Source organism: Empedobacter sedimenti, from assembly GCF_030005555.1.
Classification (GTDB): domain Bacteria; phylum Bacteroidota; class Bacteroidia; order Flavobacteriales; family Weeksellaceae; genus Empedobacter; species Empedobacter sedimenti.
Genome location: NZ_JASCQG010000011.1, coordinates 1 through 115343, shown reverse-complemented (window position 1 = coordinate 115343; position 115343 = coordinate 1). Strand labels below are relative to the sequence as shown.

Below are 115343 nucleotides of genomic sequence, written 5' to 3'. Positions count from 1 at the left end.
AAATCATCATACGAACGTTTTTCTTGTATTGGCTCATCATCAATATCATCTAAAACATAACGTTTTGGCGCATTATTTTCTTCAAAAGTTTGCTCTGGCGTATGATTAAAACTTTGATTAATATCAGCTTGACGATAATTATTTTGAGGAGCTTCTGGTGTTTGATTTTGCTGTTGTACTGAATCCGGAGTTGAATTAGAACGTCCAAAATCTAACGTCATTGGCTTAACACGATTAACAAATGGTTGATCTACTGATAACGTCTTGTTAATTGGTTGTTCTTCCTCTAATGTATGAACAATTTTTTGTTCTTCTCTTCCTGTGTAAGCTTGATCTTCTGTAGGAAATCCTGTTGCAACAACAGTTACAGAAATTTCGTCTCCAAGATCTAACTCTTCACCAATACCCATGATAATATTTGCACTATTACCAGCTTCTTGTTGAATGTAGTCATTGATTACTCCAATCTCATCCATTGTAATTTCGTTATTACCTGATAAAATCAATAATAAGACATTACGCGCTCCTGTAATTTTGTTATTGTTTAATAATGGAGAATCTAATGCAGAAGAAATGGCATCTTTTGCTTTATTCTCTCCAGAACCTCTTGCCGATCCCATGATTGCTGTACCAGAATTTTTAAGTACTGTACGTGCATCACGTAAATCGATATTCATAGCATAGTGTTGTGTAATAACTTCTGCAATACCTTTGGCAGCTGTAGTTAAAACCTCATCAGCCTTAGAAAAACCGTTTTTGAAACCTAAATTTCCGTATAATTCACGTAATTTATCATTATTGATAACAATTAATGAATCTACATTTTGTCTTAATTTTTCGATACCTTTTTCAGCTTGTTCTAACCTCATTCTTCCTTCGAAAAAGAATGGCGCTGTAACAATACCTACTGTTAAAATATCCATATCTTTTGCTATACCAGCAATTACTGGCGCAGCACCTGTTCCTGTACCACCACCCATTCCGGCAGTAATAAAAACCATTTTGGTACCTTCGTCTAAGACAGAGCGTACTTCTTCCATACTCTCAATAGCAGCTTGCTCACCAACTTCTGGGTTTGCTCCTGCTCCTAATCCTTCAGTAATAGCTTGTCCTAACTGAATTCTAGTTGGTACTGGGCTATTAGCTAAAGCTTGTGAATCTGTATTACAAATCACGAATTCTACACCCGCGATTCCTTGTTCAAACATGTAGTTTACAGCATTGCTACCTCCACCACCTACACCGATCACTTTGATCGCTTGAGATCTACTTTTCGGTAAGTTGAACACAATATCTCCTGTTAACATATCACTCATATTCTTCTTATTAAATTGGTTCGTAATTTATTCTATTTTCTATTCTTATTATTCTGTTTCGTTGATCATTTGAATGAACTTATCTGTCCATTTTGAAAAGAAGTTTTTCTTCTCTGGTTTAGTTTTACCTTCTTTTTTATCTCCAATTTCTTCACCTAAAAATTCATCAACAATTTCTTCTCTTTTAGGTCTTTCTATTGGTTTTTCTTCTTCAATTACTTCTTCTGTTACAACTTTTGTTTGAATTGGACGAATTCCTATTTCAATATCAGATTGATTATTTAAATTTGTAATAACTGGTTTCTCGAAAATTTCGCGATGATAATTCGCTTCCAATTCCTCAAGACCTTTCATTAATAATCCAACTGATGTTGCATATTCTGGACCAGAAATTTCTTCTGCTTTTGCACCTACAATGTGTTCGTTAGAATATCCGATGCGTACATCCATTCCTGTTACATATTCTGTTAATTGACGAATATGTTTCAGTTTAGATCCACCACCAGTTAATACAATTCCGGCTATCAATTTCTTATTCTGATCTTCGCAACCGTAATTTTTTAATTCTAAATAAACTTGTTCAAGGATTTCCTGTACACGTGCGTGAATAATTTGAGATAATCTTTTTAGAGAAATCTCTTTTGCTTCGCGACCTTTTAATCCTGGAATAGAAACAATTTCTGATTCTTTATTTTCTCCTGGCCAAGCTGAACCAAATTTTTCTTTTAATGCTTCTGCTTGTTTACCAATAATTGAACATCCAACTTTGATATCATCCGTAATGACATTTCCTCCGAAAGGAATTACAGATGTATGACGTATAATATTATCTTTAAAAATTGCAATATCTGTTGTACCACCACCTATATCAATTAATGCAACTCCAGCTTCTTTTTCTTCTTCGCTAAGCGCTGCACTTGATGATGCAATTGGTTCTAAAGTAATGCTGGCCAAACGTAAACCTGCAGCTTTAACACAACGTGCAATATTTCGGATAGAAGAAACTTGTCCAACAACAACATGGAAGTTAGCCTCTAAACGGCTTCCGTACATACCAATTGGCTCGCGAATTTCTCCTTCGTTATCTACTTTAAAATCTTGTGGAAGAACATGGATAATCTCTTCTCCTGGTAACATAACCAACTTATATACCTGGTTTGTTAACAATTTTAGATCATTATCATCAATTACATCTTCCGAATTTGTACGTGTAATGTAATCACTATGTTGTAAACTGCGAATGTGTTGACCTGCAATACCTACAGTTACATCAGTAATTTTAACTCCTGACGCGCGTTCTGCTTTATCGATTGCTTCTTTTATCGAATTAATTGTTTGTGTAATATTATTTACAACTCCTCTGTGCACACCCAAGCTTTTCGCTTGTCCATGTCCAAGGATTTCGATTTTACCATTTTCATTCTTTCGGCCGACAAGCGCTACAATCTTAGTAGTCCCTATGTCTAGACCAACTGCAATGTTACTATTGTTTTCCATTTTTTATACGTTTGGTTGCTACAACTTGATTCACAAATTTTAAGCTTAATTTTTCATAATCCTCTGTTCCAATAAAATCAATGTACTGATTATAAAATAACTTCAGATTATGTATTTTTTGTTCAAAATTATTGAGTGTTCCTAATTCGATATAATAATTTCCTGTGTTTACAATTAAATTATATGAACGTTGTCCCACTTTCTGAACTGCAATAATATGATTTTTCAATAAATCATCCGCTTCTAAAGCCTGAACAAATTTACTCAAATCCTCATATTCATTAGGCTTTACATCACCCGAAACTAATATTACATTTGCCGAACTTAATTTTGAAAGAGGCATTTTTTCTCCTTTTTCTGTCAAATAAAATTCATTTTTCGGTGCACTAATTCGGGCAACTGCCTTATTCGCTTTTATGTCAAGTCGTAAGTGTCCGTTGATATCTTTACTTACTTGTACCGAATCAACAAATGGACTTTTTCTTACTTTTTCTTCTACTTTTTTGACATCAACTTCTCTCAACTTTTGTTTCAAAATATCTTTATCATCACGATTAATCAAATCTCTAATTGATTCTTCGTTGATAAAATAATTGTCAACAGGCTGAACAAAAGCCACATCCAATTTTTTCACTGTACGCGAAGCATTATGAATTGTCGTAAAACTAATCAGTCCGATTAGCAACGCAACTCCAAAAATCACTTTTATGATTTTCAATTTACGCTTCACTTAACCATTCTTTTAATGGTTTAACAATTGTATCAATATTGCCTGCACCAACAGTCAATAACACATCAAAATCTTGTTTTTTGATGTTTGCCAAACTATCTTCTAATGAAGATACCATTTTTTCATTTAAATTTACCTTTTCTAGCAACCAATTTGAGGTAATTCCTTCGATTGGTAACTCTCTGGCAGGATAAATGTCTAATAAAATCAAACTATCTAACTGCGATAAACTTTGTCCAAATTCTTCTGCGAAATCTCTTGTACGTGTAAATAAGTGAGGTTGAAATACTCCTAACACTTTTTTACCCGGGTAAAGTTCACGAACTGAACGAATTGCTGCATTCAATTCTGTTGGGTGATGTGCATAATCGTCAATGTAAATTTTTCCATTTGCTTCAAAACGATTAAAACGTCTTTTTACACCAATAAAACTAGATAAAGCTTCTTTAATCTTATTATGCGGAACACCCATATAATCTGCTACAGCCAAAGCTGCAACGGCATTTTCCATATTATGATGTCCAGGTAATAAAATTCCGACATCTTTCAACGATCCATTTGGCGTTTTTACATCAAACACGTAATGTCCGTCAATAATTCTTACATTATGAGCATCGTAATCTGCGTCTAAATCTACTCCATATGTAAATGCATTATCAAAAGGCAAACCTTTGTGAACAAATAATTTTTCTTCTACAATTGCTGCAAACTCTTGAAACGATTTTTTCACTTCATCACGTTCTCCATAAATATCCAAATGATCTGCATCATCACTCGTAATAATTGCTAATTTTGGAGAAAGGCGTAAGAAAGAACGATCAAACTCATCGGCTTCTGCAACTGTATATTTAGAACCATTTAAGATGATATTAGAATCGTAATTCTCCGCAATACCACCTAAAAAAGCTGTACATTCTACATTCGCAACTTTTAGGATATGTCCTAAAATAGACGAAGTCGTTGTTTTTCCGTGCGTTCCCGCAACACCAATATTATATGTATGTTTGGTAATTTCACCTAACACTTCTGAACGCTTCATGACTTTAAAATCATTCACTAAAAAATAATTTAGTTCTGAATGATCTTTTGGTACCGCTGGCGTATAAATTACCAACGTATTTTCTGGATTAATCCCTGCTGGAATTAACTCGATGTTATCTTCGAAATGAATATCAATTCCTTCAGCAATCAATTCAGTTGTTAGCTCGGTTTGTGTTTTGTCATAACCAGCAACTTCTTTTCCGATTGACTTGAAGAAACGTTCCAAAGCACTCATTCCGATTCCTCCTGCACCGATGAAATAATAATATGTTTTATCTAAAATATTCATTATAATAAATTCAATAATATATCTACAATCTCTTTTGTTGCGTTCGGTTTCCCTAATTGCTTAATGTTTTGAGATAATTTATTTTTTAATTCTTCATTGTTCGCCAAAGCAATTACTTCTTTGACTAAAATTTGTTTTGCATCTGCATCTTTAACCATAATCGCTGCATCTTTCTCAACCAATGCTTGTGCATTTTTAGTTTGATGATCTTCTGCCGCTGTTGGCAATGGAAGCAAAATTGTTGCTTTTCCAACAATACACAATTCCGAAATCGCCATTGCTCCTGCGCGAGAAACAATCATATCCGAAGCTGCATATGCGTCTTTCATGTTATAAATAAATTCGGTAACATGAATTGTTGGATATTTATCGCCAACCAAATTTTTGATTTTTTGATAATCTAACTTTCCTGTTTGCCAAATCAACTGAACACCACTTGCAACAAATTCGTCAAGGTTTTCTAACCAAGCGTTATTCATTGCTCTTGATCCTTGTGAGCCACCAACTGATAAAATTGTTGGTTTTTCTGGATCTAATCCAAAAGCTGAAATTGCTTCTGCTTTTGATGGTAAATTTTGAAAAATCTCAGCACGAATAGGATTCCCTGTGTAATGCACTTTTTCTTGTGGGAACTGTGAAATTCCTTCGTAAGCTGTACAAATTGCACTGGCTTTATTTTTCAAAATTTTATTGGTAACTCCTGGAAACGAATTTTGTTCTTGTAATAAAATCGGAACATTTCTACTTCCTGCTACCCACAACATTGGTCCACTTGCATAACCTCCTGTACCAACAGCTAAATCTGGCTGAAAATCTTTGTAGATTTTTTTTGCAAGACTTAAACTTTTTATCAATTTGAAAGGGAACTTTAAATTCGCTTTCATGTTACTTCTATCAAATCCAGAAATTGGTAAACCTTTTATGTCATACCCAACTTTTGGCACTTTTTCCATTTCCATTCTTCCTTCTGCTCCTACGAACAAAATTTGCGCATCTGGCAAACGTCTTTTAATTTCGTCTGCTATTGCAATGGCTGGATAAATATGTCCACCTGTTCCTCCGCCGCTTATTAAAACTTTAGGCGATGTCTTCGATGTATTCTTCACTTAATACTTTTCTATCTTGTTCTAATTCTTCTTTCGATTTAATTTGAGTACTCACACTCAAAATAATTCCGAACGAAATACATGTCATCCAAATGGATGTTCCTCCGTAACTAATCATTGGTAATGGTTGTCCCGTTACTGGAATTAAATTAACCGCTACCGCCATATTTACCATGGCTTGTATAATAATCGGTAAGCCAACTGCAAACACAAGTAACGTACCAAAAACAGTATGAATTTTAGATGCGATGATACAAATTCTAATTAATATTAATAAGAAGGTCGCTAGCAATAAAATAGCGCCAATTGCACCATACTCTTCTACAATAATTGCGAAAATAAAATCGGATGATGACTGAGGTAAAGTTTGTTTAAAAACACTTTTTCCTGGTCCTGCCATTTCATTCAATCCTCTTGCAATTGCAGCTTTTGCGTGTAATACTTGATAACTTTCTAATCCAGAATCATCATTAAATTTCTCAATACGTGACATCCATGTATGCACACGAGAGTTTGTTACTAAATCTGGTCGAGATAAAGCCATCCATACAAATCCACCGCCAAGAACTAATCCTACAGCAGCAATTGTAAATAAATACTTGAATGGAAAACCTCCAATAATTAACAGTATTCCACACATTCCTGCTAACATCAACGCTGTTGAACCATTAGAAGGAAAGATTAACCCTACAATTACAATTATTGGCAAAAACAACGGAAGTGCTGTATTTTTCCAAGTATATTCTTTGTCTCTATTCTTTGTTAAATAACGAGCTATATAAACTAATAATGCTTGAGATGCAATCATCGATGGTTGAATACCAATACCAGTTCCCGGGATCGTTAACCAACGTGCAGCATTTGCACCACCAATTGTTTGTCCTTGTACGAGGGTAATTGCTAAAACTCCTGAAAGTATAACAACAGCCGTCAAAGCAAACAATCCAAACCATCTATAATCTATACGCTGTAGTCCGTAAATAATTAATAAACCAATTAGTAAAATAACTGCATGTTTACCTAAATGCCCAAAAATAGTACCCGATCCTACCGTATACACCAAGTTTGAACTTGCTGAATAAACAGGTAAAAACGAAAATAGTGCTAACAATAAAATGAAAGCCCAAAGCGGTTTATCGCCTTTAAAATATTTTTGTACGATGTTAGACATTGGTTGGTTGTGTTATTATAATTTGCGTACGTTTTCTTTAAATTGATCTCCACGATCTTCGTAACCTTTGAACAAATCGAAACTTGCGCAAGCAGGTGATAGAAGAACTGTTTCTCCTTTTGTTGCTAATTTATAAGATTGCTCTACACAATCTTTCATATTATTAGTTTCAACAATTGTATCGATGTATGGACTGAAAAAATCAACAATTTTTGCGTTATCAACACCCAAACAAACTATTGCTTTCACTTTCTTTTTTACGAAAGGCAAAACTTCGTTATAATCGTTTCCTTTATCAGTTCCTCCAACAATCCAAACCACTGGTTTTGTCATACTTTCTAAAGCAAAATACGTTGCATTCACATTTGTTGCTTTAGAATCGTTGATAAAATCAATTCCTCCAATTGTTAAAACAGGCTCTAAACGATGTTCAACAGATTTGAAATCTGACAAACTCTTTTTTAGTTCCTCGTTGTTAATATTAATAATTTTTGCAGCTACAGCCGCAGCCAATGAATTAGAAACATTGTGTTTACCAATTAATCCTAAATCATTCACTAACATTGTAAAATCACCATTCGAATCGTTCACACGGAACAATTCATTGTTTGCGTATGCTTCATTTGTTGCATCCATCATTGTGAACGGTTTGCGATGAGCGCGAATATCAATCTGATCAATCATCTCCATTGTTTTTGGATCATCAAGATTGTAGATAAAATAATCGTTTTCATCTTGGTTTTCAGTAATTCTGAATTTAGACTTCGCATACAAATCAAACTGATATTCGTATTGGTCTAAATGATCTGGTGTAATGTTTAGCAAAATTGCAACATACGGTTTGAAATCTGTTTTGATATCATCTAACTGAAAACTACTTACTTCTAATACATAATAATCGAAGTTGTCCTCTGCGACAGATTTTGCAAAACTTTTTCCGATGTTACCACCTAATCCTACATTTAATCCAGCTTGCTTTAGGATATGGAACATCAAACTTGTTGTAGTTGTTTTTCCATTAGATCCTGTAATCGCAATAATTTTTGCATCTGTGTAACGAGACGCAAATTCAATTTCAGAAATGATTGAAACACCTTTCGCTTCTAATTTCTGAATTAGCGCTGCTTTTTTTGGAATACCTGGACTTTTCATTACTTCATCGGCATTCAGAATCAAATCTTCTGTATGCTGACCTTCTTCATAAGCAATTCCGTGCTCCTCCAAAAGTTGTTTATACTTGTCTTTTATTTGTCCCATGTCCGAAAGAAAAACATTAAAGTTTTCTTTCTTCGCAAGAATAGCTGTTCCTACGCCACTTTCTCCTCCTCCTAAAACGACTAATCTTTTCATTTTTATCTAATCTTTAAGGTAATAATACTAATTACCGCTAAAATGATTCCGATGATAATTGCACGTACCACGATTTTACTTTCGTGATAACCTAACTTCTGAAAATGGTGATGTAAAGGAGACATCAAAAAGATTCTACGACCTTCACCAAATTTCTTTTTCGTGTACTTAAAATAAGACACTTGCAACATTACTGATAAACTTTCTGCGAAAAATATACCGCACAAAATTGGTAGTAATAATTCTTTACGGACGATAATTGCTAAAACAGCAATAACTCCTCCTATTGTTAAACTTCCTGTATCTCCCATGAATACTTGGGCTGGATAGGTATTGTACCAAATAAACCCTATCAAACCTCCCAAAAATGCGCCACAGAAAATCAAAACTTCTTCTGATCGCGGAATAAACATGATGTTCAAATAATCTGCGAACATTAAGTTTCCTGAAACGAAAACAAACATCGCTATCGCTGCCATAATCACTGCAGAACTACCTGCTGCTAAACCATCGATACCATCTGTTAAATTTGCGCCATTCGAAACTGCTGTAATGATAAAAATTACAGCGAAAATAAAAATTGCTGCAACTGCCCATGTTGGTCGATCTTGCACATCCATCCAAAATAAAATATCAGAATAGTTAAACTCATTTCCTTTCACGAAAGGCATTGTTGTCTCTAACGATTTTTCTTCTGGACCAAATTTTATTTGTCTACTATATTCTGTCATTTCTGTTCCTGTCGGAACTTTCACTCTATTTTCTTGATGCTTTACAGTAACTGTTGGACTGAAATAAAGCATTAATCCAACCACAATTCCAAGTCCTACTTGTCCTAAAACTTTGAATTTACCTTGTAAACCTTCTTTGTTTTTTCTGAAAACTTTGATGTAATCATCTAAAAAACCAATTACACCTAACCAAATCATTGAAACCAATAAAATGATGATGTAAATATTATCTAATCGAGCAAAAAGTAAAGTTGGAATTAATGTTGCCATAATGATGATTAAACCACCCATTGTTGGCGTTCCCGCTTTTTCGATTTGTCCTTTTAATCCTAAATCTCGAACAATTTCACCCATTTGTTCTTTACGTAAATAACTGATGATTCGTTTTCCGTAAAACAAACTGATAAACATTGCTAATAAAATTGCCATTCCCGCACGGAAAGACGTGTACTGAAACATGCGTGCTCCAGGGAAATGGATACTTTCTAGGTAATCAAATAAATAGTATAACATTCTCTATTTGCTCAATAGTTTACTTAATTCTGATGCAACTTCTACATCAGAAAAATGTGTTCTTACTCCGTTAATTTCTTGATACGTTTCGTGACCTTTACCAGCGATCAAAATAATATCGTTTGGTTCTGCCATTTTAAGAGCTGTTTTAATAGCTTCTTTACGATCAGTGATTTTTAATGTACGATTATAAAATTGTGGTTTTACACCTACTTCCATTTCACGAAGAATTTCTTCTGCATCTTCGGTTCTTGGATTATCTGATGTAAAAATAGCGACGTTTGATTTTTCACTTGCGATATCTGCCATTTCTGGACGTTTTGTTCTATCGCGATCACCACCACAACCTACAACTGTAATTAATTGCTCATTTTTTGTACGAATCGATTCAATCGTATTCAATACATTATCTAACGCATCAGGTGTATGTGCATAATCTACAATAATCACAATTCCTGTTTGCGTTTTAAATGTCTGAAAACGTCCGTCAACATTTCCTAAAGTACTTAATGCTTTTAGAACCTCTAATTCATCTTGTCCTAAAACAGAAGCTACTCCGAAAACTAACAATAAATTATATGCATTGAATTGACCAACCAGAGAAGTCCAGAATTCTTTTCCTTTGAATTCTAGCAACATTCCGTCAAATTGGTTTTCAATAATTTTACCTTTAAAATCTGCATCAGTTTTTAGTGCATACAATCTTTTTGTTGCAACTGTATTCTGCAGCATCACTTTTCCGTTTTTATCATCTGCATTAGAAATTGCTGTAGACGTTTTTGGTAAATCGTCGAAGAATTTCTTTTTTGCAGCAAGATAATTTGCAAACGTTTTGTGATAATCTAAATGATCATGTGTGATATTCGTAAATCCAGCAACTTCGAAATGCAAACCTGCAATTCTATTTTGATGAATCCCGTGCGATGAAACTTCCATAAAAGCATATTCACATCCACGATCTACCGCTTCACGAAACATTTTGTTCAACGTTAAAATATCTGGTGTTGTATGTGTAGAAGGAATTATTTCTCCATCAATCACAATTCTAATCGTTGATACCAATGCACAAGCATAGCCTAATTTTGTAAACAATTCGTACAACAAAGTTGTCGTCGTTGTTTTACCATTTGTACCTGTAACACCAACAAGTTTTAAATCTTTTGTTGGATTTCCATAAAAATTAGAAGCTAAAACACCTAATGCAATTGTTGAATTTTCAACTTTTACATATGTGATTCCGTCAACTAAAGTTTCTGGCAAAATTTCACAAACAATTACTTTAGCACCTAAACTAATTGCTTTTTCTATATACTGATGTCCATCTACAGTTACACCATGTACGGCAACAAAGACATCATCTTTTTCTACTTTTCTCGAATCAAATTGAACATTGTTGACTTCTACTTTCGTAACGCCAACCGTCTCAGAGATGGAAACCTTATATAGTAAATCAACTAAATTTCTCATCCTTCCAACATTAAATAAATTGTCTCACCCTTCTTAAATCTTGTTCCTGCAGGAATGGATTGATTAATTACCTTTCCAAATCCTGAATATTGTACGTCTAAACCTAAATTTTCTAATGCTGGAATTGCTTTAGTACCTGTATGACCAGTTACATTTGGCACAACACTTTTAGATTCACTTACATTTATTTTATCTCCTTTTCTAAACTCTTTTACCGCGTTCTTTTTCACTAAATCGCGAGGCAAAGGTATTGGAGTTTTTGAATATACCCAATCAGCAATTTTCTTAAAAACAGGCGCTGTTACACTACCACCATAATACCCTTTTGCAGTATTTGGTTTATGCACAACTACAATACAAGAGTATTTAGGTTTCTCTGCTGGAAAATACCCTGCAAAAGAAGCGCGATACTGCATTCCTTTTCCATCTTTTTTCCAATAATCAACACGAGCTGTCCCAGTTTTACCTGCAATATCATAATTACTATTACTAATAATACGACCAGTTCCTTGCTCTACTGCACCACGTAGCATTTCTTGCATTTGCTTTACATTTTCTAAGGAAGTCAGTTGATCAACCAAAACAACTGGTTTAAAATTCACGTCAGGTTCACCTTTTTTCGTGATTTTATCCATGAATAATGGTTTCAACATTTTTCCGTTGTTTGCAACTGCATTATAAAAAGTTACAATCTGAATTGGTGTCAATTGTAAACCATAACCATAAGCCATAACTGGCAAAGTAATATTACTCCACACTTTACTATCAGGACGATGCATAATAGGACGACCTTCCCCTAAAATATCAACACCTAATGGTTGTGTCATATGCCATTTATCTAATTTCTCAAAAAATGCATTTGGATTTTCTCCATAATATTGATTAATCAATTTTGCAGTTCCGATATTAGATGATTTTTTTATTACTCCATCTACAGTTAATGTTCCATAACCATGTGTATCTGTAATGGTACGACCATAAAACTTATAACTTCCGCCACCTGTTTGTACAGTAGAATTTTTATTGATATACCCATCATCCATAGCAGCTAACAAAGACACCGCTTTGAAAGTTGACCCTGGCTCTGCAGCTTCTCCTACAGCATAGTTATAATCATCTATATATGTTCCGTCTTTTTTACGAGATAAATTTACAATCGCACGAACTTTACCCGTTTCAACTTCCATTACAACTACACTTCCGTGTTGAGCTTCAAACTCAGAAAGCTGTTTATAAAGTGCATCGTAAGCAACCATTTGTAAATCTGCATCAATTGTTGTGTAAACTGACGAACCAGCTTGTGGTTCTTGCTCCCAACTTTTCATTGGTTTCCATTTACCACGCCCCATGAATTGTTCCCAACGACGACCTTCAACACCACTTAACAAATCAGAATAAGCCCCTTCTAATCCAACTTTTCCGCGACGATCATCGTAACCAATTGTACGTACACCTATATCTTGAACGATTAACTCACGTTTTGATTCAGTTTCATGAATAAAACCTCCTTTGTTTTGACCTTTGTTAAAAATTGGAAATTTTTTGATACGTTGATATTGTTCATAATCCAAATCTTTCACTAACATCATGTAGCGATTCTTCTTTTTACGTTCTGTAGAAAATTTGTCGTAAAAATAAGAAGGAGATTTTGTAAACATCTTACCTAAAGAATCGGCAAGATTATGCATTTCTGTTTTAAATAACTCATCTTTAATCACCGATAAATCCACATAAATATTATGCTTAGTTACGGTTGTCGCCATCAAAGCTCCGTTTGATGCATACAAGTTACCACGCTCTGCAGCAACGGTATCTAATCTGAAATTATTTTTTTCAGCAAAACGCTCTAATTCAACACCTTCTACAATATTGATACGAAACATAAAAACAATAATAAAGATGGCCCATATCGCAAGCGCGCCGGCAAATACCCATCCTTTGATGACCATATTGTTTTTATTTTTCGATGACGTCGTCATAAACTTTGTCTACAATATAATAAGGTTGTCTATCTGGAATTTTTAGACCATACACTGCTGTACGCTCCAAAATTTCCGTTTCTAATTGCATACGCATTAAATCGCGATGCTTATCTGTATACTGAGATTTTAAATCTTCAACTTTATCCTGTAATTCTGCAATGCGAACTACTTTACGATCTACCAAATGCGAACTCGAAATACTCAAAAAAGCTAAACCTACCAAATACAACATAAACTTCCAGTTTTGTTCTGAGCCAGTTTTTATCAAAAACTCACCTCTTAACAAACCTGTAAAAGTTTTTTTCTCTGGTAATATTTTTTTCTTTTTTGCCATTTATTAATCTTCGTTTCTCACTGCAATTCGCATTTTAGCGCTTCTTGCTCTTGGATTCTCGTTAATTTCTTCTTGTGTTGGCACAATTACCTTTGATTGCAAAGGCTTAAAAGGTGCTGACCAATTCCCAAAAACATCACGTTCAGGCTCTCCCTCAAACATTCCGTTTTTCATAAATCGTTTTGTTAATCGATCTTCTAATGAATGATACGAAATAATCACCAATCTTCCGCCTGGTTTTACGACATCCGTACATTGCGAAAGCATATCTTTTAACGCTGCCATTTCATCATTCACTTCGATACGTAACGCCTGAAACATTTGAGCAAAAAATTTATTTTCTTTCATTTTTGGAATAAATGAAAAAATTTGTTTCAACTCATCAATTGTTTCAATTTGTTTATCAGCTCTTGCTTTTACAACTTCTCTTGCCAAACGATATGAACCTTGTAATTCACCAAAATCATAAAAGATTCTTGCTAAATCTTCTTCTTCGTATTCGTTAATAATTGTCTTTGCAGAAAGCTTAGCATTCTGATTCATTCGCATATCCAATTCTCCATCAAAACGAGTTGAAAAACCACGTTCTGGTGTATCAAATTGATGAGACGAAACTCCCAAATCACCTAAAACACCATCTACTTGCTTCACTCCACGAATTTTTAGATTATTTTTTAGAAATCTAAAATTCTGTTCAATTAATTCGAAACGAGAATCGTCCATTTTATTACGAATCGCATCAACATCTTGATCAAACGAAAATAATTTCCCGTTTTGATCTAAGCGATTTAATATTTCACGAGAGTGCCCTCCACCCCCGAACGTACAATCTACATATATACCTGATTCGTTAATAATTAACGCATCAACACTATCTTTTAATAATACTGGATTATGATATTCACTCATCTACACCTAAATTTCCCATTACATCTTCTGCTAACGACGCAAAATCGATATCATCAACATTAATAGATTCTTCGTATTTATCTTTATCCCAAATCTCTATCATGTTAACAGAAGAATTTAACACTACCTCTTTATTAATGTCCGCAAATTTCACTAAATCTTTTGAAATTTGCACTCTTCCATTCGCATCAACTTCAACAATTTTTACACCTGCGGTAAAAATTCGAATGAAATCGTTATTTTTTTTCACAAATCGGTTCAATTTATTCAAATCATTCATCACTTTCTCCCACTCTTTCATCGGGTGAAGCTCTAAACAATTTTGAAACACAGAGCGCTTCAACACAAAGCCATCTTCCAAATAATCAGCCAATTGTTTCTTCAAACCCGCTGGTATTGGGAGTCTTCCCTTTGTATCGACCTTACACTCATATGTACCAATTAGTGAATTCACGATAGATTTTTTTCAAAAATAGAAAAAATATTACCACATATTACCATTTTTTACCACTTTTATTGAAATAGTTATCAACAATTCTAAATTTAGAATCAATGAGTTAAGCTAAAACATCCTTATACACTAGTTTTTAAGATAAATTATTTTTTATATAGACCTTGCTAATATTCTCTTTCTTCATCATTTATTAAAGTTTTTTACATAAACCCCTATTAAAAAAATATAATTAATTAAATTTGTCGACTTAATAACGAGTAAATGTTTTTTAGCTTAAAAAAGAAAGATAAGTTCTCTTACATAGAAGAAGGAGAAGGACAACCTATTGTTTTACTTCATGGATTAATGGGTGAACTTAGTAATTTCAGCTCTCTTACAGAATTTTACGCAAAAAGAGGGTACAAGGTTTTCGCACCAGAATTACCTTTGTATTCGCTATCTGTTATCAATACCAATATCAAGAATATTGCAAAACATGTTGCGAGTTTTATTGAAGAAGTTGTAAAAGAGCCAGCTATTTTAGTCGGAAATTCTTTGGGAGGTCACATTGGATTAATGGTATGTCACAGACATCCGGAATATGTAAAAGCGCTTTGCTTAACAGGAAGTTCAGGATTATACGAAAAATCTTTTGGAGAAACTTATCCAAAACGTGGTAATTATGAATATGTTGAACGTAAAACACGCGAAGTTTTTTACGATCCAAATGTAGCTACTAAAGAAATTATTGATGACGTTTTCAATACTGTTAACGATAGAAATAAAGCAATCAAAACTTTATACATTGCAAGAGATGCAATCAAATCTAACATGAAAGATGATTTGAAAGACATCAAAATGCCTGTATGTTTAATTTGGGGAAAACAAGATAATGTTACACCTCCGGAAGTTGCAATAGAATTTGAAGAAGAATTACCAGATGCAAGTTTATTTTGGATTGACAAATGTGGACATGCACCAATGATGGAACATCCTGAATTATTTAATGAAATTTTATACAAATGGTTGGTCGAAAAACAAATTGATCCAGCAACAAAAGCATAATTTATGATTAAGAAAGCTGAATTTGTAAAAAGTTCACAAAAATATACAGATTGTCCTCCGCCATTCAAACCTGAATATGCATTTATTGGACGATCTAATGTTGGTAAATCATCTTTAATCAACATGTTAGCAGAACGCAAATCACTTGCTAAAACTTCTGCAACACCTGGTAAAACACAATTAATCAATACATTCGAGATGGATGACACTTGGTATTTGGCTGATTTACCTGGATATGGTTTTGCGAAAGCTCCAAAAGGAGTTCGTGGAGGATTTAACCGAATGATTTACGATTATATCGAATTTAGAAAAAACTTGGTTAACGTTTTTTTATTAATTGATTCGCGTCATACTCCACAAGCTATCGATTTACAATTCATGGAATGGCTTGGGAACAAACAAATTCCATTCTCTATTGTTTTCACAAAGTTAGACAAGTTAACAAGTGCTCAAATGCAAAAAAACTTGAATCATTATAAAAATGAGCTTTTGAAAAAATGGGAAGAATTACCAAAAATTTTCGTGAGCTCTGCTTCAAGTAAAGTAGGAAAATTAGAAATACTTGGCTACATTGATAGTTTGAATGAACACCTTGTAGACGAATTCAAGAAAGAACAATACAAAAAAGAATATTAAATAAAAAAGTCGAAACTAAGTTTCGACTTTTTTATTGTTCTATTATTTATTCTCCAATTTCTGCAGACTTTGTTTGCAATTCTTTCAAACAAGGATCAACTAATTTCATTAAGCGATCTTGTAATTCTTTTGACGGACTATTCATCTGCATCATTTCTGCATAAGTAAATTCTCCTAACATTTTATCTGTTGCACAACTGCAGTAATCTTTTACTAAAGCTTTTTTTTCAGCAGACATTGTTGGTTGTAATGCAGCTTGTTCGCAAGAAGTCATTGCTTGTTCTCGCAATTCCGGATCATCTTTATCAGGTTTTGCATTACAGCTAAAAATAGTTAATGCCACACCAAGGGTAAAAAGTACGTTTTTCATAAGATTGATTGTTTTTAGAGTGGTTAAGTTAATGAATAATAATGAATTATTTCAAAAATTCTTCAACCGCCTCTACATAACCAGGCAAACCTTTGCCAGAAATAATTTTCAAACAATTAACTCCAGTCACACTTATTGCACGAAATCCTTCTCTTGCATAAATATCTGAAATATGTACCTCTACAACCTTTGTTGTTACTGCTTTTATTGCATCTGCTATTGCATACGAATAATGCGTATACGCACCAGCATTTAACACAATACCGTCATAAGTAAACCCAACTTCGTGAATTTTATCTATAATATCTCCTTCGTGATTAGATTGATAATAATGTAACGAAACATCTGGAAACAATTTTCTTAATTCAAGAAAATAATCTTCAAAAGTTTGAGTTCCATAAATTTCTGGTTCACGAACTCCAAGTAAATTTAAGTTCGGACCGTTTATTATTTGTATTTGTTTCATTTTCTTTATTTTATAAACTTTTAGGGTCAATTTATTTAAAAAAACTTTAATATTTTCTGTTTTATTAACATAAAAACGACTTTCGTTAACATTTATGGCATGCTTATTGTAAATTATAAATTAACCAACCCAACCCATATTTTACCAAATCTAAACCTTAAAAATCCTGACTAAAATTTAGTTGGGATTTTTTAGTATCCATACTTTCCTTTCCATTTTTGGTTAAGCGATTGCTTATCAACTTGCTCACGTTTATTATTTCCAGGTTCATAGAAAGTCGTTCCTGAGATTTCATCAGGCAAAAATTCTTGTTCTGCAAAATTCCCTGGAAAATCGTGCGAATATTTATACTCTTTTCCATAATCTAAATCTTTCATCAATTTAGTTGGTGCATTACGCAAGTGTAACGGAACAGACAAATCCCCTGTTTGTTTCACTATTTGTTGCGCTTTACCTATTGCCATGTATGTCGCATTACTTTTCGGAGAATTTGCTAAATATATTGCGCACTGACTTAACAAAATTCGGGATTCTGGATAACCAACAACAGAAACAGCCTGAAAAGTGTTATTTGCTAAAATCATAGCTGTGGGATTTGCATTACCAACATCTTCGGAAGCAGAAATTAACAATCTTCTTGCGATAAATTTAAGATCTTCGCCGCCTTCTATCATTCGAGCTAGCCAATAAACTGCTCCATTAGGATCTGATCCGCGAATTGATTTAATGAATGCTGAAATAATATCATAATGTTGTTCACCTGTCTTATCGTATCTGGCTAAATTTTGTTGAATACGCTCATGAACAACTTCATCATTGATGATGATTTTATCCGTTGGAGAAAAACTATTAATCACTAACTCTAATCCATTCAGTAATTTGCGCGCATCACCACCAGAATATCTTAATAAAGCATTAGTCTCTACTAATTCGATATTTAATTTTGATAAAACAGCGTCTTTTTTTATAGCTCGCTCTATTAAATCAACTAAATCTTCTTTTTCGAGATGTTTCAATACATAAACTTGCGCACGAGAAAGCAAAGCTGGTACAACTTCAAAACTCGGATTCTCTGTTGTTGCACCAATCAGCGTAACTAAGCCTGTTTCTACAGCACCCAACAAACTATCTTGTTGCGATTTATTGAAACGATGAATTTCGTCTATAAACAAAATCGGATTTTTAGTTCCCGAAAACAAATTCTGATTCTTTGCTTTTTCTATTACTTCACGCACTTCTTTTACTCCAGAATTTATTGCACTCAACGTGTAAAAAGGACGATCAGTTAATTCAGAAATTAATTGCGCCAAAGTTGTTTTACCTGTACCTGGAGGTCCCCAAAAAATCATAGAAGCAATCATATCATGTTGCAACATCATTTTTATCGGTCCATTTGGACCAACTAAATGTTTTTGATTAATATATTCTTCAAGCGTTTTCGGACGCATTCTTTCAGCTAAAGGCGCATTCATAAAATCCTATTTAGATTTCAAAGTTAGGTAAAGTTTCAACAAAATGTAAGTGTTTTTTCAGCGACGTATTTTGTCTTTTTGAATTAATTTATTTGCAATAGATAAAAATTACAAATGATGAAGAAAGCGTTAGAATGTGCTTTGATATTAACAAGAAAGCATCAACTTTTGGGAGATAAAATTGCTTTATCAACTGATTATTTAAAAAAAATTGAACTGAAAGATAAACAAGCAGAAATTAATAAACAAATGATTGAATTTTTGACAGAAATGCAAGAGTTTATCGAGTTTATCAAGCTTAATCAAGAATTAAAAATGATGTATAAAGAGTTGGTTAACTATTATTTTAATCAAATTCATCATCAAATTAATTTTTACGAAATAGAGTTGGATCGCTTAGAATTTGAATCAAAGTTTTCAATTAATGTTGTCAATCAAAGTAAAAGATTTGAAAAAAATTGTGAGATCAGTTCTGTTCAAGAAAAATTAAATTCTTGCTACAAATTAATTAAATCGTAATAAATTCAATTTGGCATAATTTTTTATTGTATTTTCGATTGAATATTTAGTATCGAAAATGAAAAAATTATCACTTTTCTTGAGCTTAATGTTGCTTACATTAAGTTTTGCGTTCGGACAACAAACCGAGAAACCAAAAATTTATAACGAGGAAGCAAATCCTAAAACTGATATTGCAAATGCTGTAAAAAAAGCTTCAGCAGAAAAAAAACATGTATTATTACAAATTGGTGGCAATTGGTGTGCGTGGTGTATAATGTTTGATAAATTGACAAAAGAAAATCAAGAAATCAAAGATTATATGGCTAATAACTATGAAGTTGTACATGTTAATTATTCTCCAAAAAACAAAAACGAAGCAATTTTAGCAGAATTAAAACATCCTGAGCGTTTTGGTTTTCCTGTGTTTGTTATTTTAGATGATAAAGGAAATTTAATTCACACACAAAACTCAGCGTATTTAGAAAGCAAAGAAGTAAAAGGACATGACCCTAAGGTTGTGTTAGAGTTTTTACAAGGTTGGTCTTACAAAGCATTAGATCCAGCTTCTTACATTAAAAAATAATTTTTATTTATAAAATCATTCAGAATCAACTAAAAAGGACGAAAAGTTTTTTGTTGGTTCTTTTTTTATTTAGACGAATGATTAACTTTGCGAGATGAACAAAATTTTGGTTACGCCATTTATTCTGTTGGTTAGGTTTTATCAATTAGCAATTTCGCCTTGGTTAGGTAGTAATTGTAGATACCAACCAACTTGCTCAGCTTACATGATTGAAGCATTAAAAGAACATGGTTTACTAAAAGGTTTGTGGCTCGGAACAAAACGAATTGGCCGCTGTCATCCATGGGGTGGACACGGTTATGATCCAGTACCTAAAAAGAAAAATTAATGATTAATTTAATCGCATTTATTGATTGGGATCCGAAACCTTATTTATTTGAATTAGGCGGATTTAAAGTACACATTTATAGTCTTTGTTGGATAGTAGCTTTTGTAATGGGCTGGTATTTGATGTCAAACATCTTCAAGAAAGAAAATCAGAAAAAAGAGTTGTTAGACCCTTTGTTCTTATACACTTTTATAGGTGCTATTGCAGGTGCACGCTTAGGCGAATATTTATTTTATGATCCATCAGCTTTTATAGAAAGACCACTAGAAGTCTTTTTACCTGTACAACACTCGCCTGGAAAAGAAGCTTTTTTTGGATTGTTACAAGATTACGAATTTGTAGGTTTTAGTGGACTAGCAAGCCACGGAGCTGCAATTGGTGTTATTATTTCTTCTTATTTATTTAGTAGAAAATACTTGAAACGCAATGTTCTTTGGTTATTAGATCGTATTGCTGTAGTAGTACCTTTTGGTGGAGCTGCAGTAAGAATTGGTAATTTTTACAACTCTGAGATTGTAGGAAAAGCATCAGAATTACCTTGGGCAGTAAAATTTCATCAACAAAGTTTGGGTTATGGTGAAATTATTCCTCGTCATCCAGCACAAATTTACGAAGCAATTGGCTACATTATTTTAGGTTTTGTAATGCTTTATTTCTACAATAAAACGGACAAAAAGAATTATTTAGGAGCTTTGTTGGGAATCTTCTTATTTTTCTTATTTTTAATACGTTTTGTAGTCGAATTCTTTAAAGAAAATCAAGGAGAAGAAGCAGTTGCTGAAACTTTAAATATGGGACTAAACAACGGACAAATATTAAGTATTCCTTTCATGTTGATTGGTTTATACTTATTTATCTCATCAAAAAACAGAATTAACACAATACAACCAAATTAATATTATAAACTTTGAAATAAATTTAAACTTATGGGATTTTTTAAGGAATTTAAAGAGTTTGCCGTTAAAGGTAACGTAGTAGACTTAGCTGTCGGTGTAGTAATCGGTGGTGCATTCGGAAAAATTGTAACTTCTTTAGTAGAAGATTTAATTACTCCGGCATTGTTAAACCCGGCATTAAAAGCAATTCATGCTGAAAATTTAGCTGCATTAGTTATTCCAGGAACTGCTATTAAATACGGAAGCTTTTTAGCTGCCGCTATTTCTTTTATCGTAGTTGCATTTGCTTTATTCTTAATGATTAAAGGAATCAACAAATTGAAAAAAGAAGCTCCTGCTGAAGAAGCTGCTCCAGCTGGACCAACACAAGAAGAATTATTAACTGAGATTAGAGATTTATTGAAAAATAAACAATAATATTTTTCTCTATTTTAAGAAAATAAAAAAGGATCGCAATTGCGATCCTTTTTTATTTTTCGATTTCCTAAGTACGTTAAGAAGCTGATTGCATTTGCATCTCTTCTCCTCCTCCCATTTCTTCTCCATCTGGGCGTTGCTTATTTTTTTGGTCTTTATCGTTAGAGTTTTTAAATCTATATGTAAACGATAAATTATATGATCTTACCATCCATCTCATACTTTCATAGTTTGTATAATCTTGAGCGAATGTTGTTGTTTCTCTTTTTCTTGAGTTAAATACATCACGAACATTAAAAGTTAATGTTGCTCTTTTATTAAACAAATCTTTAGATAATGAAAAATCCATTGATAAGTTATCTTCTGTTTTCTGTTGAGCAGTTTTTATGCTTCCCATATAGTTACCGGCAACCTGCACTTTAAAATCTGCTGGCAAAGTAAAGTTAGACGATAAACGTCCACGAGAACTAAATCCGTCACCAGAAAAATCCTGAGAATCTAACTTTGTAATTGTACCTCCTGTTGCAGGATCAATACTTTCGTTATACTCTTCATAATATCCAGTTCTTTTGTAACCAAATAAGTTAACATTCAACATCAAATTCCACCATTTTGCAGGGCGATAAGTAGCTGTTAAATCTAATCCATAACGATCTTCTTCACCAACATTGATTGGTTTTGTGATAAAAATATCTTCGTAAGTCATTGCTCCTAATTCGTTAAGACCATTTTCTCTGATATTTTTACGTTGAAATTGGTTAATCATATCAGTTGTTCTTTGATAAAACAAACTTGGTGTAACCATTAATTTTCCTATACTTGTGATGTAAGACAACTCTAACGAATTAGTATAAGTTGGATTTAAATCTGGATTACCATATCTAACATTTCTGTCATCTGTTGCAGAAAAGAAAGGCATTAACATGAATCCCATTGGACGACGAATACGACGTGAATAACTTAATTGAAATTCATTTTTATCAGTCAATTTATAGTTTAATGTTAACGTCGGAAATAAATCTGTGTATTTTTTAGAAATAGATTCGTTCGTAGTATAGTTTTTAATTTCCATATCCGAAGACTCTAAACGTAAACCTGCAAAATATTGGAATTTTTCACCAATTGCATTTCCGTATTGTGCGTAAGCAGCAAAAATATTTTGTTGATTATCGACATTTGAGAAGAATCGATCATCTGGAACTAAATTTCCAGCAGCTAATTGATTGAATGTTTTATTATCCGTTTTTGTATCATTAAAATCTGCACGAGCTCCTAGCTCAAACTTACCTTTTTCGCCAATTGGACGTACATAATCTGCTGTTACTACAACTGTATTTTGTTTTTCTAAGTTATCTGTTAATCTTAAACTTGAATCATTTGCTGATTTATATCCAAAGACATTACCATCTTCATCTTCTTTCTGAGTAGAAAATCTACCTGTAAAAACTAACTCGTGACCTTTTTTATCAAACTCATGTTTGTAATTAAAATCTAAATCAAAATTGTTTTCAATTTCTTTCTCATTCTGTAAATTATATTCATTTCTCAACAAAGTCATTCCATTGTCAAAATAATTATAATCAACTAATGATGTATTGTTACCATTATTATATCTGTAACCTGCAGATAATCCTAATGTATTATTATCATTCAGATAATATTCTGTTCCTAGACGAATGTTGTAATTTCTTCTAATTCGATCATTTGAACGATCTGTAGCTCTATAACCTGTAATTGCTTTAGATGCTGCATCAAAATTTGTCATAAAAGCAGCTCCTTCACCTTCACGGTCTGCATAACGTGTTCCTAAACTTGTAAACCAGTTAAATTTCTTTGTTTTGTAGTTTAAATTCACATTAACACCAGCCATTTTAGGAATTCCTCCATTTACTGTTACAGATCCATTGAAACCAGTATTTGTACCTTTTTTCAAAACAATATTAATAATACCTGCAGACCCAGAAGCTTCGTAACGAGCAGATGGATTAGTAACCAATTCTATTCGCTCTACATTTTCTGCTGGTATATTTTTCAGCGCTTCTGCAACATCAGAAACACCTAACATACCAGAAGGTTTACCGTCAATCAAAAACTTTACATTATCATTCCCTCTTAACGACACATTACCTTCCGCATCAACTTGTACAGATGGCACGTTAGCTAAAGCATCTGATAAATTTTGTCCTTGCGACATTGGATCGCTAGACATATCGTAAACTTTTTTGTCTAACTCTACTTTATAAAGTGGTTTTTCTGCTGTTACAACTGCTGTTCCTAACGAAACTGTTTGAGCAGATTTCACAGTAAACGTTCCTAAATCTATTGAACTATTAAGGTCGATATCTTTCTGAATTAAGTCATATCCCATTGGCTCTATAACCAAAATATAACGTCCTTCTTTTGCTTCCACAACAAATTCTCCTTTAGCGTCTGTCGCAGCTTCTGCAACTACGCCTTCTTCAGTATTCTCAAGCGAAATCGTCGTATATTCTACGGGTTTGTTATCGCCAGATAAGACTTTTCCTCTAATTTTTAAAAGTTCTTGCGCATTAACTCCTGCACAAATACAGATAAAAAGTAAAGCAAATAAATTTCTTAACTTCATTTGTTTAATTTTTCGTTTGTAGTTTTTAAATTTTACTATATTCTTTGACAAGCTATTTTGCAAAAGGTTTAATCAATTTCAAAATATTTTTTCAAAATAATATGCGTCGTTTTATGTTGAAATATGTTACAAGAATTGACGTGATAAAAATTATAAATTTTAACATTTGCATTTTAAACCTTTTCTAAAATTTAGTGTCAAAAGGACATAATAAATAATTTAAACTATTGGTTATTATGAAAAATATCGTTTACAAATATTTATGCTTAGGAGCAGTTGTTTTTACATTTACAACATCTACAGCACAGGATAGAAACAGAGATGGTTCGAGAGAACAAAAACTAGAACAATTAAAAAAAGATCTTAATTTAACGGATAGTCAAGTTCTTAAAATTAAGCAAATTGAAGATAGTTATAAAGATGAAAAGCTTGAATTGAAACGAAAAATGAGAGAAGTAAGAGAAAAAGAATTTAATGAAATTAATGCAATCTTCTCAGCAGAACAAAAAGCTAAATTAAAAGAGCTACACGCAAAAAGACATCAAAAATAAAAAAGGAGCTGTAATAGCTCCTTTTTTGATTATTTTATTTCAAAAATTAATACGCTTTTGCGTACAAAACTCTATATTTTGCTGGTTTTCCTGAGAAAATATCAACACCTTCCGTTGGTATTTCAAACGCTTGAGGAATACAACGAATTGTTGCTTTAGTCGCATTTTTCACTGCTTCTTCTGTCTCTTCAGTTCCATCCCATAAAGCTGAAACAAAACCTCCTTTATTCTCTATAATATCTTTGAATTCTTCAAAAGTTGAAGCTTCTGTTAAATGAGTGTCTCGGAAATTTAATGCTCTTTCAAATAAATTTGTTTGAATATCTGCTAACAATTGCTCTACTTCTGTTGAAACATTATCTAACCCAATAAATTGTTTTTCTAATGTATCACGACGAGCAACCTCAACATGTCCTTTTTCTAAATCTTTTGGTCCAATTGCAATACGAACAGGAACACCTTTCAATTCGTACTCAGCAAATTTCCATCCTGGTTTTGTTTGATTATCATCATCAAATTTGATTGAAATTCCTTTCGCTTTCAATTCAGATGAGAATTTATCAACTACTTGACGAATTTCTTCTAATTGCTCTTCTGTTTTATAAATAGGAACTACAACTACCTGTATTGGTGCTAATTTTGGAGGTAAAACTAATCCTAAATCATCTGAATGCGTCATAATTAATGCTCCCATCAAACGAGTAGAAACTCCCCAAGATGTTGCCCAAACATATTCTTGTTTTCCTTCTTTGCTAGAAAATTTAACATCAAATGCTTTCGCAAAATTCTGTCCTAAAAAGTGAGAAGTTCCAGCTTGTAAAGCTTTACCATCTTGCATCAATGCTTCGATTGTATACGTATCGTCTGCTCCTGCAAAACGCTCCGAATCTGATTTTCTTCCTTTTACAACAGGAATCGCCATAAAGTTTTCTACAACATCTGCATACACTTCTTGCATTTGTTGTGCTTCTGCAATTGCTTCATCTTTCGTTTCGTGCGCTGTATGTCCTTCTTGCCATAAAAACTCGGCAGTTCTTAAAAATAAACGCGTACGCATTTCCCAACGAACAACATTTGCCCACTGATTAATCAAAATTGGTAAATCGCGGTACGATTGAATCCAGTTTTTATAAGTACTCCAGATAATCGCTTCTGAAGTTGGACGAACAATTAATTCTTCTTCTAATTTTGCATCAGGATCTACGATTAGTTTTCCTTTATTATCAGGATCATTTTTTAGTCTGTAATGTGTAACTACTGCACATTCTTTTGCAAAACCTTCTGCATTTTTTTCTTCTGCTTCGAATAAACTTTTAGGAACAAATAAGGGGAAATAAGCATTTTGATGACCAGTTTCTTTAAATCTTTTGTCTAATTCTGCTTGTAGTTTTTCCCAAATAGCATATCCGTATGGTTTTATCACCATACTACCTCTAACCTTCGAATTTTCAGCTAGATTCGCTTTCACAACAAGCTCATTGTACCACTTAGAATAATCCTCAGCACGAGTTGTTAATTTTGCCATAATCTTTTATATTTGTTGATAAGTTTCGTATATTTACTTGGCATAAATATTGCCTATAAATTTATGCAAATTTAATTATTACAAACGACGTAAATTTATAATTATGAACAAAGTTTATAAAATTTCAGCAACTACACTAATTTTAGTAGCTGCTTTAGGAATTTCTTCTTGTTCTACATATCAACCTAGCGGTTACGAGAGTGATGGTGTTTATTATAATCCAAAAACGGATAAAACATACCAACAAGCTCAACCTCAGTATGAAAATGAACAAGAAAATACTGGCGAAATCAAGGTAGGAAGTCCTTATTTTGATGCTGAAGGAAATGGTGCTGAACAATTTTATTACAATGATGATGCTGACAGCACATCTGATACTTCTACTTCTTCTAAAACAAATAATACTAAAGTTAAAGTAAACTATAATGGTTGGAATAACTGGAATTATTTTGGAAACAACAATTATACATTATCTTATAACGGAAACAATTCTTACGATTGGGGAAGAAATGATGGTGTAGAAATTAATATTTGGAATAACTACCCTTGGTATGGAAGCGGTTTCTACAATCCATATAGATGGGGTTGGGGATGGAACTCTGGTTATTATGGAGGTTTTGGACTATCATGGAGCTGGGGATGGAACGATCCTTGGTATAACGGATACTATGGTTGGGGATACAATCGCCCATATTACTACGGATACGGAGGATATTATGGCGGTTGGAACAACTGGTACGGTGGTTACCCAGGCTACTACGGTAATGGATACTACAACGGTTACTATGGAAATGGTTACTACGGGGGATACTATGGCTGGAACAGACCTAGAGGTATATACTCTCAACCAGGTAATAGATACGGTGGTAGATACAATAACTCTATCAATTCTACAAGACCAATTTCTTCTATGAATGGAAGAGGTCCTGTTACAAACGGAGTTAGACCAAGTAGAGATAATTCATCTATTAATAATGGTACTAGACCAACACGTGAAATAAGATCAAATGATCAAGGTCAAATGAATACTCGTCCAACTCGTGAAGTAAGATCGAATGACGGACAATTAAACAACACAAGACCTACACGTGAAGTGAGACAAAATGGAGACCAAAACACACGTCCTACAAGAGAAATAAGACGTACAGATGATGGTCAAATGAATACTCGTCCAACTCGTGAAGTAAGATCAAATGACCAAGGACAGATGAACACTCGTCCTTCAAGAGAAGTTAGACAACAATCACAAAGCCAGTACAACACAAGACCAACAAGAGAAATGCAACAACCAACGAGAACATATGATTATAACCGATCAGAATCTCGTTCTACATACACACCATCATCTCCAAGTAGAGGTAGTAGTATGGGAAGCAGCAGCATGGGCGGAGGCTCACGCGGAAGCAGTGGAGGTAGCATGGGAGGCGGATCTCGTGGAGGAAGAAGATAATTTAATTCTAGATTAGATAATGAAAAAAATATTATTAAGCCTTTGTACCTTAGCTGGTACATTGGCTTTTGCACAACAAGGAAAAAGCTACGACTACAAATATTCTACAAATGCTATTAACTTATATTCTCAAGATATAAATAGCGGTAATGCAAAATACATTGGTGTTGGTGGCGCTGTTGGGGCTTTGGGTAGTGATATCAATTCGGTAGAACAAAATCCTGCTGGTTTAGGAGTCGCAATCAATTCGGATGTACAAGTTACAGCTGGTGTTTCTTCATTTAAAAATGAAACTACTTTTGGTACAAAAATCAAAGAAAACGACAGCAATTTTGATTTTCAACAATTTGGAGGAACTTTTGTTTTCGAGAATGAAGGTTCTAAATGGAATCGTTTTTCTATCGGTGTAGCTTATCTTAATCAACGATTAGATAATTATTCTACTATCGGAACTAATGAAGGTATTAAGTTTTCTAACGCAGCTGGAGATACTTGGACTTTTGGTGGACATGTAAAAGATATCGAAGGTTACAAATCTAAATTCTCTGTTAACTTAGGGACAAGTTATGATGATCAATTCTATTTAGGATTAGGATTAAATTTCCACGAATCTAATTTTTCTTCTTACGAACAATATGCAGAACGTAACGATAAAACAAATCAAGTTAACGTATACAATGCAGATGGTTTCCCAGGAAGTGAAATTGGACAAGGATTTTCTTTCTCTTTAGGAGGTATTTATAAAGTTAACCATAATGTACGCTTGGGAGCAGCTTTCCATTCGCCAGTTTGGTATAATGTTGCCGAAGATTATTATGCAGCAACAGGATTTAATGACAACAACGGAACTGTTGAAAACTACTACATGTATTCTTCTGATTACGATATGACTCGTGGAGGACGCTTAGTAGGAAGTTTAGGATTTGTAGTAGGTAAAGATTTATCTTTTGGAGTAGATTATACGTATCATTTAAATAATGAAACAAAGCTAAAGCCTGAAAGTATAAATGCTTTCCGTTATGGAAATAACTTCATCAATGATTTCGTGAAAAACTCGAGTGAAGTTCGTGTTGGAGCAGAATACCGCATCGATCGATTCAAGGTAAGAGCAGGTTATAATTATGTTGCTTCACCATACGACACTTTCTATATTGATTTAGCAGATCAAAACAATCATGTTACACAATCTAGTTTATCAAAAGCTTTTCAAGGAGACATTAACCGAGCAAGTTTTGGTTTAGGATATGATTTTGGAGGATTTTATATCGATGCAGCATATCAATATCAAACACAAAAATACCAACAAGTAATTGGTGGAACTGATTACATTGATAATTCAAACTATTTTGTTCAATTAAAGAACTCTTATGCACCTCAAGTTAAGTTAGACAACAATACTTTCTTATTCACTTTGGGTTGGCAATTCTAAAAAAAATAGTAGATATATAGATAAATAAAAAAACTCGAATGAAATTCATCCGAGTTTTTTTGTACTAAAAATTAAAACTATTATTTACTTATTGACTTCACAGAAGACATACCAGAAGTATCAACAACTGTTTTTAATCCATTTTGTTCAATATAACGAACCGAACTTGCGCCAGAACTATCAGCAGTCAAATTATCAACAGCCCACACTGTGGCAGAACTAGCTCCAGAACAATCTATTGTTACATTAGCAGCCTTCAAATCTTTTGCTGTTAACGAAGAAGCTCCAGAAACTTCGATATTAAAATTTTGTGTATTTCCTGAAATCTTCATTGAAGACGCTCCCGAATTATCAACAGAAACTAGATTTGAAACGACATCCAATTTCAACACACTAGCTCCTGATAAATCAATCGCCATCTTATCCACTTTCATCGTTGGTAAAACTGTTACATTAGATGCTCCTGAAATATTAAAAGAACGTATTTTTTTGTGAGGAAAAGTCACTTTTATCTTTTCGTTTTTAAGACTTACAGTACCTTTTATCTTAACCACCAAAACTCCATTCTGAACTTCAGTTACAATTCTGTCCATTATATTATCAGGCGCTTCTATTGTAATTTCGCCATTATAATTACCTTCATTCACAGTAACATTAATTGCACTACTAATATCAATTCCTTCAAAATCAGAAATCGTTCTTTTTTGTGTAATTGTATTATCACTAGCTGTTACTCTATCCAAATAAGTTGTTGCAGGTGATTTAGAATTTAAATCAACCGAACAGCTCGCAAATCCTAACGAACTAAAAATTAATATTGGTATAAGTATGTATTTCATAATATGTGTTTATTGTAAGACGCAACAATTAATTAAAAGTTACAAAAAAAATAAACTTTATTGAATAATCTAAATCGAACCGTCATAAATATTTAGTAATTTCGCTTTCTATGAAAATCATCAGTTACAATGTAAATGGAATTCGCGCTGCGATGACCAAAGGTTTGGTTGATTGGCTACAAGCTGCACAACCAGATGTATTTTGTATTCAAGAAACTAAAGCAATGCAAGAACAGGTTGATACAATTCCTTTCGAAGAATTGGGTTATCATATTTACTGGCATGCCGCAGAAAAAAAAGGATATAGTGGAGTCGCTATCTTCTCTAAAATAAAACCAAATCACGTACAAATAGGTACTGGAATAGATTATATTGATTATGAAGGACGTGTATTACGTTTAGATTTTGACAATGTATCAGTTATCAGTTTATATTTACCGAGTGGTACAAATATTGATCGTTTAGATTTTAAATTACAATTTTGCGAAGATTTCAAAAATTATGTAAAAGAACTTAAAATCTCACATCCCAATTTAGTTATCTGTGGCGATTATAATATTTGTCACGAAGCGATTGATATTCACGATCCGGTAAGAAATGCTAAAGTTTCAGGATTTTTACCAGTTGAGCGCGAATGGATGACTTCGTTTATAGAAGAGTGTAACATGATAGATTCTTTCCGTTATTTTGTAAAAGAACCTCACCATTATTCATGGTGGTCGTATCGTGCAAATGCACGTAATAATAACAAAGGTTGGAGAATTGATTATAATATGGTAAGTGATTCTTTACGCGAAAAAATGACTCGCGTAGCCATCTTACCAGAAGCAAAACATTCTGACCATTGTCCTGTATTAGTTGAATTAGACGTTTAAGATTATAAAAATGAAAAAAATTGTACTAGGTTGTTTAACAGTTTTCGCCATTACAAGTTGCGTTCCTCAAAAACAACATCAAGAATTAGAAAGTAGCTATTACAAAGCATTAGACGATCAATCAAACACGTCTAAGGAATTAACTTTAGCTAAATTGAAAATTGAAAATTTAGAGCAAGATTTAGCTCGAACAAAAAGTGAGTTACATATAAAAGATACTGCATTACTAAATGCGCAATCTACAATTAGAGCAACTCAGAAAGAGCACGATACTAATTTACAAGAGTTATATTCTGCTTTAAATAGTTCGGGAGAAAAATCGAAATTGTTTTATACTCAATTGAATGAAAAAGAAAAACAAGTTTCTGAATTAACTCAAAAAGTAAAAGATCTTGAAACTAAAATTGACACAAGAGATACCGAAATCTTCAATTTGAAAAGACAGATCTTAACAAATGAGATTAACCAAAAAGTTTCGGAAGCAACAGCTACTCCACCTAAAACAGCTCCAAAAACAACAACTCCAGCAAAAACAACTGGAAAAAAATAATCTAAAAAGTCTTACAGTAATCGTAAGGCTTTTTTTATTCTCTAAATCGAACTAACTTTGCAACAAGTAAAAAGTTTTAATGAAAGTTATTTGTGAAACAAAACAATTAGTTTTACGCGAATTTTTCGAAATTGATTCTTTCGAGTTATTTCAAATGAATTCGGATAAAGAATTGATGAAAATAGTGAACGAAAAACCATATAAATCTGAAGAAGAAGCGCAGTTTTTTATAGAGAATATGGAGAAACATTACCAAGATTATGGTTTTGGTTTATGGGGCGTTCACGAGAAAAAAAGTGGACGATTTGTTGGTTGGGGAGGATTACGCCAGACAAAATTTGGTCCTGTAATTAATATTAGACTAAAACGTAAGTTTTGGGAAAAAAGATATGGAACCGAAGTTTTGAATGCAGTGATTAATTGTGCTAAAAATGAATTGAAATTAGAACGAATTTCTGCAAAAGCAAACCCGAATGCGCCAGCAACAATTATGTTGTTACAACAATCTGAAATGAAACAAAGCGACGAAAACGAATTAGTGTTTAGATTATAAAAAAACGAGAAATTACTTTCTCGTTTTTTTATATAAATTTATTTTTTCTTCACTTTATATGGAAAATTTTTCAACATTTTGAAAACTCCATTCTGTATGTTTTGTGAACGAACTTCAGGAGAAGCCTTGACAGGCATTTGAATTTTAAGAATTCCTTGCCAAACCATTTGTCCCTCATTGTACATAGAAACAGTATAATTTTGATTCAATTTTTGAGTCATAATCGGAATACCAACCGAAACTCCTCCTCCAAAACCGTAACCACCAGTTCCCATTCCAATCCCAACATTAGAGTTTTGTTGTTTCAATACATATTCTTCTGGTTTGATTTGAACCGTTAAATTTCCTTCACTCGTTTTCTGAAAACCTTTGAACAACATTCCTTTCTCAATCGAATTATATAATCGAGCCGAATCTAAATCATTCAATCCTAAATTTCCTTCATTAGAAAATGAAAAGGTTTTATTTGAATCAAAGTTAAAACCTCTATCATAATCAACAGAAACATTTTGCGTACTACAAGAAACTATTGTCAAAAAAATAGCTCCTAATAAAAGTATCTTCTTCATTTTATTTTACTGATTTAATATACATTTCGACTACACTTCTTAGCGAATCAAAACCGATTTCTTCTAATTTAATATCATCAATCGCAATCCATTTTACTGCCGATATTTCTTCTTTCTCTAACACAATTTCTTCATCAGGAAAATCTGCTACAAAAGCTAAATCACACGTTTTATATGGAATTCCTTTGTATTCGTAATCATTTGGTCGAGAAAGAAAATACTTGAAATTTTCTAACGGAATTGTTATTCCTAACTCCTCTTCTATCTCACGTTGACAAGTTCTTTCTACAGACTCTTCCGGATCTGTAAATCCACCTGCCAAATCTAACATTCCTTTTTTAGGTTCTTTATTACGAACGGTAAACAAAATTTTATCGTCTTTTCGTAAAATCACAGCAACTGCCGAAGCTATATTCTGATAATAAACTAAATCACAATGATCGCACGTCATACGACGAAAATCAAAGGTTTGAATAGAATTTCCACAATTTGGACAAAAATTGAATGATTTTATCATAGGTTTATTTATTTCTTGGATGAAACTTAATAATCGCATCACGAATATATTCTTGATCGACATGCGTATAAATCTCGGTAGTAGTAATACTTTCGTGTCCTAACATTAGCTGAATAGCACGTAAATCTGCACCATTTTTCAGTAAATGTGTTGCAAAAGAATGACGAAATGTATGCGGACTAATTGTTTTTTTTACTCCAGCAATTATCGATAATTCTTTCACAATTGTAAAAATCATGACACGAGTTAGATTTTTACCACGTCTATTAAGAAACAAAAAATCTTCGAAACCTGTTTGTATAGCCAAATGATTACGAATTGTTTCTTTGTACAAGTTAACATATTTTATGGTATAATCGCTAATCGGAACCAATCTTTGTTTGTTTCCTTTTCCGATAACACGGATAAATCCATCATCAAAAAATAAATCTGAAATTTTTAGATTAATCAACTCCGAAACACGTAAACCACAACCATAAAGCACTTCTATAATCGCTCGATTTCGTTGCCCTTCTGGTTTGGAAAGATCCACAACCTCAATCATTTTATCAATTTCTTTTTCTGATAAAACGTCTGGCAATTTCATTCCTATTTTTGGAGTCTCAAGTAAAGAAGTTGGATTGTCTTCTCTAAAATCTTCGAGTTGTAGATATCCAAAAAAACTTTTTAGACCCGAAATAACACGCGCTTGCGATCTAACACTATAATCACTTGTTGCAAACTCGTGAATAAAAGTTGTTAAATCATCTTGCGTATAATCAAGAGGTTGTTTTTCCGAATAATTTATTAATTTTTGTATGTCGCGCAGATAACCTTCAATTGTATTGGCAGAAACTCTTTTTTCTAATTTCAGATACATTTGATAGTCATACAAAGCATCTTTCCATTGCATTTACTTCGTAATTTTTTCAAGTTCAAAAATACGCTTTATCATTTCATCTTCGGGCATCCAAACTTGATAAAAAGCACGCGAACCAAATAAATCTTCTGCAATTGTTGCTTTCATATAGTTATCAACCGTTGACGAATAAACAGGATTAAATTCATTAGCCGGAATTCCTAAAACACCTAAAAACTCGTTTCGATACATTCCTGCATTAAAATATTTTTGAAAAACCACTTCATTATGAAACATAAAAAAGTCGTGAATAGAATATATTTTTTTGAATAAAAAGTCATTAAAATAATTAGCATCTTGATTATAGTACAACCAATTAGCAACCGAATTTGTATCAAGTGCTACAAATTCGTCTGGAATAATACCTCCACCTCCATAAACTTTTTTACCGGAAGGCGCTGTAAACTCAAGACTTTTATCAATTTTGATAGAATCTTTATTGGTTAATTCACCAGATTTTAATCGTTTATATAAATCGTCGCTGTATTTCGCAGTTTTTTTATCGTAAGGCTTTTGAATTGAGCGTCCAGAAGGTGTAAAATAATTGGCTACAGTTAATCTAACGCGTGTATTATCACCTAAATTAATTTCGCGTTGCACCAATCCTTTTCCAAAAGAACGACGACCAACAATAATTCCTCGTCCATAATCTTGTAATGCTCCTGAAACAATTTCACTTGATGAAGCTGAACTTTCGTCAATCAAAACATAAACTTTTCCCTTCTCAAAAAGTCCATAATTCGTTGCGTAGACGTATTTCTTCTTTTTAGATTTATCTTGCGTATAAACAATTAATTCATCTTTTGTTAAAAACTCGTCTGCAACTTCTTCTGCGACACGCATCAGACCACCAGGATTACCTCGTAAATCAAACACCAAGGTTTTCATTCCTTTTCCGATTAAGTTTTCTAAAGCTTGATGAACTTCTTTTCCAGAATTTTCAGAGAAACGAGTTAATTTGATATAACCCATATCTGCAGTCAACATATGTTCACCAGTTACAGTTGCAATTGGTACAGTTGTTCGTTTTAACTGAATTTTTATGGGTTGATTATCTCGGATGACAGAAAGATTAACCTCTGAACCTTTTTTACCTTTTAATAATTCCTCTATTTTTTTGTTATCTGCACCAACTAAAGTTTGGTTGTCTGCAGCAATTAATTGATCTCCGAACTGAAGTTTACTTGTATTAGGAGTTCCGGGAATTGTACGTTCTACAACAATTGTATCATTGATAACTCTAAATTGCATTCCTACACCAAGAAACTCTCCTTTTAGCTGCTCTTCTGCTTTTTGTACAGAAGCTTTATCGATATAAGTACTATGTGGATCTAGTTTTGATACCATAAAATTAATCGCATCATCAACCAAACTATCCGAGTTGACATCATTTACATATTCATTGTCAATCAAAGAAACTAGTCGACGTATTTTCTGTTCGTTATCAGAATATTGTAATCCAACAATATCTTTGTTTTCATCGAACGCAAAATCGTATTTTTTTCCAACTAAAAATCCTAGTAAAAATATAATTATTACGACTAGAACAATGTTAATAACTTTGAAAAAACGTTTCATTTAATTGTATAATTCTTCTTCTGAAATTTGTTGAATGATGATTCCTGTTTTTTCTAGAAACTCTAATCCAGAACTATCTTTGTATTGTTGTATGTAAACAATACGCTTGATACCAGCCTGAAGAATTAATTTGCTACAATCTTTACAAGGCGATAATGTAATGTACAATGTTGCTCCTTCTGCAGATTGTGTAGATGTGGCACATTTTAGAATTGCATTTGCCTCTGCATGCAAAACATGCCATTTTGTATTACCTTCTTCATCTTCGCAATTGTTCTCAAAACCGCTTGGTGTTCCATTATAACCATCAGAAATAATCATTCGATTTTTAACAATAATTGCACCAACTTTTTTTCGTTGACAATACGAAAGGTTTGCCCATTCATAAGCCATTCTAAGATAAGCTTTATCGTAACGAAGTTGTTTTTCAGTATTTAGACTCATCTTACGCTTCTTTTTTTGTTTTTGTCCAAAGTGGTGGCACAAAAAATGGTAATGGATTTCTGAAAAATGCCTTGAAAGTATGCGAAACCATTGAGAATATTTTGTAGAATGGGATATTATTAGACCTCATCGCCATTAAAAGAGATAACGTGAAACTCACCAAGAAGTTACACCATCCTACCATAAAAATTGCAATAAAACCAATAATCATAGGTCCTACATCGAAATGATAATTCATTCCGCCAATACCAATCGCAAAATTACCAGAAACAAATGTAATATGTCGAATATCAAATGGTTGACCTGTAAAATCTCCTACCAAAAAGGCGCATCCCATCATAAAACCGAATGCTACATTACCTACAACACCACCCATATTTTTCTCAAACCAATTCGAAATTCTTCTTCTTCTACGTTCTGAAAATGATTTTTTCAGGATTGGATGATTGTAAATACGTTCAGGAATATTATTGAATCGTTGGCTATTAATTGTCATTCCAGAAATTAATCCTGAAAGAAATAAAAACACACCTGCAATACATCCAAAATAGAAAATATGCCAATCCATTGTTACTACTTCTTCCCAGTAATGATACGCTTTAGAGTATTTTATCACTTCTATTCCAAGAACGTTGCTTAACAAATAAAAGATTCCTAATGAAACCACAAAACCAGCCACTACATTTCCTAAAAAAGCTATCATTTGGCTTCGTACCAACTGAGCAAAAAGCGTTGTAAAATCTTTTATATTAAGATCTGATCCTGATTTCGGAACTAATGATTGTGCCAAACGCGCTGCGGTCATCGAAGGTTGTTTGGTTGCAAGCGTCATGTGCGTTAAATAAATTGTACTAAAACCTATCGCATAATTTAAACTAAAGAAAAACGCTTTGAATAAAGGAGAAGTTCCGTGTATATTTCCGATTCCTGTTTTTATGAAACATAAAAAAGCAACAATAAAACCACCTCCACACGCTGTCCAGAACATTTTGTTATATTCTTTTGCTGTTTGAGTAATGTACTTTTCTCCTGTTTTTCCGTTATGATAAGTTACCAAGAAAGTGATGAGATAAACCGTAGAACTTAATTGATTACTCATAAAATTCTTTGGCGCATAAAACTCTGTCCATTTTTTTGCAGCCAAACTATAAAAAGAGATGATTCCGTGTGTTCTCAACTCATTATAGCTATTCAAAATACTCTGTAAACGAACCAATTGTTGTTGAAGACGATTCAACTTTGCAGCAACTTTCAAAGAAATTCCTTTGTAATCTTTTTGTGTTAAAATATCATTCAACATCTGCTTGCACTTCAAGATACTTTCTTTAATTTCTAACATATCAAATCCCGCTTGAGGATTTTCGACAATGTTACTTACTTGAATTGAAAGCTTAGAAAATGGATTATCTAAATAATTAACTTCATTACTATAGCGCATCATTTCTTTATCAGAAAATCCACCTGTAATACGCACAGTTAAAATAGAAATTGCTTGCAACAATTGATTTTGAATGATACTAATAGAAGATTTAAAGTTTTCTTCTGGAGTATCTTCGTATAAAACTTCGAATAAATTTTTCCAGCGATCACGTGGAATAATACGTAATGTATCTAAGTTTTTAGAGTTATAAAATATTTCGTTTGCAACAGATGTTAACTCATTATTATCTTCGATATCAGGTAATAAAGAATCCATCAACTTTTTACGAAACAATGACAACAAACTATCCTCAATATGAATTCCGCTGTCTACAAGATAGCTTACAATGTTAATTTTACCGAAAGTTTTTTGTAACTCTTCTTTAAAAATTAATTTATAAGTTGGATTATTTTTAAGCTTAGAAGTTAGATCATCTATGAAAGAAATTGAATCGGGATAATCTTTTCTTGCTTTCTCTAACAAACGTAGAAAAAAGCTCTTCTCATACTTTTTATTTTGTTCAAATATAGAATCTAACGCCATATTTTAATTTCTTCATTCTGTGTACAAAAGTAAAAAACTTATCGGTCTAAGTTGTATAAATTACTAGAAATAAAAAAGTGATTCTTTTGGAATCACTTTATATGTTAGAATTTAAAATTTTTCTTATCAATAGCTGGATTGATTTTTATATCATTAAACTTGATAATGTATTCGCCACCATCTGTAGGTTTACCTACAACTTTTGTTGCGAAAGACAATCCATTAAAACTCTTGAAATTAGAATAATACAAAGTTTCTTCTTTGTTTTTTTCCATCACTATTTCATAAGAGTTTTTATCAAAGCAATAGAGTGTAGAGTTTGCATTTTTTGTTAATTCAACCTTATAACAGTTGTTTTTTGGATCAACGCCTACGTATTTTACTTTAAATCCTTTTTGTTGATATTTCAAAACATCAGAGTCGAATGCATCTGGTTTATAATCTGGCACTACAACATTTTTCTTAGCAACTTCGCTGTATGTCCATCCATTTTTACCATCATATCCTTCGTTCAAAATTTCCTTACCATTCATAATAAAAACTACTTTTTTATTGTAAGGTCTTTGATGATAAACAACCATAGAGTAAGAATCTCCAACATTAATGATTGCTTCTCCTTTCAGAATGATACTATTCAAATTATTCCAAGCTGCTTCTCCTCCTGTTTTCTGAATATGTGTTTCTATTATCTTTTCTGCATTTTGCCCAAAAGCTGCTACAGAAAACAGTGATAAAACCAACACACTCAATTTTATTTTCGACATAAACCCTTTTTGTATATGATTTGGCTGAACAATATACAAAAGTAATTTTATGTGTTCTGTAGAAAATAGTGGGTTTTAATCTTTTTTAACTTCTATATGCGCCCAGTTTTCTCCTCTTAAAATACGATAAACTTGTCCTTGAGAGATATTAAACTGCTTTGCTAAAGTCGAAATTTTTGTTTTTCTATTTGGATCCAATAATTTCTTTTTCAGACGAACAACTTGCGCTTCTGTTAATTTGCTATTCGGAATGCTATCTAAACGAGAACGTCCCTTCATCATTCTAAACAAATCTTTGTTGTGCTCTTTCCACTCTTCCAATGTTGCCCATTGCAGATTATCAGCCACGTTATTCAGTTTGTTATGATCCAAGTGAACAACATACTCTTTATTAGCTGGATTTGGCAAAAAAGTTTCTGCAATCATTTTGTGTACATACTTAGCTGTTCTTTTTCCGTCAGCTTTTGTTACCCAAATTGCACGATAACCATTGTTAATTGCTCCTTCTAAAATTTTATATTTATCTTGTCCAGTATAGAGTTTTTTTACTAAACCATCTTTTGAGACTAAAAAAGATCTTTTTTCTATAAGACCTTCAGCTCCGTATTCTTTCCATGAATCACTCATAATCACTATTTTAACTTACTTCTTCATTTTACAACAACATTCATACCGAAATATCCAATTAAGCTTTTTTTAACTTAAAGATTTCATTATCATTGATTATGTAGTTTAGTTTAGAGCGCAAATGTAATTCATAAATCAATTGCAAAATGTTATTTCACAATATTGGATAAATATTTTTTTGCACGCTCCAAATCTTCCGGAGTATCAATTCCTACTCCTATTGATTGCGTTTCAATAACTTTAATTTTCATACCATATTCTAAGTAACGTAATTGTTCCAATTTCTCTGCTTTTTCATTTTGACGCATACTTAATGTAGAAAACTTTAACAAAGCTTCTTTCCTAAATGCATAGATCCCTAAATGACGAAAATAGTTTGGAGTAAAATTGGTTTCACGAGCAAACGGAATTGGAGAGCGAGAGAAATAAAGTGCAAAATCATTGATATCTGTTACAACTTTCACAAAATTAGGATTGTTAATATCTTCCGATTCAGAAATAGATTCTTTCAAAGTTGCAACATCAACCGTTTTTCCCATTTCACCTTCAAAAGAGGATAAAATATCTGCCAATGCTTTTTCGTTTACAAACGGTTCATCACCTTGCACATTTAATATGATATCACATTCTATATTTTGGATAGCTTCTGCAATTCGATCGCTTCCTGTTTCGTGATCTTTGATACTCATAATTGCTTTTCCGTTGTTCGAAACAATTTCTTCAAAAATCAAATCAGAATCTGTTACCACAAAAACATCATCAAACAAGTAGGTTGCTACAACATTTTCGTACGTCATCCTTATCACAGTTTTATCGCCCAGTTGTTGCATTAACTTACCAGGAAAACGTGTTGCTGCATAACGAGCTGGAATTACGGCTATTTTTTTCACAATTTTTAATTTCAAATTTCTGTAAATTTAAAGAATGAAAAAACTAATTTCACCTAAATCTATCATTAAATGGATATTTCTTGTTCTTACACTCTTTTTCTTCTATAATTTAATCTCTATTTATACATTTAGTTCTAAAAATGAAACACAAAAAAGTGATGTCGCCATTGTACTTGGTGCTGGAATTTGGAAGGATAAGCCATCACCAATTTTTAGAGAAAGAATCAATCATTCTATTTGGTTATATAAAAAAGGATATGTCAAAAAAATAATTTTTACAGGCGGAAAAGCAGAAGGTAAAAATTATTCGGAATCAGAAGTAGCAAAAAAATATGCAATTCAGCAAAACGTGAACATAAATGACATTTATATTGAAGAAAAATCTACTATTACTGATGAAAATTTGAAATTCTCTAAACCAATTATGGATTCGTTGAACTACAAAACTGCTCTGATTGTCAGCGATCCTTTGCACATGAAAAGAGCAATGATATTGACAAAAGATAATCATATCAAAGGTTTTAGCTCGCCAACTAAAACAACAAAAATTGTTTCTACGAAAGAAAAACTGAAGTTTATTTTTAGAGAAAATCTATTCTATTCTTTATATTTAATCTATCGTAATTTTTAATAATTATCAATTCGAGAGAAATTTAATTCTAAATATTAAAGTACTATCTTTACCAAAATAAATTTTCTGTATGAAGATTGCTTTCAAAATTTTGTTATTTTTGATTTCATTAGGATTAATATACATCTTAATCAGCGAGTTAAAAATTCAAGGATAAAGAAAAATTTATGTCAAAAACAACTCAACGTTCGTTAGCGATTTTACTATCTCACGATATGCTTAGTTATATTACCAAAACAACCGACGGAGAATCAACTTCGTATTCGGATGTGTATGACTATTCTGTGGATTTTACAAATCTTAACAAAACGGAAATTGAGATTGAGCATGAATTACGTTCTAATTTGACTTTGTTACAAGAATATGATTTTGTGCACATTTGTTTTTTATCGACATCAATTAATGTTGTTCCAAATCAGTTTTTGCACCAACCAATGAAAGATTTATTATCTATATCCAATTACAATCCTATAAAATTGGCTATTGATTGTCCTTTGGAAAGTGTTGACGCATCTATTGTTTACAATATTCATTATCCGCTAAAAGATATTTTGCTTTCGTTACCAAATTTGCAGAATGCACGTTTGTATCATTCGGGCAAATTTTTGGTTGATTATGGAATGATTAATTCTAAGAACGATGAAATTTATATCAATTTAATGCATCAAAAATTAGAAGTTTGTGTGTTAAGCAATGGAGAATTTATTTTTTATAATCTATTTGAAACAAAAACGAAAGAAGACTTTTTGTTTTACATTTTGTATACATTAAATCAATTAAATATTAGTCCAAACACCGTTTCACTTTATGCTTTTGGAGATTTACTAAACTCTCCTAACTATTATGAAACCTTGAAAAAGTATGTCAGAAACATTTCTTTTAATGAAGATGACAAACAACTTGGGCAATATTTTACATTATATAAATTATTCGAATGCGAATTATTTCAGGAACATTAAAAGGAAGACGAATTACCGCACCAAACAATTTACCGGTGCGCCCAACTACAGATTTTGCTAAAGAAGCATTATTCAATATTCTTAACAACGAATGGTATTTTGATGAAATCACAGTATTAGATTTATTCTCTGGTATTGGAGGAATTTCGTTAGAATTTGCTTCTCGTGGAGCTAAAAAAGTAACATCGGTTGATAATTACTATGGTTGTATAAAATTTTTAGACGAAACAGCACAACAATTAAAGTTGGACGACATCATTACAACTGTAAAAAATGATGTACTAAAATACTTAGACAAACAGCCAACAAAAAAGTTTGATATTATTTTTGCTGATCCTCCTTATGATATGGAAGTGGAATCTTACAAAAAAATTGTTGAACTTATCTTTACTAATCAATGGCTAGATGAAGGTGGAAACTTTATTTTAGAACATCCATCAAGTATTTCTTTTGACGATCATCCAAACTTCGTACAACATAAGAAATACGGAAACGTACACTTCTCTTTTTTCGAGTAAAACTGTTTTTAACAATATAAATTAACCAAATCGGCTCATAGATGATATCTATCAGCCGATATTTTTTTTATTTATAATAAGTCTAATTAAATTTGCAGTATTAATTTTATTTAGAATAAATACAGATAACATATGAAAAAGAATACTCTATTTCTTGCCACTATTACTCTATTAAGCTTTTCTCAAGCTTTTGGACAAGAAGATCATAAAAAGGATTCGATTAATAATTTACAAGAAGTTGAAATTTTTGGAGACCGAAATAAAAAACAAAGAGGGTTAGAAGCTATTACCCGTTTTCCTGTTTCGCCAAATCAACAAATACAAACTATATCTACAATTTCAGAAAAACTAATTGAAGAACAAGGAGCTCTAACCATTACAGACGCAGCTCGTAATGTCCCTGGTGTTACTTTATTCGGTTCTTACGGAGGAAATAGAGAATCTATGTCAATTCGTGGATATAGAGGAACTCCAGTCTTAAGAAATGGAGTTAGACAAGATTCAGATTTTAGAACTGCTGGCGCAATAGCTGATATGCAGGGAATAGAGTCTATACAGGTCATCAAAGGATCTGCTGCAATTACTCAAGGAGTTGGAAACAGTCTAGGTTCTGCAGGTGGTGTAATTAATTTAGCTACAAAAACGCCTCGTTTTATAAATGCTGGAAATATAGGTTTACGTGTAGGGTCTTGGAATCAAGTTCGTACAACTTTTGATGTTCAACGCGTAATTGATAATGCTAAAACCTTTGCATTTCGTCTAAATGGTGCATATCAACAAGGTGATAGTTATAGAGATGTTGTAAACAATAAAAGATTCTATATTCAACCTTCTCTTGCTTGGAGACCTGATGATAAAACTGAAATTATTGCAGAAATGGATTATTTAAATTTTGAAGGTGTTCCTGATGCAGGTACAGTAAATTTAAATAATGACTTCACGCAAGCATTAGCTAATATGGGACATCGCTTCTTAGGTTTTGATACTGACTTTGATAAAAGTGAAGCAACAACATACTCATTACGTGCTACTCGTCAATTAACTGATAAGATTAGTGTACGTGCTGCATATTATGGTTCTATTAATGATAGAGATCAACAGAGCACTTCATTAGCTACAATAAAAGACAAAGCAGGAAATGTAACCGATTACTCTTTAAGAACTAGATCATTAGGACATTCTACTAGAAATGATAGAAATACAACAATTCAAATTGATGTAATGGGAAAAGATTTTCAAGCTGGAATTCTAAAATGGAGTTGGCAAGCTGGTTATGATTATACAACTTATCGTGTAGATTCTCGTAGCGCACAAATCGATTCAGGAAGAAAAGATAAAGATGGTAATCCTATTATGACATCTACTATTCCTGTGGTAGAAGAACCTATTAATGTACTACAAAATATCAATAATAAATTACCTAATAATTTTGATTTTTCTCAATTAAAAATCAATACATCAAGTCCTCTTGATAATGGTTATTACTACGGATTTATGACTCAACACCATCTTAATATTACAGATTATGTAAAAGTTGTTGGAGCTTTGAGATGGTCATATTCTGGTGTAAATTCAAAAGATATTTTAGATCCTATGATTGGATTAATGGTTTCTCCTATTAAAAATATTAATTTATTTGGATCATATACAACAACATCATCTTTACGTTCTGCTTCAAATCCTTTACAAGGTGGAGGAACAGTTGGAACTTCTCGTACAAAACAATTTGAAACTGGTATTAAAACAGATTGGTTTAATGACAGACTTAGAGCAAATGTTACATACTTCGATATGGTTAACGAGAACTTTGCGTATGAAATTGTAAATGGAAATACACGAACTGGGTTATATCAACTAGCAGGAGATTTAAAACGTAAAGGAATAGAATTAGAAGTAACAGGGCGTCCTTTACCTAATGTTCAAGTAATGCTTGGTTACTCTTATTTAGACACACAATACCAAGGTTCTCCTTCTTATGTAGATGGTTCTCGCCCAATGAATGCTCCTCGAAATACAGCTAATGCATGGGTACAATATAAATTCCAGAAAACAAACACTTTTATTGATGGATTATCTATTTCAAGTGGTCTTTATTATGTTGGATCACGACCTGTTAATGATAGAAGCACAACAAAAGATGCACATGGAAATGTAATGAATGGACAAGCTCCTTTCTTAATGCCAGAATATACAACGCTTAATGCACAAATTGGATATACTACAAAGAAATTCGATTTCCGTTTATTCTTTAATAACATAACTGACGAAATCGGGTATAACTCATACTACAGAGGTGGATACATCAATCAAATAGATCCATTTAACATGGCAGGACAAGTAGTATTTAAATTTTAACCATCCTCAATTTCTAAAACATATTTTTTAGCATTTAAATATAAAAGCGATAGTTTTAAACTGTCGCTTTTATTATTTATAGATTTAAACTAACTTTCGATAAAATTTGAAATAAAACATGAAAACAAAACTATCTTCTTTATTTATACTACTTTTTACTGTTTTTACTTTTGCACAAACTGAAAATACATTAAAATCTATTCCAGAGTTTTCTTTTGTTAAAATGCAATCGGACGGAATTTTCAGTTCCAAAGATATCAAAAAAGGAAAACAAACACTTATCGTATTATATTCTCCAACATGTATCCACTGCCAATTAGCATTGAATCATTTGAGTAATAATTACGAGGAACATTTAAAAAACACTCAAATTTTGTTAGTTTCTGAATACAAAGCTGAAGAAGTTTTACCATTTCTAAAATCAAATGCACCAAAATTTGTAGACAATAAAAATGTAGAATTATTATTTGACTCTAATTACGAATTTGGTCCTATATTTCAACCAACATCAATTCCTACCTTTTATTTATTTGACAAAGACAAAAACTTAGTTACGATAAAAAAAGGATCTGTTGAAGTTAATCAACTTTTTAAAGATTTGAAATAATTTTAAAATTAATCCATAAAAAAATTCCACTCAATTGAGTGGAATTTTTTGTTATATCTAATCTACGATTATTTACCTTGTTGTGCTTGAGCCTCAAATTGTTTTTGTAACTCTTTAATTTGCTCTTCGCTTAAACCTTGTCCTTGCGCACCTGGTTGTCCACCTTGTGGAGCAGCTTGTCCTTCTTTGAAGTCGATTAATTCTACTTCAAACTCTAACGCTTGGTTTGGTCCAATTTGTCCTCCAGGAGCTCCCATTTCACCGTAACCTAAGTTAGCAGGAATATAGAATTTATATTTAGCACCTTTTGTCATTAATTGTAAACCTTCTGACCATCCTGGAATAACTTGTCCTAAAGGAAATTCAACTCCATTCTTAGTCTGAGGATTATTATCAGAGCTATCAAATACTTTACCTGTAGCTAAAATTTTTCCAGTATATTTTACTTTTACAACACTAGCAGCATTTGGTTTAGCACCTGTTCCTTCTTTCTCTACAACATAAACTAATCCTGTTGGAGTTGCTTTAGCACCTGATGCTTTTTTCTTCTCCTCGATTAATTTAGCAGATTCGTCGCTATTTTTCTTAACCAATTTTTGTTGGTTATTTTTAGCATAAGTATCTAAAATACCCATACCAGCTTCCTGTGTAATCAACAATTTTTTGTGACGTACAACATCCATAATCCCCTGAACAATAATATCTTTGTCCATTTGATCTAATTGTTGTTGATTAATTACAGTTTCTATTTGTTGACCAACTTGTTGACCAATAGAATAAGACTCTCTACCTTCTTTACCAGCTTTTAAGTAATCACGAATCCCTTTCTCTAATTGATCGTAGTTGATACTGTCTGTTTCAACTAAACGTCCTCCAAGACCTTTGATTTGCTCACCAAGACCAGTACCGAAAGCATAAGAAGCTTTTTGATCTTCGCTTTCTAATTTGTCTACAGATTTTCCTTTGTTACAAGACGCTAACGACGCAACAACAAAAATCCCTAAAAGAACTTTTTTCATTGTTTAATAAAATTTAGTGCAAGTTTAATAAAATACTTTGACTTAATCATACAAATCTAACCCAAATTCTTCTTTTAATTTTAACAAAATTGGGTTTTTCTCTGATAATTTCTCAAATTTTTCTTTTTTCGATAAGATATGATTCTCAGCCTCTTTCTCAGAAAATTTAATTTGAATTCCGAAATAATGATTTTTTAAATGAGCTCTCAAACTATTTCTAATTCGATCTTTATATTCATCAAACTCTTGTTCTGATGAATGAGAACTAAACTCAAAAACAATTTCATCATTCTCTAACGAAAGATTAGTTGTCATCAAAGCATTATAAGACGGAATATTATGTTCGATTTTAAGTCTATCCAAAAATCTTTTCCAACCTTCCTTTACCTGATCCAATGTAAACTTTTCTCGAGGCAAATCACTTCTTAGAATTTCTTCTTGATGCTCTTCTACTTTTGCTCCAGGTAAAGCCATTTTAAGACTAAACGACGAATTACTATTCGTTTTAATTGGTTTTGAAGCACGCGTATATTCTTTAACTTCTTCCGAAATCGATGTTTTAACGTGTTGCGTATTTACCTGCTGTGGAGTTTGTCCATTTTGTGGAATAGAATTATTTTGCTGAATTTGAGGAACTTCAATTCTAGAAGTTTGTTGTTCAGAAAAATAAAACGTTGGCGGAACTATCCTATACTTTTTTTTTTAAGCCCGTTTTCTTCTGCCGTTAACGAAGCCAATTGCATCAATGCAATTTCAACTGTTAAACGTGGATTCTTACTCGATTTGTAGTTTAAATCTGCTTCATTACAAATTTCGATTGCGCCAAATAAAAAAGTTGCTGAACATTTTTGTGCATGTTCCAAATATTTTGCTTTTATACGCTCTCCAACTTCCAACAAACTTACTGTATTAGCTGTTTTCGCCATCAATAAATCTCGGAAATGAGCGCCCAAACCACAAATAAATAAATGTGCATCAAAACCTTTGTTCAAAATATCATTCAATTGCAACATCGCTTGCGGAATATCATTTTCCAAACACGCATCTGTCATCTTGAAATAGTAATCGTAATCTAATACATTCAAGTTTTCTGCAACAGAAGAATAAGTCAAATTTTTATTGGTAAAAGTTGCCATTCTATCAAAGATTGACAATGAATCGCGTAACGCACCATCAGCTTTTTGAGCAATCAAATGCAATGCATCATCTTCAAAAGTTACTTGTTCTTTTTCAGCAACATTTTTCAAATGTCCTTTGATATCTTCAACTCCAATTCGTTTGAAATCATAAATCTGGCAACGAGAAAGAATCGTAGGAATAATTTTATGTTTTTCTGTAGTTGCCAAAATAAAAATTGCATGTGCAGGTGGCTCTTCTAACGTTTTCAGAAACGCATTGAAAGCCGCTGTTGACAACATATGAACCTCATCAATAATGTAGACACGGTATTTTCCAATTTGAGGAACAATACGTACCTGATCAATTAAATTTCTGATATCATCAACCGAATTATTAGACGCCGCATCTAACTCAAAAATATTGAAAGCAAAATCTTGATCGCCTTCTACTCCATTTTCTTCGTTGATTTTACGCGCTAAAATTCGAGCACATGTTGTTTTTCCAACACCTCTTGGTCCACAAAACAAAAGAGCTTGTGGCAATTGATTTGACTTTATCGCTTGCTCCAAAGTATTTGTAATAGACGCTTGTCCAACTACATCTTCAAAATTTAGCGGGCGATATTTTCTGGCTGAAACAACAAAATTTTCCATACAAATGCAAATATAATAGTTTTAAGTTTCTAATAAAAATTCTTTCAAACCTCATCAATTAATTCTATTTTTATTTATAAATTACACAAGTCAAAAAAAATAATATTTCAAACAATTCTTTTGATTATTGAACACATTTTTATCTTATGCAAAATTCAGAAAACCACGATTTGGTACCCATTATCAGCATACAAAGTTTTCGAAAAGGACAATTGGCTGGTCGTGACGAATTGTTGTTTAATGAATTGCACGGAGAACGACATATAGATAAACCACACAAGCACGATTTTTTTGTAATTATTCTTTTTGACAAAGCTTCTGGTATTCACAATATCGACTCGAAAGATTATCCAATCGATGATAAAGAAATACATATTTTGTTTCCTGGACAGATGCATAAATGGCAAATAAATGATGGAACAATTGGTTATCAATTGATGACAGAACGCTCATTTTTCGAACAATTCGCTCCTTATTTCCGCTTTTCATTTACCAATTATCAAAATCATCCCGTTATAAAATTATCAGACGAAGCTTTCTCGAAATTGATGTATGAATTCAATGCGATAAAAGAAGAACTAAAATCTGAAAATTCATTGGTTCATTTGATTAACGCTCGTGCAGCGGTTATTGCGGCAATTGTGAGTAAAGAAGCGGAACAAGTTTTTACAGAATTTAAAGTTTATCAATCCAATCCGAGATTAGCGAAATTTAATATGTTGATTGATGAATTTTACAAGGAAGAAAAATCGGTCGTTTTTTATGCTGAAAAACTACATATTTCGGCTAATTATCTAAATATTTTATGCAAAAAACATCTAAAAGTTTCTGCTACACAACTTATTCAACAACGAATTATTATCGAAGCAAAACGACTTTTAAAATCAGGAGATTTATCCATCAAAGAAATTGCTTTTGACTTAGGTTTTACGGATCACGCCTATTTTTCGAACTTTTTCAAAGCTCAAACCAATATTACTCCATCAGAATTTCGAAATCTGTAATCATTTATAAATCTTACAAGTTTTAGAAGTTATTATACTAACCATTTGTTTTGTTTCATTGTAATTTAGCTACAATAAATTTGAACACAATGAATAACAATATATCACGTAAAGATTTTCTTAAAAATTCAGCTTTAGGATTAGCTGGTTTTTCTTTCTTACCAGGATTTTTACAAGCTGCATCAGACTCTCAATTAGATAAGACGAATCTTACAAAACCTGGGAATTTCACGTTAAAAAATGTTTGTTTAGAAACAGGTTTCGAATATGAAAACGATGAAATCATTGGAACAAAAACAGATCTTTTTACAATTGAAATTGCCAATGGAAAAATCAAAAAAATTAGCCCAAATCAACCAAATGCAAAAGTTATCGATGCGAAAGGTTTGTTGATGTTACCGTCTTTCAAAGATATGCACATTCACTTAGACAAAACCTTGTACGCAGATAGATGGCGTGCGGTTCGTCGTTCTGGAGGAATCAAAGGAATGATTGAATTAGAACAAAAAGTTTTGCCAGAAATGTTGAAAAAATCAACTTACAAAGCAGAAAAATTAATTGAATTATTACAATCGTACGGAACAGGTTTTGCACGTAGTCATGTAAACATCGAACCAACTTCTAAATTAGATTCATTGAAAAATTTAGAAATTGCTTTGGCGAATAAAAAAGATTCGTTTGGAGCAGAAATCGTTGCTTTTCCTCAACATGGTTTATTCTACACAGATTCGATGCCATATATGAAAGAAGCTGCTAAAATGAACATCGATTTTATTGGAGGTTTAGATCCTACAAATGTTGATGGCGCTATTGAAAAAACAATGGACGCTACAATTCAATTAGCGTTAGATCATAACAAAGGAATTGATATTCACTTACACGAATCAGGAAAATCTGGTCATGATACAATAGATTATTTAATCAAAAAAGTAAACGAAAATCCTCAATTAAAAGGAAAAACATTCGTCAGTCATTCTTTTGCTTTAGCGACTTTAGATAAAACAAAACAAGAAGCCATTGCTGAACAATTAGGCGCAGCGCAAATCGGAATTGTTTCTACGATCCCATTTGGAAGCTTAGTTATGCCAATTCCAACTTTATTGAAACATAGTGTAACCGTAATGACAGGAAACGATAGTATTGTAGATTATTGGAATACGTTTGGAACAGGAAGTGTTTTACAGAAAGCAAATCTTGCAGCACAATTATACGGACAAAGTTCTGAATTTGGATTATCAAGAATGTTGAAACTAGCAACAGCAGGACCAATTCCTTTGAACGATAAAGGCGTACAACAATGGCCAAAAGTTGGTGATGATGCAGATATTATCTTGATTGATGCGAGTTGTTCTGCAGAAGCTGTTTCGAGAATATCGCCCGTTCGTTCTTTAATTGTAAAAGGAAATATTGTGTATTAATATTTATCATCATGCAAACAAATTATAAAACAATCGCAAAAGGAAATTATACTTTAAAAAATGTACGATTAGAAACAGGTTTTATTGAAGATGAATTAGGAATTATTGGAACCAAAACCGATTTGTTTTCTGTCGAAATTAAAGATGGAAAAATTGCAAAAGTAAGTGCAAATAATCCGCAATTAACAGATTCAATTGATGCAAAAGGATTGTTAATGTTACCAGCTTTCAAGGATATGCACGTTCATCTGGACAAAACTTTGTACGGTTTACCTTGGCAAGCGCTTTCACCAAAACGCCGAACTGTTACGGATATGATTGCGTATGAACAAGAAATCATTCCAGAATTATTAAAAACTTCTGTTGAGCGTGGCGAGCAATTAATCAATCTTTTGCTACATTACGGAACAACTTTTGCGCGTACACATTTCAATGTTGACACAACATCTGGACTGAAATCTTTAGAAAATTTAGAAAAAGTCTTAGAAAATAAGAAGGAAACATTCAGTGCAGAATTAGTTGCTTTTCCTCAACACGGTTTGTATTATACCGATTCTGCTTCGTTGATGAAAGAAGCTGCGCAATTAAAAAGCGTTGCTTTTATTGGAGGATTAGATCCATTTAGTATTGATAAAAACATCGAAAAAGCAATCGATTTTACGGTTCAATTGGCTTTGGATAATAATAAAGGAATCGATATTCATTTGCATGACACAGGAAAAGAAGGAATGCGTACAATTGAATATTTAGCTGAATTAACGATAAAAAACCCTCAATTAAAAGGAAAAACATATGTAAGTCATGCTTTTGCTTTAGCACATTTATCAAGAAGTGAGGAACAAGAAATTGCAGAAAAATTAGCTGAAGCAAAAGTTGGAATTGTTTCTTCTGTACCTTTTCGCAATAAAGTCGCGATGCCAATTCCTACTTTAGTTAAAAACGGTGTTGAAGTTTTAATCGGAAATGATAATATACAAGATTACTGGAGCACTTTTGGAACGGGAAATATGTTGCAAAAAGCAAATCTGATTTCAGAATTATATGGTTTAGAAACTGAATATGATTTATCGAGAAATTTAGGTTTTGCCACAAAAAACATTACTCCATTAGACAACAAAGGAAATCAACAATGGCCAAAGGTTGGTGATAATGCAGATATCGTTTTGATTGACGCAAGTTGTTCTGCCGAAGCAGTTGCACGTTTGTCTCCTACTATTGCGTTAGCGCACAACGGAAATTTAGTTTGGAAAAAATACTAATATTAATTATTTAAAACGCTTTCAACTGAAAGCGTTTTTTTGTAATTATTTCAAGAATTAACCAAAATTGATAGTAATTTGAGTTAAAATTGATTGCGATTTTAGTAAAATTAAATACTTTTTCGTTAGATTCGTCCTTAAAGATTTATTATTTTTGCGATATATACTCAACCTTTATAATGGCTATTAAAAACACTCAGGAAGTTCCTAAAACTCCTAAAAAGCAGATCATCAAAACAATTATCGGAATCATTTTCTTGGTTCTAGGCTTGTTATTGTTTACTTCATTTATTTCTTATTTTTTTAACGGAATAATTGATCAAAGTCAAATCTCAGATTTATTAGATAAAAGAGAAACTGCTGAAAATATATTCGGAAAGTTTGGCGCTTTACTTGGAGAAATCTTTATTCTACAAGGAATTGGTGTTGTAGCTTTTTTTATTCCAATATTTTTCATCCTATTAGGTGTAAAAGTTGCTACAAATTTGAAAAGAATTAAACCTTTTACAACTTTATATCAAAGTATATTTTTTATGATTTGGTTGCCAATCTTTTTTGGCTGTATACTTCCAGACCAACATATGCTTTGTGGAGTAATGGGATTTGAGGTAAATGATTTCTTGAATAGTTTTATAGGTAAATGGGGTGTTATTTTACTTTTAGCTGTTTCGTTGCTAATGTATTGTGTGATTCATTTCCGAATGACATATCAATCTATCCAAGCTAAAATGGAAGAACGTGCTAAGCAGAAAGAAATAGAACGTATAGAAAAAGAGCAAGAACGCATCAAAAAAGAGCAACTTGAACTTAGAGAGCGTAAAGAGAAAGAGGAGCAAGAAAAAATAAATAAATTCAACAAAGAAGCGGAAGAACAACAAGAAAAAGATATGTTGGAAGAATTGAATTTGGTTCAAAAATATGAAGATGAAGCAATTCAACAACAAAACATTTCTCCAAATCAACCACTTCATCAAGAGTTTACAATTAATCAACCGAAAGAAGAAGATACGATTGACGAAACACCTTTCAATATTACAGAATTGGTTGTTGAAGATTTAGAAGAAGAGGAAGAAACAACAGATGTTGATTTCGCACCTACATATGAAGAAAATATTGTTGATGCTCAAATTGTATCAAATCCAAGTATTGAAAAAGAATCTGAATCGAATGGATTAGAATTAAAAGTTCAGTCAATTGATGAAGAAGAAGAATTTGAAGCGACATCTGCAAGATTAGTACAAGAACAAGGAGAATATGACCAACGTTTAGATTTACCTAATTATCAATTTCCTCCTATTTCCTTGTTGAAAAAATACGATAACGGAAATACTTTAATCGATCAAAAAGAATTAGAGTCGAACAAAAATAGAATTATTGAAACTTTAGGAAACTACGGAATTGGTATTTCAGAAATTTCGGCAACAATTGGTCCAACTGTAACATTATACGAAATTGTACCACAAGCTGGAGTTCGTATTTCTAAAATCAAGAACTTAGAAGACGATATTGCGTTAAGTTTATCAGCTCTTGGAATTCGTATTATTGCTCCAATTCCAGGTAAAGGAACAATAGGTATTGAGGTTCCGAATAGTAATCCATCAATGGTTTCGATGCATTCGGTTATTGCTTCTCAAAAATTCCAAAATTCTGATATGGAATTACCAATTGCATTTGGGAAAACAATTACGAACGAAACCTTTGTAGCTGATTTAGCAAAAATGCCTCACTTATTGATGGCTGGTGCTACTGGACAAGGTAAATCTGTTGGATTGAATGCTATTATTGCTTCGTTAATTTATAAAAAACATCCATCTGAGTTAAAATTTGTCATGGTCGATCCTAAGAAAGTAGAGCTAACGCTTTATTCGAAAATCGAGCGTCATTATTTAGCAAAATTACCAGATGCCGAAGAAGCTATTATTACAGATAACGCAAAAGTGATTAACACGTTAAATTCGCTTTGTATTGAAATGGATGATCGTTACGAATTATTAAAAAATGCTTTTGTACGAAACATCAAAGAATATAACGCGAAATTCAAACAACGTAAATTAAATCCAGAAGCTGGACACAGATTCTTACCTTATATTGTATTAATTGTAGATGAGTTTGCAGATTTAATTATGACAGCAGGTAAAGAAGTAGAGTTACCAATTGCTCGTTTAGCACAATTAGCACGTGCCGTTGGTATTCACTTAATTGTTGCAACACAACGTCCATCCGTAAATGTAATTACAGGTACAATTAAAGCCAATTTCCCTGGTCGTGTCGCTTTCCGTGTAACATCAAAAATCGATTCGAGAACGATTTTAGATTCGCAAGGAGCTGATCAATTAATCGGAAAAGGTGATATGTTGTACACAACAGGAAACGAATTAGTGCGTTTACAATGTGCTTTTGTAGATACACCTGAAGTGGATAAGATTACAGAATTCATTGGTGAACAACGAGGATATCCAGACGCTATGCTTTTACCTGAATATATTGGTGAAGATGGTGGATCTCCATTAGATATTGATTTATCTGATCGTGATGCTTTATTTGAAGATGCTGCTCGTTTAATTGTTATTGCTCAACAAGGTTCTGCCTCATTACTACAACGTAAACTAAAATTAGGTTACAATCGTGCTGGTCGATTAATCGATCAATTAGAAGCTGCTGGAGTTGTGGGTCAATTTGAAGGAAGCAAAGCCAGACAAGTTCTCATTCAAGATGAAGTTAGTTTGGAACAGTTGTTGAATAATTTGAACTAAAATTTATTAAAAACAGATAAAAAATTAAATTGTATGAAAAAGTTAATGTATTCTTTCATACTCTTATTATTAGGGGTTGGAACTTTAAATGCTCAATCAGCAAAACAAATTTTAGACAAGGTTTATGCTAAATACACAGGAGCAAGTTCATATTACATCAAGTTTGATTTTAACTCAACAGTTAACGGAAAAACTGTTAATCGTACAGGAGAAGTTTATTCTCTCGGTAAAAAATTCAATTTGAATGTTGGTGATATCAATCAAATTTTTACCGGAACAAAATTATATACAGTTGCCAAAGATGATAAAGAAGTTACTATTTCTGACGCATCTAATACAGACGACTTTTTAACACCGACAAAAGTATTAAATACATATCGTACTGGTTTTAGCTATGCTTTAACAGACAAAAAAACAGTTGGAGGAAAAACAATTCAATATATCAAATTAACACCTACAGGAACTTCGTCTATGAAATCTTGTACTTTAGGTGTTAATACTTCTAATAATCAAATTTATGATTACAAGGAAATTGGTAAAAATGGAGAAACAACATCTATCGTTGTAAAAGATTACGTTCAAAATTTACTTATTCACAAAAGTTACTTTAACTTTGACCAAAAGAAATATAAGTCGCAAGGCTATATCATTACTCAATTATAATCAATGTTAAAGAAGCTTGACTGGTATGTAATTAAGACCTTTTTGGGTCCATTTATTTTCATTTTTAGTGTTCTATTTTTCATCTTTATCGTTCAGTTCGCATGGCAGCAAATGGAAAAGTTTGTTGGTAAAGGATTGGAATGGTATACCATCGTAGAATTACTTTTCTATCTAGGTATCAACGTTGTGCAACTTGTACTTCCATTGACTATCTTATTAGGATCAATTATGGCAATGGGTGGTTTTGGCGAACGCTATGAATTAGCCGCCATGAAAGCTTCAGGAATTTCGTTAACTCGAATTCTTGCCCCTTTATTTGGTTTGATTATGCTGATGTCAGTCGGTTTGTATTTTTTTGGAGATAAAATAATGCCTTACTCACAAGAAAAAGCACGAACAATGCTTTACAATATTCTGCAAACAAAACCTGCTATGAATATTAAGGAAGGAATTTTTATCGAATCTATTCCTGGTATACAAATGAAAATCAATAAGGTTTCTGGAGAAAATTCAGAAAAATTAGAGAATGTCTTTGTTCACCAAAATGCAGCTTATGGAGAAAACACCATGACAATCGTTGCAAAAAAAGGGCATTTAGCACCAGATAAAAAGGATAATAGATTCCTTAAAATGGAACTTTACAATGGAGTAGCTTATACTGATAATATTAAAGATAAAAACTTTGATGACCGACAACGCCAAGAAAATCAATACACAAAGTTTGACACTTTAAATTACTATATTGATATCACTGATATCTTAAACTCTGGGAAAGATGAAGACCCTGGAAACTCCTACAAATACCTTGATGGTAATGGGTTAAAAAAATTAATCGATTCTTTGAATATTGATTACAAAAAATATTATAAAGAATTACAGAATAATACATTTACGCAAAGTTATTATTACAAGAACAAAATAAAAGAAGTTGATTCTGTTAAGACGAAATCTGTGTTTAATCTTAGTAAATATTCAACTCAAGAGAAAGATCGAATTCTAACTCAGGCAATCCAAATGGTTGACCGCGATAAAGAAAATCAAATCTTTACCGAACAAGAAATTACTGGTAGAGAAAAATTATATTCAAAAGTAAACATACATTATCATCGTAATTTTTCGTACGCAGTTACATGTATCATTTTCTTTTTAATTGGCGCACCACTTGGAGCAATTGTAAAAAAAGGAGGAATAGGGATGCCGGTGATTATTTCGATCATTATTTTCGTGATCTATTTCATCATCAATTTCTCAGCAGAAAATATGGCAAAAAACGGAAATTTAGATCCAACATTAGCTGCTTGGATTGCTAATTTAATAGCTCTACCATTCTCTTTACTTTTCTGTTACAAAGCCAATCAGGATTCAGAATTATTTGACGTTAGTATGTATGTAGATCCAATCGTTAAATTCTTTAGCAAGTATAAAAAAACAAACAAAAACGAGGAGCATTCCCGTTATCAATAATAGTTAAAATGGAAAAAAGATCATCTCAATTAAACACAATAGAGGAAGCTTTAATCGACTTAAAACAAGGAAAAGTTATCATTGTTGTTGACGATGAAGATCGTGAAAATGAAGGAGATTTCCTATGTATTGCCGAATTTGCAACACCAGAAGTAATCAATTTTATGGTTACACATGGACGCGGATTGGTTTGTACACCTCTTACACAACAAAGATGTAAAGCATTAGGTTTAGACCTTATGGTTGGACACAATACAGCGATTTACGAAACTAATTTTACGGTTTCTGTCGATTTACAAGGACACGGATGTACAACAGGAATTTCGGCTTCGGATCGTTCTAAAACTATTCAGGCTTTAATTGATGAAAATACTAATCCAGACGATTTAGGAAAGCCAGGACATATTTTCCCTTTAATTGCGAAAGATGGTGGTGTTTTAGTTCGTATGGGACATACAGAAGCAGCTGTTGATTTAGCGCGTATGGCAGGACATTATCCTGCTGGATGTATTGTCGAAATCTTGAAAGAAGATGGAGAAATGGCTCGTTTGCCAGAATTATTAGAGATTGCAAAGAAATTTGATCTAAAAATTATTTCGATTGAAGATTTAATTGCATACAGATTAGAGAATGAATCGTTGGTAAAACGTATTGAGCAATTTCCAGCAAAAACAAGATTCGGAGAATACGAATTAATTGCTTATCAACAAACAACAAATAATCAAGTTCACTTTGCCTTGAAAAAAGGAAAATGGACAAAAGATGATGTAGTTCCGGTTCGTGTAAAGTCTACAAATAGTTATTACGATTTATTTAGCGCTTTACAGAATGGAGAAACGCCATTGTTAGAAAAAACAATGAATATCATCAACGAAGAAGAAAAAGGTGTTGTAATTTTTATTAATAACATTCAAAACTCTGAGTTGGTTGAACAAAAATTAGAGATTTTCAAAAGTTTTTCTGAAGGAAAGTCTAAATCAGGTGTTTTACCAGCTGATGAAAAAGATCACGGAATTGGTTCACAAATCATCAAAGATTTAGGTATTCAAAAAATGAATTTAATTACACGTACTTTAGAAGAACCACATACAACGCAATATGGTTTAGAAATTGTAAAATGCACTAAATTGTAAAAGATAATTTATCCGATATACAAAAGCAGTTCTTAAAAGAGCTGCTTTTTTTTGATATTGATAAAAACTTTAAACACAAAAAAAGCTTCTCGGTAACCGAGAAGCTTTCTTATTAATAATCACATAATATTTAATGCGCATAATGTTTACGAGAAACAAAATGCAAAAATTTCTGAACAAGTTTTGTGTTTTTGTAAAGATTCCAATTCATCAATACAACACTAAATAAAATAACAATCAACCCATAAATTTGTAAATGAGTTACAACATCGTCAGTAAAAAAGTAACTTAACGCAACTGCTACAATCGGGTTTACATATGCATAGGTAGAAACCTCTACCGCTGGTCGATGTTGTAATAACCAAACATATGATCCGAAAGCAAGAATAGATCCGAAAGTCGTTAAATAAGCCATAGATAACCAATCTTCCGTTGCTACATTATCTATATTGAAGTTTGCATATTCCCCATTAAAAATAGCAACAGTATTGAATAAAACTCCGGCAGTAATCATTTGCCAAGCAGTTTTAACCATAATATTCAAATCTTCTTTTGGTTTAGTAATATCTTTTTTCTGTTTATCTGTTACATATTTTGAATAAAGAGAACCTAACGTCCAGGCAATAGAACAAAAGATTAGAACAATTAAACCAATCATATTTAAAAGCTGTTGATCAGCATCTGCGTGCACTGTAGTAGTTTGTTCATAGAACAACATCAATACACCTAGAAATCCCATCAAAACTCCTAAAATTGTCGGAATACTTGAAAAGTTTTGCTTCCATTTCGGTTTGTCTAATACAATAAACCAAATTGCTGCAGACGCTGCCATAATAGCAACAATTCCACTTGGTAAAAATTGTTCGGACCAAATAATACCAGCCATATCAATAAACAACAACATAAAACCTGTAAACATACATTGCTTTACTATTTGTTTATCCCACAACTTATAACCTTTCAATTTACAGTATCCCATCAGCAAAGTACTCGCTCCTATAAAACGGAACGACCCTAAAATAAATGGACTAAACCCATGTAAAGCCTTATCTATAAAAAAATAAGTTGATCCCCAAACGACATAAACCACAAAATAGGCTGCTATAATTAGCCACTTACTTGGTTGATTCCCTTTCATTCAATCTCTATTTTAATTCGTTGGTATAACGATATTTTGTTCTTCTTTTATTGTTTGTAAAACAATTGTTGTACGTGTAGAAGTAATTCCACCTATTTTGCTCAAATGTTTACGCATTAATTCAACTAATCCTTCGTTGTCCGAAGTTCTTACTTTGATCAAATAACCATCATCTCCAGCAATATCGTGTACTTCTAATACTTCAGGAATTTCAGCCAATTGCTTACCCACAGTTTCATCACCAATAATATCAACTGTTTTAATAAACATATACGAAAGCAATTTCTGTCCCACTGCCACAGGATTAATTTTTGCGTGATAAGCCAAAATAACTTGCTTATTTTCAAGCTTTTTTACACGTTCTAAAATTCCAGAGGGTGCCATACCTAATTCTCTTGCGATATCTGCATTATTAATGCGTGCATTTTCTTGCATTAATCGCATGATTTTCAAATCAGTAGCATCTAAATTAAATTCTAACTTTTCCATTTCGACTGCAAAATTAAGACTATTTTGAATAATATTCACTAAATATATCAAAAAATGTACGTTATTCTTGATATGATTTTAAACCATAAATTATATTCAGTATTTAAACCGAGATAATAAACTCAGATAATAAAAAAAGCTGTCCATAAAATGGACAGCTTATGTTATTTAAAAAACTTTGGTCAGAGAATTAGTTTCCTCCTTCTTCCATTTTCTTTTTCAATTCTGCTAATGAATCGATATCTCCTAAAGTAGAAGTTTCGATTGTGTTAGATGAATTGTTGTTGTTATTATTAGATGATTTCTCAGCTTTAACTTCTTCCTCACGGAAAGTTGCTGTATGAGAAACTACTACACGACGGAATTCTTTGTTGAATTCGATTACTTTGAAAGATGTTTCTTCACCTTTTTTGATACGAGATCCGTCTTCTTTCTCTAATGTACGAGCTGGAGCGAAAGCTTCAACGTCAGCATCTTCGAATTGTACTGTAGCACCTTTATCAAATACGTCAACAGCTACACCTGTATGAACAGTTCCTACAGCGTATTTATCTTCGTATTTATCCCAAGGATTTTCAGTTAATTGTTTGTGACCTAATGACAAACGACGAGCTTCTACGTCTAATTCTAAAACTACTACGTCTAAGATATCATCAACTGCACAGAATTCTGATGGGTGTTTGATTTTCTTAGTCCAAGATAAGTCAGAGATGTAGATTAATCCGTCAACACCTTCTTCTAATTCTACGAATACACCGAAGTTAGTGAAGTTACGAACTTTACCTTTGTGAGTAGAACCTACTGGGTATTTAGTTGTAATATCTGTCCAAGGATCTGGAGTTAATTGTTTGATACCTAAAGACATTTTTCTTTCTTCTCTATCTAAAGTTAAAACTACTGCTTCAACCTCATCACCTACTTTCACGAAATCTTGAGCAGAACGTAAGTGAGTAGACCATGACATTTCAGAAACGTGGATTAAACCTTCTACACCTGGAGCAACCTCAACGAATGCACCGTAGTCAGCTAAAACAACTACTTTTCCTTTAACTTTATCACCAACTTTGATATCAGCATCTAAAGCATCCCATGGATGAGCTTCTAATTGTTTAATACCTAATTGGATACGAGATTTATCTTCATCGAAATCTAAGATTACAACGTTGATTTTTTGTCCATCTTCTAAGATTTCAGATGGGTGGTTGATACGAGACCAAGATAAGTCAGTAATGTGGATTAAACCGTCAACACCTCCTAAGTCTACGAATACACCATAAGATGTGATGTTTTTAACTTCACCTTCTAATACTTGTCCTTTCTCTAATTGAGCAACGATTTCTTTTTTCTGAACTTCGATATCTGCCTCGATTAACGCTTTGTGAGAAACTACTACGTTTTTGAATTCTGGGTTGATTTTAACAACTTTGAACTCCATAGTTTTTCCTACGAATTGTTCGTAATCACGGATTGGTTTAACATCGATTTGAGAACCTGGTAAGAAAGCTTCAATTCCAAATACGTCAACGATCATACCACCTTTAGTACGAGCTTTGATGTAACCGTTAACGATTTCTTGAGAATCGTGTGCTTTGTTAACAGCATCCCATGCATTTAATGTACGAGCTTTTTTGTGAGATAAAATTAATTGACCATTTTTATCTTCACGTTGATCAACCATTACTTCAACGATATCCCCAACTTTCAAGTCTGAGTTGTAACGGAATTCGTTTAATGAAATAACACCTTCTGATTTGAAGTTGATGTCAACGATAGCTTCTTTATCTGTAATACGTACAACTTGTCCTTTGAATACTTCATTCTCATGTAAGTCTTCTAAAGTTGTATCGTACATTTGCTCTAATTCAGCTTTTTCTTTACGATCTTCTTCGTTTAATCCTGATTCGAAAGATTCCCAATCAAATGATTCTGGCGCTACGTTTGCATTAGCAGACGCATCTAATACTGGAGTGTTTAATACAACTTCTTGTACCTCCTCTTGTTTTGTTTCTTTAGACATAATTCTAAAAATTTGTATCTCAATCTATTTTATTTCGGAATCTTCAAATGCAAATAAATGACCGAGAGATGTTTAACTTAATAATTAATCGCTTGATTCCTAAACCATTTTAGCGAGTGCAAAGTTAAACAATTATATTTTAATATTTGGAATAATTTTAGCTTCAACTCAAAGAAATTTAAGATTTTATAAACAAACTTCAGTCATCTTTATTTGTAACTTGTAATCGAATCTCAACTTTATGGATAGTCTAAAGAAAATAAAACGATTTTCTAAAATCGTAAAAGTCGTTTCTAAATATGGTTTCGAAGAAATTCTTTCTCGCGGAAATGATTTGTTTCATTCTGATCATAATACCGAATTTTTTAACCAATCTTTCAATCAGCGTTTCCGAATGGCTTTGGAAGAACTTGGTCCCACCTATATAAAATTTGGACAATTATTAAGTAATCGAAAAGATTTGGTTCCTGAAGCATTGATTCTTGAATTAAAAAAATTACAAGACAACGTTCCTCCAGAAGAAATCGATATCAAACAAAAAATTAGAGACGAATTTGGAATTGAGCCTAACGAGCATTTTCTTTTTATAGAAGAACAACCTTTTGCTGCCGCAAGTATTTCGCAAGTATATCGCGCAACTTTACTGAATGGAGAAAAAGTTGTTTTCAAAGTAAAACGATCTAATATTCAGAAAATAATAGAGTCCGATTTAGCTTTGATTCGAGACATTGTTCATTTTTTGGAAAAAAAATATGAGAAACTTCAAAAATTATTCATTTCTGAAATCGAAAAATCATTTGAAAATTCAATTTTGAAAGAACTTTCGTTAACCAATGAATTTCAGAATATCGAACGTTTTAGAAAAAATTTCGAGAATAGTAAAGATGTTTATGTACCAAAAACTTACGAAGATTATTCCAACAATAATTTTCTTTGTATGGAATTCATCGAAGGTTTCAAGGTAAATGATGTTGAGCAATTAGAAGCTTTGGGACTTGATCCGAAAAAAATCGTACAAAAAGGTTTTGATATTTATTTGAAACAATTACTTGATGACGGATTTTTTCATGCAGACCCACATCCCGGAAATATTTTTATCTTAAAAGATGGTCGAATCGCTTTTATAGATTTTGGTTCGATGGGAATTTTAGCCATCAACGAAAAAGAAGCTTTAGAGAATGTTGTGATAGATTTTGGATTAAAAAATCCGAAACGTATTGTTCGTTCACTTAAAAAAATGGCGATTAAGCATTACATCGAAAACGAAAAACAATTAGAACGAGATATTGCAGATATTTTTGATTATTTAGAATACAATACTGTTGACACGATAGAAGTTCAAATCATCATCAAAAAATTCAATCATATTCTACAGCGAAATCATGTTTTATTACCCGAATATGTTTATATTTTACTACGCGGAATTGCGCTTATAGAAGGGATTGGACAACAATTACACGCTGATCTTAATGTACAACGTTCAATGCGTCCTTATGCAGTAAAATTGGCTCGACAAAAATTTCATCCAAAATATTTGAGTAAAAAAGCGATTGATAATTTTAAAGATATTCAAGATTTAATCAACGATTTACCAGAAGACACGTTGAAATTAATCGAAAAAGTGAATAATGATAAATTAGCTTTAAACTTCAAAATTGATGAAATAGATAATATTCAGAAGTTAATAAAAGATAGTATTAACAAACTCGTGCTAGCTATTCTAACTTTAGCTTTTGGAATTGGTGCTAGTATGCTAGCTAATACAAATGTTCGCCCAATGATTTTGGACATGCCTTTACTTTCTTGGATAGGATATTTACTTTCTATGTTTACGGCAAGTTGTATTATTCTTTTAGTCTTTAGAAAAAAATAATAATCATAAAAAAATATTAAAAATAAAATAGCCACCTCATTGAGGTGGCTATTTCTATTGTAAGCTATTTAAAGAATTATTTTTTCTTTTTTGTAGCTGGTTTTACAACTTTAGTTTCAACAACTGTTGCAGTTTTAGGTAAAACTTCAACACGTCTGTTTCTTTGGTAACATTCTTCTGTTTCCTCAGTACATAATAATTGAGTCTCTCCTAATCCACGAGCAGTTAAACGGTTTGTATCAACTCCACCTCTTTCTCCTAAAACTTTAACTAATGCTTTAGCACGTTTTAAAGATAATGCTTTGTTGTAAGCGTCTTTACCTCTTTGATCAGCGTGACCGTCGATGTAGAAGCTTTTCGCTTTTAAATCATCAGAGTTTAAGATCTGAGCTGCAACTTTTACATCTTCGTAAGAAGAAGGAACGATTTTATCTGAGTTGTACTCGAATAAAATGTTAGATAAACGTTTTGCTACGTGAACCTCAGACCATGGACAACCATTGTTTTCTTTTGGTCCTTTTTCAGTTGGACAAGCATCATCTTTATCTGGAATACCATCTCCGTCTGTATCAGGACAACCTTGGAATTCTGGTAAACCTGCAACCTCTGGACAAGCATCATCTTTATCTAAGATTCCGTCATTATCTGTATCAGGCCAAGGACATCCGTTGTTTTCAACTGGACCTGCAACCTCTGGACAAGCATCATCTTTATCAGCAACACCATCACCATCTGTATCAGGACAACCTTGGAATTCAGCTAAACCTGCAACTTCTGGACAAGCGTCATCTTTATCAAAGATTCCGTCTCCATCTGTATCAGGACAACCGTTTGTAGCAGGATCTCCTGTAACGATACCTGGAGTATCTGGACATGCATCTTCGTCATCAGCAATACCATCATTATCTCTATCTTGTTTTCCGAAACGGAAAGTAACTCCTACTGTATGTTGGAAGAAGTCAAAATAGTTGTTTCCTCCGTGCGCTGGTAACCAGTTATAATCAGAAGCAACGTTTAAACCGAAGTTTTTAGTTAACCAAAAGTTAATACCTCCTCCTAAAGAAGCTACAAAGTGGTTTTTCTCTAAAGTTTCAACTTCTGTTAATTGGTATGGACGCTCTCCATATTTCTCACTACCTCTATAAGCAGTTAATGGGAATTGTAATCCTGTGTAATCATATCTGTGGTAACCTGCACCAACACGTACATAAGGATCAAACCAAGAATCTTCTGGTAAGATGTATCCATTAGCTAATTTATAACGTAAACCTAAACCAGCGTTGATGAATAATTCATCTTTAACACGTAATCTTACGTTATCAACTTCTCCTACAGAAGCAGTTAAATCAACATCAAAAGATCTGTTTAAGTTACGGATAATAGATAATTTAGATAAAGGAGGAACGATATCCCAATTATCTGTTTTGAAATACTGGTTGAATGGACCAACGATCGAGTTGTGGTCAACCGCGTGAGCACCAACTGTAATTGCCCAAGGATTCTTAGAATTTTGAGCATCTACAAAAGAGTTACCCGCTAGGAATAACACTACTGCAGACAATAATAGATTAAACTTTTTCATTATCAAATATTTAGCGTTTTAAATATATTAAATTTTAATAAATTTTATACAATAATAAGACAAATTTAAGAATTCTTTATCATTCTATCCAAATCTCTTTTCAAATCTTTTCCTTTTATTGTGTTTCTTTTGTCAAAAAGTTTTTTCCCTTTTGCCAAATATATTCTCAATTTTGCCAACCCTTTGTTGTTTATATAAAGCGTTGTAGCAACAATTGTTAATCCAGTTTCTTTTGTTTTTCGTTCTAACTTTCTAAGCTCAGATTTTTGTAACAAAAGTTTTCGGTCTCGTCTTGTTTTATGATTAAAGTAAGTTCCCCAATCATATTCGTCAATAAACATATTAACAATATAGAGTTCTCCATTTTTCATTTGGCAAAAGCTTTCAGTTATTGAAGCTTTTCCCATACGAATGGATTTTATTTCAGTTCCAAATAATTGGATGCCGGCATCGTACGAATCCATTAATTCATATTCAAACCTAGCACGTTTATTCTTAATCGTAACTTCTTTTTGCACTTTATTTTATTCCAATTAAAATTTGTAACTTTGCCGGAAGGTCAAACAAACATCATACCAAAAATTATGTTAAATGTTTCTAATTTATCGCTTCAATTCGGCAAGCGTGTACTTTTCGACGAAGTTAATATAAAATTTACAAATGGCAACTGTTACGGGATAATTGGTGCCAATGGAGCAGGAAAATCTACTTTCTTAAAAATATTATCAGGTGAAATCGATCCAACTTCTGGACAAGTTAGTTTAGAAAAAGGAAAACGTATGTCTGTCTTAGAACAGAATCACTTCAAATATGACGAATACACAGTATTAGACACTGTTTTACGTGGAAATAAAGTATTATACGATATAAAAGAACGTATGGATGCTTTATATGCTAAAGAAGATTTTTCTGAAGAAGATGGTATCAAAGCAGGAGAATTAGGTGTCGTTTATGAAGAAATGAACGGATGGAATGCAGAATCTGATGCAGCTACATTATTATCAAATGTAGGAATTGAGTCGGATATGCATTATACATTAATGGGAGATTTAGATAATAAAGCGAAAGTTCGTATTTTGATTGCGCAAGCTTTATTTGGAAATCCAGACGTGTTAATCTTAGATGAGCCTACCAACGAATTGGACGTTAATACAATTCAATGGTTAGAGGATTTCTTAGGTAATTTCGAGAACACTGTAATCGTTGTATCGCACGACCGTCACTTCTTAGACGCGGTTTGTACGCATATTTGTGATTTAGATTTCTCTAAATTAAACCTATATTCTGGTAACTACACATTCTGGTACGAATCTTCTCAGTTAGCTGCAAAACAACGTGCTCAACAAAACAAAAAAGCAGAGGAAAAGAAAAAGGAATTACAAGATTTCATTGCTCGTTTCTCTTCTAACGTTGCCAAAGCAAAACAAACGACTTCTCGTAAAAAAATGATCGAGAAATTAAATATTGAAGATATCAAGCCTTCTTCTCGTCGATATCCAGCACTTATCTGGGAACAATCACGCGAAGCTGGTGATCAAATCTTAGAAGTAAACAATTTATCTGCTTCTGTAGATGGAGAAGTTTTATTTAAAGATGCGAACATCAACTTGAAAAAAGGTGATAAAATTGGTATTTTCTCACGTAACTCTAAAGCAGTTTCTCAATTCTTTGAAATTCTTTCAGGAAATGCTCAACCAGATTCTGGAGATTTTGCATGGGGAATTACAACAACACAAGCGTATTTACCTTTAGATAACACAGATTTCTTTAAAGAAGATATCAACTTGGTTGATTGGTTACGTCAATATACAGATTCTGATGAAGAGCGTCACGAAGAATTTATGCGTGGTTTCTTAGGAAAAATGTTATTCTCAGGAGATGAAGCACTTAAAAAATCTTCTGTTTTATCAGGAGGTGAAAAAATGCGTTGTATGTTCTCTCGTATGATGTTATTACGCGCAAACGTATTATTGTTAGACGAGCCAACAGGTCACCTAGACTTAGAATCGATTACGGCATTAAATAACTCTTTGGTTAATTTCAAAGGAACAATTTTAATGGGTTCTCATGACCACGAATTGATTCAGACAACGTGTAACCGTATTATCGAGTTAACGCCAAACGGAATCATCGATCGTTATATGACGTATGATGAATTCTTAGATGATCCAAAAGTAAAAGAATTAAAAGCAAAATATTACGCTTAATAATATCTTTCACAATAATTCTAAAAATCCAGAAGGTTCTACTTTCTGGATTTTTTTGTTCGTAAATTATTTTATCTTTGAGTTAGTATTTTTAGCATGATTCAACTTCCTACCATATTACTTTATCTCATTATTGCATTGATTATTTTTCTAATCATTATGATTACTTATTTAATCAATACTTTAAAATCTGAAAAAAATATAAACCAAGAGCAAACACAACGTTTAGATAATTTATCAACTAAAGTTGATGAATTAAAACTAGAAAGTTATGATGCTAAACTAAATCCACATTTGTTCAAAAACATACTTAATTCTATTCAGTCAAACGCATATCAAACTTATTATACAATTGATAAATTAGCCAACGTGTTGGACTATATTTTATATGAAAGCAAAGCAAACTTTGTCACTGTAAAGGATGAAATTGATTTCACAAAAAACTTTATTGAAATTAATAAGGTAAAAGTTTCTCCTTTGTTTGACTTTCAAATCAAAACGAAAATTGATGAACAATCACCTTTCTATCAAGAAAAAATAATTGCCCCATTAATCAGTATTGATTTTATTGAAAATGCTTTTAAACACACAGATTTTCAACAACAAAACTCATTTATAAAAATTGCAATTGAGCTGAATCAAAAGAGTTTTCAAATTCAAGTAATGAACAAAATTTCGCCTAAAAACAGCCTGAAAAAAGAAACTGGTGGTCATGGAAGCGAATCTTTGGAACATCGTTTACGAATGATTTACGAAAATAGTTTTACACTTTCTAAAACAATTGAACAAGATATTTTTGTCGCTAATTTAAAAATCAATTTACATGAGTTCTACACTAAAATGCATTCTAATTGATGATGAAATTTTAGGTTTAAAATACCTAAAAATGCTTTGCGAACAAATGGATGATATCGTAGTTGTAAAGGCTTTTGTTGATCCTAAGTTATTTATCAATGAAATAGAAAATCTTGATTTCGACTTTTGTATTCTAGACATAGAAATGCCTAAAATTAATGGTTTGCAGGTTGCAAATTTATTAAAAGACAAACCTTTTATTTTTTCTACAGCTTACAAAGAATATGCGACAGATGCTTTTGATTTGGACGCGACAGATTATATCCAAAAACCGATTAAAAAAGAACGTTTACAACAAGCGATAGACAAAATTAAAAAACGTATTCAACAAACTGATAATCAACAAAATTCTTTTGTACAACTAAACTCTGATAAAGGAAAAATATTACTTCATTTTAATCAAATCCTTTATATCTCTACTTCAACTTTAGAAAGCAGAGATAAAATTGTTATTTACAATGATTTATCCGAATTAACTTTAAAAAACATTACGTTAGATAATTTGACTGAAATTTTACCCGAAAAAAACTTTGTTCGCATCAATAAACGCGAAATTATCAACATACAACATATCAAGTATTTTAACTCAGAAAGTATTACATTGGATACGCTATCTAAGGATAATAAAGAGATTAATTTGATTTTGAGCGAGGTTTATAAGACTAATTTCTTGAACAGAATTTCCATTTAACTACAAAATATTACCATTTCATTACATTTTTGCCAGATTTGATATTTCAAGGCTTTTTTTCGTAAATTAATTTCAGATTTTTGCTAAAAATATACGCCATGAAAAAATCGACACGTAATTCAATTTTTTACATCGTAACCATTCTACTTTGTTCTTTAATGATGTATTTCATTGTAATGAGAGCAGAAGAGATGGAAGCTGGTAAACATGTGGTACACGCTGCAAGCGAAAGTAATTATTTCAAAGACTTTCTTAATAGTATCACTCACAACATTGGACATCCACTTGCTATTTTGTTAGCACAAATCGTAACAATTATATTTACAGCCAGAGTTTTTGGTTGGATTTTTAATAAAATTGGACAACCAACAGTAATCGGAGAAATCATTGCGGGTATTTTTCTTGGACCATCTTTTATTGGAATGCATTTTCCAGAATTTTTTGGTGATCTTTTCCCAAAAGAATCGCTAGGTAATTTAGAATTTATCAGTCAAATTGGTTTAATTCTATTTATGTATGTTATCGGAATGGAATTGGATTTAAAAGTTCTGAAAAAGAATGCGCAAGACGCAATTGTTATCAGTCACGCAAGTATTATTATTCCATTTACACTTGGTTTGGCTTTAGCTGGATTAATCTACATGGAATTTGCGCCAGAAGGAATCAATTTCTTATCATTTGCTTTATTTATTGGTATTTCGATGAGTATTACTGCTTTTCCGGTTTTGGCTCGTATTGTACAAGAACGCGGAATTAGTAAAACTCGCTTAGGTTCTATTGTTATTACATGTGCCGCAGCCGATGATATTACTGCTTGGTGTTTATTAGCAGCTGTAATCGCTATTGTGAAAGCAGGATCTTTTGTAAGTTCACTTTATGTTATCTTACTTGCTGTTATTTATGTAATTGCAATGGTACGATTTGTTCGTCCTTTTCTTAAACGAATTGCAGATGTACATTCGAGCAAAACAACGCTTACAAAACCAATTATCGGAATATTTTTCTTGGTCTTGATTATTTCTTCTTATTTAAGTGAAATTATCGGTATTCATGCATTATTTGGAGCTTTTTTAGCTGGAACAATTATGCCAGAAAACATCAAATTCAGAAACTTATTCATTGAAAAAATTGAAGATGTAGCATTAGTTCTTTTATTACCTCTATTCTTCGTTTTCACAGGTTTACGAACTCAAATCGGATTATTAGACAGCTCGCATTTATGGCAAACAACAGGTTTAATCATTTTAGTTGCCGTAACAGGAAAATTCTTAGGAAGTGCAATCGCTGCCAAATTTGTTGGTCAAAATTGGAAAGATAGTTTAACCATTGGAGCCCTCATGAATACACGTGGTTTGATGGAATTAGTCGTATTAAATATTGGTTATGATTTAGGTGTTTTAACTCCAGAAATTTTTGCGATGATGGTAATTATGGCACTTGTCACAACATTTATGACTGGTCCTGCACTTGACATCATTAATTGGATATTTAGAAAACAAAAAACGGAAGATGAGTTAGTTGAAATCAGCAATAGTCGAAAATACAAAATATTAATCGACTTTCAAACTCCAGAAAAAGGAGCCGAATTGTTGCGTGTTGCCAATAGTTTTATCAAAAAACAAGATGATAATTCGCTTGTTTCTGCTATTCATGTTATGAAAAGTAGTGAAGTGCAGCATTTCAATCTTGAAGATAGAGAAACAGAAATTTTCGAACCAATTATTGAAGTTTCAGAAGAATTACATCAAGATGTGACAACAATGTTCAAAGTGTCTACAGATATGGTTTACGACACTATTGATGTTGCTCAAAAAGGTGATTACGATTTGATGTTGATGGGAGTAAGAAATTCTATCTATTCGGGTTCTTTGCTTGGAAATATCCTAGGATTTACAACTAAAATTATCGATCCTGATATTTTAATTGGTCAAGTTACAGGAAAAGAAAACATGTTTGATCATTCCGTTTTCAACGAAAGAACAAAACAGTTATTAAATAAATCAACTGTTCCTGTTGGCGTTGTTTTGGACAAAGATTTCAGAAAAGCAGAGAAAGTTTTTCTTCCTCTTTTCGGAAACAAAGATGCCGATTTATTAAAATATGCGCAGCGATTAATCTCTAACAGCGAATCTCAAATTATTATTGTAGATGTTAGCGGTTATACGAAACGTCATTCTGAGGTGAAAGAAATTATTCGTAGTATCGAAAATATTGCACCAAATCATATTAGTCTTTCTTACAAACAACAATTGGATAAAGAGTTTTTAGAAGAAATGGATTTGATGATGATTAGTATGGAAAGTTGGAGAAACTTAATTGACACTAAAAGTATTTGGATTTCGAATGTCCCAACAACTTTGATTATTTCGGAGTAATCTTTTTCTTAAGATTCATTAAATAATCACAAAAAAATCCAGCTTTTCAGCTGGATTTTTTATTTATATTGTTCAAAACCGATTAAGCATCAATTTTTGCATAATGTGCATTTTTCTCGATAAAATCACGACGAGGTGGTACATCATCTCCCATTAACATAGAGAAAACACGATCAGCTTCTGTAGCGCTATCTATCGTTACTTGACGCAATGTACGGAATTCAGGATTAAGAGTTGTATCCCATAATTGTTCCGCATTCATTTCCCCAAGACCTTTATATCGTTGTATTGTAACACCTTTACCAGAACCGTCTGTAGAAAATTCTGCAGTTAAACGCTCACGATCCTTTTCATTCCAAGCGTATTCACCTTTAGCTCCTTTTTTAATCAAATATAAAGGTGGTGTTGCAATGTAAATATGTCCTTGCTCTACCAACTCTTTCATATATCTAAAAAAGAAAGTCAAAATTAATGTCGCGATATGAGAACCATCGACATCAGCATCGGTCATAATTACAACTTTATGGTAACGTAACTTTGATAAATTCAATGCTTTTGAATCCTCTTCAGTTCCGATAGTTACACCTAAAGCTGTATAAATATTTTTAATCTCTTCGTTATCTAAAACTTTGTGAGCCATCGCTTTCTCTACATTCAAAATTTTACCACGTAATGGTAAAATTGCTTGAAAATGACGATCACGACCTTGCTTTGCCGTTCCTCCGGCAGAATCTCCCTCGACTAAGAACAACTCAGATTCTTCTGGTTTACGAGAAGAACAATCTGCTAATTTCCCTGGCAATCCGCTTCCTCCCATTGGATTTTTGCGTTGTACCATTTCACGAGCTTTCTTCGCTGCCTGACGAGCTTTTGCTGCTAAAATTACTTTATCAACAATTTGTTTTGCTTCTGTAGGATTTTCTTCTAAGAAATTCGTTAGCATTTCTGCCACAATTTTATCAACTGCAGGAGAAACCTCAGAGTTTCCTAATTTAGTTTTCGTTTGACCTTCAAATTGAGGTTCCATTACTTTTACCGAAATAACTGCTGTTAATCCTTCGCGGAAGTCATCTCCAACAATTTCAACTTTTTCTTTTGCAAGATTAAAGTTTTCTTCAGCATATTTTTTCAATGTACGCGTTAATGCACGGCGGAAACCAGACAAATGTGTTCCTCCTTCGTGTGTATTAATATTATTTACATACGAATGTACATTTTCGTTATACGACGTATTGTATCGCATTGCAACTTCAACTGGAATACCATCACGTTCACCTTCCATGAAGATTACTTTGTCCATGATAGCTTCGCGGCTACCGTCGATAAACTCAACAAATTCTTTTAACCCTTCTTCAGAATGAAAAGTTTCTGTTACAGGATTTCCATCTGCATCTTTCTCGCGTTCGTCAACCAATACAATATTGATTCCTTTGTTCAAGAAAGCTAACTCACGCAAACGATTTGCTAAAGTAGAATAGTTATATGTTTGTACTTCTTGGAAAATTGTATCATCTGGCGTAAAAGTTACTGTTGTTCCATTTTTATCTGTTGTTCCAACTTCTTTTACATCATACAAAGGCTTCCCTTTTGAGTACTCTTGAATATATTGTTTACCGTTTTTGAAAACTTCTGCCGATAAATGATTAGATAGTGCATTAACACACGAAACTCCAACACCGTGCAAACCTCCAGAAACTTTGTACGTATCTTTATCAAACTTACCTCCTGCACCAATTTTAGTCATTACAACTTCTAATGCAGATTTCCCTTCTTTTTTATGTAAGTCGACAGGAATACCACGTCCGTTATCTTCTACACGAATCGAGTTTCCTTCTAAAATTGTTACTTTGATTGTATCACAGTATCCTGCTAAAGCTTCATCAATAGAGTTATCAACAACCTCGTAAACTAAGTGGTGTAATCCTCTAACTCCGACGTCTCCAATGTACATCGATGGACGAAGACGTACGTGCTCCATTCCTTCTAACGCTTGGATATTATCCGCCGTATATGTGTTATTACTCATAATATGTCTCTAACTTTTTTAAACAAACAAATATAGTGAATTTTGACGAGAAAACCTCTTAAAAAGAACTTAAAGTATTGGATAAAATGACGTTTTAAGGTCCATTTTTTGGATTAATTCAATAATTATTAAAATAAAAAACCGAAATCAAATTGATTTCGGTTTTTAAGATTTATTTCTTTCAGATTAAATATCTTTCTTTTCTAAATAAACGACTTTTTTTGTCTCGAAGAAATCTTCCTCAAAAAAGTTTTGAATATCAAATAAAACAGCATTCGGAAAACCTGCTAATTCTTCTGTTAAATCACCTCCTTTTAAATACAACAATCCATTAGGAAAAGGATTGATGGCTTCTTTTTTAAATTTACCACGAATCCATTCCGCAAATCTTGGCATTGCTGTTACTGCACGAGAAACCACAAAATCATATTTATCTGTTAACTCTTCGGCGCGCTTTTGTTCGGCTTTTACATTCGTCAAACCTAAACCATCAGACACACCTTTTACAACCTTGATTTTTTTACCGATAGAATCCACCAAATGAAATTGTACATTCGGAAACAAAATTGCCAACGGAATTCCTGGTAAACCTCCTCCAGTTCCTACATCCAGAACAGAAGAACCATCTGCAAACTCCATCACTTTTGCAATCGCTAACGAATGTAAAATATGATTGGTATAAATTTCATCTATATCTTTTCGAGAAACAACATTGATTTGATCGTTCGACTCTTTGTATAAATCGCCAACTTTAGAAAATTGCTCGATTTGTTTTTCCGTTAAATCAGGAAAATATTTTAAAATTAAATCAATCATTGCTTAAATAATTTCTGAAACTCGCTGACAAACATAATCTAACAACTTTGTATCGTCCTCTGTAAACGGATTAATTTTGTGAGAATCGATATCAATTTGCCCAATATTTTCTCCATTTTTGAAAATAGGAACAACAATTTCTGCTTTCGTTTCGATTGAACAAGCCAAATAATTATCTTGCGCATAAACATCTGGCACAACAAACGTTTCATTAGACTCTGCCACTTGTCCACAAATACCTTTACCATAAGGAATTATTGTATGATCGGTAGCTGCACCAACATAAGGTCCAAGTTTTAGCTCGTTTTTATCTCCATTCTTGAAATAAAATCCAACCCAATTGTAATAATCAACTTCATCACTTAACAATTGACAAATCTTTTGCAACTTGTCTTCTGTTGAAATTGTACTATCGACAATTACATCGATACGTTTATTTAATTCTTGCATTCGTTTAATAATCTAGAAGCAAATTTATTGATTAATCTCAACTTTATCAAAAGTTAGTGTTTTTGATTTATATTTGTTTGATATAAACCAACTAATGAAAGAATTCAAACCATTATTATTATTCCTTGCAAGATTTTTGGGAACTTACATTATTTTAAGTTTAGTTTATAAATTGTATTTGGATCAATATTTACCACACAATAATCCTGATCCGTTTACAAAATTAACATCTGATATAACAGCTTTTGACTTGAACAAATGTGGTTTTTTCTCGTTTTCTAATATTGCAGAAAATCACCCCTGGATGCGTTTGGTTGTGGACGGACAAGTTGCGTCTATTGTGAATGAAGGTTGTAATGCGATTTCTATTCTGATCATTTTTGTTGCTTTTATTATTGCTTTTTACACGAATTTAAAACAAACTTTTTTGTTTATTTTGTCTGGTTTAGCCATTCTTTTTGTGATGAATATTGCAAGAATTATGTTGCTAAATTATATTTTTAGATACCACGCAGAATATGATAAAATGGCGCATGATTATTTGTTTCCAGCAATTATTTATGGTTCAATTGTGATTCTTTGGATTGTTTGGATTAAGTTTTTTGTAACAAAATACAGTAAGCAAAATGCCAAATAAATATTTACGTTACGCAGTTGCAGTTTTACTTGTTTTTGGATTAGTTTTAGTCCGAAAATTTGAAGATGTTTTATTTTACGATCCTTTTTTGCAATACTTTCATCAAGTTGGTCATTCAACATTTCCTGAAATTGATTTACCAAAACTCAACGCAAGTATTATGGTTCGCTATCTTATCAACACACTATTAACTGTATTAATTGTTTGGTTTATTTTCTTGAAAAAAAGTTACGTTAAATTCTCTATCATTATTCTGATTGTAGGCTTAATTGTACTTTTACCAATCTATAATTATTTGATTTCGACACAATTTTCTTCAGGTGAAATGGTCTTCTTTTACGTGAGAAGATTCCTTATTCAACCTATGTTTTTATTGATTTTAGTTCCTTGTTTTTATTACCAAGAAATTCAACATAAAAAAACGGTCGAAAATTAATTTCCGACCGTTTTTATTTATACTATTTTTATAACAATTCATTTAACAATTTGCTCGAAGTACATACAGTTGCAAATTCATTATTTAAATTTGCTAAAGCTGTTAAATGAATCAATTCCGAATCATATTTTTCTCCATTTATTCCTATTCTATCAAAAGTAGCAGTAGCATCTGAAACCAAATATGTTTCATATCCAAAATTCCCAGCCATTCTCGTTGTTGTAGAAACACAATGATTCGTCGTAATTCCTACAATAACTAACGTTTCTATTTTGTTTTCATCAAGTACTTTTTTTAAATCCGTTCCAATAAATGCACTATTTACATTCTTTGTAAAAATAATCTCATCATCTAAAGGAATCACATAATCATTAAATTCATATCCAATATTAGATTGATGAAGTTTTGAATTCGGATTATCTGAACTATGTCTAATATGATAAATGGGTAAATTAATTTCTCTCCATTTGTTTAAAATCTTACCACAAATTTCTTCTGCGTTTTTATTATTCCTATTCCCTCCCCAATAATCTTCATCAAGAAATCCTTTTTGAACATCAATAAGAACTAAAGCAGCGTTTTTATCTTTTAGATTCATTACAAACAATTACAGACCTGATTCTTCTTTTTCTTTTTGCGCATCTAACTTAGCTTGCTCTTTAGCAGCAGCTTCTTGTGCTTTTTGTTCTGCAACTTTACGTTTTTCTTCGTTTGCAATTTCTGCATTTGCTTTATTCACCGCTTTGTATTTATAAAGCCAGCCCAAAAATCCTCCCAAAATAAATCCGATACCTGCACCTCCAGTAATTCCTACCAAAAATTCTTTATCCGAAAATAATCTAGAAACATCCAAATTTGTAAAATAATACATTGCAACGCTAATCGCAATCAACAAAAATCCAATAAAAGTAGAATAGGTCATCGTTATATGTTTTTAAAATAAATCTTGTAACATTCTTTGGCGAACAGCTTCGTACAAAATCGCTCCAGCCGCAACCGAAACATTCAATGAAGCAGTTTGTCCAGCCATAGGCAATTTAATAATCTTATCTGAAATTTTAATAATAGAATCCGAAACTCCATCTTCCTCGCTTCCCATCACAATAGCCGCAGGAACAGAGAAATCTGCATCGTAAATAAATTCTGCTGATTTTTCAGAAGCACTAAAAATTGAGATTCCAGCTGATTGTAAATATTTAATAACATTTACTAAATTTCCTTCTTTACAAACCGGAATATTATACAACGCTCCTGTCGAAGTTTTGATTGCATCTGCATTTACAGAAGCCGAACCTTTTGCTGGAATAATAATCGCATCAACACCTACACATTCTGCTGTACGAGCGATTGCACCAAAATTACGAACATCAGAAACACGATCTAAAATCAAGATAAAAGGCGTTTTTCCTTGTTCCCAAATTTGAGGTAATACATTTTCAATCGAATCAAATTCGATTGGAGAAACGAATGCGTAAACACCTTGGTGATTTTTTCCAGTAAAACGATTTAGTTTTTCTAAAGGCACATAACTTACAGGAATTTCATATTCAGTGATTAATTTTCTTAATTCTGAAAAAATTTCTCCTTGTAAACCTTTTTGAACAAAAATTTTATCGATTGTTTTTCCTGCTTCAATTGCTTCTATTACTGGTCTTAAACCAAAAATCGCTGATTCGTCTTTCATAACTGCAAAGATAATGCTTTTCTATGATTGTGAATAATTTTATTAAATAGAATTCGCTGAACCAATTAGTATTCAAAAAAAACAATCAAACCTTTTATATCCAAATCATTTTAACGTAATTTAACATTTTGTAATATAGCTAAAGATATTCAATCAAATTTAATGAAATGAGTGAAAAAAGTCACCTTCTAAATTCAAAACCAAAATGAATAATAACTGTCTGAATTGTAATGAAATAATCACAAATAACTTTTGCTCAAATTGTGGACAACCTGCAAAATTAAAGCGCATTAATCAACAATATGCATGGCAAGAATTACTAAATCTTATTGGCTATGAGAATGGCTTTGTTTTCACTGTAAAAGAATTGATAACAAGACCTGGAAAAACAGTTCAGGAATACATTCATATAAATCGAAAGAAAATAACAAAACCCATTACATTTCTTATTCTTTCATCTATCATTTATACTCTTGTTTCTCAATATTTTTATACTGATATCATTTCGAATAAACAGATGGAAGCTTTCTACGGCAATTCTACCTATTACAAAATATTAATTTGGGTTAACAATAACTACGGATATGCAAATTTATTGATGCTTTTACCGATTACATTATGGACCAAAATCTTTTTCCGTAAATACAATTACAATTTTTACGAAACATTTGTAATGGTTTGTTTATTTATGGCAGAAGCAATGTTGTTTTTAGCTTTCACCATTGTTTTAAATAAGTTTTTAGAGTTTCCAAGAATCATTTACGACAGTCTCACTTCATTTGCTATGTTTCTTTATATCAGTTGGATGATCTCAATATTTTATAAAAAAAACATTAAAAATTATATAAAAGCATTTCTTGCGTATACATTCGGTTTTTTAACATCTCAAGCTATGACTTTTCTCGTCGCAGTTCTATATGACTCATTGATTAAAAAGTAATTATTTTCCTATCTTTCTTTTTAATTGTTGTAAATAATTCGGAAGACTCAAATACAACATGCAGCCCAATATAATAAGTGAAATCATCGAAATTAAATTGAGTTTGAGATGAATAATTTTCGATACAAAAACAACAATCAAAACCACTATAAAAAAGGTTTGAAAGTAAAAATGTTGCATAATTTTTCTTCCGAAATCTGACTTTACTCGAGACGAAAAAAACATAAAAATGACCAAAATTGTCAAGATCAAACTGAACTTCATTCTAAAAAATTTTCCTTAAATTTGAAAGGTTAAATATACTCAAAATGCAACAATATCACGATTTATGTAAAAAGGTTTTGGCAGAAGGCGCTTTTAAAGAAGACAGAACAGGAACGGGAACGAAAAGTATTTTTGGTTACCAAATGCGTTTCGATTTGTCGGAAGGATTTCCTTTGGTAACGACGAAAAAATTACATTTAAAATCGATTATCTACGAATTGTTGTGGTTTTTGAAAGGGGATACAAATATCAAATATTTAACAGATAACGGCGTTAGAATTTGGAACGAATGGGCTGATGAAAATGGTGATTTAGGTCCTGTTTATGGGCATCAATGGCGCTCTTGGGGAAAACCAAACGGAGAAGTTGTCGATCAAATTAAAGTTGCAATTGATCAAATAAAAAATAATCCCGATTCACGCCGAATTATTGTTTCTGCTTGGAATGTTGGCGAATTAGATCAAATGGCTTTGGCGCCTTGTCACGCATTTTTTCAGTTTTATGTAAATGACGGAAAATTATCGTTGCAATTGTACCAACGTAGCGCCGATATTTTCTTAGGTGTTCCATTCAACATTGCGTCATATGCATTATTACAAATGATGGTTGCGCAAGTTTGTGAATTAGAAGTTGGCGATTTTGTACATACGTTTGGAGATGCACATATTTACAAAAATCATTTCGAACAAGTTGAATTACAATTAACGCGCGAGCCTTTTCCACTTCCAACTATGAAAATTAATCCGAATGTAAAAGACATTTTTGATTTTACATACGAAGATTTCGAATTAGAAAATTACCAAGCTCATCCTCATATCAAAGGAATTGTAGCGGTTTAATCATAAAATATATTTAAAGTCTCCAAATTGGAGGCTTTTTTTGTAACTTTTCGAGAAAATTATTAACCAATAGAAATAAATTTTTACAATGAAAAAACGCATTCTTTGGCTTTCATCAGCCTTCATTATATCAAGTCTTACGTATGCACAAGTAATGACGCCACCTCCGAGTTACAACGAAAACCAAACAAATAAATTAGACATTTATCGTGCAGAAGCAGAACGCATCAATTCTCTTGTTCATACCAAATTGGATCTTAAATTTGATTATGCAAAAGAACACGTTTTAGGTGAAGCTTGGGTAACATTGAAACCACATTTCTATGCTACAAACAAAGTTACATTAGACGCTAAAGCAATGTTGATTAGCGAAGTAGCTTTGGTAAATGGCGCTACAAAAAAGAAATTAAATTATAAATATGATGATTTACAATTGGTCATCGATTTAGATAAAGAATACAAAAAAGATCAAGAATACACACTTTACATCAAGTATACAGCGCGTCCGAACGAAGTAAAACAAGAAGGAAGTGCGGCGATAAACGATGCTAAAGGTGTCTATTTTATCAATGCTAAAGCGGATCGTCCAAATTACCCAACTCAAATTTGGACACAAGGTGAAACTGAATCTTCTTCTTGTTGGTTCCCAACAATTGATAAAACAAATCAAAAAACTTCGCAAGAAATCACGTTAACATATCCTGATAAATATGTTTCATTATCAAATGGAACGATGAAATCTTCTAAGAAAAATTCGGACGGAACAAAAACTGATTATTGGAAATTTGATAAAAAACATGCACCATATTTATTCTTTTTCGGGATTGGAGATTATGCAGTCATCAATGATAAATGGAAAAATATCAATGTTGATTATTATGTAGAGCCAGAATATAAAGATGTTGCGAAGCAAATTTTTGGTAATACGCCTGAAATGATTCAATTCTTTTCTGATAAATTAAACTATCCTTATCCTTGGGACAAATATGCACAAATGACGGCTCGCGAATATGTTTCTGGAGCAATGGAAAATACCACAGCTTCTTTATTTCATGATGGTGTTCAGCAAAAAGCTGGTCAGTTAGTTGATGAAAATACAGCTGAATATGTTATTGCGCACGAATTATTTCACCATTGGTTTGGAGATTTAGTAACGGCAGAAAGTTGGGGTAATTTAACAGTGAATGAATCTTTTGCAAACTATTCCGAATATTTATGGTTTGAGCATAAATATGGAAAAGAGAAAGCGGACGAACATCGTTACAACGAAATGTTTGGCTATAAACAAGGTGATGGACCAACGAAAAATTTGGTTCGAGTTCATTACAATTCTCGCGAAGATATGTTTGATGGTGTTTCGTACAACAAAGGAGGTTTGATCTTACATATGTTGAGAAATTTCTTAGGAGATGATGCTTTCTTCAAAGGTTTGAATAAATATTTGAAAGATAACGAATACGGAAAAGCAGAAGCAACACAATTGCGTTTGGCTCTGGAAGAAGTTTCTGGACGTGATTTGAACTGGTTTTTTAATCAATGGTATTACGAAAATGGTCATCCAAAATTAACAATTGTTTCAGATTATTCTTCTTCGAATAAAAAAGTAAAAGTTGTTGTTCGTCAAGATGCTTCAAAATTATTTGAATTCCCTTTTGCGATAGATATTATCGAAAATGGAAAGGCAACTCGTAAACAAGTTTGGGTTCCTAAACAAGCCGAAACTACTTTTGAATTTACAGCAAATCAAAAACCTGATGTAATCATTCCAAATGCTGATCAAGTTTTATTAGCAGACATCGAGGATAAAAAACCTGTAGAAGATTTTATTGCGCAATACAAAGCTGGAAAAGGAAATTACACGACGCGTTTATTAGCGATTGATGCGATGGCGAATGCACAAGCAACTAATCCGAAAGCTGCTGATGCGTTGATTAATGCGTTAGATGATTCATTTGATGGATTAAGAATTTATGCGATTCATAAATTGGACACAAAATCAAAAACGATTGTTGATAAAGCTTCATCAAAATTAAAACAATTGGCTTCTAACGATCCTAAAACATTGGTACAAGCAACAGCTTTAAGCGCTTTGAATGATGCCAACATTTATGATGCGACAATTTTTGAAAAAGCTTCAAAAAGCCCTTCATTTAGTGTTCAAGGTGCTTCGTTAACTGGAATTGCAAAAAATAACCCTTCAAAAGTTAACGAATTAACTACAAACATTGATGATGAAGTTATTAAAGGTGCTTCTGATTTAGCAATAATTTTAGTTCCAACTTGGATTAAAAATAATGATTTGAATAAATCTTCTCTAATTGCGGAAACTGCTGCTTTATATGAGTTTATTAAGTTTCAAGATCCTGAAAAAGGTAAAGTTGCAGAGCAAGCTTTTAACTGGATTATGAGTAATGATACACCAGATGCAACATCAACTGCGTCTAAACTATACACCAATTATTATACTTATTTTCAGAAGGAAAATCCGCAGGCTGCAATGGCTGTAAAAATGATGACAGAAAAGGCTATCAACTTAAAGAAAGCCGTGAAGTCGTCAGCAGGAGAAAAACAAGTTAAACAATTACAAGATGCATTAAATAAATTGAAATAATTCGCTAAAATTATTATATTTGTTAAGCTATCCTTGCAAGAGGATAGCTTTTTTTACCTTATAACTTATGATAAACATTGTAGTAGCAAAAGCAAGCAACAACGTAATTGGTGCAAAAAACGATTTGATTTGGCATTTGCCAAATGATTTGAAACATTTCAAAAATATAACTTCTGGACATCCTATTATTATGGGACGAAAAACGTTTGAATCATTGGGTAGACCTTTACCAAATCGCACCAATATTGTTGTAACAAGAGATCAGAATTGGAATGCAGAAGGTATCGAAATTGTTTCATCTTTATCAAAAGCAATAGAAGCTGCAAAAAAAATTGATGATGACATTTACATTATTGGTGGTGGAAATATCTATAAACAAGCGATGGAATTTACAGATGTTTTGTACATCACAGAAGTTCATCACGAATTTGATGGAGACACCTATTTTCCAGAAATTGACTCGGACGAATGGGAAGAAATTGAACGAGAAGATTTCAAAAAAGATGAAAAACATCCGTATGCTTACTCGTTTGTGACGTATAAAAAAATTACGGAGGAGTAATTAATGTAAAAGGATAAACGTTAATATTTCGAATAACTCCATAAATAATTACTAGGAAAAATAAAGTCCAGACAAATTTATTGTTATAAAATAATTTGATTCTAACCTGTTTTTCAAACACAAAATTATATAACCAAATAAGTGTTATATAAATAATAAAAGGAAATGTAATTGTTAGTAGTGCATTAAACCTCAATGCTTCTAAAAACTCGAAATGCAATATATGATGTATTGCTCGTTGAGAGCCGCAACCTGGACAGTTAATTCCAAAAATAAAATTAGATGGACAGCGTAAAAACACTGTTCCTTTATCAGAAGGATTATTAAAAAAAAAGTAATAAATAAATGCTCCACCTAAAAGTAAGATGGAGCATAATTTTATAATAATTCTACTTTTTTTAGTAACCATTGCTACCTCCTAAGGCTGCACTACCTACTCCTAATACTACAATAAATATAATATAAAGAACAATTCCGATTGCTGCTGCTGCTACACCCCAAATAGCAAACTTCTTGGCATCTGCTGCAGCTTGTCTTGCAGCATCATATTGCCCTTGAGCCCACAAAGTATTTACACTTGTAGATTTAATAATAGAAACTATTCCTAATGGTAAACAACATAATACTGTAGATAATATCGCCCATACTAAATTATTATCAGGCGGAGTTCCGTTTTCAAATTGTTTCAATCCTTCGTTTGGTTGGTCATTCATAAATTATAATTTTAACATTTTATTTAGATTTTATAAAGATATACAAAAAAAGCAAGAACCAAAATTCTTGCTTTAATATTTTAATAGTTTAACAACTTAATGTTTTACATCTTGTACTTCGTTTGGGTTGTGTTTGTATTTGAACACAATTGCGAACAATATCGTTACAACCAATGCATAACCCGCGAAGATCAACCAAGAATGTCTCCATCCTTCTAATTGTAAAGTTAAATCAGTTTGACTATACACTAAATGATTCACAATGTATTGAGCAATCAACATACCTATTGTTGCTCCAAAACCATTTGTCATCATCATGAAAACTCCTTGCGCAGAAGAGCGAATTTCTTCATTTGTTTCTTTATCTACATACAATGAACCTGATACATTGAAGAAATCGAAAGCGATTCCGTAAACAATCATTGATAAGATAAACATCCAAACACCTGAACCTGGATCTCCAAATCCAAATAATCCGAAACGTAGAACCCAACCTACCATTGCCATTAACATCACGATTTTGATCCCGAATCGTTTTAACACAAAAGGAATTAATAAAATACACAATGTTTCTGAAACTTGAGATAACGAAATTAAGGCATTCGCATTACTTGCTCCCCACGTATTGGCATATTCTGGAATATCTTTAAACGTTGTGATAAATGGATTTGCATAACCATTTGTAATTTGTAAAGAAACACCCAAAAGCATCGAAAAGATAAAGAAAATTGCCATTTTTCTATCCTTGAATAAGGCAAAAGCTTTTAAACCAAACGCATCAGAAATAGACTGTTTTTCAGAACTTTTGTTAACCGGACAATTTGGTAAAAAGAAACTGTATAAAAATAATACAACACCTAAGACTCCTGATACAAAGAACTGATAATAATTGGATTGAAAACTTACGAATGTTGGATCATTTGAAAAATTAAATCCAAAAACTCCATCTTTAAATCCAGAGAAATTAACAAATAACATCGCTACAATGAAGCCAACTGTACCAAACGTTCTGATTGGAGGAAAGGCTTTGATTGTGTCTAAATTATTTTGTTTTAAAATTGTGTAGGCTGTTGAGTTAGAAAGGGCGATTGTTGGCATAAAGAAGGCCACACTAACCGAATAAAGTGCGAAGATTGTTGTGAAATCTACATTGTCTCCAGCTGTCATTCCGTAATAACCTGCTGCAAACATAAAAATCGCAGCTAATAAATGATTCAATCCCAACAAACGTTGTACAGGAATCCATCTATCCGCTACAATACCCATTATTGCGGGCATAAAAATCGATACAATACCTTGCATCGCGTAAAAAAGACCAATTTTTGGACCTAAGCCAACTGATCCTAAGTAATTTCCCATAGAGGTTAGGTATGCTCCCCATACCGCAAACTCAAGGAAACTCATGATTGTAAGTCTAAGCTTTACAGACATAATTATTTGAAATAGTTATTAGTTTTCCATGTTATCGATTTGATCACGAAGGCGAGCTGCCAATTCGTAATCTTCATTCTTCACAGCTTTTTCCATCTCAGTTTCAAGTTCAGATTTTGTCCAACCTTCATATTCGTTGATATCAGACAAATCATTTTCTAAACCAGCCAAGATATCCAAATCATCTTCGAAGTTATTTGCTGCGCGACGTATATTTTCTTCTTCTTCAATAACGTCCAAATGAATTCCGGCTTTCTCTACAACATTATCATAGGCATAGATAGGTGCATTGAAACGGACAGCCAATGCAATTGCATCAGAAGTTCTCGAATCAATTTCGGCACGTTGTCCATCGTCATTTATAAAAACAATATTCGAGTAAAAAACGCCATCTTCTAATTTATAAATATAAATAGAGTCAACATTCAACTGAAATTCTTTTCCTAATGACACAAACAAATCGTGCGTTAATGGACGAGGTGGATTAATATCTTTCTCTAAAGCTAATGCGATTGATTGTGCTTCGAAGCTCCCAATAATAATTGGCAACTTTCTTCCTCCTACATTTTCCTCTAAAATCAAAGCGTATGCTCCGGTTTGAGTTTGACTGTAAGAAATTCCTTTAATATTTAATCTAATTAAATTGTCCATTTGGGCGTAAATCTATGAAAAACTGACGAATATTTAATCTTTTTTTAATCAATAAAAAAAATCCGAACCACCTAAATGATTCGGATTAAATTTATAAGCTTAAAATGTTAAGCTTGACCTTTATATTTTTTTAACTCTTCAGTTAATTTAGGTACAATCTCAAAAGCATCTCCTACGATTCCGTAATCAGCTGCTTTGAAGAAAGGTGCTTCTGGATCATTATTGATTACAACAATTGTTTTAGATCCGTTAACTCCAGCTAAGTGCTGAATAGCTCCTGAAATACCAACTGCGATATATAAATTTGGCGCAATTGCTTTTCCTGTTTGTCCTACGTGCTCAGCATGAGGTCTCCAACCGATATCAGCAACTGGTTTAGATGATGCTGTAGCAGCTCCTAAAACTTTTGCTAAATCTTCGATCATTCCCCAGTTTTCTGGACCTTTCATTCCACGACCTGCAGAAACTACGATATCTGCTTCTTTCAAATCGATTTTATCAGAAGAAGCCATTTCTGTTGAAACAACTTTTACTTTAGCATCTGCATCAGAAACTGATACTGAAGCTGATTCTTCTGAACCAGAAACTGCATTTTCTTTTGCTCCGAATGCGTTTTGTAAAACTGTAACGACAACTTTTCCTGAAACTGCAACAGTTTCTACTCCTTTTCCAGAGAATGCTTTACGTGCAACTGTGAATGGAGAAACTGCTGTTGGAGCTTTTTCTACATTAGTTACTAAAGATGCTCCTGTTTTGTATGCTAAAACTGGTGCTATAGTCGCTCCTTCGTTTGTTGATGGTAAAACCACAACATCTCCTTGAGCAACTTCAGCCAAAGCTTTTGCGTAAGAATTTGCATCAAATTTTGCTAAAGCTGCATTCTCAACTTTAACTACTTTAGATGCTCCATATTTATATAATTCGTCAGCAGCAGCATTTCCAAAAACGATTGCTGTAACAGTATCTCCAGCAACGTCAGCTGTAGCTTTTGCGTAAGAAACTGCTTCTAATCCTGCTTTTTTATATTTTCCGTCGTGTGACTCTGCGTATACAAAAATTGCCATTTTTTTTTTCTTTTTAGATGAATAATTAGATTACTTTAGCTTCTTCGTGTAATAATCTTACCAATTCTGCTACATTGTCTTTGTCGATTAATGTTACATTACCTCTTTCAGCAGGTTTTACATAACCAACAACTTCAACTTTAGTTTCTGTTGCTTCTGGTGCAACAACTGTGATTTGTTTTGTACGCGCTTGCATAATTCCGCGCATGTTAGGAATTCTTAATGCTGCTTCATCAACCAATCCTTTTTGTCCTGCGATAACAGCTGGTAAAGCAACTTCTACAGTTTCTTTTCCTCCGTCAATTTCGCGAACAGCTTTTGCAGAAGAACCTTCTACATCAAGACCGATACATCCGTTTACAAAACCATAATCTAACATTGCTGCAACTAATCCTGGCACAGATCCTCCGTTGTAATCAATTGATTCTTTTCCTGTTAAAACTAAATCGAAACCACCATCTTTAGCAGCTTTTGCAATTTGTGTAGCAACAAAGAAATCATCTCGAGCATCAGCATCAATACGAATTCCATCATTCGCACCAATTGCTAAAGCTTTACGCATTACAGCATCTACAGAAGCGTCTCCAACAGTTAAAATTGTAACTGTAGCACCTTGCTTCTCTTGTAATTCTACTGCTTTGTTTAAACTAAATTCATCGTGTGGGTTTATAACGAACTGAACGCCATTCTTATCAAATGATTTTCCGTCAGCTGTGAAGTTGATTTTTGCTGTAGTATCTGGTACACTACTAATACAAACTAATATCTTCATAATTTTGTGTTTACTTTTTTAAGTTATGTAAAAATAAATAAATTATTTTATTATGCAAGCATAATATCGTTAATTCTTTACTAAGTCTTGACTTTTGGCTTTTAATTGCTTCTTATAAACTGAATTTGATACAATTACACTCAATTCATACAACAACCATAACGGTACTGTGACCAATACCATACTATATACATCGTTTGGTGTAATAGCTGCTGCTATAACTAATACTACAATGAATGCGTGCTTGCGATACTCTTTCAAAAATTTTGGTGTAAGAATACCAACACTTGTTAAAAAGTATACAAATACAGGCATTAAAAACATTACTCCCATAGAAAGCAATAATTGCACAAACAAATCAATATAGCTTGGTAAAGTCCAAGTATTTCCTACTCCAAATGGATCGTAGGTAAATAAAAATTGTGTACACAATGGTAACAACATATAATAACTAAACAAGACTCCTAAAACAAAGAAAAATGTTACTGCAAAAATCGTAAATCCTGCATATTTACGTTCTGTTTCTTTAAGTGCTGGTTTTACAAAACGCCACAATTCATAGATAATGTATGGTATTGCTAAAATGACACCACAAACTATTACTGCAAAAAATTGTGATGTAATTTGTCCTGATGGATTAAGATTGGTCAAATCTTTCGAAATATCAAAAGAGTCTGTGTATATCTTTCCGAAACCAGTCAATTCTCCGAATTGATTAAAGACATCAAACGTAGGGAAACTAGACTTTAATGGCGCCATAATCACATGTTCTACCAATTCGTCCCAATAAATTGCAACACCTATTGAGGTTACAATTAATGCTAAAATAGAACGTACTAAATGTCCTCTTAACTCACCAACATGAGCTAGAAAAGACATATTTGTTTTCACTTCTTTTGCCATACGCTTATTCTATTCCTTCGTTTAAGATTGAGTGAATATCTAAAATTCCGAAATAATGATTTTCTTCATCCACAACAACTAATTGTCCGATACTATTATGACGCAAAATAGCTAATGCCTCTCTTGCTTTCTCAGCTTTATTAATTGTTTTCGGATTCATTGAAGCAATATCTTTTGCTGTTAAATGATGAAAAGTTTCATTATTTAATAACATTCGACGTAAATCACCATCTGTAATAACTCCTACGATTTTATCTTCATCAATCACAACAGTAATTCCATGGCGACCAGAAGTCAACGAATTTATCACTTCTGTAATCGAAGAATCTGGATTGACAAATGGTTTTCTTTCTGGATCAACAATATTTTCAACTGTCCATAAAAGACGTTTTCCTAAAGCTCCACCAGGATGATATTTCGCAAAATCATTTTGCGTAAATGCTCTCATTTTCATCAAAGCTACAGCCAAAGCATCTCCCATTACCAACTGAGCTGTTGTAGAAGTTGTTGGCGCTAAATTAACTGGACAAGCTTCTTTTGTTACATTAACATCTAAAACAATATCCGAATTTTTTGCTAATTCTGACTTCAGATTTGATGTTAAACCAATCAAGACGGAAGCATACTGTTTAAGAATTGGTGCCAAATAAGTAATCTCTGGTGTATTTCCACTTTTAGAAATACAAATCACAACATCCTCTGGTCTTACTAATCCTAAATCTCCATGTATTGCCTCTGTGGCATGTAAAAATTGACTTGGTGTACCTGTAGAATTCAAAGTTGCTACAATTTTATTTGCAATATGTGCACTTTTTCCTACTCCAACAACTACCAACTTTCCTTTCGTGTTATATATCGCATTTACCGCATCTACAAAAGATTCGTTAATACGAGAAGCTATCGCTCCTAACTCCTGAATTTCTTCTTGAAAAACTTCTTGAGCAATCTGTATTAAATCTGAATTCTTCACAATAAAATTTCTATTGTCTATTTTTAAAATTTGTCGTACTTTTACTCTCCTTTTTTATTATCACTCAATTATATAAAAATTTTGTGTATATTTAGAGGTATCAAATATAGGAACTATTTAATTTATAATATTAATTTTAGTCTTTTGTGTAGATGGAAGCCACTTCGAAAAACCTAACATCTTACCTAAAAAAATATTTTGGTTTCGACCAATTTAAAGGACAGCAGCATGAAATCATTACAAGCTTACTCAATAAAGAAGATGTATTTGTTTTGATGCCAACTGGCGGAGGTAAGTCTTTATGTTATCAATTACCGGCATTAATGTCAGATGGAGTAGCGATTATTGTTTCGCCTTTAATCGCTCTAATGAAGAATCAAGTAGACGCAATTCGTGGAATTTCAGAAAATAATGGGATTGCTCACGTTTTAAACTCATCTCTTAATAAATCTGAAACCAAAACGGTGATGACAGATATTAAAGATGGCGTTACCAAAATGTTATATGTTGCACCAGAATCTTTGACTAAAGAAGAATACATTGATTTTTTTAAATCGGTAAAAATTTCTTTTTTTGGAATCGATGAGGCGCATTGTATCTCCGAATGGGGACATGATTTTCGTCCAGAATATCGCAATTTAAAAGCGATTATCAATAAAATTGGTGATGCACCAATTATTGCACTTACTGCAACTGCAACACCTAAAGTACAAGAAGATATTCAGAAAACTTTAGGAATGCAAAGCGCCAAAGTGTTCAAAGATTCGTTTAACCGTACCAATTTATTTTACGAAATCCGTCCAAAGGTTGATCAAGACAAACAAATCATCAAATTTATCAAACAAAACGAAGGTAAATCTGGTGTAATTTATTGCTTGAGTCGTAAAAAAGTTGAAGAAATTACGCAACTTTTACAAGTAAACGGAATCAATGCAATTCCTTATCACGCAGGTTTAGATGCCAAAACACGTAGCAAACATCAAGATATGTTTTTGATGGAAGATGCAAGCGTGGTTGTCGCAACTATTGCTTTTGGTATGGGAATCGATAAGCCAGACGTACGTTTTGTTATGCATTACGATATGCCAAAATCGTTAGAAAGTTATTATCAAGAAACTGGACGTGCTGGTCGCGATGGTGGCGAAGGTGTTTGTATTTCTTTCTATGATTATAAGGATATAGAAAAATTAGAAAAATTCTTAGCGAGCAAACCAGTTGCAGAACGAGAGGTTGGAATGCAATTACTTTCGGAAGTTGTGGCCTATGCAGAAACTTCTATGTCGCGACGAAAATTCTTACTGCATTATTTTGGAGAAGAATTTGACGAAAAGAATGGATTAGGAGCAAACATGGACGACAATATGCGCAATCCTAAAAAAATGATTGAAGCAAAAGATGATGCAATCATTGCTTTAGATGTTGTTCAAAAAACCAATCAAAAACTAAAACTGAACGATATTGTAAATGTAATTGTAGGAAAAGAAACTTCTATTACAAAATCTTACAATTTGAGTTCAGAAGCATTTTTTGGTATAGGAAAAGATAAAGAAGACTATTATTGGAAATCAATTTTGCGCCAATTAATTGTTCGAAATTTTCTTGAAAAAGAAATCGAATCGTATGGTGTTTTAAAAGTAACAAAAGCAGGAAAAGAATTTATTTCCAAACCTACTTCTTTTGATATTGCTGAAGACATCGATTTCAAAAAATTATTATCAGAAGGAAGCTTTGAGAAAGAAGAAACGTCTACAACTCCAGCAGCTTTTGATGATATTTTACTGAAACAATTAAAAGAATTACGTAAAAAAATCGCAAAAAAACATCAAATTCCTCCATTCGCAGTATTTCAAGATACAAGTTTGGATGATATGACGATGCAATATCCTACAACCATCAAAGAATTAACAAATGTATTTGGAGTTGGAGAAGGAAAGGCTCAAAAATTTGGAAAAGATTTTGTTGATTTTATTGCTCAATATGTAAAAGACAACGATATCGTTCGTCCAGAAGATATGGTGATTAAGCAGGTTGCGGACAAATCTAGCCACAAAGTTTATATCATACAGTCAACGGACAGAAAATTAAATTTAGAAGATGTTGCTGAAGCTAAAAATCTTTCAATGAGCGATTTACTTTCGGAGATGGAAAGTATCGTTTACCAAGGAACAAAGCTTAACATTAATTATTATATTGACGATATTTTAGACGAAGATCAACAAGAAGAAATTTATGACTTCTTAATGGAATCTGAATCTGACTCGATGTCAACATTATTAAAAGAATTTAGCGATGATTATGATGAAGAAGAATTACGTTTAATGCGTATAAAATTCATCAGCGATGTAGCAAATTAATTATCATCATGAGAAATAAAATTTCAGCCCGAGGATTTGTATCTTTGGGCTGAATTATTACAAGACAAAATGAATAACAAAGCAATATTAATGATTTTAGATGGCTGGGGAATTGGACCAAATCCTGCTGTCTCTGCTATCGCAAAAGCAAATACACCTTTTATTGATAGTTGTTTCGAAAAATTTCCACATTCTACTTTAGATACTTTTGGTTTAGCTGTTGGTTTACCAGAAGGGCAAATGGGTAATTCTGAAGTAGGTCATATGAATTTAGGTGCCGGACGCGTTGTTTTCCAAAACTTAGTTCGTATCAATATGGCTACTGAGAACGGAACTTTTCAGACGGAACCTATCTTAAAAGATGCTTTTGAGTATGCTTTAAAAAACAATAAAAAAGTACACTTCATCGGATTAGTTTCTAATGGTGGTGTACACTCACATATCAATCACCTAAAAGGTTTGTTGGATGCAGCAAAAAATTTAGGATTAAATGAAAACGTTTTTGTTCATGCTTTTACAGATGGTCGCGATACTGATCCGAAATCTGGCGAAGGATTTATTACAGAATTAATGAATCACATGACAAAATCGACAGGAGAACTTGCTTCGATAACAGGTCGTTATTATGCAATGGATCGTGACAAACGTTGGGAACGTGTAAAACTAGCCTATGATGCAATGGTAAATGCAGTTGGTCAAAAAACGACAAATCCATTAGAAGCAATTCGAACGTCATATAACGAAGGCGTAACTGACGAATTCATCAAACCGATTATTGTAACAGACGAAAATGGTCAGCCAAAAGCAAAAATTGAAAATGATGATGTAGTCATTTGTTTCAATTTCAGAACAGATCGTGGACGAGAAATCACAGAAGTTTTAACACAGAAAGATTTCCCTGATTATGAAATGCATAAACTGAATCTTAAATACATTACACTAACTGAGTACGATGCAACATACACAGGTGTTGCCGTTATTTATGATGATAGTAATATTGTAAATACGTTAGGAGAAGTTATTGCAAATGCAGGTCGTAAACAAATTCGAATTGCTGAAACAGAAAAATATCCGCACGTTACATTTTTCTTTAATGGAGGTCGTGAAGAGCCTTTTGAAGGTGAAACACGTATTTTATGTGCTTCTCCAAGAGATGTGGCGACTTACGACTTGAAACCAGAAATGGCTGCTTATGATATTACAAACGCAATAGTACCTGAAATTGAAAAAGAATCAGCTGATTTTATTTGTCTAAACTTTGCCAATACAGACATGGTAGGACATACTGGTGTAATGTCTGCAGCAATAAAAGCTGCCGAAGTCGTAGATTCTTGTGCAGAAAAAATTGTAAATGCAGCATTAGAAAAAGGATACAATGTAGTAATATTAGCTGATCATGGTAACTCTGACTTTATGGTAAACGAGGACGGATCGCCAAATACACAACATACAACGAACCCTGTTCCGTTTATTTTAGCTCAGAAAAATATCGAATGGAATGTTGAGCATGGTAAACTTGGAGATATTGCCCCAACTATCTTAACTTTGATGGGAATTGAAATTCCGGCTGAGATGACTGGAAACATTATCGCTCATAAAATATAACTTAACAAACATACTAAACACGAAATAAATATGATAAATAAAATTATTGCTGTTGATTTTGATGGGACAATTGTTGATGACAAATATCCTGAAATTGGAAAAGCGAAGATTTTTGCTTTCGAAACATTGAAACAATTACAAAATGACGGTTATCGTCTTACTTTATGGACATATCGTAGTGGAAAATATTTAGACGAAGCTGTAGAATTTTGTAAACAAAATGGAATCGAGTTTTACGCAATCAACAATAGTTTTGATGGCGAAGATTTTGACAAAAACACACAAAGTCGAAAAATAAATGCAGATTTATTTATTGACGATCGCAACTTAGGTGGTTTCCCAGGTTGGAGTGACGTTTATCAAATTATTACTAAAAAAATTGAATTAAGTGTTCACGCTAACGGACAAGAAGCGCCTAAGAAGAAAAAGAAAAGAGGATTTTTCGGATTATGATACATTTAAAAAATAAAGAAGAACTTGAGTTAATGTACCTAAGTGCTCAATTGGTTTCAAAAACCTTGGGTATGTTAGCCAAAGAAGTAGTACCTGGTGTCACAACCAATCATTTAGATAAATTAGGAGGAGAATTTATTCGCGACAATGGTGGATATCCTGCATTTTTAGGAATGTATGACTTTCCTAAAAACCTTTGTATTTCTCCTAATCAAGAAGTTGTTCACGGAATTCCAAATGATAAACCATTAAAGGAAGGTGATATTGTATCTGTTGATTGTGGTGTTTACATGAATGATTTTTACGGAGATCACGCTTATACATTCGCTGTTGGAGAAGTAGATGCTGAAACTGAAAAATTATTGCGAATTACAAAAGAATCAATGTTCAAAGGAATTGAGCAAATGAAGAAAGGTAATCGTGTGGGTGATATTGGTTATGCAATTCAGAACTATTGCGAAAAAGAAGGTTACGGAATCGTTCGCGAGTTAGTTGGACACGGATTAGGTCGTAAAATGCACGAAGAACCACAAGTGCCAAATTATGGACGTCGTGGATCGGGTAAAAAAATCGAGGAAGGAATGGTTTTAGCCATCGAACCAATGGTGAATATGGGAACTGAAAAAGTTTTCTTTCATCCAGATGGCTGGACAGTGACAACGCGCGATGATAAATATTCGGCTCACTTCGAACACGATGTTTGTGTGGTAGATGGCGAACCAAAATTGTTATCAACTTATCAGTTTATTTACGATGCTTTAGGTATTGTATCTGACGAAGAAAAACCATTTTTATTCAAACCCTAAGAAAACTTTTGTGAAAAAGCTTTTAAAAAAAATCATGAATCTTCTACCTCGTCCATTATTGATACAAGGTAGTTATGTTGTACGACCAATTTTAGTTTGGTTTATGAAAGGAAATCGTTTCGTAGATCCAATTGATAATCAAGGTTATTATAGTTTATTGCCTTATGGCTACGAAAAACAACGCGATAATGTACTTTCTCCGGGAACTTTCTCGTTAGAAAGGCACCGTTTGATGTGGTTGTACTTAAAAAATGAATCGTCTTTTTTTACCGAAAAAGCGAAAGTTTTGCACATTGCACCAGAGCAATCTTTTATCAAGCGTTTTCGTGCGATGGACAATTTAGAATACATTACAAGCGACTTAGAATCGCCTTTGGCAGATGTAAAAGCAGATATTTGTGATTTACCTTTTGGTGATGATACATTTGATATTGTTTTTTGTAATCACGTTTTGGAACATATTCCTGACGATCACAAAGCAATGAGTGAATTATTTCGAGTGATGAAACCTGGAGGTTGGGGAATTTTACAAGTTCCGATTTCGTATCAGCGCGATGTGACGTACGAAGATCCTACTGTTACAACAAAAGAAGAACGTAAAGAAAAATTTGGGCAATACGATCACGTTCGTGTCTATGGTTTAGATTATTACAAACGTTTGGAAGATGTAGGTTTTATCGTCGAAAAAGTAGATTACACGAAACAAATTCCGTCGGAAGATGTTCAAAAATATTGCCTAGAAAAAGGTGAAATTTTACCTGTGGTTCGCAAACCAAAAGCTGAATAAAATATAAAATCCAAGAAAATTATTTCTTGGATTTTTATTTATTTAAAGCTTCTACGAATGTCCATTTTCTCATTCACCGATTTGTTGAATTCTGGAAAAGGTTGCGTGCTAAAATCTTTGACTTCAAGGTTTATTCTTACATCATTTGTATGTTGACTCTTATCTTCTTCTAAATAAGTTGAATTCCAATTTCTATAACTTTCCTTTAAAATCCATTTATTTTGATAAGGTCTGTATTTATAAACAACTTCATTATTATTTATCGTATATCCAAGTTCTTCATTGTGATCATTTTTTCTTATTATCGAACTTTGAATAATTGCAAAAGTTTCCTTATCAATTAAAAAATTACAAACAAAATCAACTTTCAAATTTTTAAATTCTACTTCATAAATATATCTATCAGCATATTTAGAAATTCTAACAGTTTCCTCATCATATTTTTTTTCAGATAATCGTAATTGCATTTTCTTTACAAAATCTAATAAAGATATATGATTAAAATAATCATTCATTCGATACAATGATTTTTGCTGTAAACCTTCTCCAATTATTCTATTATTTACTACATTCTTTGAATAAATTTTCACTTGATCTTTTTTGAATCTAAATTGTAAATCAACATCAATTAAATCTCTGTTAATTGAATCTATAACTGCATCAAGAATAAAATTCACTTTATAAAAATGCTGTTCTGTATTGAAATTCTTATCATAATTTTCAATCACTTTTTTCAAAATATCTTCTGCCTTCAGGTTTGTAATGAACGCTTCTTGAAGTTCTACTTCCGAAACTTTTTCGAGTTTAATATTGAGATCAGATTTCAAATCCGAAACTTTCAAAACTGCATCTTGATAATCTTTTTTCGAAACAATTAATTCATCCGTTTGCGAAACATTAGTCAAATGAACAATCGCTTTTCCTTGTTGATCCGTAACAAAATTCTTAGTCGAATTTTTGAAATAAATATCCGCATCATCAATTGATAAATCATCCGAAAAGTCGGTAATTTTTATGTTTACAATTTGTCCATTCACCGAAATTGTAAATAACATAAAAAGATAAAATAGTTTAATCATCTTTTTTGATTACAATAGGATTATCAACAATTTCTTTTCCTTGTTTAATTTCGATAAGAATATCATTTTTAAAAATTAAAATATTTTCGACAGTCACATGATCGTTTCCTGTCCATAATGCCTCTTTGTAATACAATAAATCCATTTTTTCGGTAGAATTCTCCATTCGAGATTCTATTTTAAATGGTTTTCCTAATTGCTTTTCAACTTCGGTTTTAGACATTTCTAATCGAATATCTTTTTTGACAAGCATACTTTGTCTGTTCACAATACAGGAAGTTAAAACCAAAGCGCTTGTTAAAATAAGAAGTAGTTTTTTCATAGTTATTTAAATGATTTACGATAAAGATATATTTTAAAACTGTTAAGAATTTGTGAATCATGAAGTTTTAAATATATTTTAACAAAAAAACGCCACTCAATGAGTGGCGTTTATAAAATATTGTAATAGTTAAAATTTTAGTGTGCTTCTAACCAATTCGCTCCTACTCCGACTTCTGCAATTAACGGAACATCCATTTGCATTGCCGCTTCCATAGTCGATTTGATTAATTCAGAAACTTTTTCTACCTCATCTTTTGGCGCATCAAAAATTAACTCATCATGCACTTGCAAAATCATTTTTGTTTGATAATTTTTCTTCAATTCTTTCTGAATTTGAATCATTGCCATTTTCACGATATCCGCCGCAGTTCCCTGTATTGGCGCATTTACAGCATTTCGCTCAGCATGCGAACGCACTACAGCATTACCTGAATTAATATCTTTCAAATAACGACGACGTCCCATCAACGTTTCTACAAAACCTTGATCACGAGCGACCTCAACTTGTTTTTCGATATACGCTTTCAACGTTGGATATGTTTCGTAATACGCATCAATCAATGCTTTGGCTTCTTTTCGCGAAATATTTGCTTGCTCCGCCAATCCAAACGACGAAACACCATAAATAATTCCGAAATTAACTGTTTTTGCTTGACTACGTTGTTCACGCGTAACCTCTTCCAACGCAACATTGAAAACTTTTGCGGCAGTAGAAGCGTGAATATCTTCTCCATGTTTGAAAGCTTCTACCATTGCAGGATCTTGTGACATTTGCGCAATCAAACGCAATTCAATTTGCGAATAATCGGCAGAAATAATCACATGATTTTCATCTCTCGCAACAAAGGCTTTACGAATCTGCTGTCCAGCTTCCGAACGAATCGGAATGTTTTGTAAATTCGGATTTACAGAAGACAAACGTCCCGTTGCAGCAACTGTTTGCGCATAAGTTGTATGGACGCGACCAGTTTTTGGATTCACCAATTCTGGCAACGCATCAATATAAGTCGATTTTAATTTTTGTAATTGACGATATTCTAAAATATCATTGATAATTGGATGTTTATCTTTCAGTTTCGATAAAATTTCTTCTCCTGTTGCGTATTGTCCAGTTTTGGTTTTCTTCGCTTTTGGATCTAATTGTAATTTATCAAACAAGATTTCTCCCAATTGTTTTGGCGAATTAAGATTGAATTCTTCGCCAGCATCTTCCTGTATTTTTGCCTCCAAAGCACGCAATGTAGCTTCGTGTTTTACAGAAAGTTCTTTCAGAAAAGGAACATCCAAATTAACACCTTCCAATTCCATATCAGCCAAAACTTGCATCAATGGCATTTCAAGATCAGTGAATAATTTGTGCGTATTTGCTTTGATTAATTCAGGCTCGAAAAGATTTTTCAATTGATTTGTAATATCAGAATCTTCTACGCCATATTCGGTTTGCTCCATTAACGGAACATCACGGAAATTCTTTTGATTTTTCCCTTTTTTACCAATCAAACTTTCAATTGAAACGGGTTGATAACTCAAATACGTTTCCGACAATACGTCCATATTGTGACGCATATCTGGATTAATCAAATAATGAGCAATCATCGTATCAAAATTTTGACCTAAAACAACAATGTCATATTTGTTTAAAACTTTGATATCATATTTTAGATTTTGACCAATTTTCGAAATTGATTCATCTTCAAAAAATGGTTTAAATTCGTTTATAATTGCTTTTGTTTCTTCGAAATCTGCTGAAAAAGGAACATAATAACCTTTTCCTTTTTCCCAAGAAAATGAAATTCCAACCAATTCTGCTTCTAAAGCATCCAAAGAAGTTGTTTCCGTATCGAACGTCACTTCTTTTTGTTTTAGTATATTTCGTAATAAAATTTCACGACCTTTTTTCGTATCGATTAATTGATACAAATGATTCGTTGTTGAAATATCTGTAAACGCAGAATTTTGAGGAATAATCTCTTCATCAGAAGTAAAATCAAACAAAGATTGTTGAGCTGTTTGTGCTTGATTAGACGAAACTTGACTTGCCGCAGAAATTTCTTCTTGCGCTTCTTTAATAATTCCAGAAGCATCCAAACCATAAATTCTGTAAACCGTTTCTAACATACGACGGAACTCTAATTCCGTGAACAATTCAGTTACTTTTTCAATATCTGGTGGACAAACTGTTAAATCTTCTTCATCAAATTCAACTGGAGCATCAGTAATAATTGTCGCTAATTTTTTCGAAAGAATCCCAAGTTCTTTATTTTCTTCAATCTTTTCTTTGGCTTTACCTTTCAGCTTATCTGTATTCGCTAAAAGTCCTTCCATCGAACCAAATTCCTTCAAATATTTACTCGCTGTTTTCGCTCCAACACCTGGTAAACCTGGAATATTATCCACTGCGTCACCCATCATTCCAAGATAATCAATCACTTGAATTGGATCGTCGATTTCGAAACGTTCTTTTACTTCTTCAATTCCCCAAATCTCCACACCTTTTCCGTTTGCAGCAGGACGATACATCTTGATTTTATCCGTAACCAATTGCGCAAAATCCTTATCTGGCGTCACCATATAGGTTGTATAACCTTCTTTTTCTGCTTTTTGAGCCAACGTTCCAATTACATCATCTGCTTCGTAACCTTCGGCAAAAAGCACTGGAATTTTTAACGCTCGTAAGATATCTTGAATATACGGAACACCTTGACGAATAGCTTCTGGCGTTTCATCACGATTTGCTTTATATTCAGGAAAATCTACCGTACGAACTGTTGCTTGACCAACATCAAAAACAACTGCTAAATGCGTTGGTTGTTCACGACGAATAACATCGAACAAGGAATTTGTAAATCCCATAATTGCCGATGTATTGAACCCTTTTGAGTTGATTCGTGGATTTTTGATAAATGCATAATATCCTCTAAAAATAAGAGCATAAGCATCTAACAAAAAAAGTCTTTTATCTAATTGATTCATATAATTTTCGTTATGCGAAAAGCGATGAGCGTTAAGCGAAAATTCTCGCAAATCGCTAACCGCAATACGTTTATTTTAATATTCTGGCGCTAATTCTACGACCAAACCATTCATTTCTTCTGCAATATGTAACTGACAACCTAAACGTGAGTTATCTTTCACATTAAAAGCCTCTGCTAACATTGCATCTTCGTCTGGTGTCATTTCTGGTAACTGAATTTCTGGTGTCAACACATAACATTGACAAGAGGCACACATTGCCATACCTCCACAAACACCTATTGTTCCTTCTGGCGCTAATTCGTATGCACGAACTAACTCCATAATATTCATATTCATATCAGTAGGCGCATCAACTTCATGTGAAACACCTTCTCTATCTATAATTGTAATTTTAATATCTGACATAATTCTTTTTCAAGTTAGACAAAAATACGGATACTTTGTCTGCAAAAAAAGAATATGATTCATTGGATGATATTTAATAATAAATTTAAATAAGGATTAGAATAATCAACCAAGTTTATTTTAAATTTAACAAAAGAACCTATCGATTAAATTCTATTTTGATATAAAAATGGATTTTAAAAACTAACTAAAAACTATTATTGTATTTTTGTAATGAAAAATTAAATTAACACTCATTGAATAAATTTTTACCACTAATATTATTTTGTTCTACATATGGACTTGGGCAAAATATTTTATCATTTAGTAACGATCAGTTTATTGGAATAAATGGAGCCACTTTCTCTCCTACAACTCCGTATTTTAATCCAAATAAATGGGATATAAATGTGATATCTGAAGATGTTATTTTTAAGAATGATTATGCTTATATCTCGGATCAAAGTGTATTAGGATTAACTAAAGGAAAAATAAAGAGAGCCAATCCGCACCAAGGAATAACAGGTGATTCAGAATCAAATGTTTTAGATTTTTATAAAAGTAATTTTGTTAATTATCAGATGGAAAATGATGTAATGGGACCTTCCGTTTCTTTCAAGAAAATGATTAACAATCAAACTTTTAGATTTGGAATTTTCACTCGTTTACGCACGCATGGATCTGTCAAAAAGTTTGACAACTATATGCGTTATTCTAACGAACAAATTTTAGAGCCTGAAGAATATTCTTTTCAACCTGTTAAAACAAATGCAATGAATTGGGCTGAATTGGGTCTAAACATTTCTACCAATCTTTACACAACCAATACTGAAGAGTTAATTATTGGAGCTAATATTAAATATGCATTGGGATTAGATGGTGCAATTATAAATAGTCGCAATCCTATTTCTCTTGAAGCTTTTCTTAATCCAAGTAGTACACTTACAAATCCAGAAGCTGATATTTATGCGTCTAACTATAATATTGAAGCAAGCTATGCTACAAATTATGATTTTGACCGAGATAAATACGTCCTAAGAAATAGAGGTAATGGAGCTGGAGTTGACCTGGGAATAGCGTATGTAAAACGAAGATTAAATGATGAGTTGTACGATTTTAAATTCGCGGCAAACTTAATGGACATAGGAATGGTTAACTTTAGAGGAGAAAATCATCATTTTTATAACCCCTCTCAAAGTGTACAAATTAGAAATAATCCAAGATTAGATAATATTCCATTTGAGAGTGTGGATCAGTATTTAAAACTTTTGAGCAATGAGGTTTACGGAAACGAAACACAATCTAAAGTTGGTGACAAATTTAGTATTGGTTTACCAACTAGTTTGCATATCAATACAAGTAAACAAATAAAACCTAATCATTATTGGAGTATTAACTGGATTCAGCGAACACCTATTTTTGAAAACAGTTTAAAACGAACAAATGTTTTACAAACCTCTTATTCTATTCAGAAAGATGGTTTCGGTATTGGAACTTCATTATCGATGTACGAATATGAAAAACTTACTTTTGGAGGTTACGTAAGAATTGGACCTTTAATATTAGGAAGTGATAATGCTATACCTTTAGTTTTTAAACAGAAAAAATTAAATTCTGCGAACTTTTATTTTGGACTAAAATTTTATCCTTTTTGGGACAATGAACAAAAAAGACGAAGTAGAGAAACATGTGATTGTGAATAAAAAAACCTCCCAAAAAAAGGGAGGTTTTTACAATTTATAGCTACTATATTTATTTAAATACTTGCTTTGAATTTAGGTTTTTATCAACCAAATAACCATCAATTGGTTTTAAGTTGAATTTTACATTTTTCTTTGCTTTCAGTTTGATCACAAATAATTCTACAGTTCCTTCTACGAAAGGTTTTTTACCAATATTTACAAAAGTTGGGTACAAAGATTTAGAACCATTTGTATGTAAACGATCATTTGTCAAGTTTTCCATTTCTTTCATATTAATTGCCTCGATGCTTACAAAGTCGTAATCCGCTTGATTGTAAGGTAATGCAAAACTTAATGCATTTACAGATTTTAGATCTGTACCTTTCACTTTAATTTCAATTGTTTCACCAGCAGAATAAGTTTGTTTTGCAGTAGAAATTGTAATGTTTCCATCTACTTTTTCTATCTTATCTTTACTTACTCCTCCGCGCATACGAACACCTACGTTAGAAATATCAAATGCATCAATCAAATTATTTTTGTTCACATCTCCATTACTCACATAACCTTCGAAATCACTATCTCCTAAACGTAAACCTGTATAATTAGTATAAGATGTCAAATCATTTGCATCAACCAATCTATCATTGTTAATATCTCCTGGAATATAACTTTCTGTTCCTGGCACTTTGAATACATATAGTTCACGACCAGAACCAAATCCTCCTACAGCATCAGTAATTTCAAATTTGATATAACGAGCTGTTGGATGATTTTTGAAGATAAACTCTTTTACTTCATCATTATTTTTCCATTCAAAAGTTCCAGCTTCAACCAACTCATCTTTACTCATTCCTGCATAAACTTTACCTTTAAGTAAATTACCATTACCACCACTTGTACGAGGTAAATATTGTAATTTATCTAACTGATTAACAGAACTTAAATCAATCACCATTTCGAAAGGTAATGCATTTACACCCCATTTTGTGTGCCACATATTTCCTTCGTCATAATCAAATAAACGATTAACTCCTTCACCTTCTTGATTTTCTGCAGAAGTATCACCTTTTAACCCTCTAATTGCATACAATAAAGGATCTGTATTTGTTTTAGAAGAAATTGATTGCCAATCCGAAACGCCATCCTTATTTACCGAACGAACTTTGAATGAATATGGTGTTTCTGCTTTTAGATTCTCAAATAACAACGAATTGTCTTTGATATAAGAATATTTTCTACCCTCAAACTCTATTTCGTAATAATCTGCATTATCCTCTTTTTTCCAGCTTGGCGTTAATGTATAAGCTGTTTTATCTTTATCACTTATCGCAACTTGTTGAAGTTTAGCCAAACTACCAGTATGTTTTAAAAACTTATTTTCAGGTTGATAAACGTATCCATCAATCAGCACATCAATTGGTGTTGTTGTAATATCAACTTGTGAAAGGTTAATTTTGATTTGAGGATTTTTGATGATTTCAACTTTAGAAAACTCAGTATTTGGTGTCGAAAATTGATTTAGGTTTGGCTGAGCATCATAAAAGAAAACATTTGTTTTTGAATTGAATTCTTTCACCGAACTAACCTCAGTTAATTTCACTTTTTTTCCTCCAATTTTTACGTCAATTTTCTTTGGTTTAGCAGTTGTATTAATTCTAAACTCTGTTGATTTATTTTTTACAAATCCTTTATAATTTCCTTCAGTTGCAAGAATCTTAATCGAAGCTTTTTGCCCATCTAAACTTTGTTCAATCTTCGTTTTAGTTCCTTCGCTGTATTTATAAGCCTCTGTTGTTCCATCATCATCATATTCTGTAAACGACGAATTTCCGAAAGGATAAACTTCGTAAATACGATGATTTTGGTTGATTTCGTGTACATTATTACTTGGATTTGCAGTCGGAATAATAGCACCACGTTTTACAAAAACAGGTAATTTCCAGATTGGCGCATCATAATTGTTTACAATTTCGTTTCCTTCGTATTCATCTCCAGAGAAATAATCTACCCAATTTCCTTCAGGTAAATAAATTCCGTTTCTTATATCATTTCCTTTATCATCTGCTTTTGTTGCTTGATAAATTGGCGCAATAAGAAAAGACGAACCATATAAATATTGATATTGCGTAGAAGTTCCTAAGGTATACTCGTTTGGATATTCTAAGAACATCGCACGAATCATTGGCAACCCATCTACAGCTTCTTTTGAAATACTGTACGAATAAGGCATCATCTCTGATTTTAACTTCAAATACATTCTATTAATTGATGTATAAGGCTCTCCCAATGCATGTGGATATTTCTCATTTCTTCCCCAACCATCCATGTTCAATTCCATTGGTGTAAAGGTTTTCCACTGAAAGTCACGTGTATTAACATCAGTTTTCATTCCTCCGAAAATTCCATCTACATCTGATGTAATATTTGGCTGACCTGATAATCCTGAACCAATATAAGTAGGAATATGAAAACGAATATATTCCCAAACTCCACCTGTTTGATCCCCAGACCAAATAGTTGCATAACGTTGCGTACCAGCCCAACCATCTAACGAAATAATAAAAGGACGAGCATTATTACCATAGTAAGGCATCGTTTTTCCAACGTCAGTTACACCATTTAATCCGAATGAATATCCGTATCCTACCCAGGCTACGTCAGTTTTTAGTACTCTAACACCTGCATCTCTTACTTCTTTTACAATATCACGTTGCAATAAAGCAGAAATACTATCTTTTGGATGAAGATCAGATTGTGTCCAAAGACCAATTTCTACACCATTTTTACGCGCATAATCTCCAAAGGATTTTAAATTCTGAATATTCCCATCTAAAGTTTCTGTTTGACCATAACCAGCTCCATAACCATCATTTGGCAATACCCAACCCAAAGGCATATCGTGTTTTTTGTAACGATCGATTACTGCACGAGCAGAAAACTGGTAATTATTACCCAACTCGCCATTCAACGATTCTTTAATTCCTGTTTTATCTTTTTGGCTTTCCTTATATTTTTTACCATCTTCAAACAAAATTCCTTTTTCATCTTCTTTCCAATAATCTCTATTGTAAGCATTCAAATGACCTTGATAAAATCCAAATTTTGGTAATAAAACAGGCTCTCCTGTTAATTGGTAAAAATCTTTCAACAAATCAACTGGCTTTTCATTAACCATAAAGAAGACGTCTAAATAATTTTCCTCATGCGAAAGATTTACGATTCCTTTATCTTTTGCTCCAAAATCATATTTACCTTTTTTGAAAGTGTACCACATCATCCCATAACCATTTGTTGACCAATAAAAAGGCGTAGGCGAAGCCACTCCTCCATCTGTCCAACTATTTTGATTTTCGATAGAAATGATTTTTCCTTTATGCGAAAAACGTCCGTTCTGAACCCCTCCTCCATAAAAATATTCAGAAGGATTTTCTTTTAAATTTAAAGTAACTGATTTTTCATCAAATCGAATTGGCTTAATCGATTCAACAACCGTTTGATTTGTTTTTTTATTGACAATTTTAAACAATGAAGATGCTTTATTCATTGTTACAGTAATTTGATCCGTTGAGATCACTACATCGCTTCCATTATCTTTAACCGAAAGATTTTCTATTTTTTGACGAGGTTGATCTACTAGAATATTTGCCTGAGGTTTTGCTTCTGGATCGCGAATAATTCCACCATGTATATCTTGAAATAATCGAAAAATATTACTTGTATAAAAATCGAATGTCAAACGTTGATTATCTTCAAAAATAACTTCAACTGTTGATGAATTGATTTGCTGAACTTTTGTGATTTTCTTTGCAACAGACTGTTCTGTAACGTTGTTTACTTTTGGTTGTTGCGCAAAAGAATAAGTCATAAAAAAAGGAAATGACAACGCATAAATAAGTCGTTTGTCTTTCAACAATTTTAGAAAATTTTTCTTCATGTATTTATTTTTCTTGTGTGAGTTTTGACGAAAAATAAATATAGAAAGATCCTTTTAAAGAAGGAAAATAAAAAATAAAAACCTTTTACGCAAAACGTAAAAGGTTTAAAAAATATTTCTATTTATTTAGTTAAAATTAGTCAATTGCTTTGACAACCGCTTTTTCGGCTTCTTTTCTTGTCCCATCGAAACCATCAACCCCAGAAACGGTTGTGTATTTTAAGACAAATTTTTTCCCAGGATTCATTCTATTGTAAACAGATTGACACATTAGCGTTGCTTCGTGGAAACCACATAAAATCAACTTCAATTTTCCTGGATAAGTATTGACGTCACCAATCGCGTATATTCCTTCAATATTCGTTTGATAATCTAACGCATTATTTACTTTGATCGCATTTTTCTCAATCTCTAATCCCCAATTTGCAATTGGACCTAATTTTGGAGAAAGACCAAATAAAGGAATAAAATAATCTGTTTCAATCTCAAAGGTTTCACCATCTTTCTCAATAACCAAACCTTCTACTTTTCCATCACCTTTAATTCCTGTAATTTCGGCAGGAGTAATTAAATTAATTTTCCCTGCTTTTTTCAATTCAATTACTTTATCAACAGAATCTAACGCACCACGAAACTCATTTCTTCTGTGTACCAACGTAACTTCTGCAGCCACATCAGCCAAGAAAATTGACCAATCTAATGCAGAGTCTCCACCGCCAGCAATCACAATTTTTTTATCACGGAACAATTCAGGGTTTTTCACAAAATACTCTACTCCGTTTTCTTCGTATGCTTCTATATTTTCAATAATTGGTTTACGAGGCTCAAAAGATCCAAGACCACCCGCTATCGCAACCGCTTTTCCGTGTATTTGCGTTCCTTTATTTGTTGTTACAATAAAAGTTCCGTCTTCTTGTTTATCTATTATTGTTGCTTGCTCATTTAATGTAAAACCTGGTTCAAATTGTTTGATTTGCTCCATCAAATTATCAATCAATTCTCCAGCTCCAACAGAAGGATAACCAGGAATATCAAAAATTGGTTTTTTGGGATACAATTCTGTCAATTGTCCTCCAGGCTGAGGAAGTGCATCAATAATATGACATCTCATTTTTAATAAACCTGCTTCGAAAACGGCAAAAAGACCAGTTGGTCCAGCCCCGATTATAATTATATCTGTTTGAATCATTTTTTTGAATTTTATTTAGAACGTTACTAAATTGAATGCAAATTTAATGAATTAGAAAGGATTAATCGATGATTATCATCAGAAGTCTAATAATATTTATTGATAATAAAAAAGACAAATTCGATAATGAATTTGTCTTTTGAAGTTGTAGCGAAGAGCAGAATCGAACTGCCGACCTCAGGGTTATGAATCCTGCGCTCTAACCATCTGAGCTACCTCGCCTTGTTTTTAGTGGTGCAAATATAAGAGGTTATTTTCGATTAAAACAAATCTTTTTTGAAATATTTTCAATAAAAAGTCGCTTAAATAGGCTAATCAATTGAAATTCATTAAAATTAAAATCACATTTTTTTAAAGAAAATATCATCCACAAAAAAATCCTCAAGCAAAACTTGAGGATTTTGATATTTTATCTGCTTTTCTACTTACGCTAAAGCATTTTTGATACGTGTCATTGCTTCTTTCAACTCTTCTACAGACGCAGCATACGACATACGAATACAATTTTTAGATCCGAAAGCCGAACCAGAAACAACCGCAACTTGCGCATGCTCTAATAAATATAAAGCCAAATCATCTGCATTGTTAATTGTAACGCCATTATACGTATTTCCGAAAGTTGCCGTAACATCTGGGAACAAATAGAAAGCTCCTTTTGGTTCGTTTACTTTGAACGTTGGAATTTCTCTTGCCCAACCTAACATCAATTCACGGCGTTCTGCAAATGCATCAACCATATATTTAACTGAACTTGGATCTGCTTCTAAAGCCGTAATTGCTGCACGTTGCGCAATAGATGTTGCTCCCGAAGTCACTTGTCCTTGTAATGTTTCGCATGCTTTTGCTAACCAAGCTGGCGCTCCAATGAAACCGATTCTCCAACCTGTCATCGCGAAAGCTTTTGCTAAACCATTTACAGTTACTGTTTGGTTATAAACTTCTGGGAAAGATGCTATCGAAACATTTTTTTCTCCATAAACAATGTGCTCATAAATTTCGTCCGAAATAATAATCACATCTGGATATTTTGCTAAAACCTCAGCCAAACCTTTCAATTCTTCTCTTGTATAAACTGATCCTGACGGATTACAAGGAGATGAATAAATAATAGCACGTGTTTTATCTGTAATTGCAGCTTCTAATTGCGCTGGAGTAATTTTGAAATCAGCTTCTAAAGTTCCTTCTACAAAAACTGGCGTTCCTCCTGATAATTCTACAATATCTGAATAAGAAACCCAATAAGGTGTTGGAATAATTACTTCAGTTCCTTCATCTACAATTGCTTGTAAAACATTATAAATAGATTGTTTTGCTCCTGTAGAAACAACAACCTGGTTTGCTGTATACTCAATATTGTTATCACGTTTAAACTTCTTACAAATCGTTTCCTTCAAATCTGCATACCCAGCAATTGGTGGGTATCCCGAATAATTTTCGTCGATTGCTTTTTTAGCAGCCTCCTTAATAAAATCTGGCGTATTGAAATCTGGTTCTCCAATACTTAAACTAATCACATCGATTCCTTGTGATTTTAATTCTCTTGCTTTCGCAGACATTGCAATAGTTGCAGATGGTTTCAAATTTTGTAAACGCTTTGAAAGTTGCATAATATTTGTGTATTATTTGTAATGTAACAATTTATTGTTGCGAAGATACTTTTTTCTCCGTAGAATTTTGTTACATTTAATCATTAAAAATATAGAATCAAAACAAAAAATTATGTCTGAAATTACATTCAAAGGAAATCCTATTCATACAGGCGGAGATTTACCAACAGTTGGTGAAAAAGCCCCAAGTTTTGCTTTAACAGCAGGAGATTTAAGCGACAAAACATTGGCTGATTATGCAGGAAAAAATGTTGTTTTAAATATTTTCCCAAGTGTTGACACTGGTGTTTGTGCACAATCTGTACGAACTTTTAATAAAGAAGTTTCTTCTGCTCCAAATACAGTTGTATTATGCATTTCGAAAGATTTACCTTTCGCTTTATCTCGTTTTTGTGCTGCCGAAGGTTTGGATAATGTAGTCACTTTATCTGATTTCAAAAATGAAGAATTTGCAAATGCTTATGGTGTAAAAATGGTTGATGGACCATTAAATGGTTTATTATCTCGCGCAGTTGTGGTGATTAATCCTAATGGAGAGGTTGCTTACACTGAGCAAGTACCTGAAATTGGTCAAGAACCTGATTACACTCACGCTTTAGCTGCAATTAAGTAATCAAAATAGTTTTCAAAATAAAAAGCGTTACCCGAAAAGTAACGCTTTTTGTTTTGACTATTTTGTGTAAGATAAATTACTTTGCAAACTGAGCTGCTAATTTTTCTGCTTTTTTAGATTCTGAATAATCATAGAATCCTTCTCCAGATTTCACTCCTTTTTTACCAGCAGTTACCATGTTTACTAACAATGGACAAGGTGCATATTTAGGATTTTTGAATCCGTCGTACAATACTTCTAAGATTGATAAGCAAACATCTAAACCAATAAAATCCGCTAATTGTAATGGTCCCATTGGATGAGCCATACCTAATTTCATTACTTCGTCAATTTCTTTCACGCCCGCAACACCTTCATATAAAGAATAAATTGCTTCGTTAATCATTGGCATTAAAATACGATTGGCAATAAAACCAGGATAATCGTTCACTTCAACCGGAACTTTTCCTAATTTTTCTGACATTTCCATAATCGCTTTCGTTACTTCGTCTGTTGTATCGTAACCGCGAATAATTTCGACCAATTTCATCATCGGAACTGGATTCATGAAATGCATTCCAATCACTTGTTTTGGACGACTTGTAACAGATGCGATTTTTGTAATCGAAATAGAAGAAGTATTTGACGCTAAAATTGCATTTGCAGGCGCAGCTTCATCAATTTGTTTGAAGATTTTCAATTTCAAATCTAAATTTTCTGTTGCTGCTTCTACAACTAAATCCGCATTTTTCACAGCTTCCGCAGTATCTGTAAATGTTGTAATATTATTTAAAGTTGCTGTTTTATCAGCTTCTGTAATTTTTTCTTTAGCGATCATACGCTCCAAATTTCCAGCGATTGTTTTCAATCCACGGTCCAAACTATCTTGAGAAACGTCAACCAAATTCACTGCAAATCCTGATTGTGCAAAAACGTGAGCAATTCCGTTACCCATCGTTCCAGCTCCAATAACTGTAATGTTTTTCATCTTTTTGTATGTTTGTTTTTATTATTTTTTTTCGAGATTCGAAACTCGTTTTGCGAAATTTGACTTTTGGGATGAGAAGCTGAAATGAATTCAGCTAGACAAACTTCCGTCATTCTGAACTTGTTTCAGAATCACATCATATTTTTTTCGAGATTCGTTTTGCGTTTTACGAAATTGTACTTCGATTATTCCTTTTCGATTGTTTGATTTTTGATGACTTGTTGCTCTTTTTCAAAATAAGCAATAATCTCCAATGCAACTTTCAAGGCATTTCGTCCATCTTGTAACGAAACTTTGATTGGTGAATTATTCACAATAGAATCCGCAAAGCTTTCTAATTCATCCAAAATTGCATTATTTGGTAAAACTTCAGGATGTTCGAAACAAATCTCTCTACGATCTCCTTTATCATTCTCCAAAATCATTGCAAACTCACTTGGATTTTCTGGCGCTTTGTGCATTTTAATAATTTCTGTCTTTTTCGTCAAGAAATCAATCGAAATATATGCATTTCGTTGAAAAACACGCATTTTTCGCATATTTTTCATTGACATTCTACTTGTTGAAACATTAACCACACAACCATTCTCAAACTCAATTCGAGCATTTGCAATATCAGGCGTATCACTAATCACCGAAACTCCAGACGAATGAATTGATTTAATTTCTGATTTTACAATCGATAAAATCACATCCAAATCATGAATCATCAAATCCAACACAACAGGAACATCTGTTCCACGCGGATTAAATTCTGCCAGACGATGCGTTTCGATAAACAATGGTTCTTCGATAAAAGGCGCAGCCGCTGTGAATGCAGGATTGAAACGTTCTACGTGTCCAACTTGCGCTTTCAGACCTTTTTCATTTGTCAATTTCAACAAATGATCTGCTTCTTCTAAGGTATGCGTAACTGGTTTTTCGATAAAAAAATGTTTATTTTTTTCGATCACTTTCAATGCAACTTCATAATGTGATAACGTTGGTGTCACAATATCAACAACATCAACAGCATCAATTAATTCGTCCATCGAACTAAAATATTTATACCCAAATTCAGCTTCTACTTTCTTTCCATTTTCTTCAAAAGAATCAAAAAAGCCAATTAATTCGTATTTTTCCGATTGATTTAATAACTTTAAATGAATTTTCCCAAGGTGTCCTGCACCTATCACTCCTACTTTTAACATTTGGTAGATTTTGGGTTAAAATTAATGAGAATTAGTTGTATTTAATGCATTTTTGTAAAAATTTTGGAACATGCCAGTAGACGATTTTAAACATCAAGGAAGACGAAAGATGTTGGTTGATTTGTTAAGTTCGAAAGGAATTGAAGATAGAAAAGTCTTAGAAGCGATCAATATTGTACCTAGACATTTGTTTTTAGACAGTGCTTTTGTAGAATTTGCTTACCGTGACGAAGCCTTTCCTATTGCGGCTGGACAAACCATTTCGCATCCTTTTACCGTTGCGTTTCAAACTCAACTATTAGACGTTCATCCAAACGAAAAAGTATTGGAAATTGGGACTGGATCTGGATATCAAACAGCTGTCTTGGTAGCTATTGGCGCAGAGGTTTTTACGATTGAACGTCAAAAAGAATTGTTTGATTTCTCTAAAATTATTCTCAAAAAAATAAATTTAGAACCGCGCTATCAAACGTATGGTGATGGTTACAAAGGTTTACCTTCTTTCGCTCCTTTTGATAAAATTATCGTAACAGCTGGAGCTCCTGAGATTCCGAATGATTTGTTACAACAACTAAAAGTTGGCGGTGTGATGGTAATTCCTGTTGGAGAAAAATCACAACAAATGATTGTGATCATTAGATTAGATGAAGAAAAATATGAAAAATACGAATTTGGTGATTTCAAATTTGTACCAATGCTAGAAAGTCGAGATAAATAGAATTCAACAAAAAACTCCAATTAAATATTTATTGGAGTTTTTTTATCTAGTTAAGGTAAACGCTCGATAAATTCACCATTTTTATTGAATTTTAAATCAATATCGTGTGCTAATTCTACGATAAATCCTTCTTTGATTCGTTCAATTTTTTCAATCGTTTGATTTTTATACGCTTTAGAAATATAAAGCTGAATTGATTGATGAATAATATTTGCTGGGAAAATATTTTTTCCCGTTTTCTCAATTGATGTCCAATTACCTACTTTATCAAAATCAATTAAAAACTGTTCATCTAAATTAACCTCGTAAATTGAACCATCTGGTTTTAACGGTTCAAATTGATTAACTTCTTTTACACTAAATTGATTAAAATTAGTTTTCAAAAAATTATTCATTTGTGTTGATAAAACAGTTTGATCAACTTTACTTAATTCATAACTAATTCCGTCATCACTTTTACAAGCAAAAATGAATAATGTAAAACTAAAAGTTACAACAATTGGTAAGATAATTTTTTTCATTAGAACAGATCATCAATTACGCAGTAATGCGCTTATATGTTTTTCAAATTTATCAAATAATATGATATCTAAACAAGTATAATGGTATAATTTTACATAAACAAAAAGTATATATTTTGAAAAAACATAGCTTTAAAAACGATTATAGCGAAGGCGCTCATCCAGCAATTTTGCATCGATTAATCGAAACAAATTTAGTGCAAACTGATGGTTACAGCGAAGATGAATTTTGTAACGAAGCAAGAGAATTAATCCAAAAACATTTAAAAAAAGATGCTGCAATTCATTTTGTTTCTGGCGGAACACAAGCAAATTTGATTGTAATTTCTTCTATTCTAAAACCACATGAATCTGTAATTTCAGCAGAAAGTGGGCATATTGCTGTTCACGAAACTGGCGCGATAGAAGCAACAGGACATAAAGTAAATACCATTGCGACCGATGATGGTAAAATTGCGCCAATACAAATAGCGAAAACTCTACAAACACACACGGACGAGCATATGGTAAAGCCAAAATTGGTTTATATTTCTAATTCTACGGAAGTTGGAAGTGTTTACACAAAAAAGGAATTGCAAGCACTTTATCATTTTTGCAAAGAAAATAATTTATATCTTTTTGTTGATGGCGCGCGTTTAGCTTCCGCTTTAACCTCTCCAAAATGTGATTTAACCTTAGAAGATATGGCGAATTTATGCGATGTATTTTATATAGGTGGCACTAAAAACGGTGCATTGATTGGAGAAGCCATTGTGATAAATAATCTAAAATTGGACGAAGATTTTCGTTATCATATCAAGCAAAAAGGTGGAATGCTGGCGAAAGGACGTTTGATTGGAATTCAGTTTTTTGAATTATTTAGAGATGAATTATTTTTCGAGATGGGAAGACACGCGAATCAAATGGCAGAAAAATTAGCAAATGCAATTTCAGCAAAAGGTCACAAGTTTTTGACAGAACCATCTTCCAATCAGATTTTTCCGATTTTACCAAATAAAATTATCGAAAAACTACAACAAGATTTTGAGTTTTATATTTGGCAAAAAACAGATGAGAAAAACTCTGCTATAAGGCTTGTGACCTCGTGGGCAACAACAAAGGAAAGTGTAACAAACTTTATTAATCAACTATAAAAAATTCCACTAATTAAAGTGGAATTTTTGTTTAAATTAAATTTTAACATATTGAATATGCAATAATTATAATAATTTACTAATTTTGCACTAACCTATAATCTAACCTACTGCTATGCCTAAGCTAGTAAGAAATATTTTTTTTCTTATCTTAACTTTGTTAACATTTTCCTATTCTAAAGGAGAAAACATTGTTAATAGGGCATCTGATGTTAATACTCAACAAGACTCACTTAACGATTCATCAAATAACAACAAAAGCACAATTGTTACTGGAAAAATTTTTGTAAAAAAAGGAACTACTATATCTTACAAAACAAATAGTCCTGAAAAATTGGAAATTGTTGTTATAAACAAAAATGAAAATCATTCTAAAAAACCTGATTTAAAGAAAGAAAAAGCCTTAAAAAAAGAGGTAAAACTCGTAAAGGTTTTAAATACTAGTAAATCAAAACAAGTTCAAACAACGTTTTATTTACCTTACGAATTACCTTCAATCTACAATTCTAATAACTTAAAAAACTTTGCTGTTGTTTCTTCTCAAGACTCAATAAGAAAGATTGCGACAAAGACTAAATCAATTGTCGAAGAAATCGTTTTTACGGAAGAAACGAAAACAAAAATAAATACAACCTCATTATCAGTTATTCAAATTGGTATTTATAAAACTTATGGTATTCGACCTCCTCCCTTTATAGGATAATACGAAATCAATTTAATAAATACTCAATTTAATAATTATATTAATGAAAAAAAATCTATACCTATTTTTTGCACTTTTACTTGGAATAGTAGTACAAGCGCAAAACATCAGATACCTTGGAAGCACAAAAGTTACTTTATCTGGAACTACACAGGCATCATCTTTAAACTACACTATACCAAATGGTTCTAATAGAATTGTAATTGTCTCTTTTGATACCGAGAGAATACATTCTTATAATGGAGGAGATAATCATATTACTTCAAATTTTAAAGATGGGACTAGTTCTGCAAACTATGATTCTAGATTTTTCCCTTTTAAAATAGGCTCAAAAACAGCTACACCTTTAGCCAACTCGTACAACTTTAGTTGTAGATGTCCTACTGCTACTGCTTCAAATGCAACCCTTACTAATTACTATACATCATACTATTTAACTGAAGCTGATGGTATACCAATTGGTAATGTTAGCTTTGACTGGTCAGGAATATACAGAGGTAGACCAAATGCAGGAGATGAAATGTCAGTTGTTGTAACTGTTTTTGAAAATGTATCAAGCAATTTAGTACCTAAAGTTGTCGCTTATTATGGCCCTGTACCTGGAGGAAACAATACTGCTACAATTACCACTTCAAGCGCTGGACGAACACCAAATCCAGTCCAAGTTGGTAGAACAGCTGCTGATAGAATGTTTTTATCTGGAGCAACACTATCAAAAGACGAAAGCATCTCTAACACATCTAGCCCTAGTACTTGGATACAAATAGATAATTTCAGAATCACAAATAGTGGCGGTCCTAATCTTGGAAACACTTATACAAATTATATATCATCTAGTGCTCCAAATGAAGCAGATGGTATGTCAGTTCGTTATGATTACGCTACCAACTTCTTAAATATTCCTAACTATTCAGTAAGAAGAAGTGATGGTTCTGCAGTTAATAATTATAAAGCAACTATGATTGCTCTTGATCCTTTAGCTAAACCTTCTATTAGTGGTACAGTATACTTTGATTCAAATGGTCCAAGCGAGATATTTGGTTCAGGAAATAATGCAGGAGGAAGCTACGTTAATTTAGTTGACTCTAACGGAAATCTAGTTTATTCAGCTCCAGTATCATCTAACGGAACTTACGTTATACCTGTAGGTTATACAACGGAAGGACAAACATATTCTATACAACTATCTAAGAATACAGGAGTTATTGGACAACCAGCTCCAATTACTGAGTTAAATCAAGGTTGGTCTTATGTTGGAGAATCTGCAAATACTTCTGGAAATGATGGGACTCCTGACGGAAAAATAACAAATATCCTTGCTAACTTATCTAATTTTACTGCATATAATTTTGGAGTTAATAAAACGAATGATAATGATGGAGATGGTATTACTGATGATGTTGATTTAGATAATGACAATGATGGTATTTTAGATGCGACAGAAATGTATTGTGATCTGTATGTTGTCAAAATAAATGAGACACCTCTTGCTAAAAATTAAGAGAGTGTTTGGTTTATAAATTTATTATTTTTT

The 115343-nt window shown here is 32.6% G+C and carries 107 protein-coding genes and 1 tRNA gene (1 of these 108 running past the window's edge); 47 read left to right on the top strand and 61 right to left on the bottom strand.

Translation table 11 applies throughout. The features are described 5' to 3' along the window. The 13 genes in view from ftsZ to mraZ are tightly spaced (at most 57 nt apart) and all read right to left on the bottom strand, a layout consistent with a single transcriptional unit that may run on beyond the window. On the bottom strand, nt 1-1307 hold the 5' portion of the coding sequence (ftsZ, locus tag QHG34_RS11485; protein WP_282630391.1) for a cell division protein FtsZ. Its footprint begins 520 nt before the window's first position; 1307 of the gene's 1827 nt are visible here — the first part of the coding sequence; it begins with the start codon at nt 1305-1307; its stop codon lies off the left edge, out of view. Nucleotides 1308-1364: 57 nt separating this feature from the next. Next, the gene (gene ftsA, locus QHG34_RS11480; protein ID WP_282630347.1) at nt 1365-2813 is read right to left on the bottom strand and encodes a cell division protein FtsA; all 1449 of its coding nucleotides are present in this window, start codon (nt 2811-2813) and stop codon (nt 1365-1367) included. Next, complete coding sequence (locus tag QHG34_RS11475) at nt 2800-3531, bottom strand: cell division protein FtsQ/DivIB (RefSeq protein ID WP_282630346.1); 732 nt, start codon at nt 3529-3531, stop codon at nt 2800-2802. Before QHG34_RS11475 ends, ftsA begins: the two co-directional genes overlap by 14 nt. Nucleotide 3532: 1 nt before the next feature. Next, entirely contained in the window at nt 3533-4873 is a 1341-nt protein-coding gene (gene murC, locus QHG34_RS11470; protein ID WP_282630344.1) for a UDP-N-acetylmuramate--L-alanine ligase, read from the bottom strand. Next, nucleotides 4873-5979, bottom strand: coding sequence for an undecaprenyldiphospho-muramoylpentapeptide beta-N-acetylglucosaminyltransferase (gene murG / locus QHG34_RS11465; RefSeq protein ID WP_282630343.1), 1107 nt, complete (start codon nt 5977-5979; stop codon nt 4873-4875). The genes murC and murG overlap by 1 nt, the downstream gene beginning before the upstream one ends. After that, nucleotides 5951-7150 carry an FtsW/RodA/SpoVE family cell cycle protein gene (locus QHG34_RS11460; RefSeq protein ID WP_282630342.1) on the bottom strand — a complete coding sequence of 400 codons (1200 nt, stop codon included), beginning with the start codon at nt 7148-7150 and terminating at the stop codon, nt 5951-5953. Before QHG34_RS11460 ends, murG begins: the two co-directional genes overlap by 29 nt. 15 nt (nt 7151-7165) lie before the next feature. Continuing rightward, nucleotides 7166-8500, bottom strand: coding sequence for a UDP-N-acetylmuramoyl-L-alanine--D-glutamate ligase (murD, locus tag QHG34_RS11455; protein WP_282630341.1), 1335 nt, complete (start codon nt 8498-8500; stop codon nt 7166-7168). A 2-nt stretch (nt 8501-8502) separates the two neighbouring features. Beyond that, nucleotides 8503-9744 carry a phospho-N-acetylmuramoyl-pentapeptide-transferase gene (gene mraY / locus QHG34_RS11450; protein WP_282630340.1) on the bottom strand — a complete coding sequence of 414 codons (1242 nt, stop codon included), beginning with the start codon at nt 9742-9744 and terminating at the stop codon, nt 8503-8505. 3 nt (nt 9745-9747) lie between these two features. Continuing rightward, nucleotides 9748-11211, bottom strand: coding sequence for a UDP-N-acetylmuramoyl-L-alanyl-D-glutamate--2,6-diaminopimelate ligase (locus QHG34_RS11445; RefSeq protein WP_282630339.1), 1464 nt, complete (start codon nt 11209-11211; stop codon nt 9748-9750). Beyond that, entirely contained in the window at nt 11208-13160 is a 1953-nt protein-coding gene (locus QHG34_RS11440; RefSeq protein WP_282630338.1) for a penicillin-binding protein, read from the bottom strand. Before QHG34_RS11440 ends, QHG34_RS11445 begins: the two co-directional genes overlap by 4 nt. Before the next feature lie 7 nt (nt 13161-13167). Further along, nucleotides 13168-13527 (bottom strand): FtsL-like putative cell division protein, encoded by a 360-nt coding sequence (locus tag QHG34_RS11435; RefSeq protein WP_282630337.1) that lies wholly within the window; start codon nt 13525-13527, stop codon nt 13168-13170. A gap of 3 nt (nt 13528-13530) precedes the next feature. After that, nucleotides 13531-14436 (bottom strand): 16S rRNA (cytosine(1402)-N(4))-methyltransferase RsmH, encoded by a 906-nt coding sequence (gene rsmH, locus QHG34_RS11430; RefSeq protein ID WP_282630336.1) that lies wholly within the window; start codon nt 14434-14436, stop codon nt 13531-13533. Further along, nucleotides 14429-14890, bottom strand: coding sequence for a division/cell wall cluster transcriptional repressor MraZ (mraZ, locus tag QHG34_RS11425; RefSeq protein WP_282630335.1), 462 nt, complete (start codon nt 14888-14890; stop codon nt 14429-14431). The genes rsmH and mraZ overlap by 8 nt, the downstream gene beginning before the upstream one ends. Before the next feature lie 261 nt (nt 14891-15151). On the opposite strand from mraZ, the gene QHG34_RS11420 reads away from it, so the two are divergent. Beyond that, entirely contained in the window at nt 15152-15934 is a 783-nt protein-coding gene (locus QHG34_RS11420; protein ID WP_282630334.1) for an alpha/beta fold hydrolase, read from the top strand. A 3-nt stretch (nt 15935-15937) separates the two neighbouring features. Continuing rightward, a complete protein-coding gene (yihA, locus tag QHG34_RS11415) occupies nt 15938-16570 on the top strand; it encodes a ribosome biogenesis GTP-binding protein YihA/YsxC (protein ID WP_282630333.1) in 633 nt (210 codons plus the stop codon). Nucleotides 16571-16616: 46 nt separating this feature from the next. On the opposite strand, the gene QHG34_RS11410 is transcribed toward yihA, so the two are convergent. The 3 genes from QHG34_RS11410 to QHG34_RS11400 all read right to left on the bottom strand — a co-directional run bounded on the left by QHG34_RS11410 (nt 16617) and on the right by QHG34_RS11400 (nt 18878). Beyond that, nucleotides 16617-16940, bottom strand: coding sequence for a hypothetical protein (locus tag QHG34_RS11410; protein WP_282630332.1), 324 nt, complete (start codon nt 16938-16940; stop codon nt 16617-16619). A gap of 46 nt (nt 16941-16986) precedes the next feature. Then, nucleotides 16987-17406, bottom strand: coding sequence for a type II 3-dehydroquinate dehydratase (locus QHG34_RS11405; protein ID WP_282630331.1), 420 nt, complete (start codon nt 17404-17406; stop codon nt 16987-16989). Between the two features lie 191 nt (nt 17407-17597). Continuing rightward, nucleotides 17598-18878 carry a replication-associated recombination protein A gene (locus QHG34_RS11400; protein ID WP_282630330.1) on the bottom strand — a complete coding sequence of 427 codons (1281 nt, stop codon included), beginning with the start codon at nt 18876-18878 and terminating at the stop codon, nt 17598-17600. A gap of 114 nt (nt 18879-18992) precedes the next feature. Here QHG34_RS11400 and QHG34_RS11395 point away from each other — a divergent pair, with 114 nt between their 5' ends. The 5 genes from QHG34_RS11395 to mscL all read left to right on the top strand — a co-directional run bounded on the left by QHG34_RS11395 (nt 18993) and on the right by mscL (nt 21603). Further along, nucleotides 18993-19397: a hypothetical protein gene (locus QHG34_RS11395; protein WP_282630329.1), complete on the top strand. Its 405-nt coding sequence runs from the start codon at nt 18993-18995 to the stop codon at nt 19395-19397. Nucleotides 19398-19455: 58 nt separating this feature from the next. Further along, nucleotides 19456-19962 carry a thioredoxin family protein gene (locus QHG34_RS11390; protein WP_282630327.1) on the top strand — a complete coding sequence of 169 codons (507 nt, stop codon included), beginning with the start codon at nt 19456-19458 and terminating at the stop codon, nt 19960-19962. A gap of 94 nt (nt 19963-20056) precedes the next feature. Further along, complete coding sequence (gene yidD / locus QHG34_RS11385; protein WP_282630326.1) at nt 20057-20290, top strand: membrane protein insertion efficiency factor YidD; 234 nt, start codon at nt 20057-20059, stop codon at nt 20288-20290. Then, nucleotides 20290-21186: a prolipoprotein diacylglyceryl transferase gene (gene lgt / locus QHG34_RS11380; protein ID WP_282630325.1), complete on the top strand. Its 897-nt coding sequence runs from the start codon at nt 20290-20292 to the stop codon at nt 21184-21186. Before yidD ends, lgt begins: the two co-directional genes overlap by 1 nt. Nucleotides 21187-21216: 30 nt before the next feature. After that, nucleotides 21217-21603 carry a large conductance mechanosensitive channel protein MscL gene (gene mscL, locus QHG34_RS11375; RefSeq protein ID WP_282630324.1) on the top strand — a complete coding sequence of 129 codons (387 nt, stop codon included), beginning with the start codon at nt 21217-21219 and terminating at the stop codon, nt 21601-21603. A gap of 76 nt (nt 21604-21679) precedes the next feature. Here mscL and QHG34_RS11370 read toward each other — a convergent pair whose 3' ends face one another. Then, on the bottom strand, nt 21680-24208 hold the full coding sequence (locus QHG34_RS11370; RefSeq protein WP_282630323.1) for a TonB-dependent receptor domain-containing protein: 2529 nt from the start codon (nt 24206-24208) through the stop codon (nt 21680-21682). A gap of 236 nt (nt 24209-24444) precedes the next feature. On the opposite strand from QHG34_RS11370, the gene QHG34_RS11365 reads away from it, so the two are divergent. Beyond that, nucleotides 24445-24759 (top strand): Spy/CpxP family protein refolding chaperone, encoded by a 315-nt coding sequence (locus tag QHG34_RS11365; protein WP_282630322.1) that lies wholly within the window; start codon nt 24445-24447, stop codon nt 24757-24759. Nucleotides 24760-24805: 46 nt separating this feature from the next. Here the strand turns inward: QHG34_RS11365 and proS are convergent, their stop codons facing one another. Then, on the bottom strand, nt 24806-26284 hold the full coding sequence (gene proS, locus QHG34_RS11360) for a proline--tRNA ligase (protein WP_282630321.1): 1479 nt from the start codon (nt 26282-26284) through the stop codon (nt 24806-24808). A 103-nt stretch (nt 26285-26387) separates the two neighbouring features. On the opposite strand from proS, the gene QHG34_RS11355 reads away from it, so the two are divergent. After that, on the top strand, nt 26388-27734 hold the full coding sequence (locus tag QHG34_RS11355) for a hypothetical protein (protein WP_282630320.1): 1347 nt from the start codon (nt 26388-26390) through the stop codon (nt 27732-27734). Nucleotides 27735-27753: 19 nt separating this feature from the next. Next, entirely contained in the window at nt 27754-29163 is a 1410-nt protein-coding gene (locus QHG34_RS11350) for an OmpP1/FadL family transporter (protein WP_282630319.1), read from the top strand. 80 nt (nt 29164-29243) lie between these two features. Here QHG34_RS11350 and QHG34_RS11345 read toward each other — a convergent pair whose 3' ends face one another. Further along, entirely contained in the window at nt 29244-30002 is a 759-nt protein-coding gene (locus QHG34_RS11345; RefSeq protein WP_282630318.1) for a head GIN domain-containing protein, read from the bottom strand. A 110-nt stretch (nt 30003-30112) separates the two neighbouring features. Between QHG34_RS11345 and QHG34_RS11340 the strand changes: the two genes are divergently transcribed. The 3 genes from QHG34_RS11340 (at nt 30113) to QHG34_RS11330 (ending at nt 31980) form a co-directional block, all read left to right on the top strand. After that, a complete protein-coding gene (locus QHG34_RS11340; protein ID WP_282630317.1) occupies nt 30113-30877 on the top strand; it encodes an exodeoxyribonuclease III in 765 nt (254 codons plus the stop codon). A 10-nt stretch (nt 30878-30887) separates the two neighbouring features. Further along, nucleotides 30888-31427 carry a hypothetical protein gene (locus QHG34_RS11335; RefSeq protein ID WP_282630316.1) on the top strand — a complete coding sequence of 180 codons (540 nt, stop codon included), beginning with the start codon at nt 30888-30890 and terminating at the stop codon, nt 31425-31427. Between the two features lie 79 nt (nt 31428-31506). Next, entirely contained in the window at nt 31507-31980 is a 474-nt protein-coding gene (locus QHG34_RS11330) for a GNAT family N-acetyltransferase (RefSeq protein ID WP_282630315.1), read from the top strand. Between the two features lie 38 nt (nt 31981-32018). Here the strand turns inward: QHG34_RS11330 and QHG34_RS11325 are convergent, their stop codons facing one another. The 9 genes from QHG34_RS11325 to kdsB form a co-directional block, all read right to left on the bottom strand. Next, nucleotides 32019-32549 (bottom strand): DUF4136 domain-containing protein, encoded by a 531-nt coding sequence (locus QHG34_RS11325; RefSeq protein WP_282630314.1) that lies wholly within the window; start codon nt 32547-32549, stop codon nt 32019-32021. A gap of 1 nt (nt 32550) precedes the next feature. Next, nucleotides 32551-33066: an NUDIX hydrolase gene (locus QHG34_RS11320; RefSeq protein WP_282630313.1), complete on the bottom strand. Its 516-nt coding sequence runs from the start codon at nt 33064-33066 to the stop codon at nt 32551-32553. A 4-nt stretch (nt 33067-33070) separates the two neighbouring features. Then, complete coding sequence (xerD, locus tag QHG34_RS11315; protein WP_282630312.1) at nt 33071-33958, bottom strand: site-specific tyrosine recombinase XerD; 888 nt, start codon at nt 33956-33958, stop codon at nt 33071-33073. After that, the gene (locus QHG34_RS11310) at nt 33959-35542 is read right to left on the bottom strand and encodes a S41 family peptidase (protein ID WP_282630311.1); all 1584 of its coding nucleotides are present in this window, start codon (nt 35540-35542) and stop codon (nt 33959-33961) included. It lies immediately after the preceding gene. Further along, complete coding sequence (locus tag QHG34_RS11305) at nt 35543-35986, bottom strand: deoxycytidylate deaminase (protein ID WP_282630310.1); 444 nt, start codon at nt 35984-35986, stop codon at nt 35543-35545. A 1-nt stretch (nt 35987) separates the two neighbouring features. Then, nucleotides 35988-37949 (bottom strand): site-specific recombinase Gcr, encoded by a 1962-nt coding sequence (locus tag QHG34_RS11300; RefSeq protein WP_282630309.1) that lies wholly within the window; start codon nt 37947-37949, stop codon nt 35988-35990. A 104-nt stretch (nt 37950-38053) separates the two neighbouring features. Beyond that, nucleotides 38054-38713 (bottom strand): LolA family protein, encoded by a 660-nt coding sequence (locus QHG34_RS11295; RefSeq protein ID WP_282630308.1) that lies wholly within the window; start codon nt 38711-38713, stop codon nt 38054-38056. Nucleotides 38714-38788: 75 nt separating this feature from the next. After that, nucleotides 38789-39340 (bottom strand): HNH endonuclease, encoded by a 552-nt coding sequence (locus QHG34_RS11290; protein WP_282630307.1) that lies wholly within the window; start codon nt 39338-39340, stop codon nt 38789-38791. Nucleotides 39341-39489: 149 nt separating this feature from the next. Then, a complete protein-coding gene (gene kdsB, locus QHG34_RS11285; protein WP_282630306.1) occupies nt 39490-40230 on the bottom strand; it encodes a 3-deoxy-manno-octulosonate cytidylyltransferase in 741 nt (246 codons plus the stop codon). Nucleotides 40231-40264: 34 nt separating this feature from the next. Between kdsB and QHG34_RS11280 the strand changes: the two genes are divergently transcribed. The 5 genes from QHG34_RS11280 (at nt 40265) to QHG34_RS11260 (ending at nt 45300) form a co-directional block, all read left to right on the top strand. Beyond that, nucleotides 40265-40861, top strand: a complete 597-nt coding sequence (locus QHG34_RS11280) for a YdcF family protein (RefSeq protein ID WP_282630305.1) — start codon at nt 40265-40267, stop codon at nt 40859-40861. A 167-nt stretch (nt 40862-41028) separates the two neighbouring features. Next, complete coding sequence (locus QHG34_RS11275; RefSeq protein WP_282630304.1) at nt 41029-41820, top strand: DUF3822 family protein; 792 nt, start codon at nt 41029-41031, stop codon at nt 41818-41820. Then, nucleotides 41796-42338 (top strand): 16S rRNA (guanine(966)-N(2))-methyltransferase RsmD, encoded by a 543-nt coding sequence (rsmD, locus tag QHG34_RS11270; RefSeq protein ID WP_282630302.1) that lies wholly within the window; start codon nt 41796-41798, stop codon nt 42336-42338. Before QHG34_RS11275 ends, rsmD begins: the two co-directional genes overlap by 25 nt. Nucleotides 42339-42470: 132 nt before the next feature. Next, nucleotides 42471-44693 (top strand): TonB-dependent siderophore receptor, encoded by a 2223-nt coding sequence (locus tag QHG34_RS11265; RefSeq protein ID WP_282630301.1) that lies wholly within the window; start codon nt 42471-42473, stop codon nt 44691-44693. A 118-nt stretch (nt 44694-44811) separates the two neighbouring features. Beyond that, a complete protein-coding gene (locus QHG34_RS11260) occupies nt 44812-45300 on the top strand; it encodes a TlpA family protein disulfide reductase (protein ID WP_282630300.1) in 489 nt (162 codons plus the stop codon). Nucleotides 45301-45368: 68 nt separating this feature from the next. On the opposite strand, the gene QHG34_RS11255 is transcribed toward QHG34_RS11260, so the two are convergent. The 3 genes from QHG34_RS11255 to dnaX all read right to left on the bottom strand — a co-directional run bounded on the left by QHG34_RS11255 (nt 45369) and on the right by dnaX (nt 48091). Further along, complete coding sequence (locus QHG34_RS11255) at nt 45369-46319, bottom strand: FKBP-type peptidyl-prolyl cis-trans isomerase (RefSeq protein ID WP_282630298.1); 951 nt, start codon at nt 46317-46319, stop codon at nt 45369-45371. A gap of 42 nt (nt 46320-46361) precedes the next feature. Beyond that, nucleotides 46362-46793 (bottom strand): hypothetical protein, encoded by a 432-nt coding sequence (locus QHG34_RS11250; RefSeq protein ID WP_282630297.1) that lies wholly within the window; start codon nt 46791-46793, stop codon nt 46362-46364. Between the two features lie 209 nt (nt 46794-47002). Beyond that, nucleotides 47003-48091, bottom strand: a complete 1089-nt coding sequence (dnaX, locus tag QHG34_RS11245; RefSeq protein WP_282630296.1) for a DNA polymerase III subunit gamma/tau — start codon at nt 48089-48091, stop codon at nt 47003-47005. Nucleotides 48092-48237: 146 nt separating this feature from the next. Between dnaX and QHG34_RS11240 the strand changes: the two genes are divergently transcribed. The 7 genes from QHG34_RS11240 to ribB all read left to right on the top strand — a co-directional run bounded on the left by QHG34_RS11240 (nt 48238) and on the right by ribB (nt 57785). Then, a complete protein-coding gene (locus tag QHG34_RS11240; protein ID WP_282630295.1) occupies nt 48238-49095 on the top strand; it encodes a helix-turn-helix domain-containing protein in 858 nt (285 codons plus the stop codon). A gap of 89 nt (nt 49096-49184) precedes the next feature. Further along, nucleotides 49185-50513, top strand: a complete 1329-nt coding sequence (locus tag QHG34_RS11235) for an amidohydrolase (RefSeq protein ID WP_282630294.1) — start codon at nt 49185-49187, stop codon at nt 50511-50513. Nucleotides 50514-50524: 11 nt separating this feature from the next. Beyond that, entirely contained in the window at nt 50525-51772 is a 1248-nt protein-coding gene (locus QHG34_RS11230; protein WP_282630293.1) for an amidohydrolase, read from the top strand. A 179-nt stretch (nt 51773-51951) separates the two neighbouring features. Beyond that, nucleotides 51952-54525, top strand: coding sequence for an FtsK/SpoIIIE family DNA translocase (locus QHG34_RS11225; RefSeq protein WP_282630292.1), 2574 nt, complete (start codon nt 51952-51954; stop codon nt 54523-54525). Nucleotides 54526-54558: 33 nt separating this feature from the next. Then, nucleotides 54559-55188, top strand: a complete 630-nt coding sequence (locus QHG34_RS11220) for a LolA family protein (RefSeq protein ID WP_282630291.1) — start codon at nt 54559-54561, stop codon at nt 55186-55188. Between the two features lie 3 nt (nt 55189-55191). Continuing rightward, nucleotides 55192-56652, top strand: coding sequence for an LptF/LptG family permease (locus tag QHG34_RS11215; protein WP_282630290.1), 1461 nt, complete (start codon nt 55192-55194; stop codon nt 56650-56652). 8 nt (nt 56653-56660) lie between these two features. Further along, a complete protein-coding gene (gene ribB / locus QHG34_RS11210) occupies nt 56661-57785 on the top strand; it encodes a 3,4-dihydroxy-2-butanone-4-phosphate synthase (RefSeq protein ID WP_282630289.1) in 1125 nt (374 codons plus the stop codon). A 130-nt stretch (nt 57786-57915) separates the two neighbouring features. On the opposite strand, the gene QHG34_RS11205 is transcribed toward ribB, so the two are convergent. From QHG34_RS11205 to rpsA, 3 genes are all read right to left on the bottom strand, one after another. Beyond that, on the bottom strand, nt 57916-58923 hold the full coding sequence (locus tag QHG34_RS11205; RefSeq protein WP_282630288.1) for an EamA family transporter: 1008 nt from the start codon (nt 58921-58923) through the stop codon (nt 57916-57918). A 12-nt stretch (nt 58924-58935) separates the two neighbouring features. Further along, nucleotides 58936-59412, bottom strand: coding sequence for an Lrp/AsnC family transcriptional regulator (locus QHG34_RS11200; protein WP_282630287.1), 477 nt, complete (start codon nt 59410-59412; stop codon nt 58936-58938). A gap of 190 nt (nt 59413-59602) precedes the next feature. Further along, a complete protein-coding gene (gene rpsA, locus QHG34_RS11195; protein ID WP_282630286.1) occupies nt 59603-61429 on the bottom strand; it encodes a 30S ribosomal protein S1 in 1827 nt (608 codons plus the stop codon). Between the two features lie 241 nt (nt 61430-61670). Between rpsA and QHG34_RS11190 the strand changes: the two genes are divergently transcribed. Then, a complete protein-coding gene (locus tag QHG34_RS11190; protein ID WP_282630285.1) occupies nt 61671-63302 on the top strand; it encodes an ABC1 kinase family protein in 1632 nt (543 codons plus the stop codon). A 76-nt stretch (nt 63303-63378) separates the two neighbouring features. On the opposite strand, the gene QHG34_RS11185 is transcribed toward QHG34_RS11190, so the two are convergent. Beyond that, nucleotides 63379-64884 carry an OmpA family protein gene (locus QHG34_RS11185; protein ID WP_282630284.1) on the bottom strand — a complete coding sequence of 502 codons (1506 nt, stop codon included), beginning with the start codon at nt 64882-64884 and terminating at the stop codon, nt 63379-63381. 65 nt (nt 64885-64949) lie between these two features. Beyond that, nucleotides 64950-65402, bottom strand: a complete 453-nt coding sequence (gene smpB / locus QHG34_RS11180; RefSeq protein ID WP_282630283.1) for an SsrA-binding protein SmpB — start codon at nt 65400-65402, stop codon at nt 64950-64952. 66 nt (nt 65403-65468) lie between these two features. On the opposite strand from smpB, the gene QHG34_RS11175 reads away from it, so the two are divergent. The 4 genes from QHG34_RS11175 to QHG34_RS11160 all read left to right on the top strand — a co-directional run bounded on the left by QHG34_RS11175 (nt 65469) and on the right by QHG34_RS11160 (nt 71012). Next, the gene (locus tag QHG34_RS11175; protein ID WP_282630282.1) at nt 65469-67091 is read left to right on the top strand and encodes an ABC-F family ATP-binding cassette domain-containing protein; all 1623 of its coding nucleotides are present in this window, start codon (nt 65469-65471) and stop codon (nt 67089-67091) included. Between the two features lie 159 nt (nt 67092-67250). Beyond that, nucleotides 67251-67946 (top strand): sensor histidine kinase, encoded by a 696-nt coding sequence (locus tag QHG34_RS11170; RefSeq protein WP_282630281.1) that lies wholly within the window; start codon nt 67251-67253, stop codon nt 67944-67946. Then, complete coding sequence (locus tag QHG34_RS11165; protein WP_282630280.1) at nt 67915-68637, top strand: LytR/AlgR family response regulator transcription factor; 723 nt, start codon at nt 67915-67917, stop codon at nt 68635-68637. The genes QHG34_RS11170 and QHG34_RS11165 overlap by 32 nt, the downstream gene beginning before the upstream one ends. 98 nt (nt 68638-68735) lie before the next feature. Continuing rightward, on the top strand, nt 68736-71012 hold the full coding sequence (locus QHG34_RS11160) for a cation:proton antiporter (RefSeq protein WP_282630279.1): 2277 nt from the start codon (nt 68736-68738) through the stop codon (nt 71010-71012). Nucleotides 71013-71094: 82 nt separating this feature from the next. Here the strand turns inward: QHG34_RS11160 and gyrB are convergent, their stop codons facing one another. From gyrB to QHG34_RS11145, 3 genes are all read right to left on the bottom strand, one after another. Next, nucleotides 71095-73038: a DNA topoisomerase (ATP-hydrolyzing) subunit B gene (gene gyrB, locus QHG34_RS11155; RefSeq protein ID WP_282630278.1), complete on the bottom strand. Its 1944-nt coding sequence runs from the start codon at nt 73036-73038 to the stop codon at nt 71095-71097. A gap of 186 nt (nt 73039-73224) precedes the next feature. Continuing rightward, entirely contained in the window at nt 73225-73854 is a 630-nt protein-coding gene (gene rsmG, locus QHG34_RS11150) for a 16S rRNA (guanine(527)-N(7))-methyltransferase RsmG (RefSeq protein ID WP_282630277.1), read from the bottom strand. Between the two features lie 3 nt (nt 73855-73857). After that, nucleotides 73858-74304 (bottom strand): GAF domain-containing protein, encoded by a 447-nt coding sequence (locus tag QHG34_RS11145; RefSeq protein ID WP_282630276.1) that lies wholly within the window; start codon nt 74302-74304, stop codon nt 73858-73860. A gap of 94 nt (nt 74305-74398) precedes the next feature. On the opposite strand from QHG34_RS11145, the gene xrtF reads away from it, so the two are divergent. Beyond that, on the top strand, nt 74399-74941 hold the full coding sequence (gene xrtF, locus QHG34_RS11140; RefSeq protein WP_282630275.1) for an exosortase family protein XrtF: 543 nt from the start codon (nt 74399-74401) through the stop codon (nt 74939-74941). Then, entirely contained in the window at nt 74931-75377 is a 447-nt protein-coding gene (locus QHG34_RS11135) for an exosortase F system-associated membrane protein (RefSeq protein ID WP_282630274.1), read from the top strand. Before xrtF ends, QHG34_RS11135 begins: the two co-directional genes overlap by 11 nt. A gap of 28 nt (nt 75378-75405) precedes the next feature. On the opposite strand, the gene QHG34_RS11130 is transcribed toward QHG34_RS11135, so the two are convergent. From QHG34_RS11130 to rlmB, 3 genes are read right to left on the bottom strand one after another with little or no spacing between them, the layout of a single operon-like run. After that, complete coding sequence (locus QHG34_RS11130; RefSeq protein WP_282630273.1) at nt 75406-75975, bottom strand: cysteine hydrolase family protein; 570 nt, start codon at nt 75973-75975, stop codon at nt 75406-75408. A gap of 9 nt (nt 75976-75984) precedes the next feature. After that, nucleotides 75985-76299, bottom strand: coding sequence for a hypothetical protein (locus QHG34_RS11125; protein WP_282630272.1), 315 nt, complete (start codon nt 76297-76299; stop codon nt 75985-75987). Between the two features lie 12 nt (nt 76300-76311). Further along, nucleotides 76312-77061, bottom strand: coding sequence for a 23S rRNA (guanosine(2251)-2'-O)-methyltransferase RlmB (gene rlmB / locus QHG34_RS11120; protein ID WP_282630271.1), 750 nt, complete (start codon nt 77059-77061; stop codon nt 76312-76314). 205 nt (nt 77062-77266) lie between these two features. On the opposite strand from rlmB, the gene QHG34_RS11115 reads away from it, so the two are divergent. The 4 genes from QHG34_RS11115 to QHG34_RS11100 all read left to right on the top strand — a co-directional run bounded on the left by QHG34_RS11115 (nt 77267) and on the right by QHG34_RS11100 (nt 82277). Continuing rightward, nucleotides 77267-78001 carry a DUF3667 domain-containing protein gene (locus QHG34_RS11115; RefSeq protein WP_282630270.1) on the top strand — a complete coding sequence of 245 codons (735 nt, stop codon included), beginning with the start codon at nt 77267-77269 and terminating at the stop codon, nt 77999-78001. Between the two features lie 308 nt (nt 78002-78309). Beyond that, nucleotides 78310-79104: a thymidylate synthase gene (locus tag QHG34_RS11110; RefSeq protein WP_282630269.1), complete on the top strand. Its 795-nt coding sequence runs from the start codon at nt 78310-78312 to the stop codon at nt 79102-79104. 88 nt (nt 79105-79192) lie between these two features. Further along, nucleotides 79193-81715 (top strand): M1 family metallopeptidase, encoded by a 2523-nt coding sequence (locus tag QHG34_RS11105; RefSeq protein WP_282630268.1) that lies wholly within the window; start codon nt 79193-79195, stop codon nt 81713-81715. A 67-nt stretch (nt 81716-81782) separates the two neighbouring features. Beyond that, nucleotides 81783-82277: a dihydrofolate reductase gene (locus tag QHG34_RS11100; RefSeq protein ID WP_282630267.1), complete on the top strand. Its 495-nt coding sequence runs from the start codon at nt 81783-81785 to the stop codon at nt 82275-82277. Here QHG34_RS11100 and QHG34_RS15860 read toward each other — a convergent pair. The 8 genes from QHG34_RS15860 to QHG34_RS11065 form a co-directional block, all read right to left on the bottom strand. Next, nucleotides 82264-82686 carry a DUF2752 domain-containing protein gene (locus QHG34_RS15860; RefSeq protein ID WP_407080912.1) on the bottom strand — a complete coding sequence of 141 codons (423 nt, stop codon included), beginning with the start codon at nt 82684-82686 and terminating at the stop codon, nt 82264-82266. The genes QHG34_RS11100 and QHG34_RS15860 overlap by 14 nt on opposite strands. Then, nucleotides 82676-82990 (bottom strand): CD225/dispanin family protein, encoded by a 315-nt coding sequence (locus QHG34_RS11095; protein WP_282630265.1) that lies wholly within the window; start codon nt 82988-82990, stop codon nt 82676-82678. The genes QHG34_RS15860 and QHG34_RS11095 overlap by 11 nt, the downstream gene beginning before the upstream one ends. Nucleotides 82991-83086: 96 nt before the next feature. After that, nucleotides 83087-84421, bottom strand: coding sequence for an MFS transporter (locus tag QHG34_RS11090; protein ID WP_282630264.1), 1335 nt, complete (start codon nt 84419-84421; stop codon nt 83087-83089). 18 nt (nt 84422-84439) lie between these two features. Next, nucleotides 84440-85072, bottom strand: coding sequence for a bifunctional nuclease family protein (locus tag QHG34_RS11085; RefSeq protein ID WP_282630263.1), 633 nt, complete (start codon nt 85070-85072; stop codon nt 84440-84442). 107 nt (nt 85073-85179) lie between these two features. Continuing rightward, nucleotides 85180-86136 (bottom strand): electron transfer flavoprotein subunit alpha/FixB family protein, encoded by a 957-nt coding sequence (locus QHG34_RS11080; RefSeq protein ID WP_282630262.1) that lies wholly within the window; start codon nt 86134-86136, stop codon nt 85180-85182. A gap of 25 nt (nt 86137-86161) precedes the next feature. Next, nucleotides 86162-86908 (bottom strand): electron transfer flavoprotein subunit beta/FixA family protein, encoded by a 747-nt coding sequence (locus QHG34_RS11075; protein ID WP_282630261.1) that lies wholly within the window; start codon nt 86906-86908, stop codon nt 86162-86164. Between the two features lie 69 nt (nt 86909-86977). Next, nucleotides 86978-87787 (bottom strand): twin-arginine translocase subunit TatC, encoded by an 810-nt coding sequence (gene tatC / locus QHG34_RS11070; protein WP_282630260.1) that lies wholly within the window; start codon nt 87785-87787, stop codon nt 86978-86980. A 28-nt stretch (nt 87788-87815) separates the two neighbouring features. Then, nucleotides 87816-88781 (bottom strand): KpsF/GutQ family sugar-phosphate isomerase, encoded by a 966-nt coding sequence (locus tag QHG34_RS11065; RefSeq protein ID WP_282630259.1) that lies wholly within the window; start codon nt 88779-88781, stop codon nt 87816-87818. A 152-nt stretch (nt 88782-88933) separates the two neighbouring features. Here QHG34_RS11065 and recQ point away from each other — a divergent pair, with 152 nt between their 5' ends. The 5 genes from recQ (at nt 88934) to QHG34_RS11040 (ending at nt 94786) form a co-directional block, all read left to right on the top strand. Then, complete coding sequence (recQ, locus tag QHG34_RS11060; protein WP_282630258.1) at nt 88934-91135, top strand: DNA helicase RecQ; 2202 nt, start codon at nt 88934-88936, stop codon at nt 91133-91135. 69 nt (nt 91136-91204) lie between these two features. Beyond that, nucleotides 91205-92740, top strand: coding sequence for a 2,3-bisphosphoglycerate-independent phosphoglycerate mutase (gene gpmI, locus QHG34_RS11055; RefSeq protein ID WP_282630257.1), 1536 nt, complete (start codon nt 91205-91207; stop codon nt 92738-92740). A gap of 30 nt (nt 92741-92770) precedes the next feature. Beyond that, on the top strand, nt 92771-93193 hold the full coding sequence (locus tag QHG34_RS11050; RefSeq protein ID WP_282630256.1) for a BT0820 family HAD-type phosphatase: 423 nt from the start codon (nt 92771-92773) through the stop codon (nt 93191-93193). Continuing rightward, a complete protein-coding gene (map, locus tag QHG34_RS11045; protein WP_282630255.1) occupies nt 93190-93999 on the top strand; it encodes a type I methionyl aminopeptidase in 810 nt (269 codons plus the stop codon). Before QHG34_RS11050 ends, map begins: the two co-directional genes overlap by 4 nt. Nucleotides 94000-94033: 34 nt before the next feature. Continuing rightward, nucleotides 94034-94786 carry a methyltransferase domain-containing protein gene (locus QHG34_RS11040; protein ID WP_282630254.1) on the top strand — a complete coding sequence of 251 codons (753 nt, stop codon included), beginning with the start codon at nt 94034-94036 and terminating at the stop codon, nt 94784-94786. Between the two features lie 38 nt (nt 94787-94824). Here the strand turns inward: QHG34_RS11040 and QHG34_RS11035 are convergent, their stop codons facing one another. The 4 genes from QHG34_RS11035 to QHG34_RS11020 form a co-directional block, all read right to left on the bottom strand. Continuing rightward, on the bottom strand, nt 94825-95865 hold the full coding sequence (locus tag QHG34_RS11035; protein WP_282630253.1) for a hypothetical protein: 1041 nt from the start codon (nt 95863-95865) through the stop codon (nt 94825-94827). Then, nucleotides 95858-96187, bottom strand: a complete 330-nt coding sequence (locus tag QHG34_RS11030) for a hypothetical protein (RefSeq protein WP_282630252.1) — start codon at nt 96185-96187, stop codon at nt 95858-95860. The genes QHG34_RS11035 and QHG34_RS11030 overlap by 8 nt, the downstream gene beginning before the upstream one ends. Nucleotides 96188-96324: 137 nt before the next feature. Beyond that, nucleotides 96325-99162: a DNA polymerase I gene (polA, locus tag QHG34_RS11025; RefSeq protein WP_282630251.1), complete on the bottom strand. Its 2838-nt coding sequence runs from the start codon at nt 99160-99162 to the stop codon at nt 96325-96327. A gap of 75 nt (nt 99163-99237) precedes the next feature. Beyond that, entirely contained in the window at nt 99238-99570 is a 333-nt protein-coding gene (locus QHG34_RS11020) for a 2Fe-2S iron-sulfur cluster-binding family protein (protein ID WP_282630250.1), read from the bottom strand. 236 nt (nt 99571-99806) lie between these two features. On the opposite strand from QHG34_RS11020, the gene QHG34_RS11015 reads away from it, so the two are divergent. Next, a complete protein-coding gene (locus tag QHG34_RS11015; protein WP_282630249.1) occupies nt 99807-101252 on the top strand; it encodes a hypothetical protein in 1446 nt (481 codons plus the stop codon). Between the two features lie 49 nt (nt 101253-101301). Here the strand turns inward: QHG34_RS11015 and QHG34_RS11010 are convergent, their stop codons facing one another. From QHG34_RS11010 to QHG34_RS10995, 4 genes are all read right to left on the bottom strand, one after another. Further along, complete coding sequence (locus tag QHG34_RS11010; protein WP_282630248.1) at nt 101302-105168, bottom strand: TIM-barrel domain-containing protein; 3867 nt, start codon at nt 105166-105168, stop codon at nt 101302-101304. 136 nt (nt 105169-105304) lie between these two features. Then, a complete protein-coding gene (locus QHG34_RS11005; protein ID WP_282630247.1) occupies nt 105305-106357 on the bottom strand; it encodes an NAD(P)/FAD-dependent oxidoreductase in 1053 nt (350 codons plus the stop codon). Between the two features lie 148 nt (nt 106358-106505). Continuing rightward, nucleotides 106506-106579 (bottom strand) — tRNA-Met (locus QHG34_RS11000). A 203-nt stretch (nt 106580-106782) separates the two neighbouring features. Beyond that, complete coding sequence (locus QHG34_RS10995) at nt 106783-107964, bottom strand: pyridoxal phosphate-dependent aminotransferase (protein ID WP_282630246.1); 1182 nt, start codon at nt 107962-107964, stop codon at nt 106783-106785. A gap of 112 nt (nt 107965-108076) precedes the next feature. Here QHG34_RS10995 and tpx point away from each other — a divergent pair, with 112 nt between their 5' ends. Next, entirely contained in the window at nt 108077-108577 is a 501-nt protein-coding gene (gene tpx / locus QHG34_RS10990) for a thiol peroxidase (RefSeq protein WP_282630245.1), read from the top strand. A 76-nt stretch (nt 108578-108653) separates the two neighbouring features. Here tpx and QHG34_RS10985 read toward each other — a convergent pair whose 3' ends face one another. Both QHG34_RS10985 and QHG34_RS10980 read right to left on the bottom strand, forming a co-directional pair. Beyond that, on the bottom strand, nt 108654-109544 hold the full coding sequence (locus QHG34_RS10985; protein WP_282630244.1) for a 3-hydroxybutyryl-CoA dehydrogenase: 891 nt from the start codon (nt 109542-109544) through the stop codon (nt 108654-108656). Nucleotides 109545-109729: 185 nt separating this feature from the next. Then, complete coding sequence (locus tag QHG34_RS10980) at nt 109730-110734, bottom strand: Gfo/Idh/MocA family protein (RefSeq protein WP_282630243.1); 1005 nt, start codon at nt 110732-110734, stop codon at nt 109730-109732. 70 nt (nt 110735-110804) lie between these two features. Here QHG34_RS10980 and QHG34_RS10975 point away from each other — a divergent pair, with 70 nt between their 5' ends. After that, nucleotides 110805-111452, top strand: coding sequence for a protein-L-isoaspartate(D-aspartate) O-methyltransferase (locus tag QHG34_RS10975; RefSeq protein ID WP_282630242.1), 648 nt, complete (start codon nt 110805-110807; stop codon nt 111450-111452). Between the two features lie 50 nt (nt 111453-111502). On the opposite strand, the gene QHG34_RS10970 is transcribed toward QHG34_RS10975, so the two are convergent. After that, the gene (locus QHG34_RS10970) at nt 111503-111973 is read right to left on the bottom strand and encodes a PepSY-like domain-containing protein (protein ID WP_282630241.1); all 471 of its coding nucleotides are present in this window, start codon (nt 111971-111973) and stop codon (nt 111503-111505) included. A 116-nt stretch (nt 111974-112089) separates the two neighbouring features. On the opposite strand from QHG34_RS10970, the gene QHG34_RS10965 reads away from it, so the two are divergent. The 3 genes from QHG34_RS10965 (at nt 112090) to QHG34_RS10955 (ending at nt 115310) form a co-directional block, all read left to right on the top strand. Then, entirely contained in the window at nt 112090-113106 is a 1017-nt protein-coding gene (locus tag QHG34_RS10965; protein ID WP_282630239.1) for a threonine aldolase family protein, read from the top strand. A 115-nt stretch (nt 113107-113221) separates the two neighbouring features. Next, nucleotides 113222-113809, top strand: coding sequence for a hypothetical protein (locus tag QHG34_RS10960; RefSeq protein WP_282630238.1), 588 nt, complete (start codon nt 113222-113224; stop codon nt 113807-113809). Between the two features lie 43 nt (nt 113810-113852). After that, nucleotides 113853-115310: a hypothetical protein gene (locus QHG34_RS10955; protein WP_282630237.1), complete on the top strand. Its 1458-nt coding sequence runs from the start codon at nt 113853-113855 to the stop codon at nt 115308-115310. Nucleotides 115311-115343 lie beyond the last annotated feature (33 nt).

What these genes read in the sequence shown, in the direction of transcription:
- ftsA (WP_282630347.1), bottom strand. Translation starts at nt 2,813, where the DNA reads ATGGAAAACAATAGTAACATTGCAGTTGGTCTAGACATAGGGACTACT.
- murC (WP_282630344.1), bottom strand. Translation starts at nt 4,873, where the DNA reads ATGAATATTTTAGATAAAACATATTATTATTTCATCGGTGCAGGAGGA.
- QHG34_RS11460 (WP_282630342.1), bottom strand. Translation starts at nt 7,150, where the DNA reads ATGTCTAACATCGTACAAAAATATTTTAAAGGCGATAAACCGCTTTGG.
- murD (WP_282630341.1), bottom strand. Translation starts at nt 8,500, where the DNA reads ATGAAAAGATTAGTCGTTTTAGGAGGAGGAGAAAGTGGCGTAGGAACA.
- mraY (WP_282630340.1), bottom strand. Translation starts at nt 9,744, where the DNA reads ATGTTATACTATTTATTTGATTACCTAGAAAGTATCCATTTCCCTGGA.
- QHG34_RS11445 (WP_282630339.1), bottom strand. Translation starts at nt 11,211, where the DNA reads ATGAGAAATTTAGTTGATTTACTATATAAGGTTTCCATCTCTGAGACG.
- QHG34_RS11440 (WP_282630338.1), bottom strand. Translation starts at nt 13,160, where the DNA reads ATGGTCATCAAAGGATGGGTATTTGCCGGCGCGCTTGCGATATGGGCC.
- QHG34_RS11435 (WP_282630337.1), bottom strand. Translation starts at nt 13,527, where the DNA reads ATGGCAAAAAAGAAAAAAATATTACCAGAGAAAAAAACTTTTACAGGT.
- rsmH (WP_282630336.1), bottom strand. Translation starts at nt 14,436, where the DNA reads ATGAGTGAATATCATAATCCAGTATTATTAAAAGATAGTGTTGATGCG.
- QHG34_RS11420 (WP_282630334.1), top strand. Translation starts at nt 15,152, where the DNA reads ATGTTTTTTAGCTTAAAAAAGAAAGATAAGTTCTCTTACATAGAAGAA.
- yihA (WP_282630333.1), top strand. Translation starts at nt 15,938, where the DNA reads ATGATTAAGAAAGCTGAATTTGTAAAAAGTTCACAAAAATATACAGAT.
- QHG34_RS11410 (WP_282630332.1), bottom strand. Translation starts at nt 16,940, where the DNA reads ATGAAAAACGTACTTTTTACCCTTGGTGTGGCATTAACTATTTTTAGC.
- QHG34_RS11405 (WP_282630331.1), bottom strand. Translation starts at nt 17,406, where the DNA reads ATGAAACAAATACAAATAATAAACGGTCCGAACTTAAATTTACTTGGA.
- QHG34_RS11400 (WP_282630330.1), bottom strand. Translation starts at nt 18,878, where the DNA reads ATGAATGCGCCTTTAGCTGAAAGAATGCGTCCGAAAACGCTTGAAGAA.
- QHG34_RS11395 (WP_282630329.1), top strand. Translation starts at nt 18,993, where the DNA reads ATGATGAAGAAAGCGTTAGAATGTGCTTTGATATTAACAAGAAAGCAT.
- QHG34_RS11390 (WP_282630327.1), top strand. Translation starts at nt 19,456, where the DNA reads ATGAAAAAATTATCACTTTTCTTGAGCTTAATGTTGCTTACATTAAGT.
- yidD (WP_282630326.1), top strand. Translation starts at nt 20,057, where the DNA reads ATGAACAAAATTTTGGTTACGCCATTTATTCTGTTGGTTAGGTTTTAT.
- lgt (WP_282630325.1), top strand. Translation starts at nt 20,290, where the DNA reads ATGATTAATTTAATCGCATTTATTGATTGGGATCCGAAACCTTATTTA.
- mscL (WP_282630324.1), top strand. Translation starts at nt 21,217, where the DNA reads ATGGGATTTTTTAAGGAATTTAAAGAGTTTGCCGTTAAAGGTAACGTA.
- QHG34_RS11370 (WP_282630323.1), bottom strand. Translation starts at nt 24,208, where the DNA reads ATGAAGTTAAGAAATTTATTTGCTTTACTTTTTATCTGTATTTGTGCA.
- QHG34_RS11365 (WP_282630322.1), top strand. Translation starts at nt 24,445, where the DNA reads ATGAAAAATATCGTTTACAAATATTTATGCTTAGGAGCAGTTGTTTTT.
- proS (WP_282630321.1), bottom strand. Translation starts at nt 26,284, where the DNA reads ATGGCAAAATTAACAACTCGTGCTGAGGATTATTCTAAGTGGTACAAT.
- QHG34_RS11355 (WP_282630320.1), top strand. Translation starts at nt 26,388, where the DNA reads ATGAACAAAGTTTATAAAATTTCAGCAACTACACTAATTTTAGTAGCT.
- QHG34_RS11350 (WP_282630319.1), top strand. Translation starts at nt 27,754, where the DNA reads ATGAAAAAAATATTATTAAGCCTTTGTACCTTAGCTGGTACATTGGCT.
- QHG34_RS11345 (WP_282630318.1), bottom strand. Translation starts at nt 30,002, where the DNA reads ATGAAATACATACTTATACCAATATTAATTTTTAGTTCGTTAGGATTT.
- QHG34_RS11340 (WP_282630317.1), top strand. Translation starts at nt 30,113, where the DNA reads ATGAAAATCATCAGTTACAATGTAAATGGAATTCGCGCTGCGATGACC.
- QHG34_RS11335 (WP_282630316.1), top strand. Translation starts at nt 30,888, where the DNA reads ATGAAAAAAATTGTACTAGGTTGTTTAACAGTTTTCGCCATTACAAGT.
- QHG34_RS11330 (WP_282630315.1), top strand. Translation starts at nt 31,507, where the DNA reads ATGAAAGTTATTTGTGAAACAAAACAATTAGTTTTACGCGAATTTTTC.
- QHG34_RS11325 (WP_282630314.1), bottom strand. Translation starts at nt 32,549, where the DNA reads ATGAAGAAGATACTTTTATTAGGAGCTATTTTTTTGACAATAGTTTCT.
- QHG34_RS11320 (WP_282630313.1), bottom strand. Translation starts at nt 33,066, where the DNA reads ATGATAAAATCATTCAATTTTTGTCCAAATTGTGGAAATTCTATTCAA.
- xerD (WP_282630312.1), bottom strand. Translation starts at nt 33,958, where the DNA reads ATGCAATGGAAAGATGCTTTGTATGACTATCAAATGTATCTGAAATTA.
- QHG34_RS11310 (WP_282630311.1), bottom strand. Translation starts at nt 35,542, where the DNA reads ATGAAACGTTTTTTCAAAGTTATTAACATTGTTCTAGTCGTAATAATT.
- QHG34_RS11305 (WP_282630310.1), bottom strand. Translation starts at nt 35,986, where the DNA reads ATGAGTCTAAATACTGAAAAACAACTTCGTTACGATAAAGCTTATCTT.
- QHG34_RS11300 (WP_282630309.1), bottom strand. Translation starts at nt 37,949, where the DNA reads ATGGCGTTAGATTCTATATTTGAACAAAATAAAAAGTATGAGAAGAGC.
- QHG34_RS11295 (WP_282630308.1), bottom strand. Translation starts at nt 38,713, where the DNA reads ATGTCGAAAATAAAATTGAGTGTGTTGGTTTTATCACTGTTTTCTGTA.
- QHG34_RS11290 (WP_282630307.1), bottom strand. Translation starts at nt 39,340, where the DNA reads ATGAGTGATTCATGGAAAGAATACGGAGCTGAAGGTCTTATAGAAAAA.
- QHG34_RS11280 (WP_282630305.1), top strand. Translation starts at nt 40,265, where the DNA reads ATGAAAAAACTAATTTCACCTAAATCTATCATTAAATGGATATTTCTT.
- QHG34_RS11275 (WP_282630304.1), top strand. Translation starts at nt 41,029, where the DNA reads ATGTCAAAAACAACTCAACGTTCGTTAGCGATTTTACTATCTCACGAT.
- rsmD (WP_282630302.1), top strand. Translation starts at nt 41,796, where the DNA reads ATGCGAATTATTTCAGGAACATTAAAAGGAAGACGAATTACCGCACCA.
- QHG34_RS11265 (WP_282630301.1), top strand. Translation starts at nt 42,471, where the DNA reads ATGAAAAAGAATACTCTATTTCTTGCCACTATTACTCTATTAAGCTTT.
- QHG34_RS11260 (WP_282630300.1), top strand. Translation starts at nt 44,812, where the DNA reads ATGAAAACAAAACTATCTTCTTTATTTATACTACTTTTTACTGTTTTT.
- QHG34_RS11255 (WP_282630298.1), bottom strand. Translation starts at nt 46,319, where the DNA reads ATGAAAAAAGTTCTTTTAGGGATTTTTGTTGTTGCGTCGTTAGCGTCT.
- QHG34_RS11250 (WP_282630297.1), bottom strand. Translation starts at nt 46,793, where the DNA reads ATGGCTTTACCTGGAGCAAAAGTAGAAGAGCATCAAGAAGAAATTCTA.
- dnaX (WP_282630296.1), bottom strand. Translation starts at nt 48,091, where the DNA reads ATGGAAAATTTTGTTGTTTCAGCCAGAAAATATCGCCCGCTAAATTTT.
- QHG34_RS11240 (WP_282630295.1), top strand. Translation starts at nt 48,238, where the DNA reads ATGCAAAATTCAGAAAACCACGATTTGGTACCCATTATCAGCATACAA.
- QHG34_RS11235 (WP_282630294.1), top strand. Translation starts at nt 49,185, where the DNA reads ATGAATAACAATATATCACGTAAAGATTTTCTTAAAAATTCAGCTTTA.
- QHG34_RS11230 (WP_282630293.1), top strand. Translation starts at nt 50,525, where the DNA reads ATGCAAACAAATTATAAAACAATCGCAAAAGGAAATTATACTTTAAAA.
- QHG34_RS11225 (WP_282630292.1), top strand. Translation starts at nt 51,952, where the DNA reads ATGGCTATTAAAAACACTCAGGAAGTTCCTAAAACTCCTAAAAAGCAG.
- QHG34_RS11220 (WP_282630291.1), top strand. Translation starts at nt 54,559, where the DNA reads ATGAAAAAGTTAATGTATTCTTTCATACTCTTATTATTAGGGGTTGGA.
- QHG34_RS11215 (WP_282630290.1), top strand. Translation starts at nt 55,192, where the DNA reads ATGTTAAAGAAGCTTGACTGGTATGTAATTAAGACCTTTTTGGGTCCA.
- ribB (WP_282630289.1), top strand. Translation starts at nt 56,661, where the DNA reads ATGGAAAAAAGATCATCTCAATTAAACACAATAGAGGAAGCTTTAATC.
- QHG34_RS11205 (WP_282630288.1), bottom strand. Translation starts at nt 58,923, where the DNA reads ATGAAAGGGAATCAACCAAGTAAGTGGCTAATTATAGCAGCCTATTTT.
- QHG34_RS11200 (WP_282630287.1), bottom strand. Translation starts at nt 59,412, where the DNA reads ATGGAAAAGTTAGAATTTAATTTAGATGCTACTGATTTGAAAATCATG.
- rpsA (WP_282630286.1), bottom strand. Translation starts at nt 61,429, where the DNA reads ATGTCTAAAGAAACAAAACAAGAGGAGGTACAAGAAGTTGTATTAAAC.
- QHG34_RS11190 (WP_282630285.1), top strand. Translation starts at nt 61,671, where the DNA reads ATGGATAGTCTAAAGAAAATAAAACGATTTTCTAAAATCGTAAAAGTC.
- QHG34_RS11185 (WP_282630284.1), bottom strand. Translation starts at nt 64,884, where the DNA reads ATGAAAAAGTTTAATCTATTATTGTCTGCAGTAGTGTTATTCCTAGCG.
- QHG34_RS11175 (WP_282630282.1), top strand. Translation starts at nt 65,469, where the DNA reads ATGTTAAATGTTTCTAATTTATCGCTTCAATTCGGCAAGCGTGTACTT.
- QHG34_RS11170 (WP_282630281.1), top strand. Translation starts at nt 67,251, where the DNA reads ATGATTACTTATTTAATCAATACTTTAAAATCTGAAAAAAATATAAAC.
- QHG34_RS11165 (WP_282630280.1), top strand. Translation starts at nt 67,915, where the DNA reads ATGAGTTCTACACTAAAATGCATTCTAATTGATGATGAAATTTTAGGT.
- QHG34_RS11160 (WP_282630279.1), top strand. Translation starts at nt 68,736, where the DNA reads ATGAAAAAATCGACACGTAATTCAATTTTTTACATCGTAACCATTCTA.
- gyrB (WP_282630278.1), bottom strand. Translation starts at nt 73,038, where the DNA reads ATGAGTAATAACACATATACGGCGGATAATATCCAAGCGTTAGAAGGA.
- rsmG (WP_282630277.1), bottom strand. Translation starts at nt 73,854, where the DNA reads ATGATTGATTTAATTTTAAAATATTTTCCTGATTTAACGGAAAAACAA.
- QHG34_RS11145 (WP_282630276.1), bottom strand. Translation starts at nt 74,304, where the DNA reads ATGCAAGAATTAAATAAACGTATCGATGTAATTGTCGATAGTACAATT.
- xrtF (WP_282630275.1), top strand. Translation starts at nt 74,399, where the DNA reads ATGAAAGAATTCAAACCATTATTATTATTCCTTGCAAGATTTTTGGGA.
- QHG34_RS11135 (WP_282630274.1), top strand. Translation starts at nt 74,931, where the DNA reads ATGCCAAATAAATATTTACGTTACGCAGTTGCAGTTTTACTTGTTTTT.
- QHG34_RS11130 (WP_282630273.1), bottom strand. Translation starts at nt 75,975, where the DNA reads ATGAATCTAAAAGATAAAAACGCTGCTTTAGTTCTTATTGATGTTCAA.
- QHG34_RS11125 (WP_282630272.1), bottom strand. Translation starts at nt 76,299, where the DNA reads ATGACCTATTCTACTTTTATTGGATTTTTGTTGATTGCGATTAGCGTT.
- rlmB (WP_282630271.1), bottom strand. Translation starts at nt 77,061, where the DNA reads ATGAAAGACGAATCAGCGATTTTTGGTTTAAGACCAGTAATAGAAGCA.
- QHG34_RS11115 (WP_282630270.1), top strand. Translation starts at nt 77,267, where the DNA reads ATGAATAATAACTGTCTGAATTGTAATGAAATAATCACAAATAACTTT.
- QHG34_RS11110 (WP_282630269.1), top strand. Translation starts at nt 78,310, where the DNA reads ATGCAACAATATCACGATTTATGTAAAAAGGTTTTGGCAGAAGGCGCT.
- QHG34_RS11105 (WP_282630268.1), top strand. Translation starts at nt 79,193, where the DNA reads ATGAAAAAACGCATTCTTTGGCTTTCATCAGCCTTCATTATATCAAGT.
- QHG34_RS11100 (WP_282630267.1), top strand. Translation starts at nt 81,783, where the DNA reads ATGATAAACATTGTAGTAGCAAAAGCAAGCAACAACGTAATTGGTGCA.
- QHG34_RS15860 (WP_407080912.1), bottom strand. Translation starts at nt 82,686, where the DNA reads ATGGTTACTAAAAAAAGTAGAATTATTATAAAATTATGCTCCATCTTA.
- QHG34_RS11095 (WP_282630265.1), bottom strand. Translation starts at nt 82,990, where the DNA reads ATGAATGACCAACCAAACGAAGGATTGAAACAATTTGAAAACGGAACT.
- QHG34_RS11090 (WP_282630264.1), bottom strand. Translation starts at nt 84,421, where the DNA reads ATGTCTGTAAAGCTTAGACTTACAATCATGAGTTTCCTTGAGTTTGCG.
- QHG34_RS11085 (WP_282630263.1), bottom strand. Translation starts at nt 85,072, where the DNA reads ATGGACAATTTAATTAGATTAAATATTAAAGGAATTTCTTACAGTCAA.
- QHG34_RS11080 (WP_282630262.1), bottom strand. Translation starts at nt 86,136, where the DNA reads ATGGCAATTTTTGTATACGCAGAGTCACACGACGGAAAATATAAAAAA.
- QHG34_RS11075 (WP_282630261.1), bottom strand. Translation starts at nt 86,908, where the DNA reads ATGAAGATATTAGTTTGTATTAGTAGTGTACCAGATACTACAGCAAAA.
- tatC (WP_282630260.1), bottom strand. Translation starts at nt 87,787, where the DNA reads ATGTCTTTTCTAGCTCATGTTGGTGAGTTAAGAGGACATTTAGTACGT.
- recQ (WP_282630258.1), top strand. Translation starts at nt 88,934, where the DNA reads ATGGAAGCCACTTCGAAAAACCTAACATCTTACCTAAAAAAATATTTT.
- gpmI (WP_282630257.1), top strand. Translation starts at nt 91,205, where the DNA reads ATGAATAACAAAGCAATATTAATGATTTTAGATGGCTGGGGAATTGGA.
- QHG34_RS11050 (WP_282630256.1), top strand. Translation starts at nt 92,771, where the DNA reads ATGATAAATAAAATTATTGCTGTTGATTTTGATGGGACAATTGTTGAT.
- map (WP_282630255.1), top strand. Translation starts at nt 93,190, where the DNA reads ATGATACATTTAAAAAATAAAGAAGAACTTGAGTTAATGTACCTAAGT.
- QHG34_RS11040 (WP_282630254.1), top strand. Translation starts at nt 94,034, where the DNA reads ATGAATCTTCTACCTCGTCCATTATTGATACAAGGTAGTTATGTTGTA.
- QHG34_RS11035 (WP_282630253.1), bottom strand. Translation starts at nt 95,865, where the DNA reads ATGATTAAACTATTTTATCTTTTTATGTTATTTACAATTTCGGTGAAT.
- QHG34_RS11030 (WP_282630252.1), bottom strand. Translation starts at nt 96,187, where the DNA reads ATGAAAAAACTACTTCTTATTTTAACAAGCGCTTTGGTTTTAACTTCC.
- polA (WP_282630251.1), bottom strand. Translation starts at nt 99,162, where the DNA reads ATGAATCAATTAGATAAAAGACTTTTTTTGTTAGATGCTTATGCTCTT.
- QHG34_RS11020 (WP_282630250.1), bottom strand. Translation starts at nt 99,570, where the DNA reads ATGTCAGATATTAAAATTACAATTATAGATAGAGAAGGTGTTTCACAT.
- QHG34_RS11010 (WP_282630248.1), bottom strand. Translation starts at nt 105,168, where the DNA reads ATGAAGAAAAATTTTCTAAAATTGTTGAAAGACAAACGACTTATTTAT.
- QHG34_RS11005 (WP_282630247.1), bottom strand. Translation starts at nt 106,357, where the DNA reads ATGATTCAAACAGATATAATTATAATCGGGGCTGGACCAACTGGTCTT.
- QHG34_RS10995 (WP_282630246.1), bottom strand. Translation starts at nt 107,964, where the DNA reads ATGCAACTTTCAAAGCGTTTACAAAATTTGAAACCATCTGCAACTATT.
- tpx (WP_282630245.1), top strand. Translation starts at nt 108,077, where the DNA reads ATGTCTGAAATTACATTCAAAGGAAATCCTATTCATACAGGCGGAGAT.
- QHG34_RS10985 (WP_282630244.1), bottom strand. Translation starts at nt 109,544, where the DNA reads ATGAAAAACATTACAGTTATTGGAGCTGGAACGATGGGTAACGGAATT.
- QHG34_RS10980 (WP_282630243.1), bottom strand. Translation starts at nt 110,734, where the DNA reads ATGTTAAAAGTAGGAGTGATAGGTGCAGGACACCTTGGGAAAATTCAT.
- QHG34_RS10975 (WP_282630242.1), top strand. Translation starts at nt 110,805, where the DNA reads ATGCCAGTAGACGATTTTAAACATCAAGGAAGACGAAAGATGTTGGTT.
- QHG34_RS10970 (WP_282630241.1), bottom strand. Translation starts at nt 111,973, where the DNA reads ATGAAAAAAATTATCTTACCAATTGTTGTAACTTTTAGTTTTACATTA.
- QHG34_RS10960 (WP_282630238.1), top strand. Translation starts at nt 113,222, where the DNA reads ATGCCTAAGCTAGTAAGAAATATTTTTTTTCTTATCTTAACTTTGTTA.
- QHG34_RS10955 (WP_282630237.1), top strand. Translation starts at nt 113,853, where the DNA reads ATGAAAAAAAATCTATACCTATTTTTTGCACTTTTACTTGGAATAGTA.